Consider the following 113677-nt stretch of genomic DNA (forward strand, 5'->3'; position numbering starts at 1 on the left):
CGGCGCGCCGTTATCCTGCCTCCCGCAGCCGGGTCCCGGCTACCAGCTCAAACCGCCGGCCGCGGCCCTACCTTTGCGCTATGCCCCACACTTTTTTCGCCCCCGACCTCGCCCCCGACGCTACCGGCTACACCCTGCCCGAAGACGAAAGCAAGCACGCCGTGCGGGTGCTGCGCTTGGCCGACGGGGCGCCCGTAGTGCTGATAAACGGCCGGGGCGACATGTTTGAGGCCGCCGTAGCCGATGCCAACCCCAAGCGGTGCGCCCTGCACATTAGTGCCCACACGCACATTCCGCCCCGCCCCGCCCCCATGCACCTGGCCGTGGCGCCCACCAAAAACCTCGACCGCATGGAGTGGCTGGTCGAAAAGGCCACCGAAATTGGAGTCGATAGGATTACGTTTCTGCGCTGCGCCCGCTCGGAGCGGCGCGAGCTGAAGCTGGAGCGGCTGGAGAAAATAGCCGTCAGCGCCCTCAAGCAGTCGGGCCAAGCCTGGCTGCCGCGCCTGTCGGAGCTGATGAATCTGGCCGATTTCCTGCCCACCGTGGAGCCCACCACCACCTTCATTGCCCACCTCGAAGACGGCGAACGGACCCCACTGAGCCACGTGGCCGCCGCCCCCACCGGCTGCACCATCCTCATCGGCCCCGAAGGCGACTTTACGCCCGCCGAAATTACCGCTGCCTTCGCCCTAGGAATCCGGGCCGTTACGCTGGGCGACTCGCGCCTGCGTACCGAAACGGCCGCCCTGGCCGCCGTGCACACCGTGCACGTGGCGCGGGAGCTGGCCGGTTTATGAGCGGCTGGTTTTCCATTCCTTCACCAGCTTAGTGAGCTTCTTCAATTTTGCGGCGTCAACAGTAGGCCAGTCTGGTTCGCTGTTAGGCGGGGTGAAGCCTTTCAGAGCGCGATAAAACGGCAGTACTATTGACTCAATGCTACCTCTCAGGCAGATTATTTTGGTATGCCTAGCCGCGTAACCCTGCTGCTCAGTAATATGGAGAGTGACCAGTTCATTATCAGAAGCGAAGCTGAAGTGGTACCATTCCGGCTCCAAATGCCAGCTTGTTTTTGCCCCTGCTCCTTGCAGGGCTAGAATCAACGCACTACATAGCTCCTCTATTGGATTGACCGGGACATCTGACGCTTCAAACTGCAATTCAAAATCCTCTGCCTGCAGACTGACCGGTAGCCAGCCATGCTTCGGCGCCCCGAAATGGATTGTCAGTTTGCCACTCACTTTCGCAGCTGAGACACTTGGTTTAACAACCTTATTCCACCAGCGCCGAACTATCGGCCTGGGAGTTGGCGGCGGCTAGCCGGGCAGCCTGCTTGGCCAGCTTTTTCTTGCGCCAGGGCGCGTCTTGCTCCCAGTCGCCGGCCATCAGGCAGCCGTAGGGCCGGATTTCGTCCACGATGGTGGCCAGGTCGAAGTCCACGATTTGCTGCTGCACCTGCTCGGCGTTTTTGTAGGCGCTGGGCAGCTCCGAAATGTCAATCTGGTTGAAGAAGAAGCGGGCATCAATGCCCTGGGTTTCCTCGGCGAAGAGTTCCTCCTTGGTCTGGCCCAGCTTGCTGCGCTTGTGGCCGGTGCGGCTCAGGTTGCGGCCGGCCCCGTGGGGCGCGAAACCCAGGTTGGTTTCGGTGGTCGAGCCCTCCACGATGAGGATGGGCTGGGCCATGTTGAGCGGGATGATGCGCGGGCCGGTAATGTCGGGCATGAACTTGGGGTCCATGGGGGTGGCGCCCTTGGCGTGGTAGTACAGCTCGTCGTCGCGGAATACGAAGTTGTGCTCGTTCCAGTAGCGCTGCTGCACCGTGGCGCCTAACTCGGCCACCACGGCCTCGTGCAGGCAGAGGTGGTTTTGCTTGGTCCACTTGCGGATGGTTTGCAGCGCGGCCCAGTACCGCTGCCCCTCCTCCGACTCGGCGGGAATCCAGGCGTTGTGGGGGTCGGTTTCGGGCGAAATGGCCTTGCGGAAGTTTTCGGCCACCTTCATGCCCTGCTTATAGAGCAGCGCCCCCGGCCCGCGCGAGCCGTGGTGGGTGACGAGCACGGTGTCGCCGGTGTTGCGCGATACGCCCACGTATAGGAAGTGGTTGCCATCGCCCTGGGTGCCCAGGTGCTCGCGGGCCATGCTCAGGCTGCGCCGGGAGTTGAGGTAGGAATTGTCACGGAATTCGGCCTCGATTTCGGCGGGCAGCGCGAACTGCCGGCCTTCGGGCCGGCCGCCGGGCCCGAAGTGCGTCAGCTGCTGGGCCACATCCAGCACCTGCTTGGGGTCGGCTTGGCCGAGGTTGGTCAGCAGCACCGAGCAGCAGATATCGGCCGAGTGCATGCCGGGATGGATGGCGTTGCGGGCCACCACGATGCCGCCCACCGGAATGGTGCCCAGCGGACCGGCCGGGCAGGCATCGGGCATGATGGCGCCCGCTACCACCGTGGGCGTGCGCATCAGCCGCTGCATCGACTGCCGCACATAATCGATGTTGGCCTGCTCAATGGGCGTGTCGGCGCTGATATTCTCGTGAAACGGCACCGGTTGCGCCAGCAGCGGAATAGTGGGCGCAGGCTTCACAGTATCGAGGTAAGCCTCCAGGGCCTCGCCTTCCAGTTCGTGGGCGTTGATGTGCTCCAGCGCTTCCTTGAACCACTTGCCCGGGGGTAATCCTCTATCCAGTAAATTTTTGCCCGTTATCATCTGCTTGTAGTAATGGATTGCTATACGTTCAATTGGCAAGAAAACGAATTAAAGCATAACCAGCGCCTGTTCTGGGCGGGCTAGGCCGGCGGCAGGAACCGCTGGGCCGAACTTTCCCGGTTCTCCGTTACTTTGTTTTGGTGGCGCCCCTGCCCTGCTTCAACTGCTGCTATGCCCAAGCAACTTCTCCTGATTTTCCTGCTGCTCTTCTCGCTCACGGCCGCCGCGCCGGTGGCCCCGGCCCCCAGCTTCCGCATCGCCAAGCTGCACTACGGCGGCGGCGGCGACTGGTACGCCAACAAAACCAGCCTGCCCAACCTCATCCGCTTCTGCAACCAGACGCTGGGCACCAACATTGCGCCCGCCGAGGCCACCGTGGAGCTCGATTCGCCCGAGCTGCTCACCTACCCCTTCGTACACCTGACCGGCCACGGCAACGTCACGTTCTCCGACACCGACGCCCGCAACCTGCGCCGCTACCTTATTGGGGGCGGCTTTCTGCACATTGATGATAATTACGGGCTCGACAAGTTTATCCGGCCCGAGATGAAGAAGGTGTTTCCCGATCTGGAGTTCGTGGAGTTGCCCTTCACCCACCCCATCTACCACCAGAAATTCCAGTTCCCGCGGGGCCTGCCCAAAATCCATGAGCACGACGGCCAGCGCCCCCAGGGCTTCGGGATGCTCTACAAGGGCCGGCTGGTGTGCTTCTACAGCTTCGAGTGCGACCTGGGCAACGGCTGGGAAGACCTGGGCACCTACCCCGAAGACACCCCCGCCACCCACGAAGCCGCCCTCAAAATGGGCGCCAACCTGGTTGCCTACGCCCTCACGCAGGACTAGCGGTGAGATGGTGAGGTGGTGAGGTGGTGAGTTTGATGTTTAAAAGCCCTGATTGCGCCGCTTGTGCAATCAGGGCTTTTAAACGTCAAACTCACCATTTCACCATTTCACCAAATCACCGCTAGTACCGCCGCTGGAAAATCTCGCTTAGTACGAAGGCGGCGCGAATGTCGGCGGGGTTTTGTAGCAGCTCGTTGACGGTGCGGCGGGTTTGTTTGGGCGAAATTTTCTTCTGGCTCCAGAAATCTTCCTGGCCGTGTTGGGTGCTGGTACGGGGCAGGGCCGAGCCGCGGCGCAAAGCCCGCTTGGGCGCTTCGAGCGAGCGGGCCTCGGCCGTGGGTAGCTCCTGGGAGTACAGCTCGACTTCGGTTTTCTCGGGACGGGCAAAGCGGCCGACGGGCTCGGGGCGGTCGGGTATGGGTTGCGGCTCGTTGCGTTGCTCCTCATCCCACTGCTGCTGGCGCTGCTCCCACTCGCGGGGCGGGTTGCGCTCGGCCAATGGCGGCGCTGGCGGGACGGGCGCCTGCGACTGCTGGTTCTGGCGCTGCATCTGGGCCAGCAGCTCCTCAAACGACACGGCGGGTACCGGCGGGGCAGGCCGGGGGGCCGCGGCGCTGCCGGGCGGGCGCGGGCCCTCGGCCTGCTGCGCGCGCTGCTGGGCTTCCTTGGCCTTCTCGGCCACTTTCTGCACCATCCGCCAGATAAAGAAGACTACCGCTCCTATTATCCAGATAAGTCCTTTAAAGTCTTCCATGCGAGAAATGTAAGGTTCGCGGGGCCACGGCAGAAAGCGGCTGCTTGCGCCACGACACTGTGCCAGCGGCCACCCTAACGTACGCCTTTTTCGGGGAAGCGGCCCGCTTTGGTGCGGTAGAAGGCCTTGATTTCCTCCACGTCCTTCTCGTAGTCGCCGGTGGGCCAGAACGCGGGGCCCACGCCGGCTTCCTTGTTTTTGTAGTCGAGGTAGCCGAGCAGAATGGGCACGCCCGCCCCCACGGCGGCGTGGTAAAAGCCCTTGCGCCACTTGGGCTGGTAGCTGCGGGTGCCTTCCGGGGTGATGAGGATAACCAGTTCGTCGCGCTGCTTGAACAGCTGCACCATGCCATCGACGAGGCTGTTGTTGCGGCTGCGGTCGACGGCCAGGCCGCCCAGGCTGCGCACCAGCGCGCCGAGCACCGGAATGGTGGTCCACTCCTTTTTGATGGTCACTTTCACGTCGACATCCATCAGAAAGAAGGCGGCCCGGGCGTACATGAAGTCCCAGTTGCTGGTGTGCGGGGCGGCAATCATCATGGCGTGCTTGATGTTGGGCGGCACCACCGAGCCCAGCTTCCAGCCGGTAATCCAGAACCAGAACTTCGAAAACAGATACCAGAAAGTAGAAGTCCGACGCGCCATAAGCGAAAACAGGAAAAACAGAAAGTACGATGCCGCCCGCGGGCTACCGGCATTCAAAGCTAGCGGATTTGCCGCGGCGAAGCAGCAATGGCGCCTAACTACCCGCTGTGCGGGTAGCGGGCGTTGGCTGGCCGGGTAGCTCGTTTTCGAGCAGCGCCACCAGCTGCGGGGCCTGCGCCAGGGTGTAGCGGTAGCCAATGTCGAATATTTCGGCGGCTTGCCGGAAGCTCATGGTGCGGTAGGGCCGCAGCTCGGGCGGCTCCAGCAGCAGGTGGCAGCGCTGCTTGCTGAGCACCGTGTTGCCGGCAATGGCCAGGTTGAGCGTACGCTCGACCAGCCCGCGCATATTGGTCACCTGCGCGGCCGGGTTGGGCGGGTTGCAGTGCACGCCCACCACGCGCAGGCCCGGGTGCTCAGCCGCCAGCAGCGCCTCCACGGGCAGGTTGTTCAGCAAGCCGCCATCTACCAGCTGCCGCCCCTGGTACTGCACCGGCCGGTACAGAATGGGCACAGCCGACGAGGCCAGCAGCGGCGGCACCAGCGGCCCGCTCGAAAACCGCACCGACTCGCCCGCCTCAATATCGGTAGCCACCAGCGTAACGGGCAACCGCAGCTGCTCGAAGGTGGCCCCCGCGCCCAGGTGTTGCTCGAACAGCCGCCCCACCGCGTCCATGTGCAGCAGGCCATAGCGGCTGAGCGCCACCCGCGTCAGGCGCGGAATGCTGACGCCCTGCAGCAGCTGCATAATCTCGCGCGGCGGCACCCCGGCGGCGTAAAACGTAGCCGCAATGGCCCCCGACGACACGCCCGCCAGCCGCCCTATCGGCAAGGCCAGCTCATCGAGCGCCGCCAGTACGCCCAGGTGCGCAATGCCCCGCGCCCCGCCCCCGGAAAGCGCTAAACCAAGGACATTTTGCGGCATGGAATGGTGGAAAACTGGAAGTAGAACGTCATTCAGAGCGCAGCGAAGAATCTCGCGTGCTGGTGTTAGATTACCATTGCAATGTTGGCCCGCGAGATTCTTCGCTGCGCTCTGGATGACGTTCTTTTCTCTTACCTATACTCTGTCCAGATTCCCTACAATTCATCCAGCCGGAACCGCTCGGCTACTTTGATGCCGCGCTCGGTTTGCTCGACCGTGATGCACTCGGTCTGGTGGTCGTGTTCCAGCACCAGCACCCAGTTTTCGGCGGCGGCCTGCTCAAGGATGCGGGCTTTTTCGTCCATCGTTACCAGCGGGCGCACGTCGTAGCTCATCACGTAGGGCAGGCCCACGTGGTGGGCGCTGGGCAGCAGGTCGGCGGCAAAAACCAGCGTGCGGTCTTTGTAAGCCAGCTGCGGCAGCATCATTTTCTCGGTGTGGCCATCCACGAAAAGCAGGTCCCGGAGGCTGCCAAGCTCTTGCGGGACGCCGGCCTGCGGGTCGATGAAGCGCAGCTGGCCGCTTTCCTGAATGGGCAGGATGTTCTCCTTCAGAAAGCTGGCTTTCTCGCGCGGGTTGGGGTGGGTGGCCCAGTTCCAGTGGTCCTCGTTGCTCCAGTAGGTGGCGTTGGGGAAAGCGGCCTGCAAGTGGCCGCCGGCGGTGCGCACCACGGCCCCGCCGCAGTGGTCGAAGTGCAGGTGCGTGAGCAGCACGTCGGTGATATCGGCGGCGGTGTAGCCGTGGCGGCGCAACGACTTTTCGAGCGTGTCGTCGCCGTGCAGGTAGAAGTGGCCGCGAAACTTCTCGTCCTGCTTATCGCCGATGCCGGTGTCGATGAGCAGCAGCCGGCCCGCATATTCCACCAGCAGGCAACGCAGGGCCCAAGTGCACATGTTGTGGTCGTCGGCCGGGTTGAGCTTCTGCCACATGCTTTTGGGCACGACCCCAAACATGGCCCCGCCATCGAGTTTAAACAAGCCGGTATCGAGGGTATGAACAGTCATATTTGTAAGCGGTTAGCTTGTGGCTGATAGCTGTTAGCTTTTTTCGTCTGACATTAGCTGACAGTACTTCCGCTTCGTGGGAGCTATCAGCTAGCAGCTTTAAGCTAACAGCTTGACAAATACTTATTCCAGCACCACGCCCATATCGGAGAACTTGTCGATGCGCTGGCTGATGCGGTCTGCGGGCGAGAGGGCGTCGAGTTCGGCCAGCGTGCGCAGGATGGTATTTTTCAGGGTTTCAATCATGGCGGGCGCGTCGGTGTGGGCGCCGCCCAGGGGCTCGGCCACGATGCCATCGACGAGCTTGTTGCCCAGCATGTCGGTGGCCGTGAGCTTGAGGGCCTCGGCGGCCTGCTCCTTGTAATCCCAGGAGCGCCACAGAATGCTGCTGCACGATTCGGGCGAAATCACCGAGTACCAGGTGTTTTCCAGCATCAGCACCCGGTCGCCGATGGCAATGCCCAGGGCCCCGCCCGAAGCGCCTTCGCCGATGATGACGCAGATAACGGGCACTTTGAGCAGGAACATTTCGCGCAGGTTGCGGGCAATGGCCTCGCCCTGCCCCCGCTCCTCGGCCTCGAGGCCCGGAAACGCGCCGGGCGTGTCAATCAGCGTGACGATGGGCACGTTGAACTTCTCGGCCAGCTTCATCAGGCGCAGGGCCTTGCGGTAGCCCTCGGGGTTGGGCATGCCGAAGTTGCGAAACTGCCGGTCCTTGGTATTGCGGCCCTTCTGCTGGCCGATAAGCATCACGGTGCGGCCGTCGATTTCGGCGAAACCGCCCACCATGGCCTTGTCGTCGCGCACGGTCCGGTCGCCGTGCAGCTCCACAAACTTCTGGCTCATGCCCAGAATGTAGTCGAAGGTGTAGGGGCGGCCGGGGTGGCGCGAGAGCTGCACGCGCTGCCAGCGGGTCAGGTTCTTATAGGTGTCTTTCTTGAGGTCATTGATTTTGACTTCGAGGGCCGTTACCGCGGCCGATACATCTACCTGGCTGTCGAGGGCCAGTTGTTGCATTTCGCGGAGCTTGCCTTCGAGGGCGGCAATGGGTTGTTCAAAATCGAGGAGCTGAGCCACGGCAAAGGCGGGTTTTGGTAGGTGCGAGAGGAAAACGGAAGATAGCAAAGGTAAGCGACGGGGCCGATTCCGACCCGCACTATCCTGTGCCGGGCGACAGTAAAATCTTTCTGGCTGACTAACAGGCTACCACGCCGCCCCGGGCACAATTTTTCGGTTTTTTCGCGATGGTTCTTGCGCACGTGCCGGCGGCCAACTACTTTTGCACCACTTCAACGCTCCCTGAGCCGCGAAATAGAACAACCTGGTTCGGTAGTTCAGTTGGTTAGAATGCCGCCCTGTCACGGCGGAGGTCGCGGGTTCGAGTCCCGTCCGGACCGCAAAGGCCCTTCAGCTCCACGCTGGAGGGCCTTTTGCTTTTCCCGGCTTGCCCGCTTTATCAGGCTGTCAGCATCGACATGCTTATTACAAAACTCATAAACAGGGTTACCGCCGCTACAAGCGACTTGCGCTGGTTGTCGGGATACAGATATGGCGCGGCGTAATAAAGCAGCGCCGGCAACAGCCCATAAATAAACAGCAGGCGTTTATCGGCGTACGCATCGGCTCCATCAGGGCTAAAGTGCACGGGCACCAGCAGGCAACCGACTGGCAGCAGCACAAGCAGCTGCACCAGCATGGAGTGGCGGGAGGCGATGGGGGCTTTGTTTTGCATAGTAGCTCTGGTTTGTAATGAATGGCAAATGCAGCCCGTGGCACTCACTCCCACTGCCGCTGCTTTGCCCGAATGGCGGTCTGGTAAAGGCCTGTAAAGCGTCCTTTAGGATTCGTAGTAGTTGAATGCATACGGCTGAAACGCCAGGGCCCTACTACCCATAAACGCTGGCGCTACGGCTGCGTCGTTTACCCAACTGTTACGCACCTGCTGGCGATGCAGTTGGTTTCAGCGCAGCCACGACAAGTTTTTTTTGACGGCTATCCTGTTTACAGACAGAGTTATATCCATCAAAAATCTTCCCTAGCGGCCCTAGAAGGCAGTTTTTTATTGCCGAGGGCTTGCCGGAGTCGAATTCACTCCGCTATATTTGCATCATCAAAAGGGAAAGGCACACGGCCCGCCCCGGATGGTTGCCTGGTTCGGTAGTTCAGTTGGTTAGAATGCCGCCCTGTCACGGCGGAGGTCGCGGGTTCGAGTCCCGTCCGGACCGCAAAGGCCCTTCAGCAGCACGCTGGAGGGCCTTTTGCTTTTCCTAGAGCCTCTGTCTGCTAAGCGGCGCGGCCCCGGCTCCGTTACTGCCTGTAGGTTCGGGCACTCCGCTTCTACTTTCCCCGCCTATCAATAGGCCGTAATTACCCGTACTGCTACTCGCTGCCGCCAGCCGCCCATTCCGTAGCACGGTATTAGAGAAGGGGCCGGGGAACTAAAATTCGATTTTTGCTGCAGGATTCTGTTTTTGGCTGAATACTTGCCTACGGCCTGCTTACCTTCGTGTGGCTTTTGCGGCTTTACTTTTTTCTTATGACTCGTTTTCTCCTCTTTTTCATGCTGCTGGTGATGGGCCTGGCCGACATCAGCCCGGCGCTGGCCGCTCCTCCCGGCCCGGCCGCCCGCGCCAAGATGCGCGGCAAGGTGTACGTGCACCGCCCCAACTACCGCACCTATAAAAAAGGAGGCCGCAAAGCCCGCATGAAACGTACCGTGCGCTACCGTCAGCGCTGGTTCCAGTTCTGGCGCAAGCGCAAGAAAACCGAGCAAAAGGCCCCGCGCCGCTCGCGCAACACCACTATCGGCGCCAGCAACTAGCCCCGGATAGTTGGTTTCCGGCATCCAAAAAAAGCCGCCCTTTCCGTACCAGCGCGGGAAGGGCGGCTTTTTTGGGTCGATCTATCTGATTGCGGTTGCCGACCGTTCGCCCCTTCTGCTCTGGCAGAATCTGCTTTCCCTCTTTAACTTCCCGACTTCAAAAACCGGCCGACTGCTTTTATGACCAAGGGAAGACTCGAAGCCTTCAGTGATGGGGTGCTGGCCATCATCATCACGATTATGGTGCTGGAAATCAAGGTGCCGCACGGCACCGACTGGGCCGCGTTGCGTCCCTTGGTGCCGGTATTTCTGAGCTACGTGCTGAGCTTCGTGTACGTGGGCATCTACTGGAACAACCACCACCTGATGCTGGGTAGCGCCAACCGCATCAGCGGCAGCGTGCTGTGGGCCAACTCGCACCTGTTGTTCTGGCTCTCGCTGATTCCTTTTTCTACGGGCTGGATGGGCGAAAACAACTTCGCTCCGCTGCCCATGGCCAGTTACGGCTTCGTGCTGCTGATGGCGGCGCTGGCGTATTTCCTGCTGAAAACCACTCTCATCCGCGTTCAAGGCCCCGATTCGCGGCTGGCCCGCGCCCTGGGTTCCGACTGGAAGGGAAAAATTTCGCCCCTGCTCTACGCGCTGGGCATTGGGGCCAGCTTCTGGCACACCTGGCTGGCGGGCCTGATTTACGTGGCGGTGGCGCTGCTGTGGCTGGTGCCCGATACGCGTATTGGGCGCAGCCTGGAGGAAGCCGCAGGTAAGGATTGACCAGGGGTTGCCCTCGCCTACCGCAGCCCCGTTACCCGGAACTCGACGCGGCGGTTGAGGCGGCGGGTGTTTTCCTGGGCGTTGCTGGCCCGCGGCTCGGCCCCGCCCAGGCCCACGCCGCTGATGCGCTCGGGCGCCACGCCGCGCTTCACCAGGTAGGCCTTCACGGCGGCCACCCGGCGCTGGCTCAGCTCCACGTTTTTCTGCGGGTCGCCCACGTTATCGGTGTGGCCGCGCAGCTCGATGGTGAGGCCGGGCGAGGCCAGCAGCAGCGTGGCCAGCGAATCGAGGGCCGGAAACGAGGTGGTGAGCAGCTCGCCCTGGCCGCGCGAGAACTGCACGTTTTCCAGCTCCAGCGTCGAGCCCACCCCCAGCGGCCGCAGCAGCACATCCTGGGCGTAGGCGCCGGCAGAGGCGGCGGCAAAGGTGGTATCGAGCGGCACGTAGCCGGGCAGGCGCAGCTGGGTGGCGTACAGGAAGCCGGGGCGGGCCGGGAAAACAAACACGCCGCCGGCCGTGAGGGCCAGGGCCGTATCGGCGCGGGCCGACACCGTAACCGGGCGCAGGCGCAGGCCGGCGCGGGGCAGCGGCTCCAGCGTTGTGGCATCGAGCACCCGGCCCCGCCACGGCGCCCGCACCAGGGCCGGGGCCAGCGGCGGCTCATCGGTAGCGGCCTTGCGGAACAGGTTGCAGCCGGCCAGGTCGGTGTAGACGCCCCGGCGGATGCGGGCCACTTCGCGGGTTTGCAGATCGACCTGATATATCGCCTTGGGTCCGGCCAGAAACAGCCGCCGGTTGCCAAATTCGTCGTTCTGCAGCAGAATACCGCTGTAGCCGCCGCGTTCGGGCAGGCCATCGAGGGGCAGCATATCGGGGGCCGGCAGGCGGCTGTCTACGTTGATGCGCAGCAGCGAGCCGTCGGTGCTGTACACCTGATAAATGGTGCGGCGGGCATCGAAGCAGAAGTTGGCGTGCGTGCCGGCCCCGGCAAAGCCCAGGGCCCTGAAGTAGCTGGCCCGCCGCAACGGGTCCTGGCTCCAGACGGTGCTGACCTTGCCGCTGGCCGGCTGCACGCGCACCAGCAGGTTGCCATCGGCGGTGCTGAAGTACAGGTCGCCCCGGTCGTCGGTGCCGCCCGAAATCCAGACGCCGCCCGAACCCTGCGCCGGCAGCTGCCAGCTGGTGTACTCGCCCCGGCGGGTGGCGGGGTTGTAGCGGTACACGAGCTCGGGGGCGTTGGTGGGCGCCTTCGTGACGGCGTACAGGCAGTTGTCGAAGCCTTTGGCCAGGGCGTACGACTGGAACGGCAGCACCCGCCGATGGATAACGGGCGGCTGGGCCGGGTCGAGGCTGGAAAACTCGTGGATTGTGCGGCAGTCGTCTTCCCAGATGTCGTTGTTGATGCGCAGGGCCGCAATGCCGTAGAACTTGTCGTCGCAGCCTTGGGGCGGCGGCGGGGGCGGGCGGCGGCTGGGCGGGCCGGGGCTCACGAGCCGCAGCGAGGCCAGCAGCTGCTGGGCAGCGGCGCGGTACGGGTCGGCTCCGTCGGGGCCACGGTATTCGAGGCGGTACTCGTAGCCCTCGCGCCAGAGCCGCCGGCCCAGCACCCGCGTGCGCGCCGGCCGGCCGTTGGCAACCGGGCTGGCCGCCTCATCGAAGGCGTAATCGTAGCGCAGCTCCTGAAACCGGTCTTCGTCGCGCTCTTCGAGGCGGTACACCCGGGCGCGGGGCAGGCCGGTTACATAGCGCCACACCGAGTCGAGCTGGCCAGCCTGCAGCAGGTTCAGGTCTTTGCGGTTGTCGGGCAGCGGGTGCAGGCTGATGGTTGCCCTAGCCGGCGAAGTCTCCCACTCGGGCCCTACATAGAAGGTGGTGCGGTGGTTTTCGCCGGGCATCACCTGCCAGCCGGCCGGGTAGCCGAGCTGGTAGCCACCGCGGCCGTCGGTGTAAGTCTGGCCCGCGGCGGCCGGGGTCTGGGCCCGCGCCGGGCCGGGCGCGGCCGCCAGTAGCAACAGCAACGGTAGCAGCGGCAGCCAAATCTTTCCCCAAGTCGAAAACCCGAACCACGTCATTGCCCAAAAATAGGCAGCCCAAACCGATGTTGCTTTCCACGCCGACGTGGCGCTGGCTGCCAAAGCCCGCAATGAAGAATTCAGAACGTTTCGGGAAGATGCGGGCGGGCAGGTTCAATGGCCTGATCGGGCCCGGCCGGGGGCGTGTTTATTGGTTATCTTTGCGGGCAGACTCACCGAATAGTTGCATTTCCACGTTTACCCATATGAAAAAATATTTTCTCCTCTCTCTCCTGCTTACCAGCACGCTGGCGGCCTCGGCGCAGTACATGGCCGGCAAGCCTCGTAAGAAGTATACGTTTCCGAAAAAAGACGATGAGAGCACCTACGTATTCAATGTTACCAAAAATACCGACGAAGATGCCGAGGTAGATGCCTGCGTGACCCGCGTAGCTTACCTACCCTACACCGACCTGTTGGCCCAGATCAACGAGCTCAAGCGCATCAACAGCTGGGCCGACACCACCTACCAGCGCCGCCTGACGCAACTGCCGGCCGGGGGCCAACTAACGGTTACAATGTACCGCCGGGGCGCCAAAAACGCCGACCCCGCCTACCTGAGCTTACTGGCCAAAAACAAAGCCGGCGAGGAGCTGCTCAACCTGCCCGAGCTGACCGGCGGCCAGGGCCGTTTCTGGAACCGCGACCTGTACATGAGCACCCGCACTATCCCATTTGTTAAAGTAGCCGGCGAGCAGGATGTCTTCCTGACCATCAACGACGCCAAAACCCGGCAGAACTTCGAATACATCATCAAGGCACAGTAAACTAAATACTTCATCAAATGTATAAAGCCCGTAATTTGATTGAATTACGAGCTTTATACATTTGGCACAGGTTGAAATAGCTCTATTTGCGCAGCCGGGCCCACTGCACGGCAATAAGGGTTTTGGCGTCTTCAAAATCGGCGGCAAATAATTCGTCGGCCGAAAATTTCACCGTCTCAATCCGCTCGTCTTCCGAAGCCAGCCCCCCACCGGGACCCGATTGCCGGCTGACTTCGGCATAGAAGACGGTAATAATTTCGGCGCTGTTGCCGGGCGAGGGAAACACGCGCGCAATCTGCTCCAGGTGGTCGACCTCGTAGCCCAGCTCCTCCTGGATTTCGCGGCGCATGGCCGTAGCCGGCTCCTCGCCCTCGTCTACCATGCCGGCGGCCAGCTCCAGCAGTTCTTTTTCGGCGCCCACCCGGTACTGCCGGGCCAGCAGGTACTGCCCGCTGCCAGTATGGCGCACCAGCGCCGCTACGGCCGTGCCCGGCTCGAATCGTTCGCGCTTAAGCACCTTCTCACCGTCCTGGACCTGTAATTGGCTGAGTTTGTAGTGGCCGTCGTAGGCAGTTTTGCGGTAGATAATGCGCATGAGTTACGTTGAATCAAAGGGTTAAGAAAAGGTGGCCGGTTATTTGCGGCGAGCCGGCGCAGCGGCCGGACGCCCGATGCCGCGCCGGCTCGCCTGCTTATGGCCTATTATACGCCTTTATCGGCTTATACGCCTTTATCGGCGCTGTAAGTTAAAAAGCCCGACCTTTGCCGGCGGATATATTCCCGAGTCATTTTCGCCGCCGGCTGGCGGCTGCTTTTTTTTACTAGATGTCGTTCGACGAACTCAACCTGATTGAGCCTATCCTCCGTGCCCTGCACGAGGAAGGTTACACTACCCCTACCCCGATTCAGGAGCAGGCCATTCCGCAGGTGCTGGAAGGCCACGACCTGCTGGGCATTGCCCAGACCGGCACCGGCAAAACGGCCGCCTTTACCGTTCCCATTCTTCAGATTCTGCACCAGACGGCCCAGGTGGAGCGCCACGCGCCCGGCCGCATTCGTTGCCTGGTGCTCACGCCTACCCGCGAGCTGGCCATCCAGATCGGGGAAAGCTTTAAATCGTACGGCCGGCATCTGCCCAAGCTGCGCTCCACCGTTATTTTCGGCGGCGTGGGCCAGCATCCGCAGGTGCAGGTGCTCAAGCGGGGCGTTGAGGTACTGATTGCCACGCCCGGCCGCCTGCTCGACCTGATGAACCAGGGCTTTATTGACCTGCGCCAGATTGAGGTTTTCGTGCTTGATGAGGCCGACCGTATGCTCGACATGGGCTTCATCCACGACATCAAGCGCATTCTGCCCAAGCTGCCCGCCAGCCGCCAGACGCTGTTCTTCTCGGCTACCATGCCGGGCCAGATTCAGGAGCTGGCCGGCAGCATTCTGCGGCCCAACCCCGTGAAGGTGGCCGTAACGCCCGTTTCGAGCACCGCCGAAACCGTTACGCAGGCCGTGTACATGGTCGAGAAAAACGACAAGGCCGACCTGCTCGAACACGTGCTGCAGGACAAGAATATCCGGCGGGTGCTGGTGTTCACGCGCACCAAGCATGGCGCCGATAAGGTGGTGAAAACGCTGGCCAAGGCCAACATTCCGGCCGAAGCCATTCACGGCAACAAGAGCCAGAACCACCGCCAACGGGCCCTTTCCAACTTCAAGGCCGGCTCGACCCGCGTGCTGGTGGCCACCGATATTGCCGCCCGCGGCATCGACGTGGACGAGCTGACGCACGTCATCAACTACGAAATTCCGAACGAGCCCGAAACCTACGTGCACCGCATCGGCCGCACCGGCCGCGCCGGCGCCGACGGCACGGCTTTGTCCTTCTGCGAGGATGAGGAGCGCGCTTATTTGCAGGATATTCAGAAGCTCATCCGCCGGCAGGTGCCGGTGGTGCAGAGCCACCCCTACGCCACGGCCGCCGTGCAGCCGGTTCCGCTGACCGGCGGGCCGCCCATCAAGCGCCCCAAGGGTCCGGCCGGGCGGCCGGCCCGGCCGGGTCGGGAAGGCGGTCAGGCAGGTGGCGGCCGGGGCCGCGAGGGCCAGCGCTCGGGCGGTGGCCGCACCGAGAGCAGCCCGCGCAGCCAGACCAGCAGCCAGGCCGGCCGCGGCGAAAGCCAGCGTAACCCCGCCAGCGGCGGCGGTTCGTCGCGCGGTGGTGGCGGTCGGGGCCGGGGTGGCAGCCGGTAGGCTCGGCACCGCTGCAGCTGTTACGGCTTCGGCCCGGCAGCTGCCCAGCTTTTAATATCGAATCCCCATCGTTTCCCGCCTGGCGGGTGGCGGTGGGGTTTTGTGCGTAGTAGCGGTTCGCGGCCGGTTGGCGCGGCCAGGCATTTTATGCGAAGGGTTGGCAAACAAAACGGCTGGCTGGCAGCTTACTAATGCGTCTATCACCCGCCTTCGGGCCCTTTTACTCTGGTTTCGATTATGGCTCAACGCACTCTTCCCGTCATTCAGGCCCTGCGCGACACGGCCCAGCGCCTCGCCACCCAGGCCCCCTACCAGTGGGGCCACATGGGCAGCTGCAACTGCGGCCACCTGGCCCAGACCGTTACCCGGCTCACGAAAGCCGAAATCCATACCCGGGCCATGCAGCGCTACGGCGACTGGGAGCGGCAGCTGATTGACTACTGCCCCACCAGCGGCCTGCCCATCGACGCGACCATCGACGAGATGCTGGCTCTGGGCTTCAGCCGCGCCGACCTCACGCATCTGGAGCGCCTCTCCGACCCGGTTATCCGGGGGGCCATTCCGTTTGAGCGTCGCAATGCCCTGCGCCATAATCAGCGCGACGATGTGGTACTTTACCTGCGTACCTGGGCCGGACTGCTGGAGGCCGAACTGCTGGCCACTATTGAGCTGCCCAGCCTGGTACCGAGTGCGGCGCTGGTAACGGCCGAAGCTTAGCGGCGGCTGGCACCAGCAGAAGCACAAAAGCCCCGCCGGCAACTGCCGGCGGGGCTTTCATTTTAACCTGATTTCCGCCGCAACGGAAGGTGTATTAGTAGTTGACGTTGCTACGCTGCGCCTCGCGATACTCCTGCGGCCGGTGGCTGCGCTTGTAGGCGGCATCAGCATTAGGGTCTTCTTTGGCATCGGGTGCCTGGGTGCAAGATGACAGGATCAGGGAAGCGCCAGCGGCGAGGAGAACGAGCAGACGTAGGTTTTTCATAGCCCAAAGGTACGCACCAGCGCCAAACCGGGCAAGTCCATCCATACGTCTGCTTTCCGCAACATACTTCAGCAACCCACTGCACCTTTCGGAAGCCCGCCGACCCTTTTAACGGATGTAAACCGAGCCGTTGTCATACCCGGGCGTTGGAGGAAGACACGGATCAATTTACAATTAGCAACAGCTTCTGAGCCCAGCGTGGACGCTCAGCCAGTACTTATTTACTCTGTAACCGGTCATCAGGTGGCAGTAGCGCGGCCAATATTGGCGGCGCGTGTGGCGGAGCCGGATAAGTACTGCTTCGCTAAGTTCATTAGCGCCGGCCGATGGGACGGCAGTGGTACTTTGCACCCGTCAGCATCCGACAACTCTATTAGCAACTTGGGGCTAAAACGTACAATAGCTAAGAAGCAGTCTGGCCGGTTGTCGAGATGTAGCAATAAGCATACAGAGAAGCCAGCCTGCCAATGCCACAAACCTCTATTAGCAATTTATACATCATGCCATAAAATACTGAATAACAAACCGTATTGCAGCTCATCAAGCACGTCCTAGTAATTATGTTAGCAGCCCTCATGATAAAACTTTTCTAATATTCCAGAGCATTTACCCGCACTGCTATAAGCAATCAATCAGCGGCCGCTTATAATAGGGTACGCAGGCAAGATATGCTTACTGACAAATTGCATTAGCGCCAGAAGTATGGGTTGGCGAACCTGTTAGCAGGACCACTTAGTGAGGTGCCTCTCTGGAAGAGTACTTACTAGCTCCAGGCCCCTAAGGGTTGTGTTGCGCGCATATTCACCCATCAGTAACCTGCTGTAGAGTAGCCGGTTCCATAGCCTGCTCTTGAGGCTAATTGGGGCTCAACAAAGGCGTTGGGCTACTGTTGCCAAAGAAGCCGTGCCGGCCGCTACAAACCGGACTCGGGCTGGAAATCGGAGAAGGTCCCGTCCTGATAAAAGAGCACGATGCGGCGGATGCGCTTGCCGGGTTCCGCCAGCGCATAGGCCATCTCGGCCCCCGCGGGCGCCGGAGCAGGCGAAGTTGCCGGGGTAGACGACTCTGGGCGGGGCTGGCTGGCCGGTTTAGGTGCCTCTACGGGCAGATCAGCCGGCGCCGTAGGCTGTGGAGTGGCCACGGGGGCAACGGGAGCTACAACGGGCGCCGGCGTGGCTACCGGGGCTACTGAGGCTGGCTGGCTAACCGATTGCACAGGCTGTATGGGCAGAGCCGCTGGCTTGGGAGCAGCAGGCGCATTTTCAGCGGCTGGCGCTGCCGGACGATCCAGCATTGGGCCGGTTCCATTCAGCAGCCAGTTTAGCGAGAGGTCGGGAAAGGCGGCAATAATCTTCTGCACCACTTCCAGGCTGGGCTTGTTGCGGCCACTCAGGATATGGCTCACTACGGGCCGGGACACGCCAATAGCATCGGCAAACTGCGAGGCGCTGATTTCCCGTACGCGTAACAACTCCTGAATTCGGTCGAGCATAGATCATTTAGCTGGTTTACAAATGTAGGGAAACAATACAACCTATCGGGGGCACACTACCCACAGTAAGACCCCTCGACACTTGTTAACAGAATGCATAGCTGATTGTCTTTTGTAAACATCGTGAATTACTTTACTGTAAATGTTAACATGTGTTACCAATCCACATCCGACCCTTTATCGCCCCGCGGAAGTAATCAGTGAGGGCAACGCACAGTTGTGCTGATAGCTGAATGGAGCAGAGACTGGCTTGATCAAGACGCCGACCTCTGCTCTCTGATTGATTCCACCCTTCTAACCAGTAGTCAGCACACGCATACTCACTATCCTGGCAACGCAAAAGCCCCCACCCTACGCATAACGCGTGAGGCGGGGGCCTTTGCTTTATCAGCCTATTGGAAATGGCTGGGTTATCGGATGGCTAGTTGAAGTACTCTTTGGCCAGCGCTTTGTCGTGGCCGTAGATATCGTCGCGGAAATGCAACTTGCCGGCGTCATCAACCCAGGTGGTGAAGTAAACCAAGTACACGGGTAGCTTCTCGGGCAGCGTCACGTACTTCTCCTGGCGGGTAGCAATGGCGTCGTTGATAGCTTGTGCATCCCAGCCCGCCTTGTCGCGCAGCAGGTATTCGGCCAAGCGCAGCGGCTCGGCCACGCGCACGCAACCGTGGCTGAAGCCCCGCTTGGTCTGGCTGAAGAGCTGGTCGTTGGGCGTATCGTGGAGGTAGATATCGTTGGAGTTGGGGAAGATGAACTTCACGTTGCCCAGGTCATTTTTGGGGCCGGGGCGGCGGCGCAGCGTGTACTTCCAGTCCTTCTGCTGCAGGTTGGCCCAGTCGATGCTGCTGGCATTAACGGGCGTGGCCTTGGCGCCCCAGCCCTTCACCACTTCCATATCGAGGCGGTCGAGGGTGGCCTGGGGGTTGGCGGCCAGCTTCGGGCGTAGCTCCTTATCGATGATACTCCAGGGCACGTTCCAGTAAGGGGCCAGCACCACAAACTCCACTTTGTCGGAGAAGATGGGCGTTGCGTTCAGTTTCTTGCCCACAATAACCGGCATCTTGAAGGCTTCCTTGCCGTCCTCCACAATGTGCAGGGTGTACTCCGGAATGTTTACCAGCAGATAGTCGGGTTCGAATTTCTTCGGAATCCAGCGCCAGCGCTCCATGTTCATCATGATTTGCTGGATGCGCTGCCCCAGCGGCACGTTGAGCTCGCGCAGGGTTTCGCCGCCCACTACCCCATCGGGCTTCAGGCCATTAAGCTGCTGAAATTCCTTCACGGCGGCCACCAGCTGCGGGTCGTAGACCTGGGCAGCAGGGGCCGGGCTGGCGGGTTGGCCGGGCTTGTTGCTCACGGCAACGGCCGGCGTTTCGGCGGGGGCCGGAGCGGCAGCGTCGGGGCCCAGCAGGCGGCCGCGCAACGCGGCGACGGCCGGCGAGCTGGCGCCGGGCCTGAGGCTGGTGCCGGCTGGAATAGTGGGCCAGCCGCCCTTGCGCTCCAGCTCCCGGTAATCGGCCAGGGCCTTTTTCAGCCGGTCGTACTCGGGGTGCAGGGGCTCGAAATCGTAGTAGCCGTAGGTGCTTTCGCGCTCCTTCAGGATGGTCATCAGGGCCTTGTGCAGCTTCACCTTGTTGCGCTTCACGTCCCAGTCGATGGACTTAATGGCCCGCGGGTCGACGGTGCCCCGGTAGAAATCGGAGGCGTAGTTGAAGTACGTGGCCGACAGGGCGACGTCAATCTTCTTTTCCAGCGCGTTGCGGCGGGTGGTGTCGTTTTTGGCGGCCTCCAGCTCCTTCAACAAGGGAGCGAAGTCAACTACCTGATAATCTTTGGGATTGAGGCCTTCGTCGGCGGCTTTGCCGATGACGCCGAGCATGGTTTCGGCCTGCGGCACCAACTCGTGGTTGCGGAACCAGCCCAGCCGGAAGTCGCGGGCCTTATAGAACTTCTTGGCCCAGTCGATCTGGGTTTTGAAGCGGGGCTCGGTGCTCATGTAGCGCACCACGTACACGCTGTCGAGCGTGGGCTGGGGGCCGCCGGCCTTGGTCAGCGCATCGGGCAGGGCCGCCTGCACGCCGTCCTTCACCCGGGCCTGCTGGTCCTGGCTGCACGACACGGTGGCCGTGAGCACGAAAAAGCTCAGCAGCCAGAAGCCGAAAGAGGTTCGAAAGAAAGTATGGGAGAATGGAATCATGAGAGGAAATAATCGGGAAAGAAACAGAAGTCAGCCTACTGCTACCTGCCCAACGCAGGGACGGCGGCAGCGGTTCGGGCTTTCTACTGCGTTCGGCACGGAGGAGTTGCCGCACGTTTCTTTCCGCAGGCAGCAAGTTAGCAGATTTCGCCTGACTGCGCCCCCGGCTAAAGGCGTGGTTCGGCCCGGCCGCGGCATCAATTCGGGCGCGACGGGCGTAGTAGCTAGCAGCGGGGCCGGCGCCCGGCTCCGACCGGTTGCCGAATGTTTGCCGAACAGCGGCTCTGAACAGGATGGCGTTCGGTGCGGCTCCCTGCTTCGGCTTCGGGCTGGCTTTGAGTACGCCCCCGGCCGCGCTTCATCTACTTGACTTTCCGTTTTACTTCCCCGCTCAATTTCATCTTCCCGCTCTATGAATCCATCTTCCGGCCCAACCGACCCGCACAGCCACGCCCGCCCCGCCGAGGTCAGCGTCCGGCACCTGCAGCTGCAGCTCACCGTCGACTTCGCCACCCAAACGCTGGCCGGCCACGCCACCTGGCAGCTGCACCGGTCGGCCACCACGGCTTCCGAGTTGCTGCTCGACGCGCGCGACCTGCTCATTGAAGAGGTGCTGCTTGGCGAGGCCGACGCCGGAACGCCCGCCGAGTTCGAGCTGGGCCCCGCCGACCTGGTGCTGGGCCAGGCCCTGCGCATACCGCTCGAAGCCGACACCACGACCGTTACGGTGCGCTACCGCACCGGGCCCGGCGCGGCGGCGCTGCAGTGGCTGCAGCCCGCGCAGACGGCCGGCACCAGCCCGTTTTTGTTCACGCAGTCGCAGGCTATTCTGGCCCGCACCTGGCTGCCCTGCCAGGATTCGCCGGGCGTGCGCTTCACCTACGAAGCCCGGATTACGGTGCCCGCCGAGCTGCTGGCGCTGATGAGCGCCAGCAATCCGCAGCAGCTCAGCGCCAGCGGCCAGTACGAGTTTCGGATGGAGCAGCCCATTCCGGCCTACCTGATGGCGCTGGCCGTGGGCGATTTGCAGTTTGCGCCGCTGAGTGCGCGCACCGGTGTGTACGCCGAGCCGGCCACGCTGCCCGGCGCCGTCGACGAGTTTGCCGACCTGGAGCAGATGGTGGCCGCCGCCGAGCAGCTGTACGGCCCCTACCGCTGGGAACGGTACGATTTGCTGGTACTGCCGCCCTCCTTCCCGTTTGGAGGCATGGAAAACCCGCGCCTCACGTTTGTCACGCCCACCATCCTGGCCGGCGACCGAAGCCTGACCAGCCTCGTGGCGCACGAGCTGGCGCACTCCTGGAGCGGCAACCTCGTGACGAATGCCACCTGGAACGACTTCTGGCTGAATGAGGGCTTCACCGTGTATTTTGAGCGCCGCATTATGGAGCGCCTCTACGGCCGGCCCTACGCCGAGATGCTCCAGGCCCTGGGCCACGCCGAGCTGCTGCACACGCTGGCCGACCTCGGCCCCGAAAGCCCCGACACCCACCTGCACCTGAACCTGGCCGGCCGCGACCCCGACGAGGGCCTCACCGACATTGCCTACGAGAAAGGCGATTATTTCCTGCTGACGCTGGAGCAGCTGGTGGGCCGCGCCGCCCTCGACTCCTTTATAAAGGAGTACTTCGCCCGCCACGCCTTCCAGAGCATGGACACGGCCTCATTCCTGCGCTACCTGCGCCGCGAGTTGCTCGACCAGCACCCCGGCCTCGAAGCCCGGCTCCGGCCCGAGCAGTGGATTTACGGTCCCGGCATTCCCGACAACGCCCCGCCGGTGGCCTCCGCGCGGTTTGCGGCCGTCGATGCGGCCAGCCAGAACTGGCAGAACGGCACGCCCGCCAGCCGCCTGCCCACCGCCGACTGGAGCAGCCACGAGTGGGTGCGCTTCCTGCACAACCTGCCCGCCGGCGCGACGACGGCGCAGCTGGGCGAGCTGGACGCGGCTTTCGGCTTCACCAATTCGGGCAACTCCGAGATACTGGCCGCCTGGCTGCCGCGCACCATTGCCACCGGCTACGCCCCGGCCGAGGCGGCGTTGCACCGCTTCCTTACGCGGGTGGGCCGCCGCAAATTCCTCACCCCGCTCTATAAAGCCCTGCTGGCTTCCCCCAACAATGGCCCCGCCCGGGCCCGCCAGCTGTACGCCGAGGCCCGGCCCAACTACCACGCCGTGGCCACCAGCACGCTCGATGCCCTGCTGGGCCGCCCGGCCGTGGGCTAGTAGTTTTTTTGGTTGGAAGCGGACCCTTTTCGGCGCTTTTTTGTTTATTACCCCTTTGCCGCGCCCCGGCCGGCTGCCTTCGGGCGCTGCCAGACGGGGCGCGGGCTTGTTCTTTTGTTTTCGCGGAAGTGGCCCGAGTGGCCCGAACCTTGCACGGTTTGGGCCGCGGGTACCGTTTTGTTCCGCCGTTTAAAGTGCTTTCTGTTTTGAAAAACGTCAGACCGCTCGGCAAGCTCATTGCCATTGGTGGCAACGAGGATAAGGGTACTTACCCCAATCCGCGCACCAAGAAGAAATACTACCTCAACTTTTTTGAGCTGGGTATCCTCAAGCGCGTAGTGCTCGAATCGGGAAAAGAAGACCCGCGCATTGAGGTTATCACCACCGCTTCCATGATTCCCGACGAGGTGGCCCGCGTTTATATTTCCTCGTTCACGATGCTCAACTGCAACAACGTGAACGTGCTCGACATCCGCACCCGCGAAGATGCGTTGCGCCCCGATTACGTGGAGCGCATCCGCCAGGCCGATATCGTGATGATGTCGGGCGGCAATCAGTCGCGGCTGGTGCAGATTTTTGGCGGCACCGAGTTTCTGGCCGCCCTCAAGCACCGCTACCAGACGACGGCCAACTTTGTGGTGGCCGGCACCTCGGCCGGGGCCATGGGCATGTCGAAAACCATGATTAAAGGCGGCAGCGTGCCCGATGCTCTGATGAAGGGCGCCGTGAAAATGGGCAGCGGCCTGGGGTTGATCGACAACGTTATTATCGACTCGCACTTCGTGAAGCGCGGGCGCTTCGGCCGACTCATTGAGGCCGTGGCTTTGCACCCCAAGCTTATCGGCATCGGGCTGGGCGAGGATACGGGCATGCTCATCACCGGGGGCAACCAGCTCGAAACCATCGGCTCGAACATGGTGGTGATTATGGACGGGCACCAGCTGGAGCATAGCAATGCCGCCGCCGCCCAGAAGGGCGAGGGCATTTCGGTAGAAAACATGCTGCTGCACGTGCTGGTGCAGGGCAACCTCTACGACGTGGCGCAGCGCCGCTTCTTCCCCGACCTGAAGCTGCAGCAGCAGGCCGCCGAATCGGCCCGGATTGAGGCCACCCAGCCCGCCAACGCCCCCGCTATAGCCGGATAACTCACCTTACCCATATGTATAAAAACTCTGTTTCCTGTTAGGAAACAGGGTTTTTATTTTTCCATTTCCTGCCAAGGGCACAAATCCAGCAGTTGGCAAGAAAGGTCATTAAAGGTGCCGGTAAGCCGGTGCGGCTACTCCTTATATATAGGGCGCAGAAAAACGGCGCGGCTCAACCCTTGTAAATGGCCACGAACGGAGCCGCGTCGCGGGAGGTCTGGCTGGCGCGGTACATGCCCTCGGAGTTGAAGGGCAGCGCCACATTGCCGGCCGCATCCACGGCCACCAGCCCGCCCTCGCCCCCGATGGGCGCCAGCTTGTCGTGCACTACTATGCGGCAGGCTTCGGCCAGGCTCAGGCCCCGGTACTCCATCAGGCAGCTGATGTCGTGGGCCACTACGGCCCGCAGGAAAAACTCGCCGTGCCCGGTGCAGCTGATGGCGCAGGTGCGGTCGTCGGCGAAGGTGCCGCTGCCGATGATGGGCGAGTCGCCGATGCGCGAGTAGCGCTTGTTGGTCATGCCGCCGGTGCTGGTGGCGGCGGCCAGGTGGCCGTGCTGGTCGCGAGCCACCGCGCCTACCGTGCCCATTTTCTTTTTCGGGTCCTCGCTCCCACCGCTGCCGGCCTGGGCCTGCGAGTGGTCGAGGCGCATGCGGCCCTCCTGCAGCGCCTCCTGCAACTGGTCGTAGCGGTGCTGGGTGAAAAAGTAGTCGGCCGGCTGCATGGCCAGGCCGTGCTCGCGGGCCAGCTCGTCGGCGCCGGGCCAGGCCAGCAGCACGTGCTCGGTCTGCTCCATCACGAGGCGGGCGGCCCGGATGGGGTTCTGCACCTGCCGGGCGCCGGCCACGGCCCCGGCCGCCCGGTTGCGGCCGTCCATGATGGCGGCGTCCATTTCGTGGTGGCCGTCGTGGGTGAACACCGCGCCCCGGCCGGCATTGAACAGCGGGCAGTCTTCGAGGCGGAGCACGGCCTGCTCTACGGCGTCGAGGGCGGAGCCGCCGCCGGCCAGCACCGCGTAGCCGCTGCGCAGGGCTTCGTGCAGGGCGGCCTGGTAGGCCTGCTCTTTTTCGGGCGTCATCTGGGCGGGCGAAATGGTGCCGGCACCACCGTGCAGGGCCAGGGCGAAAGTTGGAGTCATGGGGCAAAAAAGATTTGGGTGGATGCGGGAAAGCGCAAGGCAAAGGTAGGCAGCCCGATGGGGCCGGCGGCCGGACTAACGCCCGAAACGGGCCCGAACCAACCGCATTTTTTTTCGTAGGTTTGGTTTACTGTTTCAACATCCCCAACACCCCCTAGACTTACTACTATGGCTTACGAAGCTACCGGCCGCCTGCACGAAATTTTCGACGAACAGCAGGTGAGCGAAAAATTCCGCAAGCGTGAATTTGTATTGGAAGTTATCGACGGCCAGTACCCCGAGCATATCAAGTTCCAGACGGTGCAGGACAAGACGGCCCTCATCGACCCGTTTAAAGTGGGCGACGAAGTGAAGGTGTCGTTCAACCTGCGCGGCCGCGGTTTCAACAAGAACGGCCAGATGCTGTACTTCACCAACCTCGAAGCCTGGCGCATCGAGAACTCCGCGGGTGGCGCTGCTGCTCCCCAGCAGGGCGGTGGTGGCTACCAGCAGGCCGCCCCGCGCGCTGCTGCTCCCGCCCAAAACCAGAACCCCAACCTGCGCGCCTCGGCCGCCCCGATTGCCTCGGACGACGACAACGACCTGCCCTTCTAAGAGAAGTCAGGAGATAGAAGCTAGGAGCTAGAATATATTCTGCAGTATGCTGGCTCCATTCTAGCTTCGAGCTACTGACTTCCAACTCCTAAATAAAAAGCCGCTGCCGCAACTGGCAGCGGCTTTTTCGTGCCTTGCGGCTGCTGGCGCCTGCGTGCGCCTCGGCCCCTTCCACCCCACTCAACCTATGCATACGCTTGCACAATTACGGGCCGGCGAGCTGGCCGGCGCTACCCGGCTGGATCTGGCCGAGGGCTTGACCGAGTTTCCGCCGGAGATATTTACGCTGGCCGATACGCTCGAAGTGCTCAACCTTTCGGGCAACGCGTTGCGTGAACTGCCGGCCGAGCTGCCCCGGCTGCACCGGCTGCGGGTGCTGTTCGCCTCCGACAACCAGTTCGAGCGCGTGCCCGAAGTGCTGGGTCAGTGCCCGAACCTGGAAATGGTGGGCTTCAAGGCCAACCGCATCCAGGAGCTACCGGGTGCCGCGCTGCCGCCGCGGCTACGCTGGCTTATCCTGACTGATAATGCCCTGGAAGCTCTGCCCGCGGAAATTGGCAACTGCCCGCGCCTGCAGAAGCTGATGCTGGCCGGCAACCGGCTGCGGACCCTGCCGCCTGAGCTGGCCCGCTGCCTCAACCTGGAGCTGCTGCGCCTGGCTGCCAACGCGCTGACCGAGCTGCCAACCTGGCTGCTGAACATGCCACGGCTGAGCTGGCTGGCCTTTGCCGGCAACCCGCTAACCGCCGAAGCCGAGGCCGCCGCCGAAGCGCATCCGGCCCGCCCGGCTATTGCCTGGGATGAGCTGCAGCCGGGGGCTATGCTGGGCGAAGGGGCGTCGGGCCTGATTTACCGCGCCCACTGGCAGCCCGCTTCGGCGGCTTCGCAGCAGGTGGCGCTCAAGCTGTTTAAGGGCGCCGTAACGAGCGACGGGCTGCCGCACTGCGAAATGCTGGCCTGCCTGCGTGCCGGCCTTCACCCCAACCTGATTGCCGTGGAAGGCCGCCTGACCGGCCACCCGGCCGGCACCGAGGGCCTGGTGCTGGAGTTGATTGGGCCGGAGTTTACGAATCTGGCCGGCCCGCCCACCCTGGCCAGCTGCACCCGCGACGAGTACGCGCCCGCCACCCGGTTCGAGCTGCCCGCGCTGCTACAGTTGGCCGGTGGTATTGCCGCGGCGGCAGCCCAGCTGCACGGCCGCGGTATTGTACACGGCGACCTGTACGCCCACAACATCCTGGCCACCAACACGGGCGCGGCTTTGCTCGGCGACTTTGGGGCAGCCGGCTTCATACCCCCGACCAGCCCCGAAGCCACCGAACTGTTGCCACTCCTCGAAAGCCGGGCCTTTGGTAATCTGCTGGAAGAGCTGCTCGACCGTTGCCCGGTCCGGCCCGAAACTGCCGCCACCCTGGCCGAGCTGCGCGACTGGCAGGCCCGCTGCCAGCAGCCGCAGGTAGCGGCGCGTCCCCGGCTGGCCGAGGTCAGCCAGCGGCTGCGGGAGTTGCAGCAGCTGGCCGGCTGAAACCCCGGACCAAGGTTTCTACGTTGTAGCCTCACTGGCGCAGTTGTTGATAGCGGCGGGCAACCGGCATGAGTTTTATCGGGCTGCTGCGGCAGTTTATCGCCCGCCTGGTCCACTGGCAAAGCCGGCAAACCGCCCTGGCTGCTTCCTGAGTATTTTAGCATAATTTCCGTATGAGTTCAGATTCCTTGCGGCCGCTGGCGGGCCAGACGGCCCTGGTAACCGGCGCTACCAGCGGCATTGGCCTGGTAACGGCCCGCGAACTAGCCCGCCGTGGCGCCGCCGTGGTGCTGGTGGGTCGCGACGCCGAAAAGGCCGGCCGGGCGCAGGAGGCCATTCGGCAGGCCGCGGGGCCCGAGGCGGAAGTGCACGTCAAGTGCTTCGATTTGTCGCTGCTGCGCAACGTGCGCACGCTGGCCGAGCAGATGCAGCAGGAATTCAGCCAATTGGATATTCTGGTGAACAACGCTGGCATCATGCCCGGCCGCTTCACCCTTACCGATGAGGGGCACGAGTTAAGCTGGGCCACCAACCACCTGGCCCCCTATGCCCTCACCAACCTGCTGCTGCCGCTGCTTGAAGCCGCCGAGCGGGCCCGGGTGGTCACGGTGTCGTCGGTGGCGCACTGGGTGGGCGAGATTGAGCCCGAGCAGGAAGTGCGCAACTCGCCCGAAAAATATAGCTGGCTGACGGCCTACGCCGATTCCAAGCTGGCCAACATCCTGTTCACCAAAGAGCTGGCCCACCGCCTCGACCTTACCAACATCACCGCCAACTGCCTGCATCCGGGCATGGTGGATACGGCCCTGATGCGTCCCGACACTTCGGCCGTGATGAAGGCCCTGTGGTGGCTGGCGCGGCCGCTGATGGTGACGCCCGAGAAAGGCGCCGAAACCACGCTCTTTCTGGCCGCCGCGCCCGAGGCTGCCCGCCTGAACGGGCAGTACTTTGCCGGCCGCCGGGTGGCGCGCTGCTCCGACCGCGCCTGCAGTCCTACCGAAGCCAGCCGCCTCTGGAAGATTTCGGCCGAGGAAACCGGCATCGAGTAGCCGCGCCGTCGGGCCCGGCGCCGGCACCACAGTTGGCGCACGAAAACTTCGGACATTTTAGCCCCTGAAGCTGTTGGTTGGCTATGGATTTACTCGAACTTATCCGGCAGGGCGAGGGCGAGCGGCTGGAATTCAAGCAGCGCACCACCCGTCCCAACCGCATTGCCCGCACGCTGGCTTCGCTGGCCAACACCCGCGGCGGCCGGGTGCTGGTGGGCGTCGATGACAAAGGCCGGGTAACGGGCGTGCGCGACGTGGAGGAGGAACTCTACCAGTTGCGCGAAGCCGCCCGTCACTACATCGACCCGCCCCTGGATGAGCAGCTGCAGTTTCGGGCCGTGGAAGACCATGAGGGCCGGACCGTGCTGATAGTTACCGTGCCCGAAAGCGCCGCCAAGCCCCACCGCGCCCAGGTAGCCGACGGCGACTGGCGGGCCTATGTGCGGGTACGCGACCAGAGCGTGCAAACCAGCCAGCTCACCGAGAAAGTGCTGGAGCGCGAAGCCGCCCCCGAAACCGGCCGCTTCGAGCGAATTCCACTCAACCGCGAAGAGCTGGCCGTACTGGAGTATCTGCGTCAGCACCCGCGTATCACGCTGGCCCAGTACCAGAAGCTGCTCAACATTGGGCAGCGCCGCGCCCACCGCACCCTCATCAAGCTCACGCTGCACGGCTACATCAAGCACCACGACAAGCAGAAGGAAGTGTATTACACTTTCTGAAAACCCCGCTTCAAAACCAAAAAGGCGCGGCAACCGAAGTTACCGCGCCTTTTTGGTGCGTTCTTTAAATGCACGGATTAGTCCTGCTGACGGGACTTGAGGGCCTTTTTCTCGTCTTTGGCGGCTTTTTTCTCCTTGGTGGTTTTGGCCGGCTCCTTCTTTTTTTCTTTGCGGGCGTCCTGGGCTTTAGCCATAGTGGTAGGGTTTAGGGGTGAATTCGTCCAAGATAACGCTTGGCGTTGAAACGTGTTGCATTGGCACGCCCCGCCTGGCCGGGCGTAGCGGGCGGCTACGCCAGCTGGGGCAGGTAGCGTTCCTGCAGTAGCTGCAGATGGTGCGCCTCGTGGCCGGCCAGCATATACACCAGAGCGCGCACGCTCACCGGGTGGCCGCTGGCCGTTCCGCACCGCTCGGCGGCCACGGCCCCCAACGACTCGAACAGGCAGAGTGTGGCAGCCCGCACGGCCGTATATTCGGCCAGAATATCGGCTAGCGGGCGGGCGTCGGCATCCGAGAGGGGCACGTAATCATCCTGCTCGTAGCCGGCCAGCGGCGTAGCGTCGCCGCGGGCAATGCGCAGGGCGCGGTAGGCGAAAATGCGCTCCGTATCCACCATATGCACCAGTTTTTCCTTGATGCTCCACTTGCCCGGCGCGTACCGAAACCGCGCCTGCTCGTCGGTGAGGCCCGCCAGCAGCCGCTCTAGCTCCAGGGGCTGGGCACGCAGAGCCTGCAGCGGGTCGGCGCCGGCCAGGCGCACGTAGTGGGCGTAGAATGGGGCGTACTCGGTGGCAGCAGGCGGAGTCAGGAAGGAGCTCATGGCCCGAAGATAGGGCATTAGGGTTTCCCGCAACATAGCACACGCTGGTACTGGCGGCAAACCTAGCCCGCACTGACTTAGGCCCGGAACAGCCTCTCATTCCAGACCCGCTTCCAGGTTTTTCACGTTATAGAACAGGGTTTATTCCATTGAGAATATGATACTACGACAAGAAATAGAACCGAAGGTTGAAATCGCCAGAATGTTGTATCCAGAAATTCTACGTCTCATTCTGAAATATGCTGACGACTGCGAGAAGAATGGGGATGAAAACAACACCCAATATACAGGCCTCGCAAGCGCCTTGCATCAACTCACCGGGAAGGATATGTCGGAATTTAATCTTTGGGAATGGTGGGAGGAAGAAGGAGCAGAAACGCTGGCCTATAGAATCGCTCTGCCATACCCCATTAAAATTGAAAATATTACGCGGGCTGAATTAACTGAAATCATTAACAGATTAAAGCATAACGTGGATTCTGCTAATCCAGAAGCGCACAAAACAGCTGATAGCCATTTCAATCATTGCATTCATGAATACTACTTCAGTTTTCTAAAAATAAATTTCAAAAAGTATAAATACAGCTTCTTCAATCGACAACAGGATAGCCATGGCAAGTATTTTGAATTATCAACTGATGATATAGCAAATATAATATGGAACAAATAAAATGCATTAGGAGTATCAAATTCATTAAATAAACTACTAACCACTATATCCCTTCTGGCACTTTCCAAAAACCCTTCCCACCTTTTCAATCCCCACAACAACCCCCAATCCCCCGCCCCCGTAAGTCCGACTTAAAAATCACTCTATGTCTTCACTTATCGGGAAAGGACTTGCCATTTCCAAAAACGCGCTGTTCAGCGTCTTCATCAACAAAGCCGGCAAGCTGCTGGGCCGCCCGTTCAAGGTCATCCTCGTGCTCAACGAAACGGCCGACAAGCTTGCCAGTAAGGAAAGCGGCGACAACAAGTTCAAGCAGCTTTTCTCGGTAGCCTACACGCTTATCCGGCTGGTGCGCAACTACGTGAGCGGCGACTACCGGCAGGTGGAAACCAGCACCATCGTTTCGGGCCTGGGCGTGCTGCTGTACGTGCTCAGCCCCATTGATCTGGTACCTGATTTTATTCCGGTAGTAGGCTTTCTGGATGATCTGGCCCTGATCAGTTGGTTCGTTGACAAGTTTCAGGACGAGTTGGAGAAGTTCCGAGAGTGGGAAGGCACCCACGCCACCGAGGCTTCGGCTGCGGCGTCAGCTGCCAGCCAGCTCAACGAGTCGTACACCAAGGCCGAGCAACTGCCCGCCGTAGCCGAAATAGGTCATTCCTGAATCACTGATTGGCGCTGATTGGCCTGATTGCGCTGATTTTTTGACGCCCGCCCGATTTTCGGGTGGGCGTTTTCGTTGCCTCTGCGCCCTCTGCAAAAACCTCTGCGCACCTCTGCGGGAAAGCTATTCGCCGGGTTAAAGAAACCTATTCGCCCGGCCCGGAAGCAGCTAAAGGCGTAAATTAGCGTCCTGATCTTTCCACCCATTTCCGTTTTCATGACCTTACGCTCCCGGCTGGCGCTGCTGGCCCTCACCCTTCTCACCACCCTTTCGGCCCGCGCCGACGAAGGCATGTGGCTGCCGCTGCTGCTCAAGCAGCTCAACGAGGCCGACATGCAGAAAAAAGGCCTCAAGCTGACGGCCGAGCAGATTTACTCCATCAACCAGGGCAGCCTCAAAGATGCCATTGTGCAGTTTGGCGGCGGCTGCACCGGCGAAGTTATTTCCGACCAGGGCCTGCTGCTCACCAACCACCACTGCGGCTACGGCCAGATTCAGAGCCACTCGTCGGTCGAAAACGACTACCTGACCAAGGGCTACTGGGCCATGACGCCCGGCCAGGAGTTGCCCAACCCGGGCCTCACGGCCACCTTTATCGTGCGCATGGAGGACGTTACGGGCCAGGTGCTGGCCGGTATTCCGGCTACCGGTATTGCCGAGGCCCAGCGCGAGCAGCTGGTGCTGCAGAACAGCCAGCGCGTGGCCCAGGCCGCCGTGCAGGGAACCGGCTACCAGGCCTTCGTGCGGCCCATGTTCAATGGCAACGAGTACTATATGTTCGTGACGGAGGTGTTCCAGGACATCCGGCTGGTGGGCGCGCCGCCGAGCAGCATCGGCAAGTTTGGGGGCGACACCGACAACTGGGCCTGGCCCCGCCACACCGGCGACTTCAGCCTGTTCCGCATTTATGCCGGCCCCGACAACAAGCCGGCCCCCTACTCGCCCACCAACAAGCCTTTCAAGCCCCGCTACCACCTGCCCATTTCGCTGGCCGGCGTGCAGCCCGGCGACTTCACGATGGTGTTCGGCTTCCCCGGCCGCACCAACGAGTACCTCACCAGCTGGGGCGTCGATGAGGTGTATTCGCTCTCGAACCCGGCCAAAATTGCCGTGCGCGACGCCAAGCTCAAGCAGCTCGACATTGATATGAAGGCGTCGGATAAAATCCGGATTCAGTACGCCGCCAAGTATGCCAGCCTGGCCAACTACTGGAAAAAGTGGATTGGCGAAAACCGCGGCCTGCGCAAGCTCGACGCCGTGCGCGTGAAGCAAGAGCGCGAAGCCGAGTTTCAGCGCTGGGCCGAGTCGGGCGATGCGGCCCGCCGCGCCACCTTCGCCGGCCTGCTGCCCGAATTGCAGCAGCAGTACGCCACCGTGCGCGACTACACCCTGGCCCGCGACTACGTGAGCGAGGCGGCCCTGGGCGTGGAGCTGCTGGCCTACGCCAACAGCCTGCTGCCGGTGTACGAGCTGACCACCAGCGGCGCCAAAGTACCCGCCGCCGAGCTAACCGCCGCCGTGGAAAAAGCCAAAAATGGCTCCGTGCGGTTCTTCAAGAACTACAGCGCCCCCACCGACCAGAAAGTAGCCGCCCAGCTGCTGCCGCTCTATGCCAACGGCACCCCGGCCGCGCTGCTGCCTGCCTACGTGAAGGAGTTGCAGAAGCAGTACGCCACCACCGGCTGGAATTCCTACGTAGCCCAACTCTACGGCAAGTCGCGCCTCACCTCGGAGGCCAGCGCCTACGCGGTGCTCGATGAGGTAGCGGCCGGCAAGTACGATGCGCTGCGCCAGGACCCCGCCATGAAGCTCGCCGCGGCCATTGTGAATAACTACCGCACGGCCATCCTGCCCACCTACAACGTGGCCACCGACCAGATTGCCCTGCTCCAGCGGACCTACGTAGCCGGCCTGCGCCTCCAGCAGCCCGAGCGCAAGTTCTACCCCGATGCCAACTCCACCCTGCGCCTCGCCTACGGCCAGGTGGCCGGCTACGAGCCCGCCGACGGCGTGCAGTACGATTTCTACACGACCCTCGACGGCATCATGGAGAAGGCCGACCCCACCAACCCGGACTTTGAAGTACCGGCCCGCCTCGCAGAATTGTACAAGAGCAAGGACTACGGTCCGTACGCTTACAAAGGCTCGGTGCCGGTATGCTTCATCGCCACCAACCACACCACCGGCGGCAACTCCGGCTCGCCCGTCATCAACGGCCGCGGCGAGCTGATTGGCACCAACTTCGACCGCAACTGGGAAGGCACCATGTCCGACATCATGTTCGACCCCGACCGCGTGCGCAACATCACCCTCGACGTGCGCTACATGCTGTTCGTGGTAGATAAATACGCCGGCGCCGGCCACCTGGTGAAGGAAATGATCCTCGTCGGCGCCCCCGATTCGGCCACCGAAGCGACGCCCGACAAGAAGCTGAAGAAGGTGAAAGTGAAGCGCAAAAAAGCGTAACAGTCGTTTTCAATTTGGTAGGTTATTTTTTCTCTCAGAAGAATAACCTACCAAATTGAAAAGGCCAGTCTTCCCCATTTATCGACATTTCAGCCCCAGCGGGGCGATATATCGGTAGTGAAGAAGCTATAAGAACAGCAGAGCCCCGGCGGGGCGACACCAATCGTTGAACCGGTTGTGTCGCCCCGCCGGGGCTTTGCTGTGCAGGGCTGATTTACCAGCTACCGATTTGTCGCCCCGCTGGGGCTGGAAAGTAGCGCCAGCCACACCACAAACTCCGGCGAGTATTGTAGCTTTAGGCACCACCCCAATTCCTCCCGCTGCCCGTGCGCCCGTTTCTGCTTGCTGCCTTTGTCCTGCTGACTGCCGGCCCGTTGCGGGCTCAGCCAACCACCCCCGCCCCGCCTACTGCGCTGCTGTTGCGCCCCGCCGCCGTGTTCGATGGCCAGACGCTGCACGCCGGCTGGGCTGTACTGACGGAGGGCGACAAGGTAAAGGCCGTTGGACCGGCGGCCAAACTGGTTGCCCTGGCCGGCGTGCGGGTGCTGGAGCTGCCGGGCCTCACGCTGCTGCCCGGCCTCATCGAAGGCCATAGCCACCTGCTGCTGCACCCCTACAACGAAACGCCCTGGAACGACCAGGTGCTGCTCGAATCGGAGGCGCTGCGCGTGGCGCGGGCCACGGCGCACGCCCGCGCCACGCTGGCCGCCGGCTTCACCACCGCCCGCGACCTGGGCACCGAGGGGGCCGGTTACGCCGATGTGGGCCTCAAGCAGGCCATAGCCCAGGGCCTGATTCCGGGGCCGCGGCTGCTGGTGGCCACCCGCGCGCTGGTAGCTACCGGCTCGTATGGCCCCAAGCTTTCCGCTGATATTGAGGTGCCCCAGGGGGCTCAGGAAGCCGACGGTACCGACAGCCTCATCCGGGCCGTGCGCGAGCAAATCGGCAAGGGCGCCGACATTATCAAGGTGTACGCCGACTACCGCTGGGGGCCCAACGAGCCCAGCCGGCCCACGTTTTCGCAGGACGAGCTGAACCTGATTGTGCAGACCGCCCGTAGTGCCGGCCGGCCCGTGGTGGCCCACGCCTGCACGCCCGAAGGGATGCGGCGTGCCACGCTGGCCGGCGTGCAAACCATCGAGCACGGCGACGGCGGCACGCTGGAAATTTTCAAGCTGATGAAGCAGCGCGGCGTGGCCCTCTGCCCCACCGTGGCCGCCGGCGACGCCGTGGCCCAGTACCGCGGCTGGCAGAAAGGAACCGGCCCCGAGCCCGAACGCATCCAGCAAAAACGCCTGAGCATGAAAGCCGCCCTGCAAAGCGGCGTGGAACTAGCCATCGGCGGCGACGTGGGCGTATTCTCGCACGGCGACAACCTGCGCGAAGCCGAGCTGCTGGTCCGCGAGTACGGCCTGACGAGCCTGCAGGCCCTGCGCGGCCTCACCAGCACCAACGCCCGCCTCTTCCAGCTCCCCGACCGCGGCCAGCTAAAGCCCGGCCTATTGGCCGATATGGTCGCCGTTTCCGGCGACCCGACTCAGGACATCAGCGCGTTGCGGCAGGTGCGGCTGGTGGTAAAGGGCGGGGTGGTGGTTGGGAAGTAGCACTAAAACTGTCATTCTGAGTGGAGCGAAGAATCTCGCGTGCATTGCTAACTCTGCTATCAGGAATTACTTTGGCACGCGAGATTCTTCGCTCCGCTCAGAATGACAGTTCTATTTTACACATACGCCTGATTTACGGCCGCTCAATTCCCATCTTTCCTAACTGCCCGGCGTACTTGTCGTAAATAACCCGCAAATCCTGAGCGTGCTTGTCGGCATCGACGCCGATGCTGACGTTGCTGTCGTGGAAGCGGTGCAGGTGGCTGATGTGGGGGCAGATGACGGGCAGGTGGCCGGCCAGTAGAAAGCGCACGTACAGGTCGAGGTCCTCGGCCATGGCTATATCCTCATCGTAGCCGCCGACCTCATCAAACAGCTCACGACTGTAGCAGACGTTGCCCTGGATGAAGTGCTCGGCCCGGAAAATGGCCCGCAGCATATCCTGGGGCGAGTCGAACTGCCAGGCGTAGTAGTCGTCGGCGGGCAGGTAGCGGCGGTTCTGGTCGACGCGCAGGAAATCGGCTACCAGCCAGGGGCGGATGGGGTGCTGCTCGATTTGCTGGCCGTAGTGAAACAGGGTGCGCTGGAGCAGCAGGTCGTCGTCGTCGAGCGGGACAATCCAAGCGTTGGTGGGCGCATCGTGCTTGATTAGCAGGTTGCGGGCGGGGCCGGCGCGCAGCAGCTCGGGCTGGAGGCGCACCCGCAGCGGCGCACCGGGCTGCTGGGCGGCTTCGTGCAGGTAGGCGGCCGTATCGTCGGAGCAGGCGTTTTCGCAGACCAGGTGCTCAAACGTGAAATAAAGCGGGGCCGAAACGGTGGCCCGGACGCTGGCTACGGCTTCGGGCAGGTAGGCCAGGCGATTGTGCGTGGGGGTGATGACGGAGAAGTGCATGGGCTTCTATTCCGGCAAACTCCGAAAAAAGTTGCGCCGCAGTGCTTCTCGCCAACTTTGACGCGGCCCGCCCCGTTAGCCGGGCAGCCACCGCAACAGCAGTCGCCCGGTTCGCGCCGGATGGGCTACCAGGCGCTGGAGCCGGCCCCGTAAATGGCGCGGTTTGTGCCTGCGGCCAGGTCCTTAACCCCTGCTTTTTGCCTACTCGTACCCCCTTTATGCTTCGTCGATTTCACTACCTGCCGATGCTGGCACTGACGGGCCTGCTTTGCAGCAGCGCTCCGGTGGCAGCCCCTGCTATTTCCACCGAAACGCTTATCAGCCGCCTGAGCAGCGCCATTGAAAACCTAAAAACCCTGCGCTGCAACGTGCGGGCCCAGGAGCGCATTGCGGGCAAATACCAGCAGGCGCGCACCGCCATGAAAATGAGCTTCAGCCCTTACAAAGTGTACCTGCGCAACGACCAGGGCATTGAGGTGCTCTACGTAACGGGCCAGAACGGCGGCGACGCCTGGGTGTATCCCAACAGCTTCCCCTACGTCACGCTCAGCCTCGACCCCAACGGCTCCATCATGCGCAAAAGCCAGCACCACAGCGCGCTGGAAGCGGGTTACGGCACCATTTCCGAACTGCTCGACGGCTCGGGCCAGCGGGTAACGCCCGGCTTCGAGAAAACCTTCCGCTACACCGGCGACACCACCGTAGTGGGCCGCCCGGCCTACGTGCTACGCTCCGTATACCCGCAGTTTCGCTACGTGAGCTACAAGCCTACCAAGGCCGAAACCACCAAAACCATCGCCGCGAAGTTCGGCTGCGGCGAATACCGGATTCTGGAGCGCAACGGCCTGAGCGTCGGGGCCACCGTGCCGGCCGGCAAAACCATTCAGGTGCCCAACGCCTACGGCAGCCGCATCACCATCTGCGTCGACCAGAAGCTGTACCTGCCGCTCGTGGTGCAGGTAAACGACGATAAAGGCCTGTTCGAGAAGTTCGAATTCTCCGACGTCGTCGCCAACCAGCCCATCCCCGCCGCCGAGTTCACCAAAGGCTACAAGGGGTACAAACTTTAATCACAGATGTTGCAGATGAAGCCGCAGATAACGCAGATTCGTTCTGATAAGGGATAAAGTTGATATTCGATTAGCGCCAGGATGACTCTACGGACGGCATCACTATCATCTTCATTATTTGCTGTCAGAACGAATCTGCGTTATCTACGGCTTCATCTGCAACATCTGTGATTCAGCGGCGCATGGTTTTTTCGATGTGGTCCCACATATCGGGGGTGAGCAGTTCGAGCTTGTTGAACTCGCCGGCGCCGTTGAGCCACTCGCCGCCGTCGAGCGTTACCACTTCGCCGTTCATATAGGCCGCGAAGTCCGACACCATGTAGGCGGCCAGGTTGGCCAGTTCCTGGTGGTCGCCCACGCGCTTGAGGGGCACGTTGGCGGCCGGGTCGAGTTTGGAGGCCAGCGGCTCGGGGAACAAACGGCTCCAGGCGCCTTCGGTCGGGAACGGACCGGGCGCAATGGCGTTGGCCCGGATGCCGTACTTGGCCCACTCCACGGCCAAAGAGCGCGTCATGGCCAGCACACCGGCTTTGGCGGCCGCCGAGGGCACCACGTAGGCCGAGCCCACCGAGGCGTAGGTGGTAACGATGCTGAGGATGGTGCCGGGCTTTTTGTCGGCAATCCAGCGCTTGCCAAACGCCAGCGTGCAGTTGTAGGAGCCCTTGAGCACAATGTCCACAATCACATCGAAAGCCTTGTGGCTCAGGCGCTCGGTGGGGCTGATAAAGTTGCCGGCCGCGTTGTTGAGCAGCACATCGACGCCGCCGAAAGTGCTGATGGTTTTTTCGAGCAGCGCCTCTACTTCATCGTATTTGCGCACGTCGCACTGCACGGCCAGGATGTTGGCGTTGTTGGTTTGCTCGCGCAGTTCGGCGGCCGTTTTTTCGAGCACCTCCAGCTTGCGGGAGCTGATAACCACGTTGGCGCCCAGTTGCAGAAAGTAGGTGGTCATGGCGCGGCCGAGGCCGGTGCCGCCGCCCGTCACGACGATGGTTTTGCCCTGCAGGGCGTTGTCGCGGAGCATGGGCTGGGCGTAGGGATGGGCAGAGGCCATAGGCGGGGGAAGCAGGAAATAGAAAATTGAGAAGGAGAACGGCCGGCCGAAAGGGGACCGACTTTCACAAGAACGCCATTTCTTCCGTTTTTTGGGCGGCCGTTGCGCTTTTCGGGGCCGGTTGCGGCTGGTGGCGCTTGCCTGCGTCGGTTTTTTTGCCACCTTTAGCCCACATGACGCTACCTGTTTCCTCCGCTGCTGTCTTCCCAACCGTAGCCGTACTGGGCTGCGGCTGGCTGGGCCTGCCCCTAGCCCGCGCTCTGATGGCCGCCGGCTACCCCGTGCGCGGCACCACCACCACGCCCAGCCAGCTCCTGACGCTGCGCGACGCCGGCATCCAGCCCTTTCTGCTGCGCCTCGCCCCCACCCTCTCGGCCACCGACGCTGATACGCTGCGCGTACTACTTCAGGGCGTGGAAGTGCTTGTTCTGAACGTACCGCCCGGCCGCGGCCCCGGCCAGCCCGAGGCCTACCCGATTATCCTGAGCCAGGTGGCCGAAGCTGCCACCGCGGCCGGCGTGGCCCGGGTGCTGCTGGTCAGCTCCACGGGCGTGTACCCTGATGAGGCCCGCACCATGCACGAAACCGACGCCCACGCTTCGGCCGACGCCGACTCGCACCTGCTGCGGGCCGAGGCACTGTTTCAGGGCGCCATAAATACCGTGGTGCGGATGGCCGGGCTGATGGGGCCGGGCCGGCCGCCGGGCCGCTTTCTGGCCGGCCGTACCGGCGTGGCCCACGGCGAGGCCCCGGTGAATATGATTCATCTGCACGACTGCATCGGACTGCTGCTGAAGGTGCTGGAATCGGGCTTGTGGGGCCATACGTTTAATGGCTGCGCGGCCACCCACCCCAGCCGCCGCACGTTTTTTACGGCCGCGGCCACCCAACTGGGCCTGGAGCCGCCCACTTTCGCCGAAGGTACCAGCGGCGGCAAACAGGTCGATTCATCGCCCATTCGCCAGCTAACCCACTACCAGTTCCGGCACGACGACGTGGTGGCCGCCCTCTCGTTCTGCTAAGCGGCCATAAGTGCTCGGCGGTGGTTAATTTTGCCCCGTGAAGGATGAACGGACGACAGTAGCGGTATTGGGCGGCGGGGCGGCGGGCTTTTTCGGGGCCATTGCCTGCGCCGAGGCCAACCCGGCGCTGCGGGTGCTGCTGCTGGAAAAAACCGGCAAGCTGCTGAGCAAGGTGCGCATTTCGGGCGGCGGCCGCTGCAACGTCACGCACGCGGCCGATACACCCGCCCAGCTCGTGCAGCACTACCCCCGCGGCGGCGCTCAGCTCAAGCAGCCCTTCCGCGCATTCGGCGCCCCCGACACCGTGCGCTGGTTTGCCGACCGCGGCGTGCAACTCAAAACCGAGCCCGACGGCCGCATGTTTCCCGTCACCGATTCGTCGGAAACCGTGGCCCGCTGCCTGCTGGAGGCCGCCCGCCGGGCCGGCGTCGAAATCCTGACCCAAACCACCGCCGACAGCATCCGGGTGCTGCCCGAAGGTGGCTTCGAATTGACGCTGAGCGGCGCGGCCGGCTCAGGCACGCTGCGCGTGGCGCGGCTGCTGGTGGCCACCGGCGGCGCTCCGAAGTCGGAGCAGTACAACTGGCTGCGGCAACTGGGCCACGCGGTGCAGGAGCCAGTGCCGAGCCTGTTCACCTTCAATGTGCCCAACTCGCCGCTGCGCGAGCTGCCGGGCGTGAGCGTGCCGCGGGCCCGCGTGCGGGTGGCCGGCGAAAAGCTTGATTACGAAGGTCCGGTGCTGATTACGCACTGGGGCCTGAGCGGGCCGGCCGTGCTCAAGCTTTCGGCCTGGGGCGCCCGCCGCCTGCACGAGCTGAGCTACAAGAGCATTGCACTGGTCAGCTGGCTGCCTGATTTCACCGAAGACACCCTGCGCAGCCATTTGCAGGAGCACCGCGGCCCCCACGGCCGCAAGCTGGTGGCCTCCAATCCGCTGTTCGGCCTGCCGCAACGGCTGTGGCGTACCTTGGTTGAGCAGGCCGGCATCGGGCCCGACACCCGCTGGAACGAGCTACCGGCCAAACTACAGAACCGGCTGATTGAGGCGCTGCTGCGAACTTCCCTGCCGGTATCGGGCAAAACCACCTACAAAGAGGAGTTCGTGACCTGCGGCGGCATTTCGCTAAGTGAAATCAACATGCAGACGATGGAAAGCCGTCTGGTGCCGGGCCTGCACTTCGCGGGCGAAGTACTTGATATCGATGGCATCACCGGCGGCTTCAACTTCCAGGCCGCCTGGACGACCGGCTTTCTGGCCGGTCGCGCCATGAGCCGTCCGCTTGTTTCCTGATTTAATTGCCAATCATCAACTGCTGCCAATAGAAAAGAGGCACCCACCAATGGCGGGTGCCTCTTTTTAATAATAGGCCGAAATCATCGGAGCCAAGCTAAAACCCGGCTTCGATGGTTCCCAGGCACTAGTAGCGGTTGTCGGAATCGTCGTCGCGGCGGTTGATGCGGCGCGACGAGTAGTCGTCGGAGTAGTTGTTCTGGCTGCGCTGGTTGCGACGATTCTGGCCGTAGTTGCGGTCATTGTCGCGGTCCTGGCTGCCGTAGCCACTGTTGCCCATCGAGCCGCCGCGGTTCGACGAGTAGTCATCGTTGTACGACTGCGAGCCGTAGTTGCCGCGCTGGTTGCCGTAGCCCCCGTTGCCCATGCCGCTGTTCATGTTACGGTTGCCCGACGAATAGTCGTCGTTGCCGTAGCCACGGTTCATGTTGCGGTTGTCTTGGTTCGACGACGACGAGCGGTTGCGCTGGCTGTAGTCATCCTGGCCGTAGCTGTTCTGGCTGTAACCGCGGTTGCTGCTGCCGTAGCTGTCGTTATCATTGTCGCGGCCGTAGCTGCTGCGGCCGTAGTTGCTCTGGCCGTAGTCGTTACGGTCGTTGTCGCGGCCGCTGTTGTAGTTGCCGTAACCGCCGCTGCTCATGCCGCTGTTGCGGTTCCGGTTGCCCGATGAGTAGTCATTGTCGCGGTTGCTCATGCCGCTGTTCATGTTGCGGTTACCCGACGAATAGTCGTTGTCGCGGTTGCCGTAGCCACCGTAGTTTCGGTCGCGGCTGCTATCCGACGAGCGGTAGTCATTGTCGTAGTCCGACGACGAGTTGCGGCCGTAGGATGAAGACCCGCCATAGTTCCGGTCACGGTCGGAGCCGTAGCTGCTGCCGCTGCTGTAACTGTTGCGGCTGTCGTTGTCGCGGCCGTAGTTGCTGCCACCGCCGTAGCTGTCGTTCCGGTCGTAGCTGCTGTTGCCGTAGTTGCTGCTGCCACTATTGCTGCGGTCGCCCGACGAACGGTCGTCATCGTAGTTGTTGCTGCGGAAGTTGTTGTTGCTGCCCATGCCCATGTCGTCGCCCTGGCGGCCATAGCTGCCTTGGTGCTCCGACGATGACGAGCTACCGGAATTCATCCAGTTGCGGTTGTTGTCGTTGTGGCGGTCGTAGTTGCCGCCTGAGCTGTTGCGGTCATTGTCGCGGTCCTGATAGGACGAACGGCCGTAGTTGTCCGACGAAGACGAATAGTCGTTCCGGCTGTCGTAGTTACCACTGCCATAGTTGCTGCCGCCGCCATAGTTGCGGTCCGAGCCACTGTTCTGGTTGTAGTCGTTCTGGTTGCTGCGCATCGAGTTCCGGTCCTGGTAGCCGGAGTTCATCGAGTTGCCATACTGGTTGTCACGGTTCTGATTTTCGGAATTGTTCATAGTGTTTTGCGAATTAGAGGATTGATGGGTAGATGTAGTGGCCGCATCGGTGCTACCAGTATGCTGGCCGGTAGCGTCCGCACTACTTTTTTTAGCGGCAGAATCTTTTTTATCGGTGTCTTTCTTGCCCGACTTATCCGAGGACTTGCTGCTGGCAGTTGAGCCCGATTTCTTGGCGTCCGGCTTCAGCGTCGAAGGATTGGCTTCTTTGTTGGGCTGCTTTTTGGTGTCGCCCAGGCCACCTTTGCCGGCGCTAGTTTCGGCCGAAGCCAGTTCCTTGCTTGAGGTGCTGCCGGCGGAACCCGACATATTGCCGGTGCCCGAGTTGGTGCCCGAACTACTGGTCGAGCTGTTGCCCGACTGAGTGCCGGAACTCATGCCCGAAGCAGACGAATTGGTAGTGGAATCGGAAGGCTTCTTTTGTTCATTTTCCATTGTAGAGCGGGATTTTGGGTGGAAGGACAGGTAACGATAGACTGGTAATTCATACGCCCCCCGCCCCGAACCGTTGGAAATAAACACGTGCAAGTTCTTGGCTAATTGCACTTTTAGCATCTCGCGCGCTAATAAGTAGTTGTTGCCGGCCCGTTGGTTTTCATTTTTCGGGAAGAAGTCAGATACAGTATTTTACCAAGCTCAACCTTACCAATAGCTCATCCGGGCCCAGAAGCAGAACCATAGCAGCGGCAGTCGGCCGCGCCTGCTTTCGGAGCCTTGCCCCGGCACCACCGAGGCAACCCCGCACCCGTTTTGGGAGTAAAGAGAGGCATTACCTTTTCCCATCTCTTACCCCTAAATTCTTTCCAATATGGATTCCAAAGTAATGCAAGCCGGCCTCAACGAACTTATCGAAACCCTCAAGGATGGCCAGAAAGGCTACGCCGAGGCAATGACCGACGTTGAGGGCGCCGACCTGAAAGACCTGTTCAAGAAATACGCCGCCCAGCGCGCCAGCTACATCACGGAGTTGGAAGACCAGATGTTCAAGCTCGACCTCAAGCCCGACGAAGAGTCGTCCATCACCGGCACCATCCACCGCGCCTTCATCAACCTTAAAGGTCTGGTAACCAGCAAAGACCGCCACGCCATTCTGGCCGAGTGCGAGCGGGGCGAAGATTACGCCAAAGCCGCCTACGAGAAGGCCCAGAAGCTCAAGGACATTCCCGCTGACCTCAAATCGGTTATCGAGAAGCAGGCCGCCGGCATCAAGCAGGCCCACGACGAAATCCGTGGCCTCCGCGACGCCGCCAAGTAAATCACTGATTTTCGCTGATTAAGCGTGATTTCGCTGATTAATCTTCCGAATTGATTCAGTTCAATTAAAAAAGGACGCTCCTTATGGGGCGTCCTTTTTTGTTTCTGGCCCTCCATAGTGTCAGTTCAAAAACAGAACGCCGCCTTCTCCCTGAGAAGGCGGCGTTCTGTTTTTGCGTGAATTTACGCTGGCACGATAATCAGTGAAATCACGATTAATCAGCGGAAATCAGTGATTATTGGTCGTCGCGGCGCTTGCCTTTGTAGCCGCCGCCGTAGCTGCTGCCGCCGCGGTTGCCACCGTAGGAGCTGCCGCCTTCGCGGCTGCTGCCGTAGCGGCTTCCGCCACCGCTGCCGTACGACGAGCCGCCACCGCGGTTGCCGTAGCTGCTGCCGCCCTCGCGCCGGTCGCCGTAGCTGCCGCCACGGTTGCCGCCGTACGAGCCGCCGCCTTCGCGCCGCTCGCCGCCACCAAACCCACCGGGGCCCCGGCGCGGACGGTCGCTGCCACCGCGGGTGCCGCCTTCCTGCTGGGCATCACCTTCCTGAACGGGCGTAGCAATATTGAAAGCTACCGGCCGGCCCTGAATGCTGCTGCGGCCCAGCTGCTCGATGATTTCCTGCACGAAATCATTCGGCACTTCCACGAAGCTGAACTTGTCGTAGAGGGCGATGTCGCCCACTTTACCGGCCGAGAGGCTGGTGTTTTCGGCAATCAGGTCTACGATGTCGCGGGGGTGCAGGCGGTCCTTCTTGCCCATCGTTACGAACAGGCGGGTGAAGCCGGCGCGGGGCGCGGCCTGGCCGCGGCTGGCATCGAGGCTTTCCTGGGCGCGCTTGTCTTCCTTCATCGTCATTTTCAGCAGCGCGGCCGCAATGTCGAGGGAAGTGACGCTTTCGTCAATGCTCTGGTCGATGAGGCGCTGCACGCGGCTCACGTACTTTTCGAGGTTGCCCTTGTCAATCACTTCCTTGATGGAAGCGAGCATGAGGGTGGTTTTCACCTCCGACACATCCTCAAACGAAGGAACGCGCTCCTGCTTGATGGTGGCCTTGGTGAAGCGCATGATGTCGCGCAGCTTGTAGATGTCGCGGCCGCTCACGAACGTGAAAGCCTTGCCCTGCTTGCCGGCGCGGCCGGTGCGGCCAATGCGGTGCACGTAGTACTCCTCGTCGGCGGGCAGGTCGTAGTTGACCACCACTTCCACGTTGTCCACGTCGATGCCGCGGGCGGCTACGTCGGTGGCCACCAGAATCTCAAGCGTACCCTTGCGGAACTTGTCGAGCGTGTTCTGGCGCTGCTGCTGGCCCATGTCGCCGTGCAGGCCCTCGGCGAAGTAGCCCTTGGCCTGCAGGTCGCCCACGATGTCGTCGACCATGCGCTTGGTGTTGGCGAACACGATGCCCGACTTGATATTGTACATATCAATCAGGCGCGTAAGCACGTCCTTTTTCTGGGGGCCGCGCACCTCAAAGTAGCTCTGCTCGATGTTGGTGACGGTCATCTCCTGATGATTCACCTTCACAATCTGCGGCTCCTTCTGGTAGCGCTTGGTCATCTCCATGATGGGCTTGCTCATCGTGGCGGAGAAAAACACGGTCTGGCGCTGCTCGGGCATCTGCTTGAGCACCGTCTCGATGTCGTCGCGGAAGCCCATGTCGAGCATTTCGTCGGCCTCATCAAGGATGATCATTTTGCAGTGCTCCAGTTTGAGCGTGCCGCGCTCGATGTGGTCCATCACGCGGCCGGGCGTACCAATCACAATCTGCACGCCGCGCTCGAGGGCCCGGAACTGACGGTCGTAACTGGAGCCGCCGTAAATCGGCACTACGGCGAGGCCGCGCTTGTATTTGCCGAGCTTCTGGATTTCGCCCGATACCTGCACTGCCAGTTCGCGGGTGGGGCACAGCACGAGGCATTGCACCTCGCGCGAATCGGTGTCGATCAGCTCGATGGCGGGAATAGAGAAGGCGGCCGTTTTGCCGGTGCCCGTCTGGGCCTGGCCGATAACGTCGCGGCCGCCAAGCAGGGCCGGAATAGCACCGGCCTGGATGGGCGAGGCTTCTTCGTAGCCCACTTCAGTGATGGCACGTTGCATTTCTTCAGAGAGGGTCAGCTCGCTGAACTTGGTTTTGGGGGTTTCCTGGTCCATGTCAGTGTTAATGGAATGAGAGAGATAAGCTCTGAAAACAGCGGATTCAGCGACGCTCTTCTCCCACTCTCTGCACGACAACGACGACGAGTGACGGAAGCAACGGACGGAAGACAAAGCCGGCCCAACAAGTTTCTAAAGGCAGCTCGAAGCTGCGCGGAACGTGGCCGTTCTCAAATGCGGGTGCAAAGATACGGTTTTTTGGCGGAAAAAGCGAATGTGAGGTAATACGAGTGATGCAGTAAACAGATACCGTCTGTCATCCTGAGCGCAGCGAAGGACCTGTACAGAAGGCACTGTTAAATGTTAGCTTCTGTATAGGTCCTTCGCGGCGCTCAGGATGACAAATGATTCAATTCATTCGCCTTTATCCACAAAAAAAGCAGGCTCTCTGCTGAGAGCCTGCTTTCTATGCTATCTAAAAAGAAGGTCGCTTAGGCGAGCTTTACTTTAACAGCGTTAGGACCTTTGCGGCCCTGGGCGATTTCGAACTCAACTTTGTCCTGGTCGCGGATTTCGTCGATGCACTCGGTTACGTGTACGAACACGTCTTCGCCGGTCTCGTCCACTTTGATGAAACCAAAACCTTTGGTCTCGTTGAAGAATTTTACAGTTCCTGTCTGCATGGGTACTCTTGATGATGATGGATGTTTTGTAGCAAGAAAAGCAGCCTGAGCTTGATTAGGCTATCTTTAAGGAGGAACGCAACCTGGCGACGAAACCGCGTTTTCTTAACTTGCATCAAATATACAGGTATATTTTAGAACTGGAAGATATCGGCAACGACAAGCCCGAATTTTTAGTGTGCCCAACTGGCCGCAGCCGCCCGCCAAGCGCCCGGCCGCCGTACCTTTAGGCGCTATGGATACGCCCGCCGCCCCCGCCTTCCGCTTCGCCCACCCGATAACAGTGCAGCCCGCCGACATCGACGAGCTCGACCACGCCAACAACGTGCAGTACGTGCGCTGGGTGCAGGACACGGCCGCCGCGCACTGGCAGGCCGCCTACCCGCCCGGCACGCCCGGCCACTCCTATATATGGGTGGTGCGCGAGCACCGCATTCAGTACCGCCACCCGGCCCTGCTACACGACGAGCTGCGCTGCACCACCTGGATTGGCGAAGTGCGCGGCGCCCAGTGCCAGCGGTTCGTGCGCATCGAGCGGGCCACCGACGGCAAGCTGCTCTGCGAAGCCGAGACGCAATGGGTGCTACTGGACCCCGTCAGCAAGCGGCCCCTGCGCATCGAGGCCGGAATGCGCGACTATTTGTGGGGGCCAGTGGGGTAAGTTATTGTTTAGATATTGGGCTGCGCTTGCCCTTCTTTTGATTTCAAGATTTCCATGCCCCACCCCGACAAGCCCACTTTCCGCATTTACTCTTCCTCGGCCGGCTCGGGCAAAACCTACCAGCTCACCAAGGAATACCTGAAGCTGGCGCTGGGCTCGGAGGAGGCGGGCTACTTCAAGCGGATTCTGGCCATCACGTTCACCAACGATGCGGCGGGCGAGATGAAGCAGCGGATTCTGGAGGCGCTGCGGCGGTTTGCGCGCCTGCCCGAAGGTGAGCACGACCCATTGCTGGGCGATATTGCGGCGGAACTGGCCGCTGAGGGGCCGCTGGCCCACCTGGCCACAGTTGAAGAGCGGGAGAAAGTGCTGCGCGAGCGGGCGGCCGCCACGTTCCGGCTGGCGCTCTACCACTACGCCGATTTCGCGGTGAGCACCATCGACTCGTTCGTACAGCGCATCGTCACGGCCTTTACCCGCGAGTTGGGGCTGCCCGCCACGTTTGAGGTGGAGCTGGACAGCGCCCTGGTGCTGCAAAGCGCGGTGGCCCTGACGCTGGACCGGGTGAACCGCGACCCGAACGCGGAGCTGCTCTCGCGCACGATTTCCGATTTCGCACTCAACAAGGCCGAGGAGGGCAAGAGCTGGAACAACCTGTCGGAAGAGCTGGTGGAGTTCGGGAAGTTTCTGCTTAGCGAGCCGGTGCACGAGGCCATGCAGCAGTTGCAGGTGCTGAGCCTGGCCGACTACCGGCGGCTGCACGAAGGCCTGCGGGCCCGACAGCGCGAGATTGAGGACCTGGTGCACCAAACCGCCGCCGTGGCCCTCGACACGCTGGCCACGGCCGGACTGGAGGCCGGCGACCTGGCCAACGGCACCAACGGCATCTACGGCCACTTCAGCAACTGGCGCCGCTGGCTCGAAGTGCCCGCCGCCGGGGCCAGCTTCCCCACGGCCACCGCCCTCAAAACCCTGGAAACCGGCAAATGGGCCAGCGGCGCCGCCAAAAAGCAGGGCCGCGAAGCTGCCGTGGACGCCGCCGCGCCGGCGCTGACCGAGATATTCGGGCAGTTGCAGGACATCCGGGCCCGGCTGCTGCCCGACTACCTGCTGGCCGCCGGCATGCTGCCCTACGTGTTTCAGGTGAGTTTGCTGAGCGAGCTAAGCAAGGCCGTGGAGCAGCTCAGCCGCGACCGGAACGTGGTGCTGATTGCCGAATTCAACCGCCGCATTGCCCAGATTGTGCTGCACGAGCCGGTGCCGTTTCTGTACGAGCGCATGGGCGACCGGTACCAGCACCTGCTGATTGATGAGTTTCAGGATACCTCGGTGCTGCAGTGGAACAACCTGCTGCCGCTGGTGGAAAACGCGCTGGCTAGCAACCACCTCAACCTGGCTGTGGGCGACGCCAAGCAGGCCATTTACCGCTGGCGGGGTGGCGAGATGGAGCAGATTCTGCGCCTCTATAAGAAGGAAACCCGCCAGCTCTACGACCGGGTGCCCGACCCCGAAACCCGCCAGCGCCTGGCCGACCGCTACCAGACCATCGCCCCCGCCCTGGAGGCCCGTAACCTGAACGTAAACTACCGCTCGGGGCGCGACATCATCGAGTTCAACAACGCCTTTTTCGGCCACGTCAGCGCCACCCACGGGGCCCTGCCGCTGGTGCAGAGCCTGTTCGATGCGGGGTTTACCCAGCAGAGTCCGGCCGGCGCGGAGGCGGCGCGGGCCCACGTGGAGCTGCTGTTTACCGACGACGACGCGCCCGCCACCCGCTACGACGCGGCGGCCGGCACCTTCACGCCCGACGTGCTGCCCGGCTACCTGCCCGGCCAGACCCTGGACTACGCCGAAAGCACGCTCTACCTGACGCTGCAACTGGTGCAGCAGGCGCTGGCCGACGGCTACCGGCTCCAGGATGTGGCCGTGCTCTGCCGCACCCGCGGCAACAGCCGCCGCACCGCCAAATTCCTGAAAGAGCGGGGCTACGATATTATTTCGGCCGATTCGCTGTCGTTGGAGTTTGCCGAGGTGGTGAACCTGCTGATAGCGGTGTTCCGGGTGCTTAACCGGCCCGCCGACACGCTGGCCCGCGCCGAAGCCCTGCTGCTGGTCGACCGGGTGGTGCGCGGCCACGCCCCCACCCCCGACCGGGCCCGGCGCTGGGCCGAGCTGGCCAACGACAAGTCGGCTGAGCCGTTTTTCGACGAGTTCCGGGCCCTGGGCTACGACCTCAAGGAAAAGGAAACCGGCAACCTGGGCCTCTACGAGCTGACCGAGCGGCTGCTGGGCCTGTTCGGGCTGCTCGATAGAGCTTCGGAGCGCGAGTACCTGTTCCGGTTTCTGGATTTGACGCTCGAATACAGCCTGCGCTACGGCAACAACCTCAACAACTTCCTGGCCTATTGGGACCAGAAGAAGAGCAGCCTGAGCATCAACGCCCCGGCGGGCCGCGACGCCCTCACCATCACCACCGTGCATAAGGCCAAGGGCCTGGCCTACGGCGTAGTCATCGTGCCGTTTGCCGACTGGAGCCTGCGGCCGTTTATGGGTACGTTGCTCTGGGGCCAACTGCCCGCGGTGGCCGACCGGCCGGTAGCCGACATGCCCGGCGTGGCCGTGCTTAGCCAGAAGCAGGACTTGCTGCTCACGCCCTTGGCCACGCAGTACACCGAAGAGCTGGAAAAGACGTTTCTGGAGGGCCTGAACATGCTTTACGTAGCCTTCACCCGCCCGAAGCACCGCCTCTACGTCATCACCAAAAAGCCCAAACCCGCCAAAGCCAACAGCAAAGCCGACGGCGAAACCACCCCCGAAAAAACGGCCGGCACGGTAGCCGAACTGCTGCACCGCTACCTCATCAGCACCGGCCAGTGGGACGACGAGCAGATGGCCTACACGCTGAGTGAAGCTGTTAGCTCAGAGCTGTCAGCTGATAGCTCTCCGGCCAACGAATTCAAAAACCAAAAACCAGAAACCAACAACGAAAAACCAAACACCAACAACCAAAAACCAGAAACCAACAACCAGCTCCTGCTAACCAACCTGACCAGTACGCCCTGGGAGAAGCGTTTGAAGCTGCGGCGGCACGCCAATACGGTGTTCGATTTTGATGAGCAGCAGGAGCAGCGCGAGTGGAACCGCCGCCTGCACTACGCTTTGCGTCGCGTGAAACAGGCCGCCGACGTGGAGCGCGTGGCCGCCCAGCTGGCCGCCGAGGGCCTCATCAGCCTGCAGGAGCGGCCCGAACTGCTGGCCAAGCTGCGCGAGGTAACCGACGACCCGCGGCTGGCGCACTACTTCAGCCCCCAGGTAGCGGCCGAAACCGAGCGCGAGATTCTGGTGGGCGGCACCCGCAAACAGGACTACAAGCCCGACCGCATCGTGTTTGAGGCGGCCGGCAGCGGCTCGGGCCGCCGCGTGGCGCTGCTCGATTTCAAGCTCCCCCCCGCCGAATACCGCCACCGCGTGCCACTGCAGCAGTACGCCGCCCTGTTCCGGCAGCTGGGCTACGAGCAAGTGCGTTGCGTGCTGTACTACTTTGAAACCCGGGAAGTGGTAGAGTGGGTGGTGGAGTGAGTTTGGGTGAGGAGATGATGGGGTGAAAAGAACTGTCATCCTGAGCAAAGCGAAGGACCTATACGGAGGCTAACATCAGATAATAGCTTCTGTATAGGTCCTTCACTTTGCTCAGGATGACAGTTCTTTTCACCCCATCACCTTACTTCGTCGGCTGGGTGAAACCGTCCTTTTTAGCCTTCTCCATCACGATGGTCATGCGCTTTTCGCTGTCGGGGTGGGAGGAGAAGAGTTGGGCACCTTTGCTGGCTTTGGCGCCGCCCGAGAGGTCGTTGAGCTTGCCGAAGGCCGAGGCCATGTAGAACGGGTTCACCTTTTTGGCCTTGAGCAAATCGTAGCCATAGGCGTCGGCGCTGCTTTCCTGGGCGCGCGAGAACGAAGCGTTGGCTATGGCCTGGCCCAGGTCGCCGAGCTGCGAGTCACTCAGGGCGCCGGCGGCGCCGCCCTGCGAGCTGGCGCCTTCCTTCAGGGCCGAGGCCATGAGGGCCGTGCGCATGGCATCCTTGGAATCCTTGTGCTTGACGTGGCCGATTTCGTGGCCGATAACGCCCAGGATTTCCTCGTCGCTCATCAAATCCATGAGGCCCGCAAACACGCGCACGCTACCGTCGGCGCAGGCGAAGGCGTTGATGTCCTTCACCAGGTACACCTTGTAGTTCATGCTCATGCCGTCGTAGCTGTCGAGGCCGGCCACGATTTTCTTCAGGCGCTGGGCGTAGGGCGAGCTGGCGGGCGCAACGGGGTTGTTTTCGTCGCTCCACTTCACAAATTCCTTGGTGTGCTCGATTACTTCGGCATCGGACACGGTGGCCGCTTTGGCCGCTTTCAGGCCCGCGCCAATGGTTTTGGTGTTGAGCTTAATCTGGGCCTGGGCCGACAGGCCGGTGCCGAGCAGCAGGCCGGAGGCCAGCAGCAGGACGGGTAATTGCTTGCGCATGAGAAGGAAAATATGGTGGAGATTGGTGGAAGAAGCTTCAAAAATAAACGGGCTGGCTATTTGATACGCCTCATCCCGACGGCGCCCTCCATCAGCTGAGCCCACATTTCGCGCGGATAGGGCACGCGCGAACCGGCCGCCGACACGGAGTCGCGCAGGGCAATGGTGGCGCTGGCGGGCGTGAGCGGGCCGCGCAAAATGCTGGTTCCCTTAAAATAAACGGTATCGGGCGTGAGCCGGGTGATTTCTACCAGCGCGTAAGTGCCGTCATCTTTACCCGCCTTACTTTGGTAGCGGGCGCCTACTTCCAGCTCGGCACCGGCCAGTGCCTGTTCGGCGGCCGTGTACGCCGCGGGCTCTTTGGGGCCGCTACACCAGGCGAGGCCAAAAATACCGGCCAGCACCAGCCCGAACAGAATCAGGGCGGCAAAGTTGGTGAGCGGGTAGCGCGCCTGCTCCTGCAATTGCCGCACCGGCGGGCGGTAGCTTTCGGGCATCTGCTTGAGCTTGGCAATGGTTTGCTGGCAGTGCCCGCAGACGGTAACGCTCATTTTGCCAAACGGGAAAATGGGCGTCCAGAACAGGCTGACGTAGCGGGAGAAAACCGTGGCACTGAGCTGGCCGGTGATGCCGCAATGCGTGCAGGCAGTGGCGGGCAGGGGCGCGGTGAGCAGGCGCGAGGAGCCGGTACCGTAGAAAAACAGCATCTGATAGGGAATACGATAAGTCAATTATTCTTCCCTCCTGCCCGGGCAACCGACCGAGTAACGGCAAACCCAAGCCCTTGGTTACGGCCGGCCCGCGCAACGGCCCGGCCGCCGCGCGGCGGGGCCCGAAACCCCGTAGCTTTGCGGCCCGCTTTTCGGCTATTTCATGGAACCTACCGCTGCGCCGGCGCCCCGCTCGGCCCTCACCTTTATTTTCATCACGCTGCTGCTCGACGTGACGGGCATCGGCATCATCATCCCTGTTATTCCGAAGCTGATTCAGCATCTGAACGGCGGCTCGGTGAGTGAGGCGGCGCAGGTAGGCGGCTGGCTGGTGTTTGCCTACGCGGCCATGCAGTTCCTGTTTTCGCCGGTGCTGGGCAACCTCTCCGACCAGTTCGGGCGGCGGCCGGTGCTGCTGTTCTCGCTGCTTGGCTTCGGCATCGACTACCTGTTTCTGGCCTTTGCCCCCACCATCGGCTGGCTGTTTGTGGGGCGGGCGGTGGCGGGCATCACCGGGGCCAGCGTCACCACCGCCTCGGCCTATATTGCCGACGTATCGACGCCCGAAAAGCGGGCCCAGAACTTCGGGCTGATTGGGGCGGCGTTTGGGCTGGGCTTCGTGGTGGGGCCGCTGCTGGGCGGCGTTCTGGGCAAATACAACCACCAGTGGCCGTTTCTGGCCGCCGCCGGCCTCACGCTGCTCAATGTGGTGTATGGCTACTTCGTGCTGCCCGAGTCGTTGCCCGCCGAGCGGCGCCGGCCCTTTGCCTGGGCGCGGGCCAACCCCGTGGGCAGCCTGCAGATGCTGGCCCGCTACCCCGTTATTCTGGGGCTGGTGGCCTCGCTGGTCTTCATCTATATTGCCGGCCACGCCACCCAAACCACCTGGACGTACTTCGTTATCGAGAAATTCAGCTGGGGCGAAGATTGGGTGGGCTACTCGCTGGCCACGGTGGGCCTGCTGGTGGCGCTGGTACAGGGCGTGCTCATCCGGCGCATCAACCCGGCCCTGGGGCCTAAGCGGGCCATTTTCTTCGGCATGCTGCTCTACGCGGTGGGCTTCGTGCTGTTTGCGTTTGCCACGCAGGGCTGGATGATGTTCGCCTTTTTGGTGCCTTACTGCCTGGGGGGCATTGCCGGCCCGGCGTTGCAGGGCATCATTTCGGGCCAGGTGCCGGCCAACGAGCAGGGCGAGTTGCAGGGCGCCCTCACCAGTTTGGTCGGCCTCACGTCCATTGTAGGTCCGGTTTTGATGACGAGCCTGTTCCGCTACTTTACCCGGCCCGCGGCCCCGGTGTACTTTCCCGGCGCGCCCTTCCTGCTGGCCGCCGGCCTCACGCTCATTAGCCTGGCCCTGGCCACTCGCGCCCTGGCCAGCTATGTGGCACCGGCGAGTGAGGCGGTGAATGAGTGAATGCGTGAAGAACGTGTAATTGCAAGCGGAGCGAAGCAATCCGTGGAAACAACGCGCTAAGCCCTGAGAAGCAGCAAACCCCTGACGACCGTACTGGCGTCAGGGGCTTGTCGCTTAAAAAGAAGTGTCACATTGTACTGCTGGATTGCTTCGCTCCGCTCGCAATGACACGTTCTTCACGCATTCACCGAGTCACAAACTTACCCCTTCCCCAGTAGCTTCTTCAGGCCTTTCACCGCCTCCGGAATAGCCAAGGCCAGCGAGGCGAAGGAGGCCACGGTAGCTACCTGGCAATAGAAACACAGGGCCTTGTTTTCCTGCCATTCCTCCTGGCCCAGCTTTACGGTGTTCAGCACGTCGAACAGGGTTTTGGCGCCCATGGCCACCGGCAGCAACGGCTTGTCGGTAGCGCGGTGCAGGCCGCCGGCCCCGGCCAGCGTGGCCGTGAGGCCGTAGGTGACAATCATGGGCAGCGCGTCGGGCGTGTCGAGGCGCTTGTAGCCGTAGTCGGAGGCGTCGACTTTATCGGAGTTGAAGGGGCCGATGGGCGGGTCGGGCAGGTGGTGGATGATGCCGGTCTGGTACATGCTCACAATCTGGCCGGCCGCCACGCCCACCAGCGAAAGGCCGATTATCCAGCGGCGGCGGGTCATGTCGGGGCTCTGGCCCTCGCGGAGTTCGTGGCTAAGTTGGGTAGGGTTCATAGGTTTCAAGTCAGCGGAAAGAAGTCAACCGGGAAAGCCCCGGCCCAAAACCGGCCCGTGCTTTCTCGCTGAAACCTACGCGCCCCTGCAGGTTGGGGTTCCGGTCGCGCTTGCCAAAATCCCTAGCCCTCCGAATATCAAACTCACCACCTCACCACCTCACCGCGTGAGCCAGCCGTTGGCATCGAGCCAGTTGCGGAGGCGCTCCATCCAGTCGTCGGGGGTGGTGGGGTTGCGCAGGCCGAAACCGTGGCCGCCCTTGGCGTAGAGGTGCATTTCGGTGGGCACGCGGTGGTGCAGGCAGGCCTGGTAAAACAGCAGGCTGTTCTGCACCGGCACCGATTTATCGTCCTGAGCGTGTACCAGGAAAGTGGGCGGCGTGCGGTCTGATACCTGCAGCTCGGCCGAGTACTGCCGCAGCTGCTCGGCCGATGGCGTGGGGCCCAGCAGCCGGGTGCGCGAGCCGGCGTGGGTGAGGCTGTCGGTGAGCGTGATGACCGGGTAGATGAGCATCAGAAAATCGGGCCGCACCGAGGTGTTGCCGGGATTGGGGCCCAGCGGGTCGATAAAGTGGGTGCCGGCCGAAGCTGCCAGGTGGCCGCCGGCCGAGAAGCCCAGCATCCCAATCCGGTTGGGCTGCACGTTGAACTTGGCAGCCTGTTCGCGCACCAGCCGCACGGCCTGCTGGGCATCGAGCAGCGGGGCCTGGGTTTTGTCGGGCTGGGCGGCGTCGTTGGGCAGGCGGTACTTGAGCACGAAGGCCGTGATGCCCATTTCGTTGAGTCGCTCGGCCACCTGGTAGCCCTCTTTAGTTATCGACAGCGACTCGTAGCCGCCGCCGGGGCAGATGATGACGGCCGTGCCGTTGGCTTTATCGAGCGGGGCGCGGTACACCACCAGTTCGGGCTGCACCACCTGCCGCACCCGCTCGTTGCCGTCGGAACCCTTTTCGGTGATTTCCTGCACGGCGCTGGGCGTGGCATTCGGGATGACGCCCGAGTAAAGCGGCAGCCGGCGCTGGGCCTGGGCGGTAGCCGCAGCCAGGAGCGCGGCCGCCAGCAAAGAAAGCAGCAGAATTTTCATGGCATCAAGTAGCTGGTAGTTGAAGAATGAGTTGTACGCCGGTGGAAACAATCGGCCGCCGCCGATACTATCCGTGTTCCGGGCGCACCGGGCTACCCAATACGCAGAACTATTATCCGGCGTAGGGCCTTGGTCATAAAGTACATGTAAACCGCGAAAATTACTGCCTACCCGAAGTAGACAGCGGCATGGTATCTTTACTGAACATGAAAACCCAAGCTGCCGCGCCCCTCCCCGACCTGTCCCTGTTCGCTGCCCGCCCCGCCTCGGCCCCCGCTCCTGCCACCCCAACCGGCCCCGACGCCACGCCCTTCCTGACCCGCGTGGCCCGCGACCTGGTGGCCCAGTACGGGCCCACCGGCGAGCTTTCGGATCTGGTGGTGGTGGTGCCCACGCGGCGGGCGGTGGTGTATCTGCAGAACGAGTTGAGCCTGGCCGCCGAGGCCGGGCAGGCCGTGTGGAGCCCGCGGGTGGCGGCCATGGAAGACTACATGGTGGAGCTGGCCGGCGTGCGCGTCGAGGAACCCATTGCCCTGCAGCTGCTGCTGTTCGAGATTCTGCAAGACATCGACCCGGCGCTGGATTTCGACCAGTTCGTGGGCTGGTCGAACTTGCTGCTCCAGGATTTTTCGAGCCTCGACCAGAACCTGGCCTCGCCCCGCAAGGTGTTCGAGTACCTGAGCCAGGCCAAGGCGCTGGAGCGCTGGGACCTCGGGGCCGAATACCAGCCGCTGGCGTCCACTTCGGCTTATTTTCGGTTCTGGGACGACCTGGACAAAGTGTATTTCCGGCTCAAAAAACTAATGCGGCGCGACCGGCTGGCCTACCCCGGCCTGGCCTACCGGCTGGCCCAGCGCCGGGTGCGCGAGCAGCTCGAAGCCGGCGAAACGCTGCCCCGGCACGTGTTTGTGGGCCTAGGCTTTTTATCCAAGGCCGAAGAGCGGCTCATCCGCCACCTGCGCAAGGCCCGCCTAGCCGAGGTGCTGTTCGATGGCGACGCGTTCTACCTGGAGCCCGGCTCGCCCAACCGCGCCGGCCAGCACCTGCGCCAGTACAAGGAGCGCCTCGATTTGCCCTGGGACAACTTCGGCGGGCCGGCCGAGCTGCTGCGCCAGCTGCCGCGCACCGTGCGCATGGTGGGCGTAGCCAACTCCTCGATGCAGGGCAAAGTAGCGGGTCAGCTGCTGGCCGCCGCCCGCCAGGCCAACCCCGCCGCCCGCGTGGCCGTGGTGCTGCCCGACGAAACCCTGCTGCTGCCGGTGCTCCACGGCCTGCCCCTGCGCGAGGTGCCCGAGTACAACGTTACGATGGGCCTCAATTTCCAGAGCACGCCGCTGTTCAATCTGGTGGATTTGCTGTTTGAGGTGCACCTGACCGGCGTGCGCGAGGGTTCGGCCGAAACCGGCTACGGCGTGCCCCGCTACCACCACCTGGCCGTGAGCAAGCTGCTGCAACACCCGTTTCTGCGCCGCTACCAAACCTGGCTCGACAAGCAGGAGGGCACGCCCGAGAACCAGCAGGGCCTGCTCGATAAGGTGTGCCGCGCCATTGTGCAGCGCCACGCGGTGCTGCTGCCCGCCGAGGAGCTGGTGGAGCTGGGCCAGGGCCACCCGCTGCTGACGGCCCTGTTTGCCACCTGGAACAACTGCGACGACATCATCGGGGCCTGCCACACGCTCATCGACCTGCTCAAAAAGGCTTACCAGGACCAGCACTCCGCTATCGAAGCCGAGTACCTGTACCTGTTCTACACGCTTATCAAGCGGCTGCACTCGGTGTTCGACTGCCGCGAGCAGCGGCTGTCGGTGCGCTCGTTCCGGCGGTTTTTGTACGAGCAGATGCGCAACACCCGTCTGCCGTTCAGCGGCGAGCCCATTGCAGACGTGCAGGTGATGGGTCTGCTCGAAACCCGGGCCCTCGACTTCGACCACGTCATCATCCTGAGCTGCAACGAGAACGTGCTGCCGGCCCCCAAGCGCCACAGCTCCCTGTTTCCGTACGACGTGCTGACCACCTTCGGTCTGCCCACCTACGCCGACCACGAGGCCGCCACCGCCCACCAGTTCTGGCGCCTGCTCCAGCGCGCCCGCCAGGTCGATTTGCTGCACATCCTGCCCGGCGCCGAGGGCACCCGCACCGGCGAGCGGAGCCGCTTTCTGCTCCAGCTCGAAAACGACTTGGCCATCCAGAACCCCGATTTGGAGCTGCTGGATTTGACGGTCACGGCCGACACCTCACCCCCTAGCCCCCTCTCCTCCGGAGAGGGGGAACTAGCCTTTAATTCTAGCATAGAAGCTAGTATAGAAAGACTAGAGCTAGTCCCCCCTCTCCCCGAGGAGAGGGGGCTAGGGGGTGAGGTAGCCATCAGCACGGATTTAATCCTCGAAAAAGACGCCGGGATGCTGGCGGCGCTGCGGGCGCTGCTGCAAAAGGGCCTCTCGCCCACCGCCCTCAACCAGTACCTGGGCTGCTCGCTGCAATTTTATTTCCAGCGGATTGCCCGCTTCCGCGAGAACGAGGAGGTGGAGGAAGCCCTGGGGCCCGACGGCTTCGGCACGGCCGTGCACGAGGCGCTGGAGGAGCTGCTGACGCCGTTTTCGCAGCAGCAGACGCCCCGCGCACCGGCCCTGACGGCCGCCGATATTCCGGGCTTGCTGGCGTTGGCTCCGATTATGGTGGCCAAGGCCCTGCGCAAGGAGGAAGCCGGCCGCCATGCCCGCGCCGACGAGGGCCTCAACCACGTGCTGGGCCAGGTGGCCAAGCAGCTCGTGCGCCGCTACCTCGAAAGCCTGCTCGATACCCCCGAGGCCCTGCCCCTGCACATCCAGAGCCTCGAAGAGCCGCTGCAAACCACCGTGTACGTAACCCTGGAAGGCGGCGAGAAGCTGCCCGTGAGCCTGCTCGGTCTGGCCGACCGCGTGGACCAGCTGGCCAACGGCGACCTGCGGGTGGTCGACTACAAATCGGGCCTCGTGGAGAAGTCACACCTGCAGCTGCTCAAGCGCAACGAAGCGCCCGAAGCAGCTGTGGAGCGCCTGCTCACCGATACGTCCTCTTCGGCCGACAAAGTGCGGCAGCTCTGGCTCTACCGCTTCCTGCTGGCCCAGCAGGGCCGCCCCGCCGCCGACGCGGCCATCATCTCGCTGCGCAACCTGGCCGCCGGCCCCATGTCGGCCGACATGAGCTTCCTGACGGCCGAGGGCCAGGATTTCGGGCGCCACAGCGAAGAGCTGCTGGGCCAGCTGGTGCGCCGCATCCTCGACCCCGCCGAGCCCATCCGCAAAACCGACGACCTGGATAAGTGCCAGTACTGCCCCTACCGGGGCATTTGCGCGCGGTGAGCCTTCCTGTCATCCTGAGCTTGCGAAGGATCTATACAGCAAGCATTTCTTCTTAATGTTGGCATCTGTATAGGTCCTTCGCAAGCTCAGGAGGACAATTACCCTTTCTAACTACAAACTTCTAACATCTAACAAAATGGACGAATTCATGCAGGCCGCCATCGATGAGGCGCGCCAGGGCCGCCGGGAAGGCGGTATTCCGATTGGCTCGGTGCTGGTGCGCAACGGCCAGCTCGTGAGCCGCGGGCGCAACAAGCGCGTGCAGGAGGGCAACGCCATCAAGCACGGCGAAATGGACGCGCTGATGAACGCCGGCCGCCAGCGCACCTACCGCGACACGGTGCTTTATACCACCCTGATGCCCTGCTTTATGTGCGCCGGCACCATCGTGCAGTTCAAAATCCCGAAAGTGGTGGTGGGCGAGTCGCGCACCTTTGGCGAGTCGAAGGCCTTCCTGGAAAGCCACGGCGTGGAAGTGGAAATCCTCGACCTTGATGAGTGCGTGCAGCTGATGGAAAGCTTCATTGCCGAAGAGCCCGAGCTCTGGAACGAGGACATTATGGAGCTGTAGAGGAAATGTGGAGGAATGCGCGGAATGTGACCGTTCTGTCATCCTGAACGCAGCGAAGGACCTTCCTGTACTTGCCCGACTGCAACGACGATCTGTGCAAACGTAATAAGGTCCTTCGCTGCGCTCAGGATGACAGAACGGTCACATTCCGCATATTCCCCTACATTCCGCACATTATATCCATGCCCGACCCCAACGCCCCCTTTTCCGCCACCAAAAAGTGCCCCCACTGCGGGCGCTGGACCGAGTGGCAGCAACAACCCACCGACCGTTGCCAGCACTGCGGGCAGGTGCTCGAACCCCGCCGGGCCGCCGCCGACGAGCACCGCCAGCAGCAGGCCGACGCGCCGCTGTCGGAGGGCCTGCTGCTCATTGAAATCAACCCCGACGAAAACCCGATTGTCAAGTTCTTCAAGTACATTATCCGGGGCGGTCAGTTGGCGTTTGGGGCGTTCATGGCCTTTATGATGTGGCTGCTGGCCGCCGTGGCCGGATGAAGCGGCTGCCGGCCGAGCTGCGCCACCCTGTGTTTGTGGTCGGGGTCCTGACTTATCTGGCCCTCATTTTATACAAGCAGAACAGCCCGCTGGTAGCGGGCTGGCCGCGGCCGCCGGCCCTGCTGCGCGCCCATCTGGCCGATGCGCTGGCCCTGCCCCTGCTGCTCACGCTGGCGCTGTGGGGGCTGCGGCGCTATTACTTCCGCCGGCCGGCCTTCGTGCTGCCCCGCTCCTGGATTTTTAGCACCTGGCTGGTCTTCAGCCTGTGGTTTGAGTGGCTGCTGCCCCGCCTGGATGCCCACGCCACCGCCGACTGGCGCGACGTGCTGGCCTACGCGCTGGGCGGGCTGGTATTTGCCCGCTTCATGAACCGCCCGGCCAGCCCGGTTGCTTAACCCCGCAAGCCTTTCTAAGCGTATAGCCCCGTATTCAGGCCCCGCCGGCAGCCCGCCAGCGGGGCCTCGCGCTGCCCCAACAAAATTATTCTGGCTCCTGACTCCTAGCTCCTCTAGAAATGACCACCGATTTTCACCACGTGCTGCTCGATTACTGGGAGCGGTTTCTGTTTGTGCTGCCCAAGCTGCTGATTGCCCTGGTGCTGCTGGCTATCGGCCTGTACGTGGCCGGCCGGCTTAGCGCCCTGCTCAGCCGCCGCCTGCACCGCCGCTCGGCCGACCCGCTGCTGGCCGACTTCCTGACTCAGATAAGCAAGTGGGTGCTGGCCCTGATTGCGCTGCTGATTGCCCTCAACGTACTGGGCTTTACGGGCGTGGTGGGCAGCTTGCTGGGCGCGGCGGGCGTGTCGGCGTTTATTGTGGGCTTTGCCTTCAAGGATATTGCCGAGAACTTCCTGGCCGGCGTGATTCTGGCCTTCAACCGCCCCTTCCACATCAACGACACGGTGCAGATCAACGACATGGTGGGCCACGTGGTGGCCCTTAACCTGCGCACTACGCTTATGCGCACCTTCGATGGCAAGCACATTTCCCTGCCCAACTCCATGGTGCTCAAGCAGCCGCTCACCAACTACACCCGCGACGGCGACCTGCGCTCCGACTTTCTGCTGACCATCGAGCTGGGCCCCGACGACACGCCCGACGAGGCCAGCCGCATCATCATCGACCACCTCCAAGCCGTGCCCCAGGTGCAAACCGGCGCCAAAGCCCCCTACGTGAACCTCGAAAAAGCCAGCGCCACCACCGTCGATTTGCGGGTGTATTTCTGGGGCGACTCGGACGATTACCGCCGCGGCGTGCTACAGCTCAAAAGCCGCCTGATGCAGGAGGTGAAACAGGCCCTGGTGGCGGCCGGCTTCAGCGTGCCGGGCCTGGCGGGCTAACGCCCCAACCCACTATACTTGCGGTCCGATACGCGAACCGAGCGCGCTTTTCGTTAGGTTGCAGTTTCCTGCCGGGCGGCTTTGCTGCCTTCGCTGCTTATGTCCCAGAACTCCATCCACCGGCTGTTGCTGCCGCTGCTGCTGTGGCGCGTGCGTCACGTCAGCGACCGGGCCTACCTGATTCTGGTCAGCATTCTGATTGGCCTGCTGGCGGGTTTGGCGGCGGTGGTGCTCAAAACGCTGGTGCACGACACCCAGGGCCTGCTCAACGCCTGGGTGCCGCCCGAGTACCAGGTGTTCAGCAGCTCGCTCTACCCCATCATCGGCATTGCCCTCACGGTGCTGTTTACGCGCTACTTTCTGGGCGGCGACCTGGGCCGGGGCATCGGTCCGGTGATTTACAACGTGGCCCGGCAGGGCAGCATCGTGCCGCGCAGCAAGCTGTACTCGCAGCTGGTGTCGTCGTTTCTGACGGTGACGTTTGGCGGTTCGGCGGGTCTGGAGGCCCCTATTTCGGTTACCGGCGCGGCCATCGGCTCCAACACGGCTCGGGTGCTGCGCATCGGGCGGCGGCAGCGGCGGCTGCTTACGGGCTGCGGGGCGGCGGCGGGCATTGCGGCCATCTTCAACTCGCCCATCGCGGGGGTGCTGTTCGCCGTCGAGGTGGTGCTTTCCGAGCTGTCGGCGGCGTATTTCGTGCCGCTGCTCATCTCCTCAGCCACGGCCACGGTCGTTTCGAAAGCCCTGTACGCGGGCCAGCCCTTCGTGCTCATCACCACCAGCTGGCCCGTCGATGCCGTGCCGCTGTACCTGATGCTGGCCCTGTTTACAGCCCTGCTGTCGGTGTACATGATTCGGGTGTACTTCTGGGCCGACCGACAATTCAGCCATTTTTCGGGCATTTTCTGGAAGGTTTTGCTGGGCGGACTGGCGCTGGGCGGGCTGGTTTTTCTGTTTCCGCCGCTGTATGGTGAAGGCTACAACATTGTGCAGCTGCTGCTGGGCGGCCACTCCGAGCAGCTCGTCAACGGCTCGCTCTTCGATGTTTTTAAAGACCAGAGCGTGTGGCTGGTGCTGCTGGTGGCGGCGGGCAGTATGCTGCTGAAAGTGGTGGCCACCACCATCACCATCGGCTCGGGCGGCAACGGCGGCATGTTCGGCTCGTCGTTGTTTGCCGGCGCGCTCTGCGGCTTCGTGTTTGCCCGCCTCATCAACCTGAGCGGTCTGTACCCGATTTCCGAAGTGCACTTTATCGTGCTGGGCATGGCCGGCACGCTGGCCGGCGTGGTGCACGCCCCGCTCACCGCCATCTTCCTGATTGCCGAAATCACCGGCGGCTACGCCCTGTTTGTGCCCCTGATGCTGGTCACGTCGGGCTCCTACCTGATTACGCGCTACTTCGAGCCCTACTCGGTGTACACCCGCAAGCTGGTGCAGAAGGGCGTGTACGTCAACCACGACCGCGACCGCGGCCTGCTGGCGCTGCTCGACGTAACGAGCCTGCTGCAAACCGATTTCGAGCCCGTACGCCCCAACGATACGCTGGGCGAGCTGGTGCACACCTTCCGCCACGCTTCGCGCAACCTGTTTCCAGTGGTTGATGGCGCCGACGGCCGGCTGCTGGGCGTCGTCAGCCTCGATGCCGTGCGCCACGCCCTCTTCGACGACACCCGCTACACCACCACCCGCGTGCGCGACCTGATGGACGAGCCGCTGGCTATCGTGCGCCCCGACGATACGCTGCTCGACACGCTGCGCTGCATGGAGCAGCTCGACGCCTGGGCCCTGCCAGTAGTAGATGCCGACGACCGGTACTTAGGGTTCCTGCTCAAATCCACCATCCTGGCCAACTACCGCCGCCAGCTCATCAAAGACAGCGGAGACTGATTTTTAAGCTGTTAGCGGAGAGCTGTTAGCTATTAGCTTGTTCTCAGGATGCTATTTTGTGCTGCCTGAGAGGAAACGGGCGTGAGCACCGGTAGCTTCAAATTTGAGACGTTTCCTGCCTTGTAAGATGCGGCAACCGGGTTGCGACCGTACCTTGTAGCCTTTTACTGCTGGCTGGCTGCAGTCTGGGCTTATAAAACAGTGCTTTTGGCACGAAAGCTAATAGCCAGCAGCTATAAGCTAACAGCTCAAAATCTTGATTTACCTGTTTACCGACGGCTCCTCGCGGGGCAACCCCGGCCCGGGCGGCTACGGCGCCATTTTGCGCTTCGGCGCCCACGAGAAGGAGCTGACCGAGGGCTTCCGCCTGACGACCAACAACCGCATGGAGCTGCTGGCCGTGATTGTGGGCCTCGAAGCCATCAACCGCCCCGAGCTGCCCATCACCGTTGTAACCGACTCGCGCTACGTAGTGGATGCCGTGGAAAAGAAGTGGGTGTTCGGCTGGGCCAACAAGGCCGATTTCGGCAAGAAGGCCAATGAGGACTTATGGCGGCGCTTCATCAAGATATACAAGCAGCGCACCGTGCAGTTCCGCTGGGTGCGCGGCCACAACGGCCACCCCGAAAACGAGCGGTGCGACCAGCTGGCCGTGCGCAGCGCCACCCGCGGCCCCCTGCTGATTGACGTCGGCTACGAGGCCCTCGCCTAATGGCTAACTCTTACTTCCAGTTCAAGCAGTTCCGCATTGAGCAAGGAGCCTGCGCCATGAAGGTGTGCACCGACGCCTGCGTGCTGGGCGCGGTGGCGGCCGTGGAGGGGGCGGCGCGCATCCTGGACATCGGCACCGGCACCGGCCTGCTGGCCCTGATGGCCGCTCAGCGCAACCCCACGGCCACCATCGAAGCCGTAGAACTGGATGAAGCGGCTGCGGCCCAGGCAGCTGCTAACTTCGCGGCCAGCCCCTGGGCCGCCCGGCTGCGGCTGCACGCCCAGCCGCTGGCTGCGCTGGCGGCCAACCGCCCCGGGCCTTTCGACCATATCATCTGCAACCCGCCGTTTTTCCGCCACGCGCTTCGCTCGCCCGACGCCCGCCGCACCACCGCCCGCCACGCCGCCGAAGACACGCTGAGCTTTGCCGAGCTAACCCGCTTCGCCGCCGACTTTCTAACCACCGAAGGCCGCCTCACAGTGCTGCTGCCGCCGCCTGAGATGCGCGATTTTGAGCGCGAAGCGGCCGCCACCGGGCTGTTTCCGACAACCCGGCAGGTACTCCGCCACCGCGCCAGCAGCAAGCCGCTACGCCAAATCGTGGAGTTCGGCCGGCAGCCCACGGTGGTGCAGGAGCAGGAGTTGCCGCTGCACGAGCCTGATTCCGAAGACTACACCGCCTGGTTTCAGGAGCGACTGGGGCCGTTTTATCTGGCATTGTAAGGGTACTTGCGTTTGACAATACTATTGCTGCGGCCGTCCGGCGGGCTTAGGCCAGCGGCAACAGGGCCATCAGCGCCGTCAGCTTCTGCTGATGCAGCTGGCCAAGCAGGTCGGTAGGCAGGCGGGCGAAGTCGGTGGCGGGGTAATGGCGCAGCACGCGACCCTCGGCCAGCACCGTAATTTCGTCGCATAGCTCGGTGAGGGAGCCCAGCAGGTGCGAGGTCAGCAGGATGCCGGTGCCTTGTTGGCGCAGGCGGCGCAGCACTTCCATCAGCAGCAGGTTAGCGCTGAGGTCGAGGCCGTTGAAGGGCTCGTCGAGCACTAGGTACCGAAAGTCCTGGACCAGTAGCGACAGCAGGGCCAGCTTTTTCTTCATGCCGGCCGAGTAATCTTCGGCGTACTGATCGAGGGGCAGCTCCAGCAGCTCATTCCAGCCCGCGAGGCTGGGCACCGGCCGGCCCCGGGCCTGCAGGCAGAATTCCACGTATTCGCGGCCGGTGATGCGCGGGTAGAAGTAGGGCTCGTAGGGTAGCAGGCCGGTACACGCCCGAATACTCTGCCCACTGGTTTCGCGCACCGTGCCCCGGTAATCGGCGTGCAGACCGTAGATGCAGTGTAGCAGCGTGGTTTTGCCCGCTCCGTTGGCCCCCACCAGCCCGTGCAACGTGCCCGGCTGCAGGGCTAAATCAACGTGGTGCAGCACCGTATGAGAGCCAAAATCCTTACCCAGGCCTTCGATTGATACCATATTCGTTTACAGACAAAAGACTCTGATTGAACAGCCAAGCCAGCTAATAGGCAGGCTACTCGCGCCGGTATTGCGCCAGCCGGCTTCTGCTTTTCAGTAATAAGCTCAGAAAGCAGGCCAGCAACAACGCCAGATACGCTGGGTTGCTGCCCAGCACCGACAGGCCCACCACTACAGCTCCGGCTTGGGCAAGGCGACTCAGGGTAGCGTGTGGGTAGAAGGCGTATTTGGCCATAATGACCATTGACAGAACTATGGCGCACCAGCCCAGCACCAGCGCCATGCCACCCAACCCGGCGGGTCCCAGGGCCAGCACCACCGCCAACGGGGCAGTCGTGAGGCCAAAGTACAGCAGCCCCCATCCTATCCGGGCCCGCAACCAGGCGCCGGGCGTACGCAAAGCCGGCAGCAGCCAGTTCCAGGGCTCGGGCGTACCGTAAGTGTCCAACGTGAGCAGCAACCAAGCCAGCACGGCCAGCGCCGGACCGGTACTATTGGCGCGGGTGCTGATGGCTGCCCCCAGCAATGCCAGCCACGCCAGCCCCAGCACCGGCCGATGGCCCGCACTCACCCACTCAAAGGCTACGCTTCGGAACCAAGTTGGCCGGTGCATCCGGCTGGTGGAGGCAGCGGCGGCCGGCCCCAATGCCACCACTGCGGCCCCTGCAACGGCTAACATCGCCGGCCCAAAACGGCCCCAGCCCAGCAGCACCAGCGCCACGGGAAGGCTGCCCAGCGCGTATTCTGCGGCTAGCCAGCCCCGAAACCGGGGCGCGGTTAATTGCAGGAAAACCAGGTCGGCCCGGCGGCGGTGCAGGCTGAGCGTGAACACCAGCACGGCCAGCGGCACGACCCAAACCAGCACAGGGTGCGCGGCGGCCGTGACCAGCGCCCGGACCGTTACCAGCCCCAGCAGCGCCCCCAGCACCAACAGCCGCCACCAGCCTAATTCGCGGAGTTGCCGGCCCAGCAGCCGGGCTCGTAAGTGCAGGTAATATTGCATAAGCGGTGGCAGTCAGGCAGCTACAACTTGCCGGACGGGAGCTTATTGTAGCGCGGCCAGCACTCCCAACTCCTGCTCCACGAACTCAATCCCGTAATCGGCCGCCAGCTCATCGAGAATGGGGTTGTAGAGCTCGGGCAGGGTTGGGATGACGACGCCGCGCTGCTGGAGCTGCCCGGTAGCGAGCCGGCGCACAGCCATGCCCAGCGGCAGGCCCACGGTTTTGGCCATGGCCGTGTGGGTGGCATCGTCGCCCAACACCACCACCGACGAGTTGCGGCCGTGGCGCTGCCCGTCGAGCTCGTACTCAAACTGGTGCTGCATCACAATCATGTCGTGGTCGGTGGGTGCCAGGGCCCACTTTCGGGTGAGCAGCTTTTCCAGCAGTTGGGCCGGCGTAGCGTTGGCCTGGCCCACCGGCAGCTCCTCAAACAGCCCCAGCCAGCTTAGCTGCCGCATTTCCACCGAATCGGGGGCCAGGCCCAGATGCGCGGCTACGCGGGCGGCCAGCGGCTGGCCGGTGATGGCAGGCAGGGGCAGGTAGGCAGCTACCAGCTCGGCCCAGGTCAGGTCGGCGGGGTTGTCGAGCTGCACGGTGTCGTCGGTGAAACCCAGGCGCACCAGCTGCTGCCAGGCGGCGCAGTAGCCCGGCCGGCGCAGGGTACCGCGCAGCATGGTGTGCACGTGCGCGAGGCCGTAGGGGGCGCGGTAGCTCAGCGAGTCGCGGTTGGCGTAGCCTTCAAACTCGCCAAAGCCGGGCACGGCCACGGTTTCGAGGCGGGTAAATAGCTGCTGGTACGGGATGAAGCGCAGCCGGCCCTGCTCCAGATACTTGGCCGTACCCTGGCCCGCCAGCACCACGTTGCGCGGGTTCCAGGTGAACTTGTAGCGCCAGGGGTTGCCGGCTTCGGCCTCGGGCGCCAGCAGCCCGCCGCAGTACGATTTGAACGAGGTTACCTGCCCGCCCTGCTGCCGGATATCGGCCAGCACGCGCATGGCCGACATGTGGTCGAGGCCGGGGTCGAGGCCGCACTCCATGAGCAGCGTAACACCCGCCGCCTCGGCCGCCGGCCCCAGCGCCCGGATTTCGTCGCTCACGTAGCTGGCCGTGGCCAGGTGCCGCCCGTGCCGCACGCAGGCCCGCGCCACCGGCGCATGAAACAGGGCCGGCAGCATCGACACCACCACGTCGGCATCGGCTACGAGCTCTTCCAGCCGGCTTGCATCGTGCACATCAAACGCTACCGCCCGGGCATACGCGGCGTGGGCGGCCAGCACCGGGGCCAGGTGGACCGGCTGCACGTCGGCTACGGTCAGCTGCCAGCCCTCGGCGGGGGCGTGGCGCAGCAGATATTGAATAAGCGAGGAAGCCGAACGACCGGCGCCCAGCAGCAGAATACGCGACATAGATGGGTGAGTGGGTGGAGCGGCAAGATAGGGAAACGGGTGATGGGGTGAGGACGTGAGGACGTGAGCCCACCTGTCATCCTGAGCTTGCGAAGGACCTATCCAGAGGCCAATCAATAGATGCCTTCTGTATAGGTCCTTCGCAAGCTCAGGATGACAGTACCTCTCTCAATCACTCATTCACCTCATTCACCAAAAAACCGTACATTCGTCGCCCCTTTTCACTTTCCCGGGGCCGCTTGCGGTACCCACCCCTTTGCCCCGCATGGCCAACACCCTTAACCTGACCATCACGGCCGACGTGCTGGCCTCCGAAGCCGACCTGACGCCCGCCGAAGCTGCCACCTGGCAGGCTGCCCAGGCCGCTACCGAAACCTCCCATTCGCCCTACTCCCACTTTCAGGTGGGCGCGGCTCTGCTGTTCGACGATGGCACCGTATTTCAGGGGTCCAACCAGGAAAACGCCGCTTATCCTTCGGGCCTTTGCGCCGAACGCACGGCCCTTTTTGGCGCGGCCGTAGCGCGGCCGGGGCGCCGCATTGTGGGCATGGCCGTGGCCGCCCGCCCCGCCGGCGGGGCCTTCGGGCCAGCCAACCCATGTGGGGCCTGCCGCCAGGTCATGGCCGAGTACGAGCAGCGCCAGCAGCAGGCGATTCCGCTGCTGCTGCCTGGCCCCGATGGCAGCATCTACCGCTTCGGCGCCCTCTCCGACCTGCTGCCCTTCGGCTTCGATGCCAAGGATCTGCCGAAGGTGAGATAGTTCAAGGTGAAATAGTGAGATAGTGAAATGGTGAGTTTTATGTTCGGGCGGCCCTGATTGTCCTATTTTGCGCCGCCAGGGGCCCGAAACTTCAACTCACCATTTCACCATCTCACTATTTCACCTTATGGAACATCAGCTCAGCGTTGCGCGCACGGCCCGTTATCAGCAGTTGGGCGAATTGTCGGCCCATACGCAGCGGGTGTGGTTTGTGGCGCATGGCTACGGGCAGCTGGCGGCGTACTTCGTGCGGCATTTTGCCCACCTGGTAGCCGCCGACCCGCAGTTGGTGGTGGTGGCGCCCGAGGGCCTGTCGCGCTTCTACCTCAACGGCACCGGCGGCCGCGTGGGCGCCACCTGGATGACCAAGGAGGACCGGCTGGCCGAAATTGACGACTACGTAGCCTACCTCAACCAGCTGGCCGCGAGGATTCTGCCGCAGGCCGCGCCCGAGGCCGCCATTACGGTGCTGGGCTTCTCGCAGGGCGCGGCCACCGTCAGCCGCTGGCTGGCCCGCGCCAACTTCCGGCCGGCGCGGCTTATCCTGTGGGCCGGCGCTTTCCCGCCCGACATGGATTTTACCGTGGCCTCCCGCCTGCTGGAGCAATTGCCCGTCACGCTCGTCTGCGGCACCGACGATGAGTTTATCAAGGAAGAGGACCTGCGGAAGCAGCAGGAATTTCTGCGCCGCCTGGGTGTGGCGCCGAAGCTGGTGCGCTTCAGTGGCACGCACACTCTAGACCGGGAAACGCTGACGAAGCTGGCCGAATAGGCCTGCTCTACTCCTTGCGGATAACCGTGGCCGCGCCCTGGGCGGCGGGCAGAATCAGGACTTCGGCAATGTTGACGTGGGGCGGGCGCGTGACCATGAAGGCCAGCAGGTCGGCCACGTCTTCGGCCCGTAGCGCCTCGTAGCCCTGGTACACGCTGGCGGCGCGCTGGGTGTCGCCCTTGAAACGCACCTCCGAAAACTCGGTTTCCACGGCGCCCGGGTTCACCTCGGCCACCCGAATGTGGTGGGGCAGCAAATCGAGGCGCATGCCTTTGGTGAGGGCCGCCACGGCCGCTTTCGAAGCGCAGTACACGTTGCCGTTGGCGTAGGTTTCGTGGCCGGCAATAGAGCCAATGTTGATGATATGGCCGGAGTTGCGGCGCGTCATGGCCGGCAGCACGGCCCGGCTCACATACAGCAGGCCCTTCACGTTGCCGTCGAGCATGGCGTCCCAGTCGGCGGGGTCGCCCTGCTGAATGGGCGCCAGACCGTGGGCGTTGCCGGCGTTGTTGATGAGCACGTCCACGTCGGCGAATTCGGCCGGCAAGCTGGCCACAGCGGCCTCCACGGCGGCCCGGTCGCGCACATCAAACGTGAGCAGGTGGGTGGGCACTTCGGCGCCCAGCTCGCGGGCCAGCTCCTCCAGCCGCTCGCGCCGCCGCCCCGCCAGTACCAGTCGGAAGCCGGCGCGGCCCAGCGCCACGGCCGCCGCCCAGCCAATACCCGATGAAGCGCCGGTAATAAATGCAGTTTTCATTCTTGAAGAAGCTAGAAGTTGGGAGCGGCAAGCTACAGGCTGCAAGCTACAAGCTTTCTTTAGCCAGGTTGCCAGCAAAAGCTTGCAGCCTGTAGCTTGCGGCTTGCGGCTTGCAGCACTAGACTACCGTCCCGACCAGATGTTGAGGTAGAGCGTGACGGTGTTGCTGGTCATGCGCTGCAGGCTGCGGCTGTACACGTCGTTGGTGCTGGGCACGTACAGGTTTTTCAGGCCGTTGGAGAAGCGCAGCTCGGGCGAGAACTTGAAGAACGGGTAGAACAGGTCGAGGCCCACGCCGTACTCGATGGCGAAGTCCGAATCGGCCGCCTCCAGCAGGTTCACGTCAGGGTCTTTACGGCGCCCGCCAATGTTGAGGCTAGGCTTCACGCCCGCAATCAAGTACATCCGCGTGTTGCGCCGCCGCTGCGATTTTAGCTTGAACAGCAGCGGAAAATCAACCTGCGTACTGCCGATTTCCTGGTCCTCAATCTTCTCGGGGTCGTCGGGGTACTGCGCGGTATTACGCACGTAGCCCTGATCCTTAAACTCGATGCGGCGCGTCAGAAAACTTACGCCGGGCGCGAAGGTGAGGGCCGCGTAGTTGCCCAGCCGTAAATCACCCAGAAAGCCCACTGAAAAGCCCGGACTAATGATCGAGTTGGCTGATACCTGCTGATTTGGGTACAAATCTGACTGCTCAACCAGGTAGCGCGAGAAGTTGGGCGCCACGTACAGGCCCAAGTGCAGCGCCCGGTCGTCGTAGCCCACCAAGTTGTCCGACGTAATCGACTTCACCTGGCCGCCGCGGCCGATTTTGGCCCGGCTGCGGCTGGTTTTCTGGGCCACAGTGCTCAGCGGCAGGGCCAGCACGGCGGCGGCCAGCAGCGCGTAGCGCATTACTTTTGAGCCGTGTAGATGGAGCTGATGCCGAAAGTGAGGGGTTGCCATGCAGGAGAGTTGAAGCCGACTTTGCGCAGAATTGCCAGAAAATCCGGGCCGTCCGGGAAGGCCTGCACCGACTCGGGCAGGTAGGTGTAGGCGGCGCGGTCTTTGGAAATAAGCTTGCCGAAAACCGGCAGAATGTTCTTGAAATAGAAGTTGTAGGCCTGTTTCATGGGGAAGGCCGTGGGCTTGCTGAACTCCAGCACCACCAGCTTGCCACCCGGCCGCAGCACCCGGCGCATCTCGCTCAGGCCGCGCTCCAGGTTAGCGAAGTTGCGCACCCCAAACGAGGCCGTTACAGCATCGAACGAGTCATCCTCGAAGGGCAGGCTCTCCGAGTCGCCCAGCTCCAGCCGGATGCGGTGGCCCAGGCCCTTGGCAGCCAGCTTGCGGCGGCCCACTTCCAGCATACCTTCCGAAATATCAACGCCCGTTACCTGGGCATCGGGGGTGGCGGCGCGCAACGTTTCGATGGCGAAATCGGCCGTGCCGGTGGCAATATCGAGGATGCGGGCCGGGCGCAGCTGCCGTAGCTCATCCACGGCCTTGCGGCGCCAGTAAATATCGGTGCCGGCACTCAGGAAGTGGTTGAGGAAGTCGTACTTGCCGGCGATGCTGTTGAACATCTGGGCAACCTGCGACTTCTTGTCGGCGGCGTCATCTTTATAAGGTACTACGGACATGGCTCGTGGAGCAAGGAACGACGGGGTGCGGGCAAAATTGCCTCATTACAACGGCTTTTGCGCTATTATGTTAAAAAAAGGACGGGCCGGGCATACAGCCCGGCCCGTCCTTTTTAGCCGAAAACCAACGGTTAGTCGTTGTCGGTCTTCACTTTCACCTTGTTGCCCTCGGCGTCTTTGGCCTTGGCATCAATGGTACCGTCCTTGGTTACGGTCTTGCTTTTCTCGTCGTCAGGGCCCTTGGTTTTCACCTTCACTTTGTCGCTGTCCTCGTCCACCTTGGTCTTAATCTTGGTGCCGTCTTCCAGCTTCACCTTGCTCTTACCGGGCTGCAACGGCACGGTAGGCGCGGTACCCATGCCCATGTTGCCGGTGCCGGTGCTGCCCGAAGGCTGCGGAGCCGGAGCCGGACGGTTCATGTTCGGCATGCCTTCACCTTCCTTCACAATCACGCGGAAGTCGGTGCGGCGGTTAAGCTGCATGTTCTCCGGCGAATCGTTGGGGGCTACCGGACGACGCTCGCCGTAGCTTACCGTTACCATGCGGGTCTCGGCAATGCCGGCCTTCTTCAGGTAGTTGTAGGCCACGTTGGCGCGGTTCTGGCCGAGTACCATGTTGTACTCGTCGGTGTTGCGCGAGTCGGTGTTGCCTTCAATCGAGATGTTGATGCCGGGGTTGGCAGCCAGCAGGTCGCTCACCTTCTTCAGCTCCACAATCGACTCGGGCCGCAGGGTGTACTTGTCGGTGTCGAAGTAGATTGGGTTGATGTTGGCGATGTTAGTCACCATCGTATCGATGTAGTTGACGTAGAAGTTCTTCTCAATGACGGTCGAGTCATTGGTCGAAATCGGCACGGCAAACTCCTGGGTTTCGATGTTGCGGCCATCCTTGCTTACGGCTACCTGGTAAGTCCGGCCCGAAAGCACGTTTACCTGGTACTCGCCGGTCAGCGGCTTGCTCACGTCGCGGTAGCTCAGGGCCGTTTTGTCGGCCTGGGTACCACTGAACACCAGCTCCGCCCCGGGAATGGCGCTGCTGTCCTGGATAGCCAGCACGCGGCCCCGGATGGTGGCGTTCTTGATGTAGTTGATGGTGTAGATGTCCTTTTCACCATAGCCACCAATGCGGTACGACGACAGGTAGGCGTACGAGCCATCGGGGCTCAGGCGGTAGTAGGTGTCGTCGTCGGGCGTGTTGATGGGGTAGCCCATGTTCTCGGGCCGGCCCCACTTGCGGCCAATCGAGTCGTACTCCGACTTAAAGATGTCGTAGCCGCCCATCGTGTTGTGGCCACGCGAGGAGAAGTACATGGTTTTACCATCGCGGCTCAGGTACGGGCTGTCATCGTCGTACGCCGTGTTGATGGCGTTACCGATGCTCTTGGCCGGGCCCCATTCGCCGCCGGGCACACGCGTCGAGTAGTAAATATCGAGCGTGCCGTCTTCTGAATACTTAGCCGTTGAGAAGTAAATAGTCAGGCCATCGGGCGTAATGTAGGCGTCCGATTCGTAAGCGGCAGTGTTGATATTCTTGTTCAGGCGCTTAGGCTCGGTCCAGTCGTTGCCGCTTTTTTCCGAATACAGAATGTCGCCATTCTCGTCGTTGCGGTACATGAGCATTTTGGTGTCATTGTCAAACACCTGAATGGATGCATCGTGGCCTTTGCCGTTAAGCACGCCGCTCAGCGACCGGGGCTTGTCCCAGTTGTCCTCGTCGATGCGGCGGGCTTCATAGATGTTCTCGTAGTACTGTCCGTCAGCGGCCAGCTTCTTCCCGTCTTTGCCTTCGGCCGCCTGCAACGCGCTCACGTTGGTCATGTTATCGGAGCGCGAAGTAAAGAGCAGGATTTTGTCGTCGGCCGAAATAACGGGGCTGTGCTCCGACCACTGCGTGTTGATGGTCGGGCCCAGGTTCTTAACGAAAATATCGCGCGGGCTGTTGAACTGCACCTTCGCGTTCTTGCTATTCTGAATCAACCGGGACAAATCGCGCTTACGCGTGTCCTTGGTTTTCAATGTGGCATTGTAAGCCTGAAAATGCGCAATAGCTTCGTCGAAGTTGTAGTTGAGGTGATCTACCCGGCCAAGCCAGTACTCCACATCCTTGGATACGTTCTTCTTCAGACGCTGCGCCTTGTAGATGTAGTCGCTGGCCTTCTCCTTGTCAAAAGACATATAGGCAATACCGGCCCGGAACAGCGCCTGCGCATTGTTGGGGTCCTTGGCTAGCACCTGCTCATAGTAAGGCAACGAAGCCCGGAAGTTTTCCTGGCCGAAAAGCTTATTGGCCGTTTTAAGTTGCTGTCGGGTGCTTTGAGCCAGGGCAGGCTGGGCCATTGCAGTCGTGAGCATGACAGCGCACGAGGCTTGTAATAACCTTCTGACTAAGTTGTCCATTGAGGAGGGATTAGGGAAACGAGGGGTTGCAAAGGGAAAAAGTATCGACCGCCAATTACGCAGAGCCAATTTGGGAGTTGCCTCCTATTACTGAAATCCGATAACAGAGTTTAGCTAAAGAAAGAAAAAAACGAAACCCAGGTGCTAAAAAAGGCCTTTTGTCGCGTTGAATTTCTCTAAAGAACCGCCAGAAGGCATACTTAACGGGCAAAGATATAAATTTTAAAATACAGCCTTGGCCCTATCCTATTCCATCAGAATCGGCCAATTCAGAGCGTACAAACGGCCGCTATAACCGGAAAATACTCCGTAGCAGCTAGTGCTTGAGCGTGCAAATATAGAGTACCCTTGTAAACTACAAGGTTTTTCTTCAAAAAATGATGGGTTCGGCCGGCCGGGTTGGAATATTTATCTTTGCCCTTTCTCATTAATTGCCCCCGATGCTTATTCAGGACGCCAGATTTTTAACGAGTAATGCGCGGGCCCAGGACTGCCCGGCGCCCACGCTGCCCGAATATGCCTTTATCGGCCGCTCCAATGTGGGTAAGTCGTCGCTCATTAATATGCTCACCAACCAGAAAGGGTTGGCCAAAACGTCGTCGCAGCCCGGCAAAACCCAGCTTATCAACCACTTCCTTATCAACGAAGACTGGTATCTGGTCGATTTGCCGGGCTACGGCTACGCCAAAATCAGCAAGGACGCCCGGGCCAAGTGGGCGCGCATGATCAACTACTACCTGCGCCAGCGGCCCAACCTGACCTGCGTAATGGTGCTGCTCGACTCGCGCCACGCCCCCCAGGCCCTCGACCTGGAGTTTATGGAGCAGCTCGGCACCGAAGGAATTCCGTTTGTAATGGTGTTTACCAAGGCCGACAAGCAGTCAGGCTCGCGCACCAGCCAGCAGGTGGTGCAGTATCTGGAAAAAATGCGCGAAACCTGGGACGAGCTGCCCCGCCACTTTGTTACGTCGGCCGAGGACAAGACGGGCCGCGACGAGCTGCTGGGCTTTGTGGCCGAAACCAACCGGCAGCTGGCCGAAGCGCAGCAGGCCGAAGATGGCACGCCCGGCGCGTAAACTGGCTTCGTTCTTGCAGGCCCCGGGCCGGCCGCAACGGCGGCAAGCCTTTCTATTTCAATTCACTCCCGTACTTTTCTGAACATGACCAAAGCAACTTTCCTGTTTGGCCTTGGCGCCCTGCTGGCCTTCGCGGCTACCCCGGCCCTGGCCCAGACGGCGGCCCCTGCTCCGGCTACCGAAGCAGCCCACTCGGGCAAAGCCATTCCGGTGGCCGAATACTACGAGGGCGGCCAGGACGCCATGTACGCCTTTATCAACCAAGAGCTGAAATACCCCGTAATGGCCCGGCGCAACCGCATTCAGGGCCAGTGCATCGTCAGCTTTACGCTGAACACCGACGGCACGCTTTCGGGCATCAAGCTGGTGAAGCAGATTGGCGGCGGCTGCGGCGACGAGGCCCTGCGGCTGGTGAAGCTGCTCAAGTTCAACAAGCCCGATTACGCCGTGCTGACCAGCCTGCCCATCACCTTTAAGCTGTAGGCCCCCGCACTGCCGGCCCGTTCGCGGGCGTTGCGTACCTTCGCCTCTTCAACCACTGCTTTTTTTGCTATGCCCTACGACCTGAAGGAAATTGCCGCCATCAGCGGAATGCCCGGTCTGTACCGTCTCGTGCGCCCCACCCGCGCCGGCGTCATCATCGAAGCCCTCAACGACAAGGGCACCCGCTCGGTGGCCGCTGCCCAGAACAAAGTGTCGCTGCTGCAGGAAATTTCCATCTACACCCAGGATTACGACCAGACGGTGCCCCTGTCGGAGGTGTTCGACCGGATTCAGCAGCAGCACGGCGCCGACTTCAGCCTGAGCAACAAGTCGAACGACCAAGAGCTGGTGACGTTCATGGAAGGCATCATTCCGGATTACGACCGGGAGCGGGTGTACCTGTCCGACATCAAGAAGCTGGTGCAGTGGTACAACATCGTGAGCCAGCGCCTCGAGTACCAGGCGCCGGCCACCGAAGATGAGGCCACTGAGAGCGAGGCGACCAAGAAAGAGGTAGCCGAGCAGGCCGCCGAAGAAGCGCCGGCCACTCCCGTAGCCGCCGATACTTCGCCCAAGAAGAAAACCGTCAAGAAAACGGCCGAGCCCGCCGCCGATGAGGCCATGAGCACGGCCGGCATCATTCCGGCCCCCGAGGCCGACACGGCCCCGGCCAACCCCGAGGCGGCCGTAGCCAAGCCCGCCAAAAAGGCACCGGCCAAAAAGAAGGCCGAGTAAGCTTTAATAGAGTCTACAAAAAAATGCCGGCGGCCCTTGAGGCTGCCGGCATTTTTTATGAGTAAACGATGGGGCTACTCGGCAGCTTCGTTTTGCTGCTCGGCGGCCAGGAATTCCTCGGCCTTCTCCACCATCTCCGTCGAGCCGATGAAAACGGGGCAGCGCACGTGCGTATCGGTGGGCTCCAGCTCCAGGGTGCGGCGCCGGCCATTGCTCGATTTGCCGCCGGCCTGCTCCACAATGAACGCCAGCGGGTTGCACTCGTACATGAGCCGCAGCTTGCCGTTGGGCACCTTGCTCGTGCCGGGATACATATAGATGCCGCCCTTGAGCAGGTTTCGGTGGAAGTCTGCCACCAGCGAGCCAATGTAGCGGGCCGAGTAGCCTTCCTCCTTGCAGTAGGCCACAAACGCTTTGGTGCCCTCCGTGAAATACTCCGACGTGCCCTCGTTGATGGAGTACACCTTGCCGGTGGTGGGCGTCTGGATGTTGGGGTGCGAAAGGAAAAACTCGCCCAGGCTGGGCTCGTAGGTAAAGCCGTTGACGCCGTTGCCGGTCGTGTACACCATCATGGTGCTCGAGCCGTAAATCACGTAGCCGGCCGCCACCTGGTGGGTGCCGGTCTGCAGGCAGTCCTGCGCCGTGCCCTCGGTGCCGGTGGGCGACACGCGGCGGTAGATGCTGAAAATGGTGCCGATGCTCACGTTCACATCGATGTTGCTCGAACCATCGAGCGGGTCGATGGCCACCACGTACTTGCCCTGCACGTTGCCGGTCTGAATCATGTCCTCATCTTCCTCGGAGATGATGGTGCACACCTCGCCGCCGTTGCGCAGCGCCCGGATGAAGCGGATGTTGGCAATCACGTCGAGCTTCTGCTGATCTTCGCCCTGCACGTTGCGGTTGCCGTAGGCGCCGGCAATATCGATGAGGCCCGAGCGGTTGATTTCGCGGTTGACGATTTTGGCCGCCAGCGCAATATCGCGCAGCAGCTGGCTCAGCTCGCCGGTGGCGTAGGGGAAATCCTCCTGCTTGCGCATGATGAAGCGGTCGAGGGTGGTGCCGACGGGCAGCGCGAGCTTATCGTGATGATCCATTAGAAGCGGGTGTGGGAAAATAAGATTCGGGGGGAAAGCTCAAAAGTAACCAATTCGGGGCAGCCAAAGCGAATCTTCGCCCCGGTATTGCCGGCCCCGTTTGCCGGGCCGCTGCCGGGAAGCCGCGCGCCGGCCCTACATTTGGGGCCATGCAGGAGCTGAGTCAGTTGAAAGTGTACAAATTCGGCGGCGCCTCGGTGAAGGATGCCGCGGCTATCCGCAACCTGGGCCGCATCGTGGCCGAACATGGCCGGCCGGGGCCGCTGGTGATTGTGGTATCGGCCATGGGCAAGACCACCAACGCGCTGGAGGCGCTGCTGCAGCGGGCCCACGCCGGCCAGCCCTACGCTGCCGAGCTGACCCGGCTGCGCGACTTCCACGCCGATGTGGCCGCCGAGCTGGGCCTGCCCGCGGAAGAGTTGCTAAGCGAACTGCTGAACGGGCTGCAAACCCGGCTGCTGGCCGCCGCTGCCGTTTCTGCGGCCGATTTCGACCGGCACTACGACCAGGTAGTAAGTTTCGGCGAGTTGCTGGCCACGCGCATCGTAGCCGCGTTTCTGCAGGCCCGCTGGCTCGACTGCCGCCCATTTATCCGCACCGACGAAACCTGGCGCGAAGGCCGCCTCGACTGGGCCGCCACCGAAGCAGCGTTGCAAACCGCGCTACCGCTGGCAGAACTGGCGCAGGGCCCGCCGGTAGTCACGCAGGGCTTTGTGGGTGGCACGGCCGGCGGCCTCACCACCACGCTGGGCCGCGAGGGGTCCGACTTCACGGCCGCCATTCTGGCCTACTGCCTGGGCGCCGGGTCGGTTACCATCTGGAAGGACGTGGCCGGTCTGCTCAACGCCGACCCCAAAATATTCGCCGATACGGTGCGCTACCCGGAAATCAGCTACCAGGAAACCATCGAAATGGCCTACTACGGCGCCTCAGTTATTCACCCTAAAACCATCAAGCCGCTGGCTGTGCGCGGTATTCCACTGCTGGTCAAGTCGTTTCTCGACCCCGCGGCCGAAGGCACCCGCATCCACGACTGCCGCCACGGCTTGCTGGTGCCGGCCTTCATCCGCAAAACCGACCAGTGCCTGGTGTCCTTTGAGTCCAAGGAGCTGGACTTTATTTCGGAGGAAAACCTGGAGGTGATTTTCGGGGTGCTGGCCCAGGTGCGGCTGAAAATCCGGCTGATGCAGAACTCGGCCATCAGCTTTTCGGTGTGCACCGACTTTCTGCCCGCCCGCCTCGAACAGCTGCTGGCCCGGCTGCGCGAGCAGTTCACCATCCACTACAACACCGGCCTGGAGCTCTACACCATCAAAAACTACGACGCCCCCAGCCTGCAGCGCCTGACGGCTGGCCGCGAGCTGCTGCTGGAGCAGCGCACCCGCCAGACGTTTCAATTCGTGTGCCGGGGCGAGCCTGAACGTAATGAGCTGTCATCCTGAGCGCAGCGAAGGACCTTCTTACGGCAGCACTTTATATGTACAGCCATTTCGCTCATATAAAGTGCTGCCATAAGAAGGTCCTTCGCTGCGCTCAGGATGACAGTATATTTGCCCTTATTAGCACTCCATACTCTTCCCATGACTCCCGAATTCATCCTCGTAACGCCCCAGGTGCGGCCCCAGGTGGCCCTGATTCAACTCAACCGCCCCAAGGAGCTCAACGCCCTCAACCTGCAGCTGATGCAGGAAGTAGCCGCCGCCCTCCAGCAGCTTGACCAGGACCCCGAGGTGCGCGTAATCGTGCTCACGGGCAACGAGCGGGCCTTTGCCGCCGGCGCCGACATCAAGCAGATGGCCGGCCGCACCGCCATTGATATGCTGCTGATCGACCAGTTCAGCATCTGGGACCAGATTCGGCGCACCACCAAACCGCTCATTGCGGCCGTGTCGGGCTTTGCGCTGGGCGGCGGCTGCGAGCTGTGCATGACCTGCGACATGATTGTGGCCTCGGAAACGGCCAAGTTCGGACAGCCCGAAATCCGCATCGGCACCATGCCGGGCGCGGGCGGCACCCAGCGCCTCACGCGGGCCATCGGCAAGGCGCGGGCCATGGAAATGGTGCTCACCGGCGAGCCGATGAGCGCCGACGAAGCCGCCCGCCACGGCCTCGTGAACCGCGTGGTGCCGGTGGGCCAGTACCTGGAGGAAGCCTTCCGGCTGGCCGCCAGCATCGCCAAAATGTCGCCGGTAGCGGCCCGGCTGGCCAAGGAATCGGTGAACCGCGCCTTCGAAACCCACCTGGATGAGGGCCTGCACTTCGAGCGCAAGAACTTCTATATGACGTTTGCTTCCGAAGACCAGAAGGAAGGCATGGCCGCTTTCGTGGAGAAACGCCCGGCCGATTTTAAGGGCCGGTAGGTGGAGTGATGGGGTGAGGAGGTAATGGGGTGATGGGGTGAGGAGGCGGGAAAAGAGACGGGTCATTGCGAGCGGAGCGAAGCAATCCGTTTGCACAAAACGACAAGCCCCAAGAAGCGCGAAGTTCTTAACGCCAGCACTGACGCCAGGGCTTGACGCATTACAAGGGTTAGCACGTTGCTCCCACGGATTGCTTCGCTTCGCTCGCAATGACACCCCATTCTCCTCTCACCTCCTCACCCCATCACCCCTCAGATGAAACAAATTTTCCTTCGCAACGCTTATAGCCCTATCTTTGCGGAGAATCATTCTTATCTGTGTCCACTCACCATCACCACTCTCATCCGGCCCCGACGCCCGATCAGCTGCAGCAGCAACTGGCTGAGGCCGGGCTGCGGGCTACTCGCCAGCGCCTCCTGATTCTGGAAAGCCTGCTGGTGCTGCCCGGCCACCCCACCGCCGAGCAGGTGCACCAGCGCGTAACCGGGCAGTTGCCTTCCGTGTCGCTGGGCACTGTGTACAAGGCCCTCGATTCGTTTGTGGCCGCCGGCCTCACGCGCCGGGTGGCCTCGGCTGAGGGCTCGCGCCGCCGCTACGACGCCGATTGCAGCGAGCACCATCACTTGGTTTGCGCCGACACGCAGGAAATTATCGACTACTGCGACCCGCAGTTGGATGAGCTGATTCGGGACTTTTTCGCGGCCAAGGCGCTGCCGGGCTTCCAGCCCCACTCCTTCTCGCTGCACGTAACCGGCAGCCGCGTGGCCGACCCACCCCCCGCCGACTTGGCCCAGCACCCCGCCTGACACCGACTAGGGCCGGCAACGCTCTTTCCCCGATTTTGATGGCTGATTTGCTGCCCGCTTGCGGGTGGCGGTCGGCTTACGGACCAGCCGGTCCACTTATCTGTTCAACAATTCACTTTCACCCAATTTTTTAAAAGCACATGGCAGTTCTCGTTGGTAAGCGCGCTCCTTCTTTCAAAGCCACCGCCGTTATTGATGGCGAATTCGAGGAGGATTTCTCCCTCGACCGGTATTTGGGCAAGAAGCACGTTATTTTCTACTTCTACCCCGCCGACTTCACGTTCGTTTGCCCCACCGAAATCATTGCGTTCGAGGAGCGGCTGGCCGATTTTGAAGCCAAAGGCGTAGCCGTAGTAGGCTGCTCGACCGATACGCACTTCTCGCACTTCGCCTGGCTGCAGACGCCGCGCGACAACGGCGGCATCGAGGGCGTAACCTACCCGCTGGTGGCCGACGCCACCAAAACCATTGCCTCCAACTACGACGTACTCGGCGGCCACTACGACTACAACGAAGCCGGCGAAATGACTTTCATCGGCTCGCCCCTGGCCTACCGCGGCCTGTTTCTGATTGATAAGGACGGCATCGTGCGCCACCAGGTGGTAAACGACGGCCCGCTGGGTCGCAGCATCGACGAGGCCATGCGCATGGTGGATGCCCTGCAGTACTTCGAGGAGAAGGGCGAGGTGTGCCCCGCTAACTGGGAGGAAGGCAAGGAGGCCATGCAGGCCACCCGCGAAGGCGTAGCCAACTACCTCGGCAAGCAAGCCGCCCACTAAGTGATTTGGTGAGATGGTGAAATGGTGAGTTGCCGTTTCAAGGGCCTGCATGCGCCACCTGCGCCGGTAGAGCCGTTGAACATCAACTCATCATTTCACCACCTCACTATTTCGCCTATTTCACCATCTGCAAAGAAGCCTCTGCCTACCCGGGCGGGGGCTTTTTGCTGAAAATGGGTTGAAGGGCGTACTTTTGTGGCGGGCTGCTGCAAGCGGCCCCTTTCGTTTGCCTCCCTTCCCACCGTATTGCGCCTGCTGTATTCTTTTGGTCTGCGTTTGTATGCGCTGCTGCTGCGGCTGCTGAGCCCCTTCGTGCCCAAGGCCGCCGCCTGGACGGCCGGGCGGCGCGGGCTGCTGGGCCGCGTCCGGGAGGCGTTGCGCCACGAAACTGCGCCGCGGGTGTGGTTCCATTGCGCCTCGCTGGGCGAGTTCGAGCAGGGCCGCCCGCTGATGGAGGCCTACCGCGCCGAGTACCCCGACCACAAGCTGGTGCTCACCTTCTTCTCGCCCTCGGGCTACGCGGTGCGCCACAACTGGCCGGGCGCCGATTACGTGTTCTACCTGCCCCTTGATACGGCCGCCAACGCCCGCGCTTTTCTGGAGGCCGTGCAGCCCCGGCTGGCCGTGTTCGTGAAGTACGAGTTCTGGCATTACTTTCTGCGCGAACTGCAGCGGCAAGCCATTCCGGCTATCTGCGTGTCGGCCATTTTCCGGCCCGAGCAGGTGTTTTTCCAGCCCTGGGGCGGTTTCTTCCGCCGGATTCTGGGCTCCTTCACGCATATTTTCACCCAAAACCAGGCCTCGGCCGACCTGCTGCGCGGGGCCGGCCTGACCCAGGTGAGCGTGGCCGGCGACACCCGCTTCGATACGGTGGTGCGCACGGCTTCGGCCCCGCCCCGGCCCCTGCCGCTGGTCGAGGCCTTCACCGACGACTGGTGCCCGGTACTGATTGTGGGCAGCAGTTGGTCGGAAGATTTGGCCATCCTTGCGCCCCTGCTGCAGAAATATGAACAGGAACTGCGCTTTATTGTGGCCCCGCACGAAATCAGCGAAGCCAACCTGCGGCGGGTAGAAGCCATGCTGCCCGGCCAGGTACTGCGCTACTCGCAGGCGCAGGCCGCCACCGTGGCCCAGGCCCGGGTGCTGCTGATTGACAATGTAGGCCTGCTCAACTCGCTCTACCGCTTCGGCCACTTCGCCTACATCGGCGGCGCGTTCGGCAAGGGCCTGCACAATACGCTCGAAGCCGCCGCGTTTGGCCTGCCGCTGTTTTTCGGGCCCACCTACCACAAGTTTCAGGAGGCCCAGGATTTGGTAAAGCTGGGCTGCGCCTTCCCCGTAACTTCCTCCGATGAGCTGCTGAAGGCCTTTGGATTGCTCTACTACCGCGAGGAAGCCCGCCTGCAGGTGCAGGACCAGAGCCTCGACTACGTGCACGACCACAGCGGCGCCACCCAAAAAATTATGCGCTGGGTGGAAGGTGAGGTGGTGAGATGGTGAAATGGTGAGTTTGACGTTCAGGAGCCCTAGCATCCTGCGCTTGCGAAAGGCCTTATCCCGCAAGCACGACAGGCGTCCCAACGACTCATTCGCACTCTCATCGTCCGCCCGTGACAAGGCCTCTCGCAAGCTCAGGAAAATAGGTTATCAAACTCCTCACTTCACCAAATCACTATTTCGCCTCAACATGACCGGAACCATTGTTAGATCAACGGGCTCGTGGTACGTGGTGCGCGAAGTCAGCACCGGCAAGTTTCACCACTGCCGGCTGCGGGGCAAGTTCAAAAACCAGGGCCTGAAGGTGAGCAACCCGCTGGCCGTAGGCGATGAGGTGGAGTTTACGGTGGAAGAGCAAACCGAAGGCGCGGGCGTAATCCACCATATTGCGCCGCGCCGCAACTACATCATCCGCCGCTCGGTGCACAAAACCGAGCACGCCCACATCGTGGCCGCCAACCTCGACCAGGCCCTGCTGGTGGTTACGCTGGCCTCACCGGCTACCTCGTTTGGGTTCATTGATAGGTTTCTGGTGACGGCCGAGGCCTACCATATTCCGGTGCGGCTGCTGTTCAACAAAACCGACCTCTACGACGACGACCTGAACGACTACCAGGGCCAGATTCAGGGCCTCTATGAAAGCCTGGGCTACCCCGGCCTGCGCTGCTCGGCCCTCACCGGCGAGGGCCTGGCCGACATCGACGCCCTGCTCGACGGCCGCGTGTCGCTGCTCTCGGGCCATTCGGGCGTGGGCAAGAGCACGCTCATCAACGCCCTAGTGCCCGACCTCGACCTGAAAACGGCCGAAATCAGCCAGTTCTCCGACAAAGGCGTGCACACCACCACTTTCGCCGAAATGCTCGAAGTGCGCCCCGGCACCTACCTCATCGACACGCCCGGCATCAAGGAGCTGGGCCTCGTGGATATGAAGGCGGGCGAGCTGGCCCACTACTTCCCCGAAATGCGCGCCCTGCTCAACCAGTGCCGCTACCACAACTGCCAGCACCTGCACGAGCCCGGTTGCGCCGTCCGCGAAGCCGTGGACAAGGGCCGCATTGCCCTGCCCCGCTACGACAGCTACGTGAGCATGCAACAGGGCGAAGACAACAGGAAATGAGTTCTTTGAGCTGTTAGCTGAGAGCTTACAGCTGTTAGCCACCGTTCTGCTAAAGCCGCTTGTTTTGGCCTCATCCACCAACAAAAAGCGCCAACCCGCAGTGGGTTGGCGCTTTTTATTTTGAACTTGCAGAACGAAAGCTGTCAGCTAATAGCTATAAGCTAACAGCTCAAAAATCAAACATCAATCTTGGCGTACTTGGCGTTCTGCTCGATGAAGTCGCGGCGGGGGGCTACCTCGTCGCCCATCAGCATCGAGAACAGGTGGTCGGCTTCGGCGGCCGAATCGACGGTTACCTGCTTGAGCGAACGGGTAGAAGGCTGCATGGTGGTGCTCCAGAGCTGCTCGGCGTTCATCTCGCCCAGACCCTTGTAGCGCTGCACGTTCACCGATTCGGGCTTGCCGCGGCCCATTTCTTCCTGGGCAGCCATGCGCTCCTCCTCGGTCCAGCAGTAGCGCTCCTCCTTACCCTTCTTCACCAGATACAGCGGCGGCAGGGCAATGTAGATGTAGCCCCGATCTACCAGCTCGCGCATGTAGCGGAAGAAGAAGGTCAGGATCAGCGTCCGGATGTGCGAGCCGTCGATGTCGGCGTCGGTCATGATGATGACCTTGTGGTAGCGCAGCTTTTTGATGTTGAGCGCCTTGGAATCAGCCTCGATACCCAGTTCCGGGTCGGCCGCCACGCCGAAGCTCACGCCCAGCGCCGTAATCATGTTCCGGATTTCCTCGTTTTCCAGAATGCGGTGCTCCTGGGCTTTCTCCACGTTGAGGATTTTACCTCGCAACGGCAGAATAGCCTGGAAGGCGCGGTTGCGGCCCTGCTTGGCCGTGCCGCCGGCCGAGTCGCCCTCTACCAGGTACAACTCGCAGATTTCGGGGTCCGACTCCGAGCAGTCGGCCAGCTTACCGGGCAGCGAGGTGGAACCGAGCACCGACTTGCGCTGCACCATTTCGCGGGCTTTGCGGGCGGCAATGCGGGCCTTGGCGGCCAGAATCACCTTCTCGACGATGATGCCGGCCTCCTTGGGGTTTTCCTCCAGGTACTGGGCCAGAATCTCGCCCACGGCGGTATTCACGGCGCCGTTCACCTCGTTGTTGCCCAGCTTGGCTTTGGTCTGGCCCTCAAACTGGGGCTCGGCCACTTTCACCGAAATAACGGCTGTGAGGCCCTCGCGGAAGTCCTCGCCCGAAATTTCCACCTTGGCCTTTTCCAGCTTGCCCGACTTGTCGGCGTAGGCCTTGAGCGTGCGCGTGAGGGCCGAGCGGAAGCCGGCTACGTGGGTGCCGCCCTCGTGGGTGTTGATGTTGTTGACGTAGGAAAAGATGTTCTCCTGGTACGAGTCGTTGTACTGCAACGCCACTTCTACCGGCGTAATGCCCTTCTCGTTGATTACGTGGATGGGGGCCGGCATCAGGGCGTGGCGCTCGGTGCCGTCGAGGTACTGCACGAATTCGGCCAGGCCGCCGGTCGAGAAGAACTCGTCGTTGCGGAACTCGGCGCCGTTTTCGCCCGGCTCGCGACGGTCGGTAAGCGTGAGGCGGATGCCGCTGTTCAGAAACGACAGCTCGCGCAGACGCGAGGCAATGGTGGCGTACTTGTAAACGTGCTCGGAGAAAATGGTGTCGTCGGGCAGGAACTCCACCTGGGTGCCGTGCTCGTCGGTGGTTCCCAACTCCCTCACCGGGTACTGCGGAATACCGATTTTGTACTCCTGCTCGTACACTTTGCCGTTGCGGCGCACGGTTACTTTCAGGTCCTGGCTGAGCGCGTTCACGCAGCTCACGCCCACGCCGTGCAGGCCGCCCGATACCTTGTAGGAGTCCTTGTCGAACTTGCCGCCGGCGTGCAGCACCGTCATCACCACTTCGAGGGCCGAGCGGCCTTCTTTCTCGTGGAAATCGACGGGAATGCCGCGGCCGTTGTCGCGGACGGTGATGGAGTTGTTTTCGTTGATGGTAACGTGGATGGTGTCGCAGTGGCCGGCCAGGGCTTCGTCAATGGAGTTGTCGACCACTTCCCACACCAGATGGTGCAGGCCCCGGATGCCGGTGTCGCCGATGTACATCGACGGGCGTTTGCGCACGGCTTCGAGCCCTTCGAGTACCTGAATGCTATTGGCCGAGTACTCGGCGGGGGCTACTTTTTCAGTGATTTCGCTCATATAACAAAAGGGGTTCAGCGCGGAGTGCGTAAGTAGGCAAAGATACCGAAAAAATCCGGTTTTTGCCAGCGCCGGGGCCGGTTTTGCCCGGTGTCGCGAGAGGTTCAGCAGCCCGCCTTTTTCCACGTTTTCAAGGTTTAAAAACAACGGAACGGCGACCTCCGAATCTAAAAGCAGAACGCCCGCTTTGGGGGCGGGCGTTCTGCGTTGAAGTCAATTTGGCGGCCGGCTTTAGAACGGCGGCGGGCCGTCGTCGAAATTGCTGCGCGGGAAGGGCTTCGGGTCGGCGGGCGGGCCGTCGTTGTTGATGCGCGAGCCCAGCCGGATGGTGTTGGGCGCAAAGCCGCCCCCCGCCTGGTCGTCGTCGAAGGTGCTGCTGGGGAAGGCGCTGGGATTGAAGCCGCCGTCGTCGAAGCCCCCGCCGCCATCGAGGTCGGCGAACTTGGTGAACTTGCCGATGAACTTGAGCTGCACGGTTTCCAAGGAGCCGTTCCGGTGCTTGGCAATAATCACCTCGCCCGTGCCCTGGGTGGGGTTGCCCATCTCGTCCTCCGTGATTTTGTAGTACTCGGGGCGATAGAGGAAGATAACCATGTCGGCGTCCTGCTCAATCGAACCCGATTCGCGCAGGTCACTGAGCTGGGGCTTTTTGTCGCCGCCGCGGGTTTCCACCGAGCGCGAAAGCTGCGAGAGGGCCAGCACGGGCACGTTCAGTTCCTTGGCAATGCCCTTGAGGGCCCGCGAGATGGAGGCAATTTCCTGTTCGCGGTTGCCGCCGCCCTTGCCGTCGGTGTTGCCGGTCATCAGCTGCAGATAGTCGATGATAATCATCGAAATATCGTGGTGAGCCTTCAGGCGGCGGCACTTGGTGCGCAGTTCCCGGATGCTGAGGCCGGGCGTGTCGTCGATGTAAATCGGGGCCGACGAAAGGTTGGATATTTTGTGGTTGAGCTGGGCCCACTCGTAGTCGGCCAGGTTGCCCTTCTTGATTTTCTCCGAATCCAGTTCCGCCTCGGCCGAAATCAGACGATTCACGAGCTGCAACGACGACATTTCGAGTGAGAAAATAGCCACCGGCTTCTTGAACTCGACGGCCGCGTTGCGCATCGCCGACACCACGAACGCCGTGTTGTGCGTCACGGTGCAATCGGCCAGCAGAAACAGCCGGTTGCCGTCGATGCTGAAGCCGTAGTAATCGTCCTCCTTATCGAACTCCACCGAAATGTCCGTCATCCGCCAATCGACCACCGAGGCCCAGGGCTGGGCCTTTTTGCGGGCCACGCGCACCGGCACGCAGTTGATGTCGCCGTAGATGCGCACGCGGTATACCTCGCTCTCGTAACCGATGGCGCTGATAGCGGCCCGCTTCTTTTTCAGCGAGGTGCGGAAGCCCAAAGAGTCGGCCAGGAACTTGATCTGGCGGGCCAGGCGCTGGTTTTTCCGGGTGATTTCGTAGCCGTTACTCACCGGGTCGAGGTGGCCATCGGAGTCGATGAGGCCGGCCAGCAGCAACAGGCGGTTTTCGCGGCTGTTGCTGAGGTAAGCCTGCGGGATGTGCTTGTTGCCGAGCAGGTCTAGCTGGCGCAGCTCATCCTGCACCGAATACTGGGCGAGGCTGCCGCCCTGCCCACCGCGGGTGATGCCGTAGCTGTTGCAGCGGTCCGCTACCTCCCCCACCGTTACCTGCATGTTCAGCTCGGCGGCGTACTCGTGCAGGTAGTTGATGATTTCCGGGTCCTGGCCCGTGATGCGGCAATTACCGGAAGCGCCGTCGCCCAGCCACAACCCCAAGAAATACGGGGCCAGGGGCAGCTCCTGCGCCGCATATTCTACGGGTACCTTGTAGCCCTTGTAGTTCGAGCGGAACTTGGGGCTTTTCTGCAACCAGTCGCGCACCTCAATATTGAGCACGTCGCCGTGGCGGTGCGGGCCCTCGGTGCGGCTGCGCTTGAGCGAGAGAATGTGGCTTTCGTTGACGCGGTAGGCCTCGCCCTTGTTCTGGCGCACCCAATACATGTTTTCGCGGCCCCGGGCAATATTCAGCACCCGGCGCGGGGTCGAGTCGTCGCCCATCAGCAGCTCGCCCTCGCGCACGTCCTCTACGTTGCGCAGCGTGCCGTCGAACATGAGCACTTTGGTGCCTTTGCCCAGACACTTGCCCATGCCCGGCCGCGCTGCAATAATCACCAGGTCAGATGGTTGCCAGCCGCTGGTTACGCGGTCGAGGGCCGAGAAGCCCGAGGGCACGCCGGTCAGGCCGTCCTTCTGGTCCTTCTTTTCTTCCAGCTCCTTGATGGCCTTGCCCATCAGGCTGCGCATGTCGTCGAAGTTCTTGCGGATGTTCGACTCCGACACCTCGAACAGGGCCTGCTCGGTGGAATCGAGCAGGTTGAACACGTCGGTGGTATCCTCGAAGGCGTCGCGCTGGATGGTGCTGGCAATGTTGATGAGCTCCCGCTTGATGGCGTTTTCGGTGATGATGCGGGAGTGGTACTCGATGTTGGCCGCCGAGTTGACCTTAAACGTGAGCTGGGCCACGTAGTGCGTGCCGCCGGCGGCTTCCAGCTCGCCCATCTCGCGCAGCTCGTGCGTGACGGTGAGGATGTCAATCGGCTCCGACTTGTCGAACAGATTGAGGATGGCCTTGAAGATGCGCTGGTGGCCGTCCTTGTAAAAGCTCTGGGGCTTGAGGATGTCGATAACCGTGGTCAGGGCATCTTTTTCGAGCATGAGCGCGCCCAGCACGGCGGCCTCCAGCTCCAGGGCCTGGGGCGGCAGCTTGCCCGCCGGACCGCCTACCGGCAGGTGGGCCGGGCGGCTGTTCCAGGCCGCTTTAGCCCTTGAACCTGCTTGTTTGAGGCGGTCGTCCATCCGGTCGTTCATCTAAAAAATACACTACAAGGTAAGCAGACCGGACGAGTTTCGCGGCGGTTTTTTCGTGGCCGGTTTCCCGGCCCGGCGCGGCTGTTCGGCCAAAGGGCTACAAAGCTAACGGCTGGGCCTTACAATCCGGGAACGGCAGCAAAGGTTTCTTTTGGGGGACTACAGAACTTCGCAGAACGTCATTCAGAGCGCAGCGAATAATCTCGCTCGGGTTCGTTGAACGACAACCGGACAGGGACACCACGCGAGATTCTTCGCTGCGCTCTGAATGACGTTCTGCGAAGTTCTGCAGTCCCCTCAACAACCCCAAACTGCTACCTTTGTCATCCTTACTTCTGCTGACTTATGGCCTCTGCTGCTGCTCCTGCTGCTCCCTCTTCGCTCCACCGCCTGCACCTGATTGCTACCGGCGGCAGCATCATGCACAACCTGGCGCTGGCCCTGCACCGGCGCGGCGCCCACGTTACGGGTTCCGACGACGAGATATTCGAGCCCGCCAAGGGCCGGCTGGCGGCGGCCGGGCTGCTGCCCGAAGCGGAGGGCTGGTTCCCGGAGAAAATCACGGCCGACCTCGACGCGGTAATCGTGGGTATGCACGCCCGGGCCGACAACCCCGAGCTGCTGCGGGCCCAGGAGCTGGGGCTGCGGGTGTACTCGTTTCCGGAGTTTATTTATGAGGCTTCGCGCGACAAGCAGCGCATCGTCATTGGCGGCTCGCACGGCAAAACCAGCATTACCTCGCTTATTCTGCACGTGCTGCGCTACCACGGCCGGCAGTTCGATTACGCCGTGGGGGCCCAGCTGGAGGGCTTCGAGTTGATGGTCCAGCTCACCGACGAGGCGCCCATCATCATCATTGAGGGCGACGAGTACCTGGCCTCTCCGATCGACCGGCGACCCAAGTTTCACCTGTATCAGCACCACATCGGCGTTATTTCGGGCATCAGCTGGGACCATATCAATGTGTTCCCGACCGAGGAAATCTACCGCGAGCAGTTCAAAATCTTCGCCGAGATGACGCCCAAGGCCGGTGTGCTGATTTACGACCGCGACGATGCGCAGACCCAGTTGGTAGCCGTGCCCGCCAACCCCGATGTGAAGTACATCGGCTACGGCCCCCACGAGAATGTGGTGCGCGCCGGCCAGACCTTCCTCATCACTAAAAAAGAAGAGGAAGTGCCGATTCAGGTGTTCGGCGAGCATAACCTGCGCAATATTTCGGCTGCCCGGGAAGTGTGCAAGCAGCTCGGCATCAAGGGCAAGGAGTTTTACGAGGCGCTGGGCTCGTTTAAGGGCGCGGCGCGGCGGCTGGAGCTGGTGCGCGAGGGAACGGGCTCGGTGGTGTACAAGGATTTCGCCCACGCCCCAAGCAAGCTCAAAGCCACGGCCACGGCTTTTAAGGCACAGTTCCCCAGGCGGCGGCTGGTGGCCTGCCTGGAGCTGCACACGTTCAGCTCGCTCAACCCCGAATTCCTGCCCCAGTACGCCCACACCTTCGATGCGCCCGATGTGGCCGTGGTGTACTTCAACCCGCAGGTGCTGGCCCATAAACGCCTGCCCGCCCTGCCGCCCGAGGCCGTGCAGGCCGCTTTCCAGCGCCCCGACCTGCGCGTGTTCACCGACAGCGCGGAGCTGGCCGATTTCCTGCACGCCCAAAACTGGCAGGACGCCAACCTGCTGATGATGTCGTCGGGCACCTTCGACGGGCTCGATTTGGCCGCGTTGGCCGAGCAGGTGGTGGCGTAGAGCCTTGGCGTCGCGCCTTGGTGGCGCCTCACCCCCTAGCCCCCTCTCCGAAAAAGGAGAGGGGGGACTAGTTTCTAAATTCTAGTCTAGCCACGGCTGCTTTAGAAAGCTAGTGGCTAGTCTCCCCTCTCCTTTTTCGGAGAGGGAGCTAGGGGGTGAGGCGCCCCGTAAGGCGCCGCTTGAGAACAAAAAAGCGCCGGCCAAATTGGCCGGCGCTTCTGGTTTTCAACGACGTTGAAAAAAATTACTTGGCCAGGGGCAGGATAACGCCGTCGATAACGTGGGTGACGCCGTTGCTCGAAATCACGTCGGCTACCTGCACGGTGGCGGGGGCGTCTTTGCCGTTGCCGACCATTACCACGCCGTCTTTCACCATCACCTTCAGCTTCTCACCGTTCACGGTGGTCAGCTCCTGGCCGTCCTTCAGGTCCTGGGCCACGAGGCGGCCGGGGATGACGTGGTAGGTGAGTACGGCGGCCAGCTTGTCTTTGCTTTCGGGCTTGAGCAGGCCGGCCAGCGCGCCGTTGGGCAGCTTATCGAAAGCGGCGTTGGTGGGCGCGAAAACCGTGAACGGGCCGGGGCCGGAGAGCGTGCCGTCGAGGCCGGCGGCCTGCACGGCCTTCACCAGCGTGCTCACGCTGGAGGCCATCACGGCGTTCTGCACGATGGTGTTGGTGGGCAGCATGGCTACGCCATCCACCATTACGCCCTCGGGCTTGCCCATGCGGGCGTCGTCGGCCATCATAGCCGTCGAGTCGACGGTGGTGGCCGTGGTGGTGTCGGTCGTGGCGGTGGTGGTTTCGGTGGTGGCGGTGTCGCCGCAGCTGGCGAGGCCGAAGCTGAGGGAGCCGGCCGCCAGCAGGGCCAGGGTAGAAGAGCGCAGAAGCTTGTGCATGAAAGAGGAAAAAGGGAAGTAGAGAAACGGCTCTCACCTTCCGGTGGAGCTTACGGACCTACGAACCATTAGCGAATCCGGATGTTTGAGCGCGTGCTAAATTCCTACCTTTGCCCGGCCGGCGGCAACCCGCGCCGGCCGGGGGCGTAAGGCCCCTGAGACTCCCTTTCCACCCCGTATTTCCATTGATCATCTCCACAGCCAACCCATGAAAACTGCCGAAATCCACACCAGTAAGGGCGTTATGAAGGTCGAGTTCTACGACCAGGACGCCCCCAACACCGTCAAGAACTTCACCGATCTGGCCGAGAAAGGCTTCTACGACGGCCTCAAGTTTCACCGCGTGATTCCCAACTTCGTGATTCAGGGCGGCTGCCCCAACTCGCGCGACGGCGCCAAGGGCACGCCCGGCACCGGCGGCCCGGGCTACAAAATCGACTGTGAGCTCAACGGCGACCACCAGTACCACGAGCGCGGCGCCCTGAGCATGGCCCACGCCGGCCGCAACACCGGCGGCTCGCAGTTCTTCATCGTGCACTCGCGCGACAACACCGCCCACCTCGACCGCAACCACACCGTGTTCGGCAAAGTGGTAGAGGGCCTCGACATCATCGACCAGATCAAGGCCAACGACGAAATCGAGAAGATTGTGGTGAGCGAGCAGGCCTAAACCGGCCCGTTCGCATTAGCTCACTTCCCCCAAAATCCCCCGCTTGCTGCTGCAGGCGGGGGATTTTTTTAGGCACGCAATCGGTGTAGATGCGGCGCGGCCACAACTCCGCCGTAAGGGCCGCGTACACTTCAGGGCAGCTTGCTTTTTAGCTGTCTTTTTTCTTCGATATGACCATTTCCATCCATACCCCCCGCTTACTTTCCTCCTTCGTGCTGGGCGCGGCCCTGCTGCTGGGCAGCGCCAGCTGCACCCTATTTAAGTCCGACATGGATTCGAGCAACCCCGTGGTAGCCGCCCAGGCCGGGCGCGTGTCGGACCTGCGCAACCAGGTGAAAGACCAGGAACGGCTCGTCGACACGGAGCGGGCCAAGCTCAAGTCGCTCAAGTACCAGCTCAAAAGCGCCGAGCAGGAACTCAAGGCCCGCAAGATTTAAGCCTTTGAGGAGGCCTGACACACAAAACGCCCCGCGCACTAATAAGTACGCGGGGCGTTTTCAGATTCGTTCGGCTCCCCCTCTCCCCAAGGAGAGGGGGCCGGGGGGGGAGGTGCTACCGGCGGCGGCCGCGGCGGGGCTTTTCCTCTTCGTCGTCCTCGTCTTCGTCGTCATCTTCGCCGAAGGAGGGCATGGTGAACATGCTGCTGAGCAGGTCCTTGAACTGGGCTCCTGCCGTGAGGCGGTTGCGCGAAATCAGGCTGTACTCGCTCAGGCCGTGGAGCAGGAACTCCATCAGGAAGTAGGTGGTGTCGGCGTCCTCGTTGGGGTGCAACTCCGTTACGATGTCGCGCAGGCCGGGCACCTGGTCGAGGGCGGCGTGGTAGTCTTTCGTGCTCAGGTCGTGGAGCAAATCCACGGTGTGGCCCTGGCCGAACCACTCCTGCACCGTTTTGTAGGGCGAGGGGCGGCCTTTGAGCTTCTTGGCCTTGTCGGGGTCGGGGAAGTATTGCAGAAACAGCGTGCGGATGGCCTTGCCCATGAGCTTCTCGGCCACGATACCCGCGCCCTCCTGCTCGCCCTCGTACACCAGCTCCACCTTGCCCGTTACGGCCGGCACAGCGGTAATAAAGTCGCTCACGCGCACGTAGGTGGTCTTTTCGCCGTTTACCAGCGCCCGGCGCTCGGCCCCGGCCACCACCTGCTCGTAGGCCGAGATGGTGAGGCGGGCCGACACGCCGCTCTTGGCATCCACGAACTCCGAACCGCGGGCCTCCACGGCCACCTGCTCCACTAGGTCGGCCACGATTTCGTTGAGCGTCACCAGGCCCCGCTGCTCTTCCTTGATGCGGGCCTCTTGCTGGGTGATGCGCTTGCCGATTTCGATGCTCTTCGGGTAGTGGGTGATAATCTGGGCGTCGATGCGGTCCTTGAGGGGTGTAACGATGGAGCCGCGGTTGGTGTAGTCCTCGGGGTTGGCCGTGAATACGAACTGCAAATCCAGCGGCAGCCGCACCTTGAAACCCCGAATCTGGATGTCGCCTTCCTGCAGAATATTGAACAGCGACACCTGAATGCGGGCCTGCAAGTCGGGCAGTTCGTTGATAACGAAAATGCCCCGGTGCGCCCGCGGAATCAGGCCGAAGTGAATCACGCGCTCATCCGAGTACGGCAGTTTGAGCGTGGCGGCCTTGATGGGGTCGGCGTCGCCAATCAGGTCGGCCACCGACACGTCGGGCGTGGCCAGCTTCTCGGTGTAGCGGTCGGCGCGGGGCAGCCAGGCCACGGGCGTATCGTCGCCTTTCTCGGCAATCAGGTTCTTGGCAAACACGCTCAGCGGCTGCATCGGGTCGTCGTTGAGCTCCGAGCCTTCCACCATCGGCACGTACTCATCGAGCAGGCCAATGAGCAGGCGGGCAATACGGGTTTTGGCCTGGCCCCGCAAGCCCAGCAGGTTGATGTGGTGGCCAGCCAGAATAGCGCGCTGCAACTCCGGAATCACGGTTTCTTCGTAGCCGAAGATGCCGGGAAACACGTCTTCGCCGCTTTGCAGCTTCTTGATAAGGTTGTCGCGCAATTCCGTTTTCACGGAGCGGGGCTCGTAGCCGGATTTCTTGAGGGCCCCGAGGGTGGTAATCTGCTGCAACTGGTCAGCGGAAAGCGAATCGTATGCGGGCATATAGAGGGAAGAAGGGTACGGGTGTGGGTTGGAAAGGGGGCGACAGTAACGCGAACTTTGCAGTTCGCGCCCTTGCACCTCCAGAATTGTTGGAACGGCGCGGGGACGCGAACTGCAAAGTTCGCGCTACTGCGCTACTGTCGCCGTCCGGGCTACAAACTCTTGCGGCGGTTTTTCTTGTAATCCTCGAAAATCAGGTGGCCCAGGCCTTTAAGGCTGGAGTAGTAGGCCTTGCCCTGGTTGACTTCGGTAAACTCCTCCACGAAGCGCTTCAGGTAGGGGTCGTCGGCAATCATGAAGGTGGTGATGGGCACTTTGAGACGGCGGGCGGCGGCGGCCAGGTTCAGGGTTTTGTTGATGACTTTGCGGTCGAGCCCGAACGAGTTTTTGTAGTAGCCGCCGGCTTCTTTCAGGCAGGTGGGCTTGCCGTCGGTAATCATGAAGATCTGCTTGTTGCTCGTTTTGCGCTTGCGCAGCAGATCCAGGGCCAGCTCCAGGCCGGCCACGGTGTTGGTGTGGTAGGGGCCCACCTGCAGGTAGGGCAGCTCCTTCACCTCAATCTGCCAAGCATCGTTGCCGAACACAATCACGTCGAGGAAATCCTTGGGGTACTTCTGCTTCACGAGCTCAGCCAGCGCCATAGCCACCTTTTTGGCGGGCGTGATGCGGTCCTCGCCGTACAGAATCATCGAGTGCGAAATGTCAATCATGAGCACCGTGCTGGTCTGGGTTTTGTGCTCGTTCTCGCGCACCTCCAGGTCGCCCTCGGTCAGCATGAAGTCGTCGCCGCCCCCGATGCCGTGGTTGAGCTGGGCATTGCGGATGCTCTCGGTCATCGAAATCTGGTCGAGCGAGTCGCCGAACCGGAATTCGCGCATGTCGGTGCTCTGCTCGTCGCCCTGGCCGGTGTGGGGCGTGCGGTGGTTGCCGGTGCCCGATTTCTTAAGCTTGCCGAAGATTTCCTCCAGCGCCGACTTGCGGATTTTCTGCTCGCTCTTGGCCGTAATCTCGAAGGAGCCCGGCTCCTGCGGGTTTTCGTCGATGTAGCCCTTCTTCTTGAGGTCCTCGATGAAGTTACCCATGCCGTAACCGTCGTCGGTCAGGCCATACTGCTTGTCGAGCTCATTGAGCCAGGAAAGCGCCTCACCCACATCACCGCTGGTGATGGTAACGAGTTGCATGAATATCTTGAACAGGGAGTCGAAGCCCTTGTCGGTCGTTTCTTCGGGCACATAATCCCGGAATCGGAAGCCTGCGGACATAGGAAAGTAGTGGGGAGAAGCGGCGGCGGAACTTAGCCGCACTAGGCCCAACACGCCCCGCCGGCGGAATGTTTCTTGGGGCTATCAGTTCAGAGCGCCCAGAGTACCCAGGGCTGAAGCCCTGGGCTAGTCAGCGCCTCCCTCCTTCCGTAGCCCAGGGCTTTAGCCCTGGGGCCCTGGTCCGATTGGCAATTAAATCAGCGCCGCGACCAGGCGCGTACCAGCGCCGTGCGGGCTGCTTTCAGCTGGCGCACCGGCCAAGGCAGCCGATTGAGCGTGATGCTCAGGAACGGCGTTTTTACCGACCCGAAACTGGCGTAGAACCTATCGAGGCTGGGCACCTGGGGCGACTCGAAATCGAAGCGCAGGGGCTGGCCGGCATAGTGTTGGAATAGCGCATCGATAATAACCGATATGGCCCGCTGCTCTTTACCCCGCCGGCTGGAGCTGTTGAACAGGTAAATGAGCTGGCCATTGAACTTCCACAGCAGCACGGCCGCTACCACTTCGCCGGCCGGCGTGCAGGCCTGCCACATTTCGGCCATGCCGCGCTGCTGAGCGGCCGCGTACAGGGCCCGCAACAGCGGATACTCGTAAGCCTCGCCTGTCATCCCGGCAATGTTGGCGGCCGTGTTTTCCGCAAACAGCCGGATCATGGTTTCCAGCGCTTCGGGTCCGGTGGCTGGCGCTACGCGCAGGTCGTAGGCCCGGGCCTGGCGTAGCTGCCGGCGGCGGCTGGCGTGGTAGCCGGCCGCCAGCTTCGGGTAGGCCGGTTGCAGGTCTATATAATAGGTATGGAGTTCAGCCTTGCCGAAAACAGCCAAAGACGGCTCGGCGGCCAGCCCGTTGTTGGCCGTGTTGAAGGCATAACGGGTGATAAAGCGGAACTCCTGGCGTAGCAACGCCCCGATTTGCTGCCAGTCGGTGGCCATGGGGGCTTCGCGGCTGAACAGGCCCAGCTGCTGCGTAAACACCGGCTGGCGCAGAAAGCGCAGCCCGAACTTCGCATGCACCGGCAACGGCAGCCCGGCCACGTAGCGGCCCTGCGCATCGTGCTGCACCAGCGCCGCCCAGCCCGGCGACACCAGGTCGAGGTACCAGCTGAGCGCGTAGATCAGGCCGTTGGGAGCGGCCGTAATCAGCGCATCCCACTGGACGCGGTCAAGGTTTTCAGGGCCAACGTATCGGAACATGACGGAGCGCGGGTTTTAGCGGCGGCTAAACATCCGGCAAAGATGCACGTTTAGCCCTATCGGCGCGGCGGCCCGGCTTCGGGCGGCGGCAGTCGCATCTATACCGCCTTCTTTTTTTGCCCAATGAAAGCCATCTGGAACAACACCGTCGTAGCCGAGAGCAACGACACCGTAGTGGTCGAAAACAACCACTATTTCCCCGCCGATTCCATTAAAAAGGAGTATTTCGAGGACAGCATTGCCCATACCAGCTGCCCCTGGAAGGGCCGGGCCAGCTACTACTCGTTGCGGATTAATGGTGAGCTGAACAAGGACGCAGCCTGGTTCTACCCCGATCCCAAGGAGGCTGCCGACCACATCCGGGGCCGTGTGGCTTTCTGGAAGGGCGTGCGGGTAGAGGCCTGACGGTCTGCCGACTTCGACAAGTGCAAAATGGGCGTTAAACCGGGTATTTAAGGCTGCTGAGCCCTGCTACAACCAGAAAATACAACTCAATCTTTGTACATTGCGTTAAATCCGTGCACATCCTCTCCCGGATAGCGCTGTATTCCCGGCAGTAGTCGGGGTTATCCTTGCATCTTCCCTAATTTTTCACCTATGCGTATTTCTTCTCTCTCCTGCTTGCTGCTGGCCGCCGGTGTTGCCTCCGCTACCCTGTCATCCTGCGATTCCACGCGCCAGGTAGCTTCTACCGAGTCGTCGTCGAGCCCGTTGCCTTCTACGCCCGCCATCGACGAGGGCGACGTAACCTTCAACCAGGAAGTAACCCAGGGCGAGTACCGCTTCCAGGTGAAAACCTTCGGCTCGGATGCCTCGCGCGTTATGAGCATCCGCTCCTACCGCGGTTCTTCGCTCACCACCGACCCCATCCGCACCTCGGTAACGGGCGCCGTGACCAGCGTTATGGCGGCCGACATGAACGGCAATGGCAAGCCTGAGCTGTACGTGATGACCGACAACAAGAAAGCCAACGGCGGCCTCTACGGCTTCGAGTTCACCGATCGGGGCTACGCTCCTATTTCGATGCCCGGCGCCCCTGCCGGCGCGGCCGGTACGGGCTATATGGGCCAGGATACTTACCAGATCAGCGGCAACAAGCTCATCCGTACCTTCCCCATCACTCCCGCCGACGGCACCCCCTCCACCGGCAACCGCACCGTTGAGTACACGCTCGACAGCAACGGCAAGCTGGTAATGGGCCAGTCGATGGACCGCTAGAGCTTAGAGCTTAGAGCTATATGTAAAATGCCCCGCCGTGGTTACGGCGGGGCATTTTTTGGTGGACGTCGGAAGGCTGGTGGGGCTAGTCAATCCACTTGAACCGGTACTCCAGCTTCGGTACGGGCATGCGGTCGGCCACGCGGCGCAGGCGGTTGGGTAGGGCCACGATGTAGTCGCGGGCCTTTTCGGCGGCGGCGTTCAGGTCGGTCATCTGCTCAATCTTCCAGTCCTGGATGAGCGTGTCGAGGATTTCGGTGTAGTCGTGGCTGGTGTACACGCCCAGACGCTGGGCCGCATCGGTGAAGTGGCCGAAGGTTTTGCCCATTTCCACGCCCATCTCGCGCATGTAGTGCGCCGGCATCACGATTTTCTTGCGCATCATATCCTCGAAGGCCAGCATCATTTCGGACGGGTCGGCTTCGAAAATCTTCTCAACGAAGGTTTTGTACACGCGGGCGTGGCGGTTTTCGTCGCCCGCAATCATGCCGCAGAGCTTGGAAAGCTGGTCGTCGCCGGCGGTGCGGGCCAGTTGGCCCACGCGGCGGTGCGAGATGTTGGTGGCCATTTCCTGGTACGAGGTGTACACAAAGGCCCGGTACGGGTCGTGGGCCGTGCCCAGGTCGAAGCCGTCGTTGATCAGGTACTGGGTGCTGACCTCGAACTCGCGCATGTTTACGCGGCCCGTGAGGTAGAGGTAGCGATTGAGCAGGTCGCCGTGGCGGTTTTCCTCGGCCGTCCAGCCCCGGATCCACTGAGCCCAGCCGTTGTCGGGGTTGCGGTTGAGGTCGTCGAGCTCGTGGAACCAAGCCTCGTAGTTGGGCAGGGCTTCCTCGGTAATGGTGTCGCCGATGAGCACGGCCAGCAGGTCGTAGCTCAACCCGCCGGCCCGCTCGCGCAGCAGCTTCACTTCATCAAAAAACGTTTCCTGGCGCGAATCGGGCAAAAAGTCAGAAGGCTGCCAGCTGGTTTCCACGCTCTTGAGAAACGTGTTCATGTTTTCTTTCAGGAAGCCTTCCATGCTCTGGAGAACTTCGCTACGGGAGATGACAGAAGCGGTAATCATGGCGGGAGGAGATTGAGAGAGTGCTGTAAAATGCTAAAGATATATACTTACTACACCCCAGCCGCTAAATACCTTCCTTTCCAGCTATACAAAATTATGGCCTTTCGGCGGCCTACAGGGCGGTACAGCTTGCTATATAGAGCCTTATAGCTGAAGCAGGGGCCACCGGATCAGCCATTGGTACAAGGCGGCAACCGGGCACCACGGCGGCCAGCCGGGCATTGAGCAAGCCAGCCGTCGCGGGCGTAAGCATCCAGGCCACATCGGGCCGCCGCGCCAGCCGCGCCAGCGCCGGCCCGAAGGCGCGGGTGCCGGTGAGGGCCATCAGCAGCTGCGGCTGCGCGGGACTGTAGGTGGTCCAGCCATTGAGTACAAGCAGCCGGGGCGGGCCAGTCAGCCAGGGTTGCAGCGCGAAGGGCGAGGCGGACTTGTACGTATCGGCCAGCCCATCGGTTACCAGCACCGCGTGGCCCCGGGCGGCGGCTAGCAGCTGGTGGCGCTGCTGCTGGTTGGCGGCCCGCTCCCGCGCCAGTACCTGGGTGCGGTGGCCGGTTTTGTAGGCGTAGGCGGCCGCGGCCACCAGCAACGCCAGCCCCGCCAAGCGGACCGCCCCGGTCAGGGGCCAGCGCGGCAGCAGGCCGTGGCGCATCACAAACACGAGGTTGGCCAGGCCCCAGAAATCGAGCAGCGGCAGCGCACCGCGGGGCGGTAGCTTCAGCAGCGTGCCTAGTCCCAGCAGCAACGCCCCGAACCCTACTTGTACCACCCAGAACTGCTGCTGCCCCGCCGGCCGGATCCGCCCCACGGCTAGCGCCGACAGCCCCAGCAATAGCAGCAGTGGGAAATAGTCGCGCCCCAGGGCCAGCAGCGTGCGGGCCAGCTTGGCCGGGGCCGTGTGGCGCAGGTAATCGGCGGGCCGCACCTGCATCACGCGCCCGAAAAAGGCTTCATTGGTGAGGCTGGAATCAGAATACATCCAGCGGCGAGCGGCGGCCAGGGCGAGGCGGTCAGTGGAGTCGGCGAGGTGACGGGCGGGCGGGGCGGTGCTCAGGCGGTAGTCGTTGAACAGGGCCACTTGCGAATCAAAGTGGCGGTAGGCGGCGGTGGTTTCGCCGCGGCCTGCTACCAGCGCCAGCGCTCCAACAACCAGCAACTGGCCACCCAGCACACCTAACGCCGGCCGGCCGGCCAGCCACCAGGCGGCGGGGGTGGCGGCCAGCAGCCCCAGCAGCGCCCCACCGGGTCGGATGCCGGCGGCCGCAGCGGCCAGCAGCAGCCCCGGTACCAGTATACGCCAGCCCCATTGCCGGTACCGGGTGGCTGTGTAGAGCAGCGCGGCCCCGGCCAGCAGCAGCGGTACGCGGCTGTAATTGAACCAGAAGCCGTGCTCCAACCAAGCCAACCCAAACAGCCCGACCAGCACCGCCACCCGCGGGCCCGGCCGCAGATACGGCCGCAGCAGCTGGTTTACTACGGCCCCCACCAGCACGGTAGCCACGTACAGCAGTCCGTAGAGTGTGATTCCGTACCAGGGCACTAGCGGCCAGGTCGCGTAGAGCCGACTCCAGAGGGCCGCGTAGCCGTGAAAATACAAGTACAGGTCCGTCTGCGGGCCGGCCGTAGAGGCCCCGCGCACCATGCTCAGAATGGCCAGGTCGTCGTTGGTTTCGAAATACGTGCCCAACAGGCCGCCGCTGAGCAGCAACAGCCCCAGGGGCAGCAATAATATCCAGAGCCGACGACGCATACGCCGCAAGGTAGCATTCGGTAAGTGAGTGAACCCATCTGTCATCCTGAGCGCAGCGAAGGACCTATACAGAAGGTATTGACTGATGTTAGCCTCTGTATAGGTCCTTCGCTGCGCTCAGGATGACAGTACCTCCCTCATTCCCCATTCCCCTCTACCTTGCGGCGGTGAACCGATTACCTGACTCTTTGCCCCGCTGGACGCTGCTGCTCGTCGTGCTTTTCACCGGGGCCTACTTCCTGCTGACCCACGAAGGAATCTATGGGGTAGACGATTACTTCTATGCCCGCCACGCCTACCAGCTGCTGCACGGCACCTTCGAGCTGGGCCCCGACCCGCTGGAGCTGCTGCACGACCCGCTGCACGAGCGGTGGCTGATTTTTGGGCCGGTAGCGGGATTTTTCGCTTTGTTTGGCGTTAATATCATCAGCGCTACGCTCTGGCCGCTGCTGGCCACGCTGGGCTGCGCCGGGCTGATTTACGTGCTCTATGGCCGGCGCGAGCCGGTGGTGGCGGCCGCGGCGATGCTGCTGCTGGGGCTGCACTACTTCACGCTCAACCTGAGCAACTACCTCTATCCCGACAACATCCTTATGTTCTGGTGCCTGGCCGGCGCGGCGGCACTGCTGCGGGGCCGCGAGCCGGGGCGCCGGGCCGGGTGGTGGGGCCTGGGCTTTGCGCTGCTCAGCTTCGCAGCCCTGCTCAGCAAGGAAACCATTGCCTACTACCTGCCTTTTTACGTGGGCGTGCTGGGCCTCGATGCGGTGCGCCAACGGCACAGCCGGTTCTGGATAGTGGCCCTGGGGGCCGGGGCGTTGTTGCTGGCGGCCTACGGTACTTTTTACTACCTCGTCACCGATAACGCCCTTTACCGGCTGCAGCTCATCGAGCAAACCAACCGCTTCCTGAGTGAAGGCAACTACCTGGCCGGCAACCGGGCGGCGCTGCTGGGCCGCATTACGTGGCAGCCGCTGGGCTTTTTCGTGGGCATCGGGCTGGGGCTGATGCTTACGCTGGCCGCCGCGGCACTGGGCAGCCTCGGTGGCGCGCAGCCCTCGGCCAGGGCCACCACCGAGGCTCCCGACCGGCAGTTCTGGCTGGCGCTGGCGGCCAGTACGCTGGCTTTCTACTGGCTGGGCAGTACGTCGCTGAGCTCCTATAACCCCATCACCCTGCTCCCGCGCATGACCACGCCGCTGCTGCCGCCACTGGCGCTGGCGGCCGGTTTCGGGCTGCAACGGCTGCTGGCCCGGGCTGGCACCCGGGCCCTGGTAGCGGGCGTGGTTTTGCTGCTACTGACTGCCTGGCTGCGCACCGCCGTAGCCGTGGTGTACGTGCTGCCGGGGCTGGCCCTGCTGGTTGTGGGCCTGAGCCGCTGGCTGCCGCGCTGGCCCGCAGCACTCCGGCCCGGCCGGCCGGCGCTGGAGGCCGCGGTATTAGCGGTGCTGGCGTTAGCGCTGGCGGTGCGGCCGGCCTATTTCATGACCAAGCCGCTGGTTTCGGCCCACGCCGCGCAGGTGCGGGTGCTGCGGCAATTGGCCGGGCCGGGCGTGCAGGGCACGGTGCTGGTTGATGACTTCCTGTTCCCCAACTACGATTTCAGCTACGGTTTCCAGGTGCCCGCGGGGCTGCATTTCCGCCGCTTCTTCGCTCGCGACTCCATCCTCATCAGCCCCACCCGGCCCGCCTGGCTGCTGCTCAACCGCGCCACGCTGGCCAACGACGAGCTCACCCGCAAACTCATCCGCTACTCGCCCGATTCGGTGCTCAGCTGGTACCCCAACCGCCGCCTGGTTGCCCGCGACGGGCTGGTAGAACTGTATGAGGTGAGGAAGTAAGTATTTAAGCGAACGTCATTCAGAGGGCAGCGAGGAATCTCGCATGCTGACGATGAACCGTCTCTTCAACATCAGCGTGCGAGATTCTTCGCTGCGCTCTGAATGACGTTCGTTTTCTCATGCTTCACTCCTACCCCAGCAGCGCAAACATTGTCCAGTCCAGCGGCCCAACGGCTCCCAATTCCTTCAGCAGCTGGTATAGCTCGCGGGCCTCGGGGCGGCTGCGGTAGCGCAGGGCCTGGCGCAGTTCCCAGCGCACGCGCACAACCAAAGCGGCCCGCTCGGCGGGGGTGCGGCACAGGGCCCGGGCCTTGCGGCACACCACAATGGTGGAGGCCAGGTGCGGGTCGTGGCGGCGGTAGCTCTGGGCCGATTTGGAGCGCGGGTGCAGGTGCTTTCGGGTACTGACGATGTCGAGGAACTGAAACTCCCAGTCGCGGCTGGCGCGCACCCAGAAGTCGAAGTCCTCGTAGCTCAGCGTTTCGTCGTAGCCACCCAGCGCCTCCAGCGTGGCCCGGCGCATGAGCATGGTGGGCGTACTGATGAAGTAGCGGGCCAGCACATCGGCAAACACGAGGCCCGAGGCGGGGCGCGGGTGCAGGTGGCCGCGGGCGTCTCGGCGGTAATAATGGCGCACGTAGCGGCCCGACTCATCTATGAGCTCGGCATCGGTGTACACTACGCCGCAGCGCGGCCCGGCCTGCGCAAAGGCCGCCACCTGCTGGCTGATGCGCTCGGGCAGCAGCACGTCGTCGGTGGCAAAATCAATGATAAACTCGCCCCGGCTCAGGGCCAGGCCCCGGTTGAAGGCGCGGCAGTTATTCAGGTTTTCGGGTAGCAGCAGCAGTTGCCAACCGGGGTTTTGGGCCGCGTAGCGCCGCAGAATATCGGCGCTGCCATCAGTGCTGGCGTCATCTACCAGCACCACTTCCAGGTGCGGATACGTCTGGGCCAGAATAGAATCCAGGGCCGCCTCCAGAAACCGGGCGTGGTTGTGGCACAGGGCAATAATGGAGACGAGCGGGGCCATTGGTTGTTGGTTTTTGGGTTTTGGTTGCTGGTTTTTAGTTGTTGGTTGTTTTATGGCTAATAGAGGATCGTTATTCTGATAAAAAAACCAACAATCAACAACTAAAAACCAGCAACCAACAACCACTAATAAACCACTTCCCGCCGGAAGTACCACAGGCTCCAGAGCAGCAGCAGGCCGTAGTCGGCGGCTTGGGCCCAGGGGGCGGCCAGCAAACCCAGGCGGGGCAGCAGCAACACCAGCAGCAGCGCGTAGGCGGCCGTCGAAACGGCCTGAAACACCACGTAGCGGCCCACCTGGGCGCGGGCCGTGAGCAGGAACAGCAGCGCCCAAGTCAGGAATTTCAGCCAGTCGGCCAGCAGCTGGGGGCCCAGCAGGTAGCCGGCGGCGGCAAAGCGCGGCTCGAACAGCAGCGGCAGCAACCAGGCGCGCGTCAGCCACAGCAGCGCCAGCCCAGCGGCCAGCGCCGGGGCTAGCACCAGCAGCACCAGCCGCACGAAGCGGCCCTGCGCGGCCGGTTCGCCGCTTAGCGCTGCCAGTCGCGGGTAGTACACGGTGCCCAGCACCGACGACACGACCATGCCGTAGTTGTCGGAAAGCTTGGCCACGGCCTGCCACAAATCGGTAGCTTCCAGCCCGAACCGCTGCACCAGCACCTCACGTAGTACAAAGCTCACGGCCTTCGTGAACAGCAGCGTGCTCAGGGCCATCAGCAGAAACCGGCCCAGCCCACGTAGTGCCACCCGGCTGACGGGCCCGCGCAGCCACGGCAGCAGCCCCGCCCGGCCCGCTACCACCACGGCAGGCACCAGCAAAACACCCTGGGCCAGCAAGTAAGCCAGCAGGGCCTGCGGCACCGAACCGCCGCGCAGCAGCACGGCCGCCACCGCCAGCGGCCCGGCGGCGCTCAAACCCACCGTCAGCCATACATAGGCGCGCAGGCGGCCGGCGGCCAGCAGCACGGCCACCGTCAGGGCGTAGCCCATCAGCAGCAGCAGGCCCAGGCCCAGCAGCAGCGTCTGGCCCGCGCCCAGGCGCAGCACGCCCACCAGCGGGCCGGGCAGCAGCCCAAGCGCCAGCAGTGCCAGCGTGCCGGCCAGCCCGTTCAGCAGCAGCGCGGCGCCCAGCCAGGCCCGGTAGCGACCCGAGCCGGGCCGCAGCGGGGCCAGGTATTTCACCGCGCCCACGTGCGTGCCGTCGTTGGGCAGCGTCGTGAACAGAGCCATCAGGTTCTGGAAGTGGGCCAGCAGCGTGAGGCCGCCCGGCCCGCCGTACACGGCCAGCAGCTTATTGAGCACCAGCGCCCCCGCCGTGCGCGCGCCCACCGCCACCCCCGAGCCCGCCGCCCCGCGCACAAAGCGCCCGATAATCACGCGGCGGGATTCGGTCATTTTTTGGTGGTTTGGCGGTTTGGCGGTTTGGCGGTTTGGCAAAGATACTGTCATCCTGAGCGCAGCGAAGGAGCTTATCCAGAGGCTGTAGTCTGCTGTTAGCTTCCGTATAGGTCCTTCGCTGCGCTCAGGATGACAGCCGTATTTCTCCTCCTCATCAAATCACCAAATCACCACGTCACCAAATCACTTTGCTGAACGTCAGCTTCAGGCCCGACTCAGCGCCGAGGTGGCGCTTGAAACGCAGCAACGACTCGTCGACGCCGGTGGGCAGGGCCGAAATGCCCAGGTCGAGCAGGCGCATGCCGCTGGCCCGGCCGAAGGCGTGCAGGCCGCCGTTGAGCATCACCATCGGGCTGAGGTGGTTATAGGCCAGCGGGCTGGCGGGCAGGAAGTGGTAGAGCACGTCGGGACGCACTTCCAGCACCACCGATATGGCCGCCCACTCGCCGGCCGCATCGCGCACCGAGAACAGGAACACCTGCCGCGGCAGCGCCTTAAACAGCGCCTGCAGTTGCTCCAGGCTCATGTTTAGCGGCTTGCCCTTCTCCTGGCGGCAGCGCGCAATTAGCTCGTAGGCCAGCGGCAGCAGCAGCGGCGGCTCCTGCTCGAAACGCAGCCCGTGCCGCTCGCACTTGCGCAGCCGCCGCCGCTCCGAGGGGTGCAGATGGGCCTCGTAGTCGCGGTTCAGGGGCAGGGTGCTGTTGATTTCGACCGGGCCAATGCTATAGCCCAGGCGGCCGAGCACGGTGGTGAGGCGGGCGCTGGCGGCGGGCTCGTAGGCGAAGGCGTGGGGCCGCAATGTAATCTGGCGCACGCCCCGCGCCCGCAGGTGGGTTTCCACGGCCTCCAGAAACGCCTGCAGCGCGGTTTCGGGCAGGTCGGGCGCGGTTTGCACGGCGCCGAAGGGGGCCCGGCCGGGGCTGCGGGCCGCGCGGCCGTCGGCGCTCAGGTACACCGCCAGCTGGGCTACGGTGTGGGTTTCGGTTTCCAGATAGAAGTGCAGCTCCTCGCCTTCTGACCACTGCTGCAAGGCCTGGTGCGCGGGCTGCAGGTACAGCCAGGGCGCGTAGGTGAGCGGCCGCGCGGGCGCGGGCGCGGCGCCCGGCAGCAGCCGCAGCGTGTAGCCCGCCCCGGCCGGGGTGGGCAGGCGTAGCAGTTGGGCAGCAGGCAGGGGCGGAAACGAAGACAAGGGCAAAACCGGAATCGAGGGGCGAAAGTACAACGATTTGCCGCGGGCCCGCGCCGGGTCCCGGCGCACTTTCCCAACAAAATGCCGTAAACTGTTCCCGTTCTGCCTTTCTGCTCCCAATGACCCCGCCGCCTTCTGCCCCGTCTGCCGCCCCCGTGCCCGCCACGCCGCCCCTGGCCCCGCCCGTGCACGATGAACACGACCACGAGCTGTCGGCCGCCGATTTGCTGGAGCTGGAAACGGCCCGCCGCCTGCGCGAGGAGCACATCGGCCAGCGCCCCGGCACGCTCAGCATCCGCCCCGACGCGCTGCCGCCGCGCCTGCTGCTGACCAGCTACGGCGAGGATTTTTTCCATGAACAGGAGTACGCCGGCTACGACGAGCTGCTGGCGTTCTTCCGGCAGCACCCCGAGCAGAAGCACTGGATTGACGTGCGCGGCTACAACGACCTCGACCTGATGGAGCGGCTGCAGCAGGATTTCAACATCCATCCGCTGCAGATGGAAGACGTGCTCAGCGACTACCAGCGGGCCAAAGTGGAGGAAACCGACGACGGCCTGTTTCTGGTGTCGCGCATGACCGAGTTCACAGGCCTGCTCACGGTGGAGGACGACCAGCTGTCGATTTTCACCGGCCCCAACTACGTGCTCACGTTTCAGGACGACTACGACGACTGCCTGGAGCCGGTGCGGGTGCGCCTGCGCTCGGGCCGCAGCAGCCTGCGCCGCCGCCCCTCGCTGTACCTGGCCTACTCCATCACCGACGTGGTACTCGACCACTACTACCCCACCATGGCGGCCATCGGCGACTACCTCGAAACGCTGGAGGAGCGCATCTTCCAGGGCCGCGCCGACCGCCGGGTGCTCAGCCGCATCCTGCACGTAAAGAAGGACATTGTGCGGTTCCGGCGCCTGGTGTACCCCGAGCGCGAGAAAATTGCCGAACTGCTGCGCATGCCCGACGACGAGGTGCCCGAGGAAATCAAAGTGTTCTTCAAGGACTGCTACGACCACGCCATTCAGGCTCTGGACCTGGCCGAAAGCTACCGCGAAACCGTCAGCAGCCTCATCGATTTGTACATGTCGGACCAGAGCAACCGGGCCAACGAGGTGATGAAGGTGCTCACCATTATCAGCAGCATTTTCATCCCGCTGAGCTTCATCGTGGGCCTTTATGGCATGAACTTCCAGCGCGAAAGCCCCGACGGCCACATTAATCCGCTCAATATGCCCGAGCTCTACAGCCCCTGGGGCTACCCCGTGCTGCTGCTGCTGTTGCTGCTCATCGTCATCGGCCAGCTCACTTATTTCTATAGAAAAGGCTGGCTGACGAACAGGTGATGGGGTGATGGGTTGAGCCCGAAGAATGTGTCATCCTGAGCGCAGCGAAGGACCTGTACAGAAGGCAGCTTTTGACGTTAGCTTCTGTACAGGTCCTTCGCTGCGCTCAGGATGACATACAGCTTCTCACCATCTTCCCTACCTCACTTCTCGCTCTTCACCAAAATATCCGTTCTCCGCAGCTCGTTGCCGTTTACCCTAAACAGGTGGAAGGTGCTGGTAGCGGGGTTGTAGGTGAGGTCGATGCGGGGCGTGGTGCTGTCGAAGGGCTTGCCGCCGACGAGGCGGAAGCGGGCGTCGTAGAGGTAGGCTTTGCCGGGGCCGGTTTCGGTGAGCACGTAGGCCTGGCGGTTGGGGCCAAAATCGAAGAACTGCACCGAGCGCGGGGCCGTGGTCAGGAACGATTGCTGGAGCAGGGTTTTGCCCTCAGGGTCGAAGAGCGTGAGTCGGCCGCCATCTTCGCGGCTCACCACGTAGCCGGCCTGTTTTTGGTCGGTAATGAGGCGGAAGCGCGAGTTGCGGCTCCAGGTAGCTACCCGGCGGCGGGCCACCACATCGCCGCTCAGGTTGAAGCTCACCCGCTCGCCGTGCTGGTTGACCACCGTCAGGCGCGTGCGCCGCAGCGTGGGCCCGATTTCGACGAAAGCCGCGCTGGCCAGCCGGGCGCCCACGCTCAGCGGGAAGCCCGGATACGCCCCGCCGGCCTGGTCGAAGGCGTACACATAGCCGTTTTCGAGCAGCACCAGCACCACGTCGCGCCCATCCACCACCAGGTACTGCGGCGGGGCGGCCAGCCGGAATTCCAGCTGCTTGGGCTGCCAGCCAGCATAGGCGCGGCCCTGGGTGTCGTACAGAAACAGGTTGCCGCCGCCGCCCGCCACCAGCAGCCGCCGCGCCCCGACCTCGCGCGCGGCCGCCGACACGCTCAGCGAGGTGGCGCGCACCGTATCGGGCAGGTTGAGCGGGAAGTTGGGCTGGGGCTGGCCGCTGTTGCTGAACTGGAACAGCTGCCGGGGCGTGGCCAGCAGGAAGCCCGCCGCGCCCGGCAGCCGCACAGTGGCACCCACCAGCGGCCCGGGCAGCGAGTCGGACCAGGCCACCACGTTTTCGGGCGTGACGTAGTGCAGCACGTGGGCCGTGTCCTGCACCAGCACGCCCGGCAGCCGGGCGCCGGCCACCACCACGGCCTCGGGCGAGCTGCTCAGCGGCACCTTGAAATCGAGCACCGCGCCCGTGCCGTCGGCGTTCTGAGGGCGGGCTTCGGCGGGCCCTTCGGCCGGGTGGCGCAGAATAAACTGGGTGAAATACTGGGCGCCGGCCTGCTGCTGCTCGTCATCGGCGGGCACCCAGTTGAGGGCCACTTGCGGGAAGCGCTTGAACAGGGTTTCGTTGCGCAGCAGCCCGGCCCGGCGCTGCTCCTGCAGGCCCCGTAGCAGCAGGTTCCAGCAGTTGCGCGTGTCGAGCAGCACCCGCAGGCGGGCCAGCGGCGGGGTTTCCTGCAGAAAGGCTACCTGGGTGGGCGAGCGGCTCCAGGTTTCGCCCGCCACCACATCGGCCAGGTACTGGCGCAGGGCGGCCTCCTCGTCGGCCAGCACCAGGTAGCTGCCCACCTGCGCCACCACCGGCTGCGGCCCGAAGCCCGTGAACAGGTCGCCGAGCAACTGTTGCGGCAGCTCGGCCACGCCGGTCTGGTAAAGCTGGTAACTGCCCACCTTGCCAAACGAGGGGCTGGCGCCCGCCGCTCGCCGCAGCTGGCCCAGCAGCGTAGTCACGCGGGCCGGGTTGGCGGCGTAGGCCAGCGCCAGCTTGCCCGGCCGCAGCCGCGCCGAGTTCGTGCTCAGGTAACACAGCGCCACCTCGCGGCTTAGTTGGCCGCGCAGGCTGTCGAGCAGCGGTGCGGCGGCCGGGGCCAGCGAATCGGGGGCGGCGCGGGGGCGGGTGCCGCGCAGGGCCGCGGCCGGCCCCAGGCCCAAGTGCACCAACAGCGCGGCCCGCAATGGCAGCACGTCGGCCATGCGCAGGCGCTGGGCAGGCTGGCCGCGCAGGCGCTGGTGCAGGCTGCCGCTGGCCGTTTCGGGGTTGGCGAATCCCTGGAAAACCACTTTGTTGCCGGCCAGCCGCATTTCCGTCAGCTCGTTGCGGGCCAGGCTGGCCACGGCGGCCATTTCGGGCGTCAACTCGCTGCGGAACAGCACCCCTAGTAGTTGGGGCAGCCGGCGCTGGTTCAGCAGCAGCGTAGCGTCCACGTCGCGCAGGCGGAAGTAGTCGGTGTTCCGGAAGTCGGCGGCTACAGTGGGGGCGCCGGTGGGCCGGGCCAGGCGCCGGGCTACGGCTTCTACCAGCTCCGGCGTAGAGCTGATAACGAGGTGGTTGCGGTAGTTGAGCAGCGTCAGGCCACTGTTTTCTTCGCCTTCCGGGACCGTGCGGCGGCGCACATCAGTGAGCACCTGGCCCTCGTAGTCGCGGGTACTCACCCGGAAATCGGCCGAGCGGCCCAGGCTTTCGAGCAGCCCGCGCACCTGCCGGTATTCGCGCACGCTGCCAATGGGCACCTGAAACAGCAGCCCGAACTGCTGGGGCCCCGTCACGTGCACCGACGTGAGCACCCGCTTGCGGCCCAAAAACTTGAGCAGCACGTCGCGCCCGCCCATCAGGCTGTCCATGAGCACCAGGTTTTCCTCGACCTGCTGAAAGTAGCGCACGGCCGTCAGGTTGTCCCAGACCTGGGTTTCCTTGAGGTGGCGCACCAGCGTGGGGTGGTCGCGCGTCATGGCCACCAAAGCCGCATCGTCGGGCACCAGGGCCCAGGGGTCGACGGGCACGCTGGCCACGGTGCGCCGGTAGTACACGTAGGAGCCCAGCGCCGTGAGCAGCAGCAGCAGGGTAAGCCAGACGAGTACGCGGTTGGACATGCAGGGAAGGCGGGAGCGGAAGGGCCGGGGTGAGCAAAAATAGGCAATCGGGCCGGAGCGGGCCGGAATTTGGTAAACGGAGCTGTCATTCTCTATCTTCCGGCCCCCATTCTCTTTCTTTCTTTAGCAGATGTCTGAAAAGCAAGGCCATTTCCAGCGGGCCATTACGCTGTTTGATGCTGTCATGATTGTATCGGGCAGCATGATCGGCTCCGGTATTTTCATCGTTTCCTCCGATATCAGCCGCAAAGTGGGCTCGGCGGGCTGGCTGCTGGTGGTATGGCTGCTGACGGGCGTGATTACGCTGGCCGGGGCCGTGAGCTACGGCGAGCTGTCGTCGATGTTTCCGAAGGTGGGCGGGCAGTACGTGTACCTGCGCGAGGCCTACAACAAACTGGTGGCCTTTCTGTACGGCTGGTCGCTGTTTCTCGTGATTCAGACCGGCGTAATTGCAGCCGTGGCCGTGGCGTTTGCACGGTTTACCGGCGTGCTGATTCCGTGGTTTTCGGAAAGCAACGTGCTGTTCGAGGTGAAGAATATGCCGTGGCTGGGCTCGTTCAAATTCAGCACGGTGCAGCTGCTGGCTATTGGTATGCTGGTATTTCTCACCTACATCAACTCGCGCGGCGTGCGGGGCGGCAAGTGGATTTCCAACGTATTCGGCAGCACCAAGCTCGTGGCACTGGCGTTGCTGATTCTGTCGGGCCTGTTTCTGGGCATCAAGCACGAAGCTTTGAGCCAGAATTTTCAGAACGTGTGGCAGGCCGTGAGCTTCGACGCCGCCGGCCAGGGCACGCCCCTCACGGTGGCCGCGCTGGTTACAGCCATCGGCCTGGCCATGACGGGCTCGTTGTTCAGCTCCGACGCCTGGAACAACATCGGCTTTGCGGGCGACGAAATCGTGAAGCCCGAGCGCACCATTGTGCTGAGCATGGCCCTGGGCACGGGCATCGTAACGGCCCTGTACCTGCTGATAAACGTGGTGTACCTGCTGGTGCTGCCCCTGCACGGCGACCCGGCCGCCACCGACGTGCTGGGCCGCGGCATCCAGTACGCCACCGACGACCGCGTGGGTACGGCCGCCGCCGAAAGCATTATGGGCCCGGTGGGCGCCTACGTAATGGCCGTGCTGATTATGATCAGCACCTTCAGCGCCAACAACAGCATCCTGCTCTCGGGCGGGCGCGCCTACTACGCCATGGCCCAGGACGGCGTGTTTTTCCGGGGCATGGCCCGCCTGAACAAGGCCGGCGTGCCGGGCGTGGCCCTGTGGGGGCAGTGCGCCTGGGCCTGTTTGCTGTGCCTGTCGGGCTCGTATGGCGAGCTGCTCAACTACGTGATGTTTTCGGTAATTCTGTTCTACGTCATCACCATCATCGGCATTTTCGTGCTGCGCCGCACCCGGCCCGACGCGCCCCGCCCCTACCGCGCCTGGGGCTACCCGGTGGTGCCGCTGCTCTACATCGCGCTGGCCTCCACGTTCTGCTTCATCCTGCTCACCGACCCCGACAACTCCAGCTTCGCCCAGCGCGGCCTGCTGCTCGTGGGCCTGGGCGTGCCAGTGTACTACCTCTTCCGCAGCCGGTTTAAACGAGTTGAGAAGTGAGAGTTTAGAGGTGAGAGTTTAGAGGTGAGAACTTAGAGGTGAGAACTTAGAGGTGAGAAACACGAAGCCCCTGACGTCAGCAACGACATCAGGGGCTTCCTGTTTCTCACCTCTAAACTCTCACCTCTAAGTTCTCACCTCTAAGCTCTACCTTTTGCGGCGCTTGGTGCCTTCTTTGGGTACGAGCGTAACGACCTGGGTTTTGGCGTTGCGCGTGCGAAGTACCTGGTCTTCGTAGCCGCCGTAGCCGTAGAGCAGCAGGTTTTCGGTGCCGGCCGGTACTTCGAGCGAGTAGTTGCCGTTGGCGTCGGTGCTGGTGGCGGCTTTGGAGCCTTTGAGCAGAATGGTGGCCCCGGCCAGCGGACGGCCGTTCTCATCGAGCACCCGGCCGGTCATGTTCAGGGTGGTGGGCGCCTTCTCGATGGGCTCGGGCATGGCTACGGGCGCGGCGGGCACTACCGGAGCCAGCTCGGGCTCATCGGCTTTGGTTTCGGCGGGCGCGGTGGCGGCGGCCGTTGTGCGAGCCGCGGCGGCCGCCGCGGCGCGGGCAGCGGCCGGTGTGGGCTTGGCCGCATCGGCGGCCGTAGCTGCCGGGGTGGCCGCTGCGCTGGTGGCAGCAGTGGCTTCGGTGGTGGCCGGGGCAGCGTCCTCGGCCGCCCGCGCACCCGTTATCGAGGCCTCACCCAGCTCCATGGTGGGCGTAGGCAGCTCGGGTGCGCCGCCGGGGTTGGTGATGGTGGCCGGCAGCATCAGGTAGCCCCCCAGCACAACGGCTACAATGCCGCCCGCAATAAGGGCCAGCCGGCTGTTGCCCGACGAAAGCTCCTCCTCGTATTCAGGCAGTGGGGTCGGCGAATAACCGTCTGTTTCGGGGGTAATTTCGGGAGTGGTGGGAGTAGAAGTGTCCATAAGCACGGCTTGGTAAAAGCGAAAAAAATCGACCAAGTTGTCAGATTCAGACGCTGAATTGCTCATTATCTTCATCCGACACTATCGGCTCCTAAAGATATAGCAATACCCTTGTCTTTTTCAACCTTACCCCCAGCCCGAACAAATATTTTTCCCACTTTGAAGAAATACACCCTGACCGCGCGGGCAATGCGCAGCCACCCAGGGCCGGCAGGTCGGGCCGCAACAAAACCGGCGCCTGCTCGGCCAGATGTAGGTATCTGACCGAGCAGGCGCCGGTTAGTAGGCTAGCAGCGGTTGCCAGGGGTGTGGCTGGCAACCGGGGCGGGTTAGTCGTGGGCGGGCTTGGCAGGGCCGCTGGGGGCATCCTCGCCGAATTCCTGGTCCTGAGTGCGCACGCTGTTGCCCATCTCGTAGCTGCCCTCTACCCCAAAACCGGGGCCGGTGTTGGGCTGAGCCGTGTCGGAGTGGTCGTTGCCGCCCTGAGGCACGCCTTCGCCACCGCCGATGGCCAGGTTTTCGAGCTGGTCCTTCTGGTCGGCGCGCTGGGTGTAGCCGCCGGCGCCGGTGTTGCGCAGGGCCGAAGGGTCGGAGGCGTCTTTGCCGTTGCTGAGCAGCTCGTCGTACTCCTGCTTTTCTTTCAGCTGCTCATTATCAGGAATGGCGCTTTGCTGCTCGTTTACTACTTGCTTGTTGGTGTTGAGGTCGTCTTGCTGATTGGAGGTAGCCATAGAGGAAGTCGTGAAGTGAGGGAAGATGCTTGCTGTACGCGGCGGCCGGCGCCGGGGTTAAGGCGGAAGGCGGGCACTTTTCGGTTCCGGCCCGGTTTAACTCAACTTTGAAATACCTTGCAGGCGCAAGTCCGCCCGGCCCGCTGGTAGTACAACCGTTTCGGCCGGGTTTCGTTTTTCTGCTTCTTCGCAACGCTATGCACCTCGTTATCATCGGCAACGGCATTACGGGCGTAACGGCCGCCCTCACGGTGCGGCGGTTGCAGCCCGGGGCCCGCATCACGCTCGTGTCGGCCGAAAGCGCCCACCACTTCTCGCGCCCCGCCCTGATGTACGTGTACCTGGGCGATATGCGCTACCAGGACATCAAGCCCTACGAAGACTGGTTCTGGGCCGAAAACCGCCTGGAGCTGGTGCACGCCACCGCCACCGGCCTCGATGCCGCCGTCCAAACCGTGCAGCTCGACAGTGGCGCGGTGCTTAGCTACGACAAGCTGCTGCTGGCCACCGGCTCGCGGGGCCGCCGCGGCACCTGGCCCGGCTCGGAGCTGACCGGCGTGCAAACCTTCGTGACGCTGCCCGACCT

General features: G+C 62.6%; 98 protein-coding genes and 2 tRNA genes (1 of these 100 cut by a window edge). 54 read left to right on the top strand and 46 right to left on the bottom strand.

Translation table 11 applies throughout. The features are described 5' to 3' along the window. Positions 1 to 80: 80 nt before the first annotated feature. Positions 81 to 800 (top strand): 16S rRNA (uracil(1498)-N(3))-methyltransferase, encoded by a 720-nt coding sequence (locus tag H145_RS0106005; protein ID WP_019947237.1) that lies wholly within the window; start codon positions 81 to 83, stop codon positions 798 to 800. On the opposite strand, the gene H145_RS0106010 is transcribed toward H145_RS0106005, so the two are convergent. Beyond that, the gene (locus H145_RS0106010) at positions 795 to 1241 is read right to left on the bottom strand and encodes a hypothetical protein (RefSeq protein ID WP_019947238.1); all 447 of its coding nucleotides are present in this window, start codon (positions 1239 to 1241) and stop codon (positions 795 to 797) included. The genes H145_RS0106005 and H145_RS0106010 overlap by 6 nt on opposite strands. Before the next feature lie 31 nt (positions 1242 to 1272). Then, positions 1273 to 2703 carry an RtcB family protein gene (locus H145_RS0106015; protein WP_019947239.1) on the bottom strand — a complete coding sequence of 477 codons (1431 nt, stop codon included), beginning with the start codon at positions 2701 to 2703 and terminating at the stop codon, positions 1273 to 1275. A 171-nt stretch (positions 2704 to 2874) separates the two neighbouring features. Between H145_RS0106015 and H145_RS0106020 the strand changes: the two genes are divergently transcribed. Continuing rightward, positions 2875 to 3546 (top strand): DUF4159 domain-containing protein, encoded by a 672-nt coding sequence (locus tag H145_RS0106020; RefSeq protein WP_019947240.1) that lies wholly within the window; start codon positions 2875 to 2877, stop codon positions 3544 to 3546. Between the two features lie 121 nt (positions 3547 to 3667). Here H145_RS0106020 and H145_RS0106025 read toward each other — a convergent pair whose 3' ends face one another. The 5 genes from H145_RS0106025 to H145_RS0106045 all read right to left on the bottom strand — a co-directional run bounded on the left by H145_RS0106025 (position 3668) and on the right by H145_RS0106045 (position 7947). After that, positions 3668 to 4300 (bottom strand): hypothetical protein, encoded by a 633-nt coding sequence (locus H145_RS0106025; protein ID WP_157541262.1) that lies wholly within the window; start codon positions 4298 to 4300, stop codon positions 3668 to 3670. Positions 4301 to 4374: 74 nt separating this feature from the next. After that, positions 4375 to 4944, bottom strand: a complete 570-nt coding sequence (locus H145_RS0106030; RefSeq protein ID WP_051102980.1) for a 1-acyl-sn-glycerol-3-phosphate acyltransferase — start codon at positions 4942 to 4944, stop codon at positions 4375 to 4377. Positions 4945 to 5038: 94 nt separating this feature from the next. Next, a complete protein-coding gene (locus tag H145_RS0106035) occupies positions 5039 to 5866 on the bottom strand; it encodes a patatin-like phospholipase family protein (protein WP_019947242.1) in 828 nt (275 codons plus the stop codon). Positions 5867 to 6021: 155 nt separating this feature from the next. Continuing rightward, positions 6022 to 6870, bottom strand: coding sequence for an MBL fold metallo-hydrolase (locus tag H145_RS0106040; RefSeq protein WP_019947243.1), 849 nt, complete (start codon positions 6868 to 6870; stop codon positions 6022 to 6024). A 123-nt stretch (positions 6871 to 6993) separates the two neighbouring features. Continuing rightward, positions 6994 to 7947, bottom strand: coding sequence for an acetyl-CoA carboxylase carboxyltransferase subunit alpha (locus tag H145_RS0106045; protein WP_019947244.1), 954 nt, complete (start codon positions 7945 to 7947; stop codon positions 6994 to 6996). A 246-nt stretch (positions 7948 to 8193) separates the two neighbouring features. On the opposite strand from H145_RS0106045, the gene H145_RS0106050 reads away from it, so the two are divergent. Continuing rightward, positions 8194 to 8267 (top strand) — tRNA-Asp (locus H145_RS0106050). Between the two features lie 59 nt (positions 8268 to 8326). Here the strand turns inward: H145_RS0106050 and H145_RS0106055 are convergent. Beyond that, positions 8327 to 8602 carry a hypothetical protein gene (locus tag H145_RS0106055; protein ID WP_019947245.1) on the bottom strand — a complete coding sequence of 92 codons (276 nt, stop codon included), beginning with the start codon at positions 8600 to 8602 and terminating at the stop codon, positions 8327 to 8329. 419 nt (positions 8603 to 9021) lie between these two features. Here H145_RS0106055 and H145_RS0106060 point away from each other — a divergent pair. The 3 genes from H145_RS0106060 to H145_RS0106070 all read left to right on the top strand — a co-directional run bounded on the left by H145_RS0106060 (position 9022) and on the right by H145_RS0106070 (position 10462). Continuing rightward, positions 9022 to 9095: transfer RNA gene (locus H145_RS0106060), tRNA-Asp, on the top strand. Between the two features lie 311 nt (positions 9096 to 9406). Beyond that, positions 9407 to 9691, top strand: coding sequence for a hypothetical protein (locus H145_RS0106065; protein ID WP_019947246.1), 285 nt, complete (start codon positions 9407 to 9409; stop codon positions 9689 to 9691). Positions 9692 to 9871: 180 nt separating this feature from the next. Beyond that, positions 9872 to 10462 carry a TMEM175 family protein gene (locus H145_RS0106070; RefSeq protein ID WP_019947247.1) on the top strand — a complete coding sequence of 197 codons (591 nt, stop codon included), beginning with the start codon at positions 9872 to 9874 and terminating at the stop codon, positions 10460 to 10462. Positions 10463 to 10479: 17 nt separating this feature from the next. Here the strand turns inward: H145_RS0106070 and H145_RS22600 are convergent, their stop codons facing one another. Then, positions 10480 to 12534, bottom strand: a complete 2055-nt coding sequence (locus H145_RS22600; RefSeq protein WP_026351297.1) for an OmpA family protein — start codon at positions 12532 to 12534, stop codon at positions 10480 to 10482. Between the two features lie 206 nt (positions 12535 to 12740). Between H145_RS22600 and H145_RS0106080 the strand changes: the two genes are divergently transcribed. Next, a complete protein-coding gene (locus H145_RS0106080; protein WP_019947249.1) occupies positions 12741 to 13301 on the top strand; it encodes a hypothetical protein in 561 nt (186 codons plus the stop codon). An 82-nt stretch (positions 13302 to 13383) separates the two neighbouring features. On the opposite strand, the gene H145_RS20180 is transcribed toward H145_RS0106080, so the two are convergent. Beyond that, positions 13384 to 13896 carry an NUDIX hydrolase gene (locus tag H145_RS20180; RefSeq protein WP_019947250.1) on the bottom strand — a complete coding sequence of 171 codons (513 nt, stop codon included), beginning with the start codon at positions 13894 to 13896 and terminating at the stop codon, positions 13384 to 13386. Positions 13897 to 14126: 230 nt separating this feature from the next. On the opposite strand from H145_RS20180, the gene H145_RS20185 reads away from it, so the two are divergent. Together H145_RS20185 and H145_RS0106095 are read left to right on the top strand one after the other, a co-directional pair. Further along, a complete protein-coding gene (locus H145_RS20185) occupies positions 14127 to 15542 on the top strand; it encodes a DEAD/DEAH box helicase (RefSeq protein WP_019947251.1) in 1416 nt (471 codons plus the stop codon). A 237-nt stretch (positions 15543 to 15779) separates the two neighbouring features. Then, positions 15780 to 16259, top strand: a complete 480-nt coding sequence (locus H145_RS0106095; RefSeq protein WP_019947252.1) for a hypothetical protein — start codon at positions 15780 to 15782, stop codon at positions 16257 to 16259. Between the two features lie 94 nt (positions 16260 to 16353). Here H145_RS0106095 and H145_RS0106100 read toward each other — a convergent pair whose 3' ends face one another. The 3 genes from H145_RS0106100 to H145_RS0106110 form a co-directional block, all read right to left on the bottom strand. Beyond that, entirely contained in the window at positions 16354 to 16524 is a 171-nt protein-coding gene (locus tag H145_RS0106100) for a hypothetical protein (RefSeq protein WP_157541265.1), read from the bottom strand. A gap of 913 nt (positions 16525 to 17437) precedes the next feature. Further along, positions 17438 to 18016, bottom strand: a complete 579-nt coding sequence (locus H145_RS22605; protein WP_019947254.1) for a helix-turn-helix domain-containing protein — start codon at positions 18014 to 18016, stop codon at positions 17438 to 17440. 421 nt (positions 18017 to 18437) lie between these two features. Continuing rightward, positions 18438 to 20213, bottom strand: coding sequence for a L,D-transpeptidase family protein (locus H145_RS0106110; RefSeq protein ID WP_019947255.1), 1776 nt, complete (start codon positions 20211 to 20213; stop codon positions 18438 to 18440). A gap of 412 nt (positions 20214 to 20625) precedes the next feature. Between H145_RS0106110 and H145_RS20195 the strand changes: the two genes are divergently transcribed. Both H145_RS20195 and H145_RS0106120 read left to right on the top strand, forming a co-directional pair. Beyond that, complete coding sequence (locus H145_RS20195; protein ID WP_019947256.1) at positions 20626 to 22437, top strand: M1 family metallopeptidase; 1812 nt, start codon at positions 20626 to 20628, stop codon at positions 22435 to 22437. A gap of 206 nt (positions 22438 to 22643) precedes the next feature. Next, a complete protein-coding gene (locus H145_RS0106120) occupies positions 22644 to 23582 on the top strand; it encodes a cyanophycinase (protein WP_019947257.1) in 939 nt (312 codons plus the stop codon). Positions 23583 to 23754: 172 nt separating this feature from the next. Here H145_RS0106120 and H145_RS0106125 read toward each other — a convergent pair whose 3' ends face one another. After that, positions 23755 to 24720, bottom strand: coding sequence for an isoaspartyl peptidase/L-asparaginase family protein (locus H145_RS0106125; protein ID WP_019947258.1), 966 nt, complete (start codon positions 24718 to 24720; stop codon positions 23755 to 23757). Positions 24721 to 24888: 168 nt separating this feature from the next. Here H145_RS0106125 and H145_RS0106130 point away from each other — a divergent pair, with 168 nt between their 5' ends. From H145_RS0106130 to H145_RS0106150, 4 genes are all read left to right on the top strand, one after another. Next, complete coding sequence (locus H145_RS0106130; protein ID WP_019947259.1) at positions 24889 to 25314, top strand: DUF3127 domain-containing protein; 426 nt, start codon at positions 24889 to 24891, stop codon at positions 25312 to 25314. A gap of 187 nt (positions 25315 to 25501) precedes the next feature. Next, on the top strand, positions 25502 to 26839 hold the full coding sequence (locus tag H145_RS0106135; RefSeq protein ID WP_019947260.1) for a leucine-rich repeat-containing protein kinase family protein: 1338 nt from the start codon (positions 25502 to 25504) through the stop codon (positions 26837 to 26839). Between the two features lie 173 nt (positions 26840 to 27012). Continuing rightward, positions 27013 to 27888, top strand: coding sequence for an SDR family NAD(P)-dependent oxidoreductase (locus H145_RS0106145; protein WP_083937697.1), 876 nt, complete (start codon positions 27013 to 27015; stop codon positions 27886 to 27888). A gap of 83 nt (positions 27889 to 27971) precedes the next feature. Next, positions 27972 to 28610 carry an AlbA family DNA-binding domain-containing protein gene (locus H145_RS0106150; RefSeq protein WP_019947262.1) on the top strand — a complete coding sequence of 213 codons (639 nt, stop codon included), beginning with the start codon at positions 27972 to 27974 and terminating at the stop codon, positions 28608 to 28610. Positions 28611 to 28899: 289 nt separating this feature from the next. Here H145_RS0106150 and H145_RS0106160 read toward each other — a convergent pair whose 3' ends face one another. Continuing rightward, positions 28900 to 29430 carry a DinB family protein gene (locus tag H145_RS0106160; RefSeq protein WP_019947264.1) on the bottom strand — a complete coding sequence of 177 codons (531 nt, stop codon included), beginning with the start codon at positions 29428 to 29430 and terminating at the stop codon, positions 28900 to 28902. Between the two features lie 157 nt (positions 29431 to 29587). Here H145_RS0106160 and H145_RS0106165 point away from each other — a divergent pair, with 157 nt between their 5' ends. The 4 genes from H145_RS0106165 (at position 29588) to H145_RS0106180 (ending at position 34834) form a co-directional block, all read left to right on the top strand. Next, positions 29588 to 30100 (top strand): hypothetical protein, encoded by a 513-nt coding sequence (locus H145_RS0106165; RefSeq protein WP_019947265.1) that lies wholly within the window; start codon positions 29588 to 29590, stop codon positions 30098 to 30100. 145 nt (positions 30101 to 30245) lie between these two features. Beyond that, positions 30246 to 30764: a YkvA family protein gene (locus tag H145_RS20200; RefSeq protein ID WP_019947266.1), complete on the top strand. Its 519-nt coding sequence runs from the start codon at positions 30246 to 30248 to the stop codon at positions 30762 to 30764. A 216-nt stretch (positions 30765 to 30980) separates the two neighbouring features. Then, positions 30981 to 33230 carry a S46 family peptidase gene (locus H145_RS0106175; RefSeq protein ID WP_019947267.1) on the top strand — a complete coding sequence of 750 codons (2250 nt, stop codon included), beginning with the start codon at positions 30981 to 30983 and terminating at the stop codon, positions 33228 to 33230. A gap of 326 nt (positions 33231 to 33556) precedes the next feature. Continuing rightward, a complete protein-coding gene (locus tag H145_RS0106180) occupies positions 33557 to 34834 on the top strand; it encodes a metal-dependent hydrolase family protein (protein WP_019947268.1) in 1278 nt (425 codons plus the stop codon). A 133-nt stretch (positions 34835 to 34967) separates the two neighbouring features. Here H145_RS0106180 and H145_RS0106185 read toward each other — a convergent pair whose 3' ends face one another. Beyond that, entirely contained in the window at positions 34968 to 35726 is a 759-nt protein-coding gene (locus H145_RS0106185; protein WP_019947269.1) for a glycosyltransferase family 2 protein, read from the bottom strand. 218 nt (positions 35727 to 35944) lie between these two features. On the opposite strand from H145_RS0106185, the gene H145_RS0106190 reads away from it, so the two are divergent. Continuing rightward, a complete protein-coding gene (locus H145_RS0106190) occupies positions 35945 to 36796 on the top strand; it encodes a DUF1571 domain-containing protein (RefSeq protein WP_083937698.1) in 852 nt (283 codons plus the stop codon). A gap of 172 nt (positions 36797 to 36968) precedes the next feature. Here the strand turns inward: H145_RS0106190 and H145_RS0106195 are convergent, their stop codons facing one another. Further along, positions 36969 to 37850 (bottom strand): SDR family oxidoreductase, encoded by an 882-nt coding sequence (locus H145_RS0106195; protein ID WP_019947271.1) that lies wholly within the window; start codon positions 37848 to 37850, stop codon positions 36969 to 36971. Positions 37851 to 38023: 173 nt separating this feature from the next. Here H145_RS0106195 and H145_RS0106200 point away from each other — a divergent pair, with 173 nt between their 5' ends. Both H145_RS0106200 and H145_RS0106205 read left to right on the top strand, forming a co-directional pair. Beyond that, positions 38024 to 38872, top strand: a complete 849-nt coding sequence (locus H145_RS0106200; protein ID WP_071595134.1) for an NAD(P)H-binding protein — start codon at positions 38024 to 38026, stop codon at positions 38870 to 38872. A gap of 37 nt (positions 38873 to 38909) precedes the next feature. Further along, a complete protein-coding gene (locus H145_RS0106205) occupies positions 38910 to 40163 on the top strand; it encodes a BaiN/RdsA family NAD(P)/FAD-dependent oxidoreductase (RefSeq protein WP_033425947.1) in 1254 nt (417 codons plus the stop codon). Between the two features lie 127 nt (positions 40164 to 40290). On the opposite strand, the gene H145_RS0106210 is transcribed toward H145_RS0106205, so the two are convergent. Further along, positions 40291 to 41952, bottom strand: coding sequence for a hypothetical protein (locus tag H145_RS0106210; RefSeq protein ID WP_019947274.1), 1662 nt, complete (start codon positions 41950 to 41952; stop codon positions 40291 to 40293). Positions 41953 to 42382: 430 nt separating this feature from the next. Here H145_RS0106210 and H145_RS0106215 point away from each other — a divergent pair, with 430 nt between their 5' ends. Further along, a complete protein-coding gene (locus tag H145_RS0106215; protein WP_019947275.1) occupies positions 42383 to 42829 on the top strand; it encodes a PA2169 family four-helix-bundle protein in 447 nt (148 codons plus the stop codon). A 235-nt stretch (positions 42830 to 43064) separates the two neighbouring features. Here the strand turns inward: H145_RS0106215 and H145_RS0106220 are convergent, their stop codons facing one another. Beyond that, positions 43065 to 44981: a DEAD/DEAH box helicase gene (locus tag H145_RS0106220; protein ID WP_019947276.1), complete on the bottom strand. Its 1917-nt coding sequence runs from the start codon at positions 44979 to 44981 to the stop codon at positions 43065 to 43067. A gap of 434 nt (positions 44982 to 45415) precedes the next feature. After that, positions 45416 to 45607 (bottom strand): cold-shock protein, encoded by a 192-nt coding sequence (locus H145_RS0106225; RefSeq protein ID WP_019947277.1) that lies wholly within the window; start codon positions 45605 to 45607, stop codon positions 45416 to 45418. Positions 45608 to 45842: 235 nt separating this feature from the next. Here H145_RS0106225 and H145_RS20205 point away from each other — a divergent pair, with 235 nt between their 5' ends. Both H145_RS20205 and H145_RS0106235 read left to right on the top strand, forming a co-directional pair. Beyond that, positions 45843 to 46268, top strand: a complete 426-nt coding sequence (locus H145_RS20205; RefSeq protein WP_071595136.1) for an acyl-CoA thioesterase — start codon at positions 45843 to 45845, stop codon at positions 46266 to 46268. A gap of 54 nt (positions 46269 to 46322) precedes the next feature. Beyond that, positions 46323 to 49847, top strand: coding sequence for a UvrD-helicase domain-containing protein (locus tag H145_RS0106235; RefSeq protein ID WP_019947279.1), 3525 nt, complete (start codon positions 46323 to 46325; stop codon positions 49845 to 49847). A 142-nt stretch (positions 49848 to 49989) separates the two neighbouring features. Here the strand turns inward: H145_RS0106235 and H145_RS0106240 are convergent, their stop codons facing one another. Next, a complete protein-coding gene (locus H145_RS0106240; protein WP_019947280.1) occupies positions 49990 to 50784 on the bottom strand; it encodes a M48 family metallopeptidase in 795 nt (264 codons plus the stop codon). Positions 50785 to 50840: 56 nt separating this feature from the next. After that, complete coding sequence (locus H145_RS0106245) at positions 50841 to 51491, bottom strand: hypothetical protein (RefSeq protein ID WP_019947281.1); 651 nt, start codon at positions 51489 to 51491, stop codon at positions 50841 to 50843. Between the two features lie 166 nt (positions 51492 to 51657). On the opposite strand from H145_RS0106245, the gene H145_RS0106250 reads away from it, so the two are divergent. After that, complete coding sequence (locus tag H145_RS0106250; RefSeq protein ID WP_019947282.1) at positions 51658 to 52908, top strand: TCR/Tet family MFS transporter; 1251 nt, start codon at positions 51658 to 51660, stop codon at positions 52906 to 52908. A gap of 200 nt (positions 52909 to 53108) precedes the next feature. On the opposite strand, the gene H145_RS0106255 is transcribed toward H145_RS0106250, so the two are convergent. After that, a complete protein-coding gene (locus H145_RS0106255; RefSeq protein WP_019947283.1) occupies positions 53109 to 53612 on the bottom strand; it encodes a vitamin K epoxide reductase family protein in 504 nt (167 codons plus the stop codon). Between the two features lie 159 nt (positions 53613 to 53771). Further along, a complete protein-coding gene (locus H145_RS0106260; protein ID WP_019947284.1) occupies positions 53772 to 54695 on the bottom strand; it encodes an alpha/beta hydrolase in 924 nt (307 codons plus the stop codon). A 206-nt stretch (positions 54696 to 54901) separates the two neighbouring features. On the opposite strand from H145_RS0106260, the gene H145_RS0106265 reads away from it, so the two are divergent. From H145_RS0106265 to H145_RS0106300, 8 genes are all read left to right on the top strand, one after another. Continuing rightward, the gene (locus tag H145_RS0106265; RefSeq protein WP_019947285.1) at positions 54902 to 58036 is read left to right on the top strand and encodes a PD-(D/E)XK nuclease family protein; all 3135 of its coding nucleotides are present in this window, start codon (positions 54902 to 54904) and stop codon (positions 58034 to 58036) included. A 136-nt stretch (positions 58037 to 58172) separates the two neighbouring features. After that, positions 58173 to 58607: a nucleoside deaminase gene (locus H145_RS0106270; protein ID WP_019947286.1), complete on the top strand. Its 435-nt coding sequence runs from the start codon at positions 58173 to 58175 to the stop codon at positions 58605 to 58607. 182 nt (positions 58608 to 58789) lie between these two features. Further along, positions 58790 to 59104: a hypothetical protein gene (locus H145_RS0106275; RefSeq protein WP_019947287.1), complete on the top strand. Its 315-nt coding sequence runs from the start codon at positions 58790 to 58792 to the stop codon at positions 59102 to 59104. Next, on the top strand, positions 59101 to 59499 hold the full coding sequence (locus H145_RS20210; protein ID WP_019947288.1) for a hypothetical protein: 399 nt from the start codon (positions 59101 to 59103) through the stop codon (positions 59497 to 59499). The genes H145_RS0106275 and H145_RS20210 overlap by 4 nt, the downstream gene beginning before the upstream one ends. Positions 59500 to 59618: 119 nt before the next feature. After that, positions 59619 to 60443 (top strand): mechanosensitive ion channel family protein, encoded by an 825-nt coding sequence (locus H145_RS20215; protein ID WP_019947289.1) that lies wholly within the window; start codon positions 59619 to 59621, stop codon positions 60441 to 60443. Positions 60444 to 60542: 99 nt separating this feature from the next. After that, the gene (locus H145_RS0106290; RefSeq protein ID WP_019947290.1) at positions 60543 to 62330 is read left to right on the top strand and encodes a chloride channel protein; all 1788 of its coding nucleotides are present in this window, start codon (positions 60543 to 60545) and stop codon (positions 62328 to 62330) included. Between the two features lie 256 nt (positions 62331 to 62586). Further along, positions 62587 to 63042 carry a ribonuclease HI gene (rnhA, locus tag H145_RS0106295; RefSeq protein ID WP_019947291.1) on the top strand — a complete coding sequence of 152 codons (456 nt, stop codon included), beginning with the start codon at positions 62587 to 62589 and terminating at the stop codon, positions 63040 to 63042. After that, the gene (locus H145_RS0106300) at positions 63042 to 63764 is read left to right on the top strand and encodes a tRNA1(Val) (adenine(37)-N6)-methyltransferase (protein ID WP_019947292.1); all 723 of its coding nucleotides are present in this window, start codon (positions 63042 to 63044) and stop codon (positions 63762 to 63764) included. Before rnhA ends, H145_RS0106300 begins: the two co-directional genes overlap by 1 nt. A 46-nt stretch (positions 63765 to 63810) precedes the next feature. Here H145_RS0106300 and H145_RS20220 read toward each other — a convergent pair whose 3' ends face one another. From H145_RS20220 to H145_RS0106315, 3 genes are read right to left on the bottom strand one after another with little or no spacing between them, the layout of a single operon-like run. Then, positions 63811 to 64512 (bottom strand): ATP-binding cassette domain-containing protein, encoded by a 702-nt coding sequence (locus H145_RS20220; protein WP_019947293.1) that lies wholly within the window; start codon positions 64510 to 64512, stop codon positions 63811 to 63813. Between the two features lie 55 nt (positions 64513 to 64567). Then, positions 64568 to 65515 (bottom strand): hypothetical protein, encoded by a 948-nt coding sequence (locus tag H145_RS0106310; protein WP_019947294.1) that lies wholly within the window; start codon positions 65513 to 65515, stop codon positions 64568 to 64570. Positions 65516 to 65557: 42 nt separating this feature from the next. Next, a complete protein-coding gene (locus H145_RS0106315) occupies positions 65558 to 66922 on the bottom strand; it encodes a saccharopine dehydrogenase family protein (RefSeq protein WP_019947295.1) in 1365 nt (454 codons plus the stop codon). 265 nt (positions 66923 to 67187) lie between these two features. On the opposite strand from H145_RS0106315, the gene cdd reads away from it, so the two are divergent. Further along, complete coding sequence (cdd, locus tag H145_RS0106320) at positions 67188 to 67682, top strand: cytidine deaminase (protein ID WP_019947296.1); 495 nt, start codon at positions 67188 to 67190, stop codon at positions 67680 to 67682. A gap of 127 nt (positions 67683 to 67809) precedes the next feature. Next, entirely contained in the window at positions 67810 to 68454 is a 645-nt protein-coding gene (locus tag H145_RS0106325; RefSeq protein ID WP_019947297.1) for an alpha/beta hydrolase, read from the top strand. 7 nt (positions 68455 to 68461) lie between these two features. Here H145_RS0106325 and H145_RS0106330 read toward each other — a convergent pair whose 3' ends face one another. The 4 genes from H145_RS0106330 to H145_RS0106345 all read right to left on the bottom strand — a co-directional run bounded on the left by H145_RS0106330 (position 68462) and on the right by H145_RS0106345 (position 73187). Beyond that, the gene (locus H145_RS0106330; RefSeq protein ID WP_019947298.1) at positions 68462 to 69211 is read right to left on the bottom strand and encodes an SDR family NAD(P)-dependent oxidoreductase; all 750 of its coding nucleotides are present in this window, start codon (positions 69209 to 69211) and stop codon (positions 68462 to 68464) included. 123 nt (positions 69212 to 69334) lie between these two features. Continuing rightward, the gene (porT, locus tag H145_RS20225) at positions 69335 to 70108 is read right to left on the bottom strand and encodes a type IX secretion/gliding motility protein PorT/SprT (protein WP_019947299.1); all 774 of its coding nucleotides are present in this window, start codon (positions 70106 to 70108) and stop codon (positions 69335 to 69337) included. Next, positions 70108 to 70836 (bottom strand): bifunctional demethylmenaquinone methyltransferase/2-methoxy-6-polyprenyl-1,4-benzoquinol methylase UbiE, encoded by a 729-nt coding sequence (gene ubiE, locus H145_RS0106340; protein WP_019947300.1) that lies wholly within the window; start codon positions 70834 to 70836, stop codon positions 70108 to 70110. Before ubiE ends, porT begins: the two co-directional genes overlap by 1 nt. Positions 70837 to 70967: 131 nt before the next feature. After that, complete coding sequence (locus tag H145_RS0106345) at positions 70968 to 73187, bottom strand: OmpA family protein (protein ID WP_240471666.1); 2220 nt, start codon at positions 73185 to 73187, stop codon at positions 70968 to 70970. A gap of 485 nt (positions 73188 to 73672) precedes the next feature. Here H145_RS0106345 and yihA point away from each other — a divergent pair, with 485 nt between their 5' ends. The 3 genes from yihA (at position 73673) to H145_RS0106360 (ending at position 75526) form a co-directional block, all read left to right on the top strand. Then, positions 73673 to 74308, top strand: a complete 636-nt coding sequence (gene yihA / locus H145_RS0106350; RefSeq protein WP_019947302.1) for a ribosome biogenesis GTP-binding protein YihA/YsxC — start codon at positions 73673 to 73675, stop codon at positions 74306 to 74308. A gap of 84 nt (positions 74309 to 74392) precedes the next feature. Then, positions 74393 to 74791 (top strand): energy transducer TonB, encoded by a 399-nt coding sequence (locus H145_RS0106355; protein WP_019947303.1) that lies wholly within the window; start codon positions 74393 to 74395, stop codon positions 74789 to 74791. Positions 74792 to 74860: 69 nt separating this feature from the next. Beyond that, on the top strand, positions 74861 to 75526 hold the full coding sequence (locus H145_RS0106360; RefSeq protein ID WP_019947304.1) for a DUF5606 family protein: 666 nt from the start codon (positions 74861 to 74863) through the stop codon (positions 75524 to 75526). A gap of 74 nt (positions 75527 to 75600) precedes the next feature. Here H145_RS0106360 and fbp read toward each other — a convergent pair whose 3' ends face one another. After that, on the bottom strand, positions 75601 to 76623 hold the full coding sequence (gene fbp, locus H145_RS0106365; protein ID WP_019947305.1) for a class 1 fructose-bisphosphatase: 1023 nt from the start codon (positions 76621 to 76623) through the stop codon (positions 75601 to 75603). Positions 76624 to 76772: 149 nt separating this feature from the next. Here fbp and H145_RS0106370 point away from each other — a divergent pair, with 149 nt between their 5' ends. The 6 genes from H145_RS0106370 (at position 76773) to rsgA (ending at position 83182) form a co-directional block, all read left to right on the top strand. Beyond that, positions 76773 to 78065, top strand: a complete 1293-nt coding sequence (locus H145_RS0106370) for an aspartate kinase (protein ID WP_019947306.1) — start codon at positions 76773 to 76775, stop codon at positions 78063 to 78065. A 138-nt stretch (positions 78066 to 78203) separates the two neighbouring features. After that, entirely contained in the window at positions 78204 to 78983 is a 780-nt protein-coding gene (locus H145_RS0106375; RefSeq protein WP_019947307.1) for an enoyl-CoA hydratase-related protein, read from the top strand. A gap of 317 nt (positions 78984 to 79300) precedes the next feature. Beyond that, positions 79301 to 79789: a Fur family transcriptional regulator gene (locus H145_RS20230; protein ID WP_019947308.1), complete on the top strand. Its 489-nt coding sequence runs from the start codon at positions 79301 to 79303 to the stop codon at positions 79787 to 79789. A gap of 140 nt (positions 79790 to 79929) precedes the next feature. After that, the gene (locus H145_RS0106385; protein ID WP_019947309.1) at positions 79930 to 80568 is read left to right on the top strand and encodes a peroxiredoxin; all 639 of its coding nucleotides are present in this window, start codon (positions 79930 to 79932) and stop codon (positions 80566 to 80568) included. 246 nt (positions 80569 to 80814) lie between these two features. Further along, positions 80815 to 82068: a 3-deoxy-D-manno-octulosonic acid transferase gene (locus H145_RS0106390; RefSeq protein ID WP_019947310.1), complete on the top strand. Its 1254-nt coding sequence runs from the start codon at positions 80815 to 80817 to the stop codon at positions 82066 to 82068. A gap of 187 nt (positions 82069 to 82255) precedes the next feature. Continuing rightward, complete coding sequence (gene rsgA / locus H145_RS0106395; RefSeq protein ID WP_026351301.1) at positions 82256 to 83182, top strand: ribosome small subunit-dependent GTPase A; 927 nt, start codon at positions 82256 to 82258, stop codon at positions 83180 to 83182. Positions 83183 to 83358: 176 nt separating this feature from the next. Here rsgA and gyrB read toward each other — a convergent pair whose 3' ends face one another. Both gyrB and dnaB read right to left on the bottom strand, forming a co-directional pair. Beyond that, the gene (gene gyrB / locus H145_RS0106400; RefSeq protein WP_019947312.1) at positions 83359 to 85347 is read right to left on the bottom strand and encodes a DNA topoisomerase (ATP-hydrolyzing) subunit B; all 1989 of its coding nucleotides are present in this window, start codon (positions 85345 to 85347) and stop codon (positions 83359 to 83361) included. 231 nt (positions 85348 to 85578) lie between these two features. Then, on the bottom strand, positions 85579 to 88230 hold the full coding sequence (dnaB, locus tag H145_RS0106405; RefSeq protein WP_019947313.1) for a replicative DNA helicase: 2652 nt from the start codon (positions 88228 to 88230) through the stop codon (positions 85579 to 85581). Between the two features lie 345 nt (positions 88231 to 88575). On the opposite strand from dnaB, the gene H145_RS0106410 reads away from it, so the two are divergent. Then, a complete protein-coding gene (locus H145_RS0106410) occupies positions 88576 to 89976 on the top strand; it encodes a UDP-N-acetylmuramate--L-alanine ligase (protein ID WP_019947314.1) in 1401 nt (466 codons plus the stop codon). A 244-nt stretch (positions 89977 to 90220) separates the two neighbouring features. Here H145_RS0106410 and H145_RS20235 read toward each other — a convergent pair whose 3' ends face one another. After that, positions 90221 to 90871 (bottom strand): fasciclin domain-containing protein, encoded by a 651-nt coding sequence (locus H145_RS20235; protein ID WP_019947315.1) that lies wholly within the window; start codon positions 90869 to 90871, stop codon positions 90221 to 90223. A gap of 208 nt (positions 90872 to 91079) precedes the next feature. Here H145_RS20235 and H145_RS0106420 point away from each other — a divergent pair, with 208 nt between their 5' ends. Together H145_RS0106420 and H145_RS0106425 are read left to right on the top strand one after the other, a co-directional pair. Further along, positions 91080 to 91541: a peptidylprolyl isomerase gene (locus H145_RS0106420; protein WP_019947316.1), complete on the top strand. Its 462-nt coding sequence runs from the start codon at positions 91080 to 91082 to the stop codon at positions 91539 to 91541. A gap of 170 nt (positions 91542 to 91711) precedes the next feature. Continuing rightward, complete coding sequence (locus H145_RS0106425) at positions 91712 to 91978, top strand: hypothetical protein (RefSeq protein ID WP_019947317.1); 267 nt, start codon at positions 91712 to 91714, stop codon at positions 91976 to 91978. A 115-nt stretch (positions 91979 to 92093) separates the two neighbouring features. Here the strand turns inward: H145_RS0106425 and H145_RS0106430 are convergent, their stop codons facing one another. The 3 genes from H145_RS0106430 to H145_RS0106440 form a co-directional block, all read right to left on the bottom strand. Then, entirely contained in the window at positions 92094 to 93656 is a 1563-nt protein-coding gene (locus H145_RS0106430; RefSeq protein ID WP_019947318.1) for a sigma 54-interacting transcriptional regulator, read from the bottom strand. A gap of 152 nt (positions 93657 to 93808) precedes the next feature. Next, on the bottom strand, positions 93809 to 94918 hold the full coding sequence (locus H145_RS0106435; RefSeq protein WP_026351302.1) for a vWA domain-containing protein: 1110 nt from the start codon (positions 94916 to 94918) through the stop codon (positions 93809 to 93811). Positions 94919 to 95115: 197 nt separating this feature from the next. Continuing rightward, a complete protein-coding gene (locus H145_RS0106440; protein ID WP_019947320.1) occupies positions 95116 to 96111 on the bottom strand; it encodes a GNAT family N-acetyltransferase in 996 nt (331 codons plus the stop codon). 123 nt (positions 96112 to 96234) lie between these two features. Here H145_RS0106440 and H145_RS0106445 point away from each other — a divergent pair, with 123 nt between their 5' ends. Both H145_RS0106445 and H145_RS0106455 read left to right on the top strand, forming a co-directional pair. After that, positions 96235 to 96516 (top strand): DUF427 domain-containing protein, encoded by a 282-nt coding sequence (locus H145_RS0106445; RefSeq protein WP_019947321.1) that lies wholly within the window; start codon positions 96235 to 96237, stop codon positions 96514 to 96516. Between the two features lie 192 nt (positions 96517 to 96708). Continuing rightward, positions 96709 to 97329, top strand: a complete 621-nt coding sequence (locus H145_RS0106455; RefSeq protein ID WP_157541274.1) for a hypothetical protein — start codon at positions 96709 to 96711, stop codon at positions 97327 to 97329. Positions 97330 to 97414: 85 nt separating this feature from the next. On the opposite strand, the gene H145_RS0106460 is transcribed toward H145_RS0106455, so the two are convergent. Together H145_RS0106460 and H145_RS0106465 are read right to left on the bottom strand one after the other, a co-directional pair. Beyond that, positions 97415 to 98395: an acyl-ACP desaturase gene (locus H145_RS0106460; protein WP_026351303.1), complete on the bottom strand. Its 981-nt coding sequence runs from the start codon at positions 98393 to 98395 to the stop codon at positions 97415 to 97417. A 112-nt stretch (positions 98396 to 98507) separates the two neighbouring features. Continuing rightward, positions 98508 to 100142: a hypothetical protein gene (locus H145_RS0106465; protein WP_157541277.1), complete on the bottom strand. Its 1635-nt coding sequence runs from the start codon at positions 100140 to 100142 to the stop codon at positions 98508 to 98510. Between the two features lie 188 nt (positions 100143 to 100330). Here H145_RS0106465 and H145_RS0106470 point away from each other — a divergent pair, with 188 nt between their 5' ends. Continuing rightward, on the top strand, positions 100331 to 101980 hold the full coding sequence (locus tag H145_RS0106470; protein WP_019947326.1) for an ArnT family glycosyltransferase: 1650 nt from the start codon (positions 100331 to 100333) through the stop codon (positions 101978 to 101980). Between the two features lie 130 nt (positions 101981 to 102110). On the opposite strand, the gene H145_RS20240 is transcribed toward H145_RS0106470, so the two are convergent. The 3 genes from H145_RS20240 to H145_RS0106485 all read right to left on the bottom strand — a co-directional run bounded on the left by H145_RS20240 (position 102111) and on the right by H145_RS0106485 (position 105593). Beyond that, positions 102111 to 103010, bottom strand: coding sequence for a glycosyltransferase (locus H145_RS20240; RefSeq protein ID WP_019947327.1), 900 nt, complete (start codon positions 103008 to 103010; stop codon positions 102111 to 102113). Between the two features lie 125 nt (positions 103011 to 103135). Continuing rightward, on the bottom strand, positions 103136 to 104401 hold the full coding sequence (locus H145_RS0106480) for an MATE family efflux transporter (RefSeq protein WP_157541281.1): 1266 nt from the start codon (positions 104399 to 104401) through the stop codon (positions 103136 to 103138). A gap of 178 nt (positions 104402 to 104579) precedes the next feature. Next, positions 104580 to 105593, bottom strand: coding sequence for a GNAT family N-acetyltransferase (locus H145_RS0106485; RefSeq protein ID WP_169513168.1), 1014 nt, complete (start codon positions 105591 to 105593; stop codon positions 104580 to 104582). 119 nt (positions 105594 to 105712) lie between these two features. On the opposite strand from H145_RS0106485, the gene corA reads away from it, so the two are divergent. Beyond that, entirely contained in the window at positions 105713 to 106933 is a 1221-nt protein-coding gene (gene corA / locus H145_RS0106490) for a magnesium/cobalt transporter CorA (protein WP_019947330.1), read from the top strand. A gap of 143 nt (positions 106934 to 107076) precedes the next feature. Here corA and H145_RS0106495 read toward each other — a convergent pair whose 3' ends face one another. Beyond that, a complete protein-coding gene (locus tag H145_RS0106495) occupies positions 107077 to 109845 on the bottom strand; it encodes a hypothetical protein (protein WP_019947331.1) in 2769 nt (922 codons plus the stop codon). Between the two features lie 130 nt (positions 109846 to 109975). Here H145_RS0106495 and H145_RS0106500 point away from each other — a divergent pair, with 130 nt between their 5' ends. After that, positions 109976 to 111451: an APC family permease gene (locus H145_RS0106500; protein ID WP_019947332.1), complete on the top strand. Its 1476-nt coding sequence runs from the start codon at positions 109976 to 109978 to the stop codon at positions 111449 to 111451. Positions 111452 to 111598: 147 nt separating this feature from the next. Here the strand turns inward: H145_RS0106500 and H145_RS23995 are convergent, their stop codons facing one another. Continuing rightward, complete coding sequence (locus tag H145_RS23995) at positions 111599 to 112360, bottom strand: carboxypeptidase-like regulatory domain-containing protein (RefSeq protein ID WP_157541284.1); 762 nt, start codon at positions 112358 to 112360, stop codon at positions 111599 to 111601. 329 nt (positions 112361 to 112689) lie between these two features. Continuing rightward, on the bottom strand, positions 112690 to 113091 hold the full coding sequence (locus H145_RS22610; RefSeq protein ID WP_019947334.1) for a hypothetical protein: 402 nt from the start codon (positions 113089 to 113091) through the stop codon (positions 112690 to 112692). Positions 113092 to 113288: 197 nt separating this feature from the next. On the opposite strand from H145_RS22610, the gene H145_RS0106515 reads away from it, so the two are divergent. After that, on the top strand, positions 113289 to 113677 hold the beginning of the coding sequence (locus tag H145_RS0106515) for an NAD(P)/FAD-dependent oxidoreductase (protein ID WP_019947335.1). 946 nt of this gene lie beyond the right edge of the window; only the first 389 of its 1335 coding nucleotides appear in the window; its start codon is at positions 113289 to 113291; its stop codon lies beyond the right edge, outside the window.

Origin of the sequence: Hymenobacter aerophilus DSM 13606 (assembly GCF_000382225.1) — a bacterium.
Lineage (GTDB): Bacteria > Bacteroidota > Bacteroidia > Cytophagales > Hymenobacteraceae > Hymenobacter > Hymenobacter aerophilus.

Bases quoted from the DNA above. Each gene is read 5' to 3' on its own strand.
- H145_RS0106005 (WP_019947237.1), top strand. From the start codon at position 81: ATGCCCCACACTTTTTTCGCCCCCGACCTCGCCCCCGACGCTACCGGC.
- H145_RS0106015 (WP_019947239.1), bottom strand. From the start codon at position 2,703: ATGATAACGGGCAAAAATTTACTGGATAGAGGATTACCCCCGGGCAAG.
- H145_RS0106020 (WP_019947240.1), top strand. From the start codon at position 2,875: ATGCCCAAGCAACTTCTCCTGATTTTCCTGCTGCTCTTCTCGCTCACG.
- H145_RS0106025 (WP_157541262.1), bottom strand. From the start codon at position 4,300: ATGGAAGACTTTAAAGGACTTATCTGGATAATAGGAGCGGTAGTCTTC.
- H145_RS0106030 (WP_051102980.1), bottom strand. From the start codon at position 4,944: ATGGCGCGTCGGACTTCTACTTTCTGGTATCTGTTTTCGAAGTTCTGG.
- H145_RS0106035 (WP_019947242.1), bottom strand. From the start codon at position 5,866: ATGCCGCAAAATGTCCTTGGTTTAGCGCTTTCCGGGGGCGGGGCGCGG.
- H145_RS0106040 (WP_019947243.1), bottom strand. From the start codon at position 6,870: ATGACTGTTCATACCCTCGATACCGGCTTGTTTAAACTCGATGGCGGG.
- H145_RS0106055 (WP_019947245.1), bottom strand. From the start codon at position 8,602: ATGCAAAACAAAGCCCCCATCGCCTCCCGCCACTCCATGCTGGTGCAG.
- H145_RS0106065 (WP_019947246.1), top strand. From the start codon at position 9,407: ATGACTCGTTTTCTCCTCTTTTTCATGCTGCTGGTGATGGGCCTGGCC.
- H145_RS0106070 (WP_019947247.1), top strand. From the start codon at position 9,872: ATGACCAAGGGAAGACTCGAAGCCTTCAGTGATGGGGTGCTGGCCATC.
- H145_RS22600 (WP_026351297.1), bottom strand. From the start codon at position 12,534: ATGACGTGGTTCGGGTTTTCGACTTGGGGAAAGATTTGGCTGCCGCTG.
- H145_RS0106080 (WP_019947249.1), top strand. From the start codon at position 12,741: ATGAAAAAATATTTTCTCCTCTCTCTCCTGCTTACCAGCACGCTGGCG.
- H145_RS20180 (WP_019947250.1), bottom strand. From the start codon at position 13,896: ATGCGCATTATCTACCGCAAAACTGCCTACGACGGCCACTACAAACTC.
- H145_RS20185 (WP_019947251.1), top strand. From the start codon at position 14,127: ATGTCGTTCGACGAACTCAACCTGATTGAGCCTATCCTCCGTGCCCTG.
- H145_RS0106095 (WP_019947252.1), top strand. From the start codon at position 15,780: ATGGCTCAACGCACTCTTCCCGTCATTCAGGCCCTGCGCGACACGGCC.
- H145_RS0106100 (WP_157541265.1), bottom strand. From the start codon at position 16,524: ATGAAAAACCTACGTCTGCTCGTTCTCCTCGCCGCTGGCGCTTCCCTG.
- H145_RS22605 (WP_019947254.1), bottom strand. From the start codon at position 18,016: ATGCTCGACCGAATTCAGGAGTTGTTACGCGTACGGGAAATCAGCGCC.
- H145_RS0106110 (WP_019947255.1), bottom strand. From the start codon at position 20,213: ATGATTCCATTCTCCCATACTTTCTTTCGAACCTCTTTCGGCTTCTGG.
- H145_RS20195 (WP_019947256.1), top strand. From the start codon at position 20,626: ATGAATCCATCTTCCGGCCCAACCGACCCGCACAGCCACGCCCGCCCC.
- H145_RS0106125 (WP_019947258.1), bottom strand. From the start codon at position 24,720: ATGACTCCAACTTTCGCCCTGGCCCTGCACGGTGGTGCCGGCACCATT.
- H145_RS0106130 (WP_019947259.1), top strand. From the start codon at position 24,889: ATGGCTTACGAAGCTACCGGCCGCCTGCACGAAATTTTCGACGAACAG.
- H145_RS0106135 (WP_019947260.1), top strand. From the start codon at position 25,502: ATGCATACGCTTGCACAATTACGGGCCGGCGAGCTGGCCGGCGCTACC.
- H145_RS0106145 (WP_083937697.1), top strand. From the start codon at position 27,013: ATGAGTTCAGATTCCTTGCGGCCGCTGGCGGGCCAGACGGCCCTGGTA.
- H145_RS0106150 (WP_019947262.1), top strand. From the start codon at position 27,972: ATGGATTTACTCGAACTTATCCGGCAGGGCGAGGGCGAGCGGCTGGAA.
- H145_RS0106160 (WP_019947264.1), bottom strand. From the start codon at position 29,430: ATGAGCTCCTTCCTGACTCCGCCTGCTGCCACCGAGTACGCCCCATTC.
- H145_RS0106165 (WP_019947265.1), top strand. From the start codon at position 29,588: ATGATACTACGACAAGAAATAGAACCGAAGGTTGAAATCGCCAGAATG.
- H145_RS20200 (WP_019947266.1), top strand. From the start codon at position 30,246: ATGTCTTCACTTATCGGGAAAGGACTTGCCATTTCCAAAAACGCGCTG.
- H145_RS0106175 (WP_019947267.1), top strand. From the start codon at position 30,981: ATGACCTTACGCTCCCGGCTGGCGCTGCTGGCCCTCACCCTTCTCACC.
- H145_RS0106185 (WP_019947269.1), bottom strand. From the start codon at position 35,726: ATGCACTTCTCCGTCATCACCCCCACGCACAATCGCCTGGCCTACCTG.
- H145_RS0106190 (WP_083937698.1), top strand. From the start codon at position 35,945: ATGCTTCGTCGATTTCACTACCTGCCGATGCTGGCACTGACGGGCCTG.
- H145_RS0106195 (WP_019947271.1), bottom strand. From the start codon at position 37,850: ATGGCCTCTGCCCATCCCTACGCCCAGCCCATGCTCCGCGACAACGCC.
- H145_RS0106200 (WP_071595134.1), top strand. From the start codon at position 38,024: ATGACGCTACCTGTTTCCTCCGCTGCTGTCTTCCCAACCGTAGCCGTA.
- H145_RS0106210 (WP_019947274.1), bottom strand. From the start codon at position 41,952: ATGAGTTCCGGCACTCAGTCGGGCAACAGCTCGACCAGTAGTTCGGGC.
- H145_RS0106215 (WP_019947275.1), top strand. From the start codon at position 42,383: ATGGATTCCAAAGTAATGCAAGCCGGCCTCAACGAACTTATCGAAACC.
- H145_RS0106220 (WP_019947276.1), bottom strand. From the start codon at position 44,981: ATGGACCAGGAAACCCCCAAAACCAAGTTCAGCGAGCTGACCCTCTCT.
- H145_RS0106225 (WP_019947277.1), bottom strand. From the start codon at position 45,607: ATGCAGACAGGAACTGTAAAATTCTTCAACGAGACCAAAGGTTTTGGT.
- H145_RS20205 (WP_071595136.1), top strand. From the start codon at position 45,843: ATGGATACGCCCGCCGCCCCCGCCTTCCGCTTCGCCCACCCGATAACA.
- H145_RS0106235 (WP_019947279.1), top strand. From the start codon at position 46,323: ATGCCCCACCCCGACAAGCCCACTTTCCGCATTTACTCTTCCTCGGCC.
- H145_RS0106240 (WP_019947280.1), bottom strand. From the start codon at position 50,784: ATGCGCAAGCAATTACCCGTCCTGCTGCTGGCCTCCGGCCTGCTGCTC.
- H145_RS0106245 (WP_019947281.1), bottom strand. From the start codon at position 51,491: ATGCTGTTTTTCTACGGTACCGGCTCCTCGCGCCTGCTCACCGCGCCC.
- H145_RS0106250 (WP_019947282.1), top strand. From the start codon at position 51,658: ATGGAACCTACCGCTGCGCCGGCGCCCCGCTCGGCCCTCACCTTTATT.
- H145_RS0106255 (WP_019947283.1), bottom strand. From the start codon at position 53,612: ATGAACCCTACCCAACTTAGCCACGAACTCCGCGAGGGCCAGAGCCCC.
- H145_RS0106260 (WP_019947284.1), bottom strand. From the start codon at position 54,695: ATGAAAATTCTGCTGCTTTCTTTGCTGGCGGCCGCGCTCCTGGCTGCG.
- H145_RS0106265 (WP_019947285.1), top strand. From the start codon at position 54,902: ATGAAAACCCAAGCTGCCGCGCCCCTCCCCGACCTGTCCCTGTTCGCT.
- H145_RS0106270 (WP_019947286.1), top strand. From the start codon at position 58,173: ATGGACGAATTCATGCAGGCCGCCATCGATGAGGCGCGCCAGGGCCGC.
- H145_RS0106275 (WP_019947287.1), top strand. From the start codon at position 58,790: ATGCCCGACCCCAACGCCCCCTTTTCCGCCACCAAAAAGTGCCCCCAC.
- H145_RS20210 (WP_019947288.1), top strand. From the start codon at position 59,101: ATGAAGCGGCTGCCGGCCGAGCTGCGCCACCCTGTGTTTGTGGTCGGG.
- H145_RS20215 (WP_019947289.1), top strand. From the start codon at position 59,619: ATGACCACCGATTTTCACCACGTGCTGCTCGATTACTGGGAGCGGTTT.
- H145_RS0106290 (WP_019947290.1), top strand. From the start codon at position 60,543: ATGTCCCAGAACTCCATCCACCGGCTGTTGCTGCCGCTGCTGCTGTGG.
- H145_RS0106300 (WP_019947292.1), top strand. From the start codon at position 63,042: ATGGCTAACTCTTACTTCCAGTTCAAGCAGTTCCGCATTGAGCAAGGA.
- H145_RS20220 (WP_019947293.1), bottom strand. From the start codon at position 64,512: ATGGTATCAATCGAAGGCCTGGGTAAGGATTTTGGCTCTCATACGGTG.
- H145_RS0106310 (WP_019947294.1), bottom strand. From the start codon at position 65,515: ATGCAATATTACCTGCACTTACGAGCCCGGCTGCTGGGCCGGCAACTC.
- H145_RS0106315 (WP_019947295.1), bottom strand. From the start codon at position 66,922: ATGTCGCGTATTCTGCTGCTGGGCGCCGGTCGTTCGGCTTCCTCGCTT.
- cdd (WP_019947296.1), top strand. From the start codon at position 67,188: ATGGCCAACACCCTTAACCTGACCATCACGGCCGACGTGCTGGCCTCC.
- H145_RS0106325 (WP_019947297.1), top strand. From the start codon at position 67,810: ATGGAACATCAGCTCAGCGTTGCGCGCACGGCCCGTTATCAGCAGTTG.
- H145_RS0106330 (WP_019947298.1), bottom strand. From the start codon at position 69,211: ATGAAAACTGCATTTATTACCGGCGCTTCATCGGGTATTGGCTGGGCG.
- porT (WP_019947299.1), bottom strand. From the start codon at position 70,108: ATGCGCTACGCGCTGCTGGCCGCCGCCGTGCTGGCCCTGCCGCTGAGC.
- ubiE (WP_019947300.1), bottom strand. From the start codon at position 70,836: ATGTCCGTAGTACCTTATAAAGATGACGCCGCCGACAAGAAGTCGCAG.
- H145_RS0106345 (WP_240471666.1), bottom strand. From the start codon at position 73,187: ATGCTCACGACTGCAATGGCCCAGCCTGCCCTGGCTCAAAGCACCCGA.
- yihA (WP_019947302.1), top strand. From the start codon at position 73,673: ATGCTTATTCAGGACGCCAGATTTTTAACGAGTAATGCGCGGGCCCAG.
- H145_RS0106355 (WP_019947303.1), top strand. From the start codon at position 74,393: ATGACCAAAGCAACTTTCCTGTTTGGCCTTGGCGCCCTGCTGGCCTTC.
- H145_RS0106360 (WP_019947304.1), top strand. From the start codon at position 74,861: ATGCCCTACGACCTGAAGGAAATTGCCGCCATCAGCGGAATGCCCGGT.
- fbp (WP_019947305.1), bottom strand. From the start codon at position 76,623: ATGGATCATCACGATAAGCTCGCGCTGCCCGTCGGCACCACCCTCGAC.
- H145_RS0106370 (WP_019947306.1), top strand. From the start codon at position 76,773: ATGCAGGAGCTGAGTCAGTTGAAAGTGTACAAATTCGGCGGCGCCTCG.
- H145_RS0106375 (WP_019947307.1), top strand. From the start codon at position 78,204: ATGACTCCCGAATTCATCCTCGTAACGCCCCAGGTGCGGCCCCAGGTG.
- H145_RS0106385 (WP_019947309.1), top strand. From the start codon at position 79,930: ATGGCAGTTCTCGTTGGTAAGCGCGCTCCTTCTTTCAAAGCCACCGCC.
- rsgA (WP_026351301.1), top strand. From the start codon at position 82,256: ATGACCGGAACCATTGTTAGATCAACGGGCTCGTGGTACGTGGTGCGC.
- gyrB (WP_019947312.1), bottom strand. From the start codon at position 85,347: ATGAGCGAAATCACTGAAAAAGTAGCCCCCGCCGAGTACTCGGCCAAT.
- dnaB (WP_019947313.1), bottom strand. From the start codon at position 88,230: ATGAACGACCGGATGGACGACCGCCTCAAACAAGCAGGTTCAAGGGCT.
- H145_RS0106410 (WP_019947314.1), top strand. From the start codon at position 88,576: ATGGCCTCTGCTGCTGCTCCTGCTGCTCCCTCTTCGCTCCACCGCCTG.
- H145_RS20235 (WP_019947315.1), bottom strand. From the start codon at position 90,871: ATGCACAAGCTTCTGCGCTCTTCTACCCTGGCCCTGCTGGCGGCCGGC.
- H145_RS0106420 (WP_019947316.1), top strand. From the start codon at position 91,080: ATGAAAACTGCCGAAATCCACACCAGTAAGGGCGTTATGAAGGTCGAG.
- H145_RS0106425 (WP_019947317.1), top strand. From the start codon at position 91,712: ATGACCATTTCCATCCATACCCCCCGCTTACTTTCCTCCTTCGTGCTG.
- H145_RS0106430 (WP_019947318.1), bottom strand. From the start codon at position 93,656: ATGCCCGCATACGATTCGCTTTCCGCTGACCAGTTGCAGCAGATTACC.
- H145_RS0106435 (WP_026351302.1), bottom strand. From the start codon at position 94,918: ATGTCCGCAGGCTTCCGATTCCGGGATTATGTGCCCGAAGAAACGACC.
- H145_RS0106440 (WP_019947320.1), bottom strand. From the start codon at position 96,111: ATGTTCCGATACGTTGGCCCTGAAAACCTTGACCGCGTCCAGTGGGAT.
- H145_RS0106445 (WP_019947321.1), top strand. From the start codon at position 96,235: ATGAAAGCCATCTGGAACAACACCGTCGTAGCCGAGAGCAACGACACC.
- H145_RS0106455 (WP_157541274.1), top strand. From the start codon at position 96,709: ATGCGTATTTCTTCTCTCTCCTGCTTGCTGCTGGCCGCCGGTGTTGCC.
- H145_RS0106460 (WP_026351303.1), bottom strand. From the start codon at position 98,395: ATGATTACCGCTTCTGTCATCTCCCGTAGCGAAGTTCTCCAGAGCATG.
- H145_RS0106465 (WP_157541277.1), bottom strand. From the start codon at position 100,142: ATGCGTCGTCGGCTCTGGATATTATTGCTGCCCCTGGGGCTGTTGCTG.
- H145_RS20240 (WP_019947327.1), bottom strand. From the start codon at position 103,010: ATGGCCCCGCTCGTCTCCATTATTGCCCTGTGCCACAACCACGCCCGG.
- H145_RS0106480 (WP_157541281.1), bottom strand. From the start codon at position 104,401: ATGACCGAATCCCGCCGCGTGATTATCGGGCGCTTTGTGCGCGGGGCG.
- corA (WP_019947330.1), top strand. From the start codon at position 105,713: ATGACCCCGCCGCCTTCTGCCCCGTCTGCCGCCCCCGTGCCCGCCACG.
- H145_RS0106495 (WP_019947331.1), bottom strand. From the start codon at position 109,845: ATGTCCAACCGCGTACTCGTCTGGCTTACCCTGCTGCTGCTGCTCACG.
- H145_RS0106500 (WP_019947332.1), top strand. From the start codon at position 109,976: ATGTCTGAAAAGCAAGGCCATTTCCAGCGGGCCATTACGCTGTTTGAT.
- H145_RS23995 (WP_157541284.1), bottom strand. From the start codon at position 112,360: ATGGACACTTCTACTCCCACCACTCCCGAAATTACCCCCGAAACAGAC.
- H145_RS22610 (WP_019947334.1), bottom strand. From the start codon at position 113,091: ATGGCTACCTCCAATCAGCAAGACGACCTCAACACCAACAAGCAAGTA.